Raw genomic sequence first — 115,343 nt, 5'->3', positions numbered from 1 at the left:
TCTAACAGGACCGCTTTCCACCGAAGTGCAGTTCCGATATGGAAGGGATCTTTTGCCCGGCTAATGTGCGTGGGCTAATACATAGCTTCTATTAGTATGGTAACTAAATAATTAATGTCAAGGCAGGCCTACAGCTTGCCCAAGATGACATATTGTAGAATATCGACGACTTGCGCTGGTGTTTCCGTCACTGCGAGTGCTGCCGCATCCACCTCTTTCAACGGGTGCGTCAGCGACGGGTCGTGCATCACAACAAGTGACTTGCCAAGCGCTGAAGCGTAACCCGCATCGAACGCCGCATTCCATTGTTTGTACTTGTCACCAAAACGAACGACGACAACATCTGCCTTCTCGATGAGAGTTCGGGTTCGGATTGCGTTTACCTTCGCGCCCTTGTGATCGTACCAGAATTTCTTGTCTTCCCCACCCAGAATGCTGGCGCCACAATCGTCGCTGGCGGCATGATCGGTTACCGGTGCGGAAAAGGTCACCGGGAGATTGAGCGCCTTTACACCTTCCACAATCTGGTCGCGCCAGTCCGTATGAATTTCACCCGAAAGGTAGACGTTCCAATTGCTCATGATATTGCCCGCTCAGGATTATGAGTTCAGTATTGAAAGCCGGTCGGCCGTGCTTTCAAGCTGGGGAGCATTGATGCAGCCGTCAAGTGCAGATGGGACGGGGGCGAGGATGCATTTTCCAAATCGGACGTTATGAGCTTCGAAATCGTTGCTATTTCGAGGTCAGATGCCAGACGCCATCCCACCTGTCAGGAACGCCCTGAGTTTCGATGATTTGAAGCCGGTTCAAGAACACCCGCGCAATTTTATCGTCGGGATCTTTCGCGAGAATTGTTGCAAACAGCTTGTGTGCGTCACTCCAAAGACCGGCAGCAAATGCGTGGAGTGCCTCTTCGGATGTGGCTTGCAGCTCCTTAAGGGATGGGGTCATGTCGTTTGAACGCGCCAGGGCGGTAAACACACTGGTCGGTTCGGTCTTGCCCTTCACCTGGATCCGGTCGACGGCCCTGAATTCAATACCCGACGCCGTGTCACGTGTCCTTTGACAGACCAGTAATTGGGTGCCGTAGATCTTGTTGGCACTTTCCAGACGGGCGCCGAGGTTCACCGTGTCGCCCATGATCGTGTAGTTCTTGGTTTTCTCCGATCCGATCGACCCGATAACCGCATCTCCGGTTGCTATCCCGATGCGCTGTCTGATCTGGGGAAGATTTTTCTGTAGCCCGGTCAATTCCGGCAGTTCATCCTGGAATGCTTGCATGTGCTCGATATTGCGGAGCGCGCTCTCCACCGCGAGCGTTGTCTGTCCGCCATCATCGCAAAATGGCTGCGCCCAGAAAGCCATGATCGCGTCGCCGATATACTTGTCGATTACGCCTTGCCGATCAGTGATTTCCGAGGACATCAAGTCCAGATACCGGTTGAGCACCCGAACGAGGCCGGATGGTGTGAACTGCTCGGATATGCTGGTGAAGTCCGCCAGGTCCGAAAAATAGGCGGTCACAACTTTCTTCTCACCGGCCGATGCATCTTCATGATCGGCAATCAGTCCGGACACGACGCGAGGATCCAGATATTGCCCGAAAGTGTCCTTGATTTTTTGCGTCGACCGCAATCCGTCCACCATGGTGTTGAAGCTGCGGGTCAGTGTACCGATTTCGTCTTGCGTACGCGGTTCCAGCTCGACACTGAAGTCTCCCTGCTCAACGCGCTTTGCACTCAAGGTCAAAAGCTTCATGGGGCGCAAAATGCCGGAGATCACGAGAGAAGAGAGCAGCAATGCAAGGGCTCCTCCTGACGCCGTTGCGGCGATGCTCGCATAAAGGGCCTGTTGCTCATGAAGCGCCGCCGTGGCGATCGACTGGTCCGTAAACTGGCTGACATGCTTGTGCAGCTCATCGAGATGCGCCGTCAGCTTGTCTTCCTCCTGCTCAAGCTGTTCTTCCAGTTTTTCACGTGTTGCCGGTGGCAGGTCGGCCGTATTCACCAGAGTCGATGCATGCGTATGGAAATTGTTGTGCTGCGTTTCGATGGCCACAAGCGCTGGATATAGCGCCGCCAGTTCCAGCTTGTCCCGCAGCGACGCCGACTGATCCTGCGCGGCTTTGACACGTGCTTCCGCCGATTTCAGCAGTTCTTCGACCTTGTTGGCGTGTTCCTCGAACCTCGTGAAATCGTCAGCGAGGCGCTCTTCGAGATGCTTGATCCTGGTTTGAAGCTCGGGGTGATCCCGCAGGAGCGCATCAATTTCTTCAGCAGATTTGTCGTAGCTTAGAACTTCCAGCCGGTCAGCCCGCAACTCCGCCTGATATTTCTCGGCGCGTTCCAGATCGATTTCTTCCTGCAGTGTCACGACTTCAATTTGCGCGATCTCGTTACGCAGTGGCGAATAGACCTTTGAAATCAGTTGCAACTCGTTGTTGATCTCAAAAATCTTGTAGATCGAGAACGCCGCCGCGGCGGCCATAACAGCAAAAACAATGAGGGAAATGCCAAATATTTTCCAGGCAATACGCATCAGGCAGATCCTCCATAGGCACAGCTGACGACTGGCAATAGTACTTAAATATAGGCGTGCAGGTCCCGGAGCGCGACACGATAGTTGGGAAAGCGGAAAGAATACCCAAGCTCGTCCTTTATGCGCTGATTGGAAACCCTTTTGTTTTCGCCATAAAAGGAGCGCGCCATCGGTGTAAGGTCCGCGGTCTCGAAGGGAATTTCAGGTGGGGGGTCAACCCCGAGAAGTTCCGCTGCAAAGGTGACCACATCCTGAGGTGGAGCGGGTTCGTCATCCGTGACGTTGTAAATGCGCGTTACAGGATTTGCCATGGCAAGCGACACCGCACCCGCGATATCGGAAACATGTATGCGGTTGAACACCTGTCCCGCCTTGACAAGGCGGCGGGCCTTACCCTTTCGGAAGTTTTCAAACGCATTTCGGCCTGGGCCGTAGATCCCCGAAAGACGAAAAATCTGAACAGGACAATCGTTCGATCTCGCGAACTCCAGCCATGCGTTTTCTGCGGCGACCCTTTGCACCGATCTTTTCGAAACCGGTTTGCAAGGCGTGTCCTCATTCACCCAATCACCATCGTGATTGCCGTATACGCCAACGGTAGAGAGATACCCGACCCATTCCGGTCGACCGGCGGCAACATCTTCGCAGTGCATGTTCAGCACGGGATCACCGGCATCATTTGGTCCGATGGAGACGAGAACATGCGTTGCCGATGCAAGCGCTTCGGCAATGCCTTCGCCTTTGGCGGTGCCATCGAACAGGAAAGGTTCGATGCCAGCCGCCTTGAGCGCTTCCGCCTTTTCGGCAGATCGTGTGGTGCCGCCGATCCAGTCAAACCGGTCCCGGATCTCTTCAATGAAGGCCTTTGAGGAAAACCCGACACCGAAAACAAAAAGGCGCATGGTCACAACTCCAGATGTTTGCGGCGAACTTCGTAAAGGGCGATGCCGGTCGCAACAGCAAGGTTCAAACTGTCGGCCTGACCGACCTGTGGAATTCGGATCAATGTCGAACAGGCATCCGCCATGTCGTCCTCCAGCCCCTTCTGCTCATTGCCCATGACCAGTAGCACCGGCTCCTTGTAGTCCGGTGTCCGGTAGTCGACAGAACCTTTGAGGTGCGTCGCCGCAACGGTGCCTGGCCATTTTTCAGCCAGCGCTTTGAACTCGTCCTTGGTCATCCGGGCCAGGGGCACGTGAAAGAGCGAACCCATGGTGGCGCGCACCGCTTCAACCGCAAAGGGGTCCGTGCAATCACCAACCAGCATGACACCGGCTCCACCGACCGCATCAACCGTGCGAATGATCGTGCCGAGATTGCCCGGGTCCCGTATCCGGTCAAGTGCGACCCAAAGGTTTGAACCCTTCGGATCAACTTCCGTGGCTGAAAGGAGCTTTTGTCCATAGACACCGACAACCATTTGCGGATTGTCCTTGCGCGTCATGGCGGACATGACAGCCGTGGAAACTTCCAGGATCAAGGCGCCGCGTGCCTTGGCGGTTGCGGCAGCTTTTTGTGCTATGGGGTTGTCACGCCCTTCCGGACCAAGGGCGAGATAGCGAACATCCCAACCGGCTTCCAGCGCATCGGTTGCCAGCTTCAGTCCTTCAGCAACAAACAGGCCCGATTGGCTTCGATGCTTGCGTTGAGCGACAAGCCCTTTGATTTCCTTGACGATCGGATTGGAGTGACTGGTGATCTGTTTCACCGCGCCGATGCGCTGAGATTTGCCGGATTGAGGCATTCTTTGCTCCGGGAGCTCATCAGGAGCCAGGGACGGGATTTGAACAATTTACGCTGGAGTATGCGCTGGCCCTTGTCGGGTCAAGGTTTTTGGCGCTGATCTTGTGGCGGGAGCAGTCTCTGTGTTGCCAGCAAAACCGAGTCGTTGATGTCTACCGGAAACGAAGTCACATCCAGCTTGCCGTCAATCGAGAGGAAGGACAGACCATGGACCTGCGTCCAGAGCGGAAATGCAGTCTTGATAACCCCCTCGGTGATGTCGTCTTCGCCAAGATAGCGCGCAACCTCTGCAAGCAGGACACCATAGCAACCGCGCCCAACCTGTTTGAGCTCTTCAATCCGCCCCGAATGGCTTCTGGTGCTGAACATGAGACGAAACGTGTGCGGCTCCCGAATAGCGAATGCAACGTAAACCCGGCCGATTGCAGAGATCGATTCAAGGGACCCGCGCGGATGTTCTGAGGCGCTTTGCGACATTTCCGCACCAAGGCGTTGAAGTCCGTCTTTGGCGACATCCGTCAAAAGATCGTCTTTGGAGGAAAAGTGCCGGTAGGGCGCAGCTGTACTGACCCCAGCCAGACGGCAGGCGTCCGACATGGAGAACCCGTCGGGGCCGTGTTCTTCGATCAACCGTCTCGCGGCAGCGATCAGTTGACCGCGCAAATCGCCATGGTGATAGGCGCTTTTCTTCTGGATCTTTTTCCTGGCCATTCTCAATGCTTCTAAATTTTTTCCGGCGAATCCCCTTGCGGAAGTTAATTCTTCTAACATATGTTAACAACAGTAACATAGTTAGTAATGTTCACATTCGGGCATCTGTCTGCACGAACGTAGATCGAAAATGCGATTACCGGACGAAAAGTGAGGGTGCGGCATGTCGGGAAAAACTCATGCACAGGATGCGGGAACGCAAAAGACTGGCCGTTTTCGTCGCCTAGCCCGGGGATTTGCAAGTCTGGCGACATTTTCCGTGAATGTCGGTATGGCGGCAGCTGCTGTGGTTATTGGCGTCACCACGATCCAGATGCGGGCAGCGGAAAGGCCGGACGTACAACCAGCGCCCCTCACCGAAGTGATTACGATCAACCCGGACTTTCAGACAGGATACGATGTCACGCGAAGTTTTGTCGGACGTCTAGAACCGGCGCGCAGGACAGACCTCGGATTTGAACTGTCCGGAACGGTTCGCGAAATTCAAGTGGACGAGGGCGGCAGCGTTAAAAAGGGCGACATCATCGCGGTTTTGGACACAAGATCGCTTGAAGCCGAGCGTCGTCGGCAGCAAGCCAATCGTCAGGCGACGGAGAGTGACCGGGAACTGGCCCAGTTAACGCTCGACCGCCGAACAAAGCTTAAGGATTCCGGGCATGTGAGCGATCAGGTGCTGGACGAGGCACGGCTGTCACTCAGCCGGCTGGACGCTTCCCTTGCGCAGATTGATGCGGCAATCGAGGCGATCGAAATCAGTCTGGACAAATCGGTGTTGCGGGCACCTTTTGATGGCCATATCGGTGAGCGCCTGCTTGACGAAGGAGCAACCGTCGCCCCGGGGCAAGCGGTTCTGCGGGTTCTTGAAAGCGCCCGCCCAACCGTTCGAATTGGTTTGGCACCGGAAGTGGTTGACCGGCTTCAGCATGAAGATACCTATGAAATCCGCATTGGGGACGTGATTTACGCTGCAGCGTTGTCTGGCCTCAGACCGGATCTTGAGACGCGCACGCGGACGGTTGAATCTCTGTTTGAACTCGAGAACAGCACTGCTGCCCCGGGGTTCGGCAGGCTGGCTGAGCTCTCTCTGACGGAGCGGATCGCGTCTGAAGGGTACTGGGTGCCGACCACGGCCCTCAAAGAAGGTCCGCGAGGCCTTTGGACACTTCTGACCGTTGTTTCCCTGTCTTCGGAAGGTGCCGCTGTGGAATACAAGGTCGCCCGCGAGGCGGTTGAGGTGATCCACGCCGATGGAGGTCGCTCATTTGTCCGCGGTACGATCTCCAAGAACAGTGTCATTGTTGCTGAGGGCGTGCACAGAGTGGTCACCGGCCAATCGGTCCGTCTTGCGTCAAGTGGGGTTTAAGCGATGGAAACGCTGTTCTTTCGCCAGCCGCGACTGGTCGCCCTCACCATTTTGGTCATTGTCGCTGCGGGGCTGTCTGCACTCGTCGGGATCGGACGCCAGGAAGACCCGACGATCACCAACATCTTTGCAACTGTTACGACAGTTTATCCCGGCGCAGACCCTGCTCGCGTCGAAGCGTTGGTGACGGAAAAGATTGAAGAGGAACTAAGGGAAGTGGAGGAGATCGATGTGATCGAATCCACCTCAGGCTCGTCGATTTCAATCATCCAGATCGAATTGCTCGACACCTTGTCGGAGGAGGTCATCGAACAGACGTGGTCTGAAATTCGTGACAAGGTTTCAGATGCGACACGGGAATTTCCGCAAAGTGTGCAGGAACCTGAATTTGACACGGAAGGTGCAGGTGCCTTCGCGTCGATTAGCGCTCTTGTCCCCAAACATGACAATGTCAGCCAGGCGGTCATGCTGCGCTATGCAGAGGCGCTCTCTGACATTTTGCGGAATGCGCCGGGCACTAAACAGGTTGAGATTTTCGGCGGCATTGATGAGGAAATACTTGTTCGGATCGACCCGGCCTTGCTGACGTCCCTTTCGTTGACAGTCGATCAGGTCTCTTCGGCGATCAGGGCCGCGGATGCCAAGGTGCAGGCCGGCCGTCTGCGCAATTCCGAAAGCGAATTCCTGATTGAGGTTGAAGGCGAAATCGCAACCCTCGACCGTATTCGCCAGATCCCGGTTTCCACTGGCACTTCGGGAATTGTCACACGAGTTGGTGATGTTGCGACCGTAACCAAAGGGATCCGGCAGCCTGCAGAAGAGCTCGCCTATTCCGATGGACGCTCTGCGCTGTTGATTGCTGCCAAGATTGCCGATGGACTGCAAGTCGACACCTGGATGGAGCGTGTCCGGGACAGGCTCGCGCAGTTTGAACGCGACATGCCATATTCCATCGAACACCAATTGGTCTTCGATCAAAGCACCTATACGATCAATCGCTTGTCGAATGTAGGCCTCAATATCGCAATCGGCATGTCGCTTGTGGTGGTCGTTCTGCTGGTAACGATGGGATTGCGCTCTGCTTTGATCGTCGCCATGGTTTTGCCGGTCGTGACGCTCGCATCGTTTTCGACCATGAGCATGATCGGCTTGCCGCTGCACCAGATGTCCTTGACGGGGATGATCGTTGCACTGGGGCTGCTGGTGGATGCCGGCATCGTGATGACGGACGAAATCGGTCAGGCTCTGGACAAGGGCCTGTCGCGGCGCGATGCCGTTGGCAAGGCCGTGCGCCGTCTGTTTGCACCGCTCCTTGCTTCCACGGTAACCACGGCTCTTTCCTTCATGCCCATGGTGCTCCTACCGGGACCTCCGGGCGACTTCGTTGGATCTATCGCAATCGCGGTGATCGTGATGCTGCTCTGGTCCTTTGTAGTTGCTGTCACGTTGACGGTGGCAATTGCCGGTTGGGTGCTGCCGGCCGGAGGAGTGAGCAAAAAGAAGCGTTCTCTCTGGCCAACGTCGCTCGTGTCTGTTCCCTTTCGATACTCGCTAAAGCTGGCCATGCGAAACCCGGCGAGTTCCGTTGCCTATGCGCTCATACTCCCGGTCGTCGGTTTCCTGAGTATGCCCACATTGACCGCCCAGTTCTTCCCGGGCGTCGACAGGGATCAGTTCCACATCGAGGTGGAACTTGCCGACGGAACCGCAATTGCGCAAACCTCGGCCACGGCGCTTGAAATCGACCGTTTTCTGTCCGCGACCGATGGCATTGAAAAAGTTTCCTGGGTGGTCGGGAAAAGTGCACCGGCCTTTTACTACAACATCGTCGGCAGCCGGGACCGGGCGCCGGCATTTGCCCAGGCTCTGGTCACGTCAAGTTCACCTGAAGCCACCACGGATCTGGTGCCAGCGCTTCAGGCGGATCTTTCCAGCAGGTTTCCGGAAGCCCGCATTCTTGTGCGCGACCTGGTGCAGGGGCCGCCAGTCGACGCGCCTGTCGAATTGCGCTTGGTGGGACCGTCGTTGGAGGTGCTCCGAGGGCAGGGTGATGCCATTCGACAGCTGGCCGCCAATGTCGACGAGATCACGGTTGTCAGGACAACAATGGATGGTGGGGCACCCAAGCTGAAGTTTGAGGTCAATGAAGACAAGGCCCGCCTTGTCGGTCTCGGACTGTCGGATGTAGCCCGTCAGCTGGAGGCGACCCTCGAGGGATCTACCGGTGGCAGTCTTATCGAAAGCACGGAAGAGCTGCCGGTCCGGGTCCGAATTGGCGATGAGGCGCGGGGCAGTCTTGCTGAGATCATCAGCCTACCTTTGCTCCCCTCGGGCGGTGTGTCGGGAAATGTTGACTACGATGGCGTACCGCTTTCTGCGATTGCAGATATCCGGGTTGAACCCTCCGAGGGACAGATCAATCGTCGCAACGGCGAACGTACAAACACGGTCCAGGCTTTCGTTCAATATGGCGTGCTTCCGGAAGAAGCGCTCAAGACACTCCAGGCCAGGATGGCAGCGGCAGGCTATTCCCTGCCTGAAGGTTACCGGATCGAAACCGGTGGCGATTCCGATGCGCGCGATGAAACGCTGACCAACCTCATCGGATCGTTGGGGCTGATCGTTCCCTTGTCCATTGCCGCGATTGTCTTGACCTTCAATTCATTTCGTCTGTCCGTTGTCACTTTCATGGTTGCCATTTTGTCGGCGGGCCTCAGCATTCTCTCACTTGCCGTCTTTCAGTATCCCTTCGGTATCAATGCAATCATCGGTGTGATCGGCTCAATCGGTGTGTCGATCAACGCCGCAATCATCATTCTGACCGGGATGCAACAGAACCAGAACGCGGTGAACGGCGAGAGCGAGGCTATGGTTGACGTCGTGATGGGGTCCAGTCGGCACATCGTTTCGACGACGCTGACAACCTTTGGGGGCTTTCTCCCGCTGATCCTGGACGGAGGTGGCTTCTGGCCACCGTTTGCAATGTCCATTGCCGGTGGCGTTCTGCTGTCGACGGTGATCTCGTTCTACTTCGCACCGCCCATGTTCGCTCTGATCTATGCCGGGCGGAAAGCGCCTTCAAAGAACGCAATCGAAAGACAAGACGCAGGCGACGAGAGCCTGGACGTTCGGGCGTCAAATTGGAGCAACGACAATCGGCAGGTCTCGATCGCGGCAGAATGATGCGCAATGCGGAGGTACGGTCTCTCTTGACGCTGCATCTGGGACCCAGGCTTTTCGGGAGTAAGTCTAACGACTGCTCCAACGCGAAAAGAGCGACGTCGACAGCGCCCGATTGCCGGCCTCTTCGCGGATGACAAGTTCGCCGGACTCCAGCAAGCCGCCCTGGGCATTCAGCGTTTCTGCCATCAACTCGTGAATGGAGACAAAACTGGAGCGAATGGCGTAGGCCGTCAAAATCATGAAGAGTGCATCGTCGCTCAGCAGTTTCTGCAAGTCGTTCAGCATCCCAGGCAAAGAAGTATAAAGATCCCAGACTTCGCCTTTGGGGCCTCGGCCATATTTGGGCGGGTCCAGGATGATGCCGTCATAGGTGTTGCCACGGCGAACTTCACGGGCAACAAACTTGGACGCATCCTCGCAAATCCAACGGATCGGCAGGTCTTCAAGTTCGGAGAGGGACTGGTTTTCCCTGGCATATCCGATTGCCTTCTTGGATGCGTCCACATGAGTTACCTGCGCGCCTTCCGTTGCCGGCAAGAGTGATGCCAGACCGGTATACCCGAAAAGGTTCAGGATTTTCAGCGGCTTGTCCGGCGAACGGTTCCTTTCAGCGCGAACCTTGCTGTTGACCCATTCCCAATGTGCGGCTTGTTCGGGGAAGACGCCAACATGCCGAAATGACATGAAACGGCCATTGTATCGAACCGGACCAAAAGCCATCTCCCAAGTCTCCGGAACGTTGCCCGAAAACTTCCAACGGCCGGGTCCTTCTTCTTCCGTGTCACCTGAAAAGACGGCATCGGCACGGTTCCAGAAAGTATCTTTCAGACGTCGCGCACCCATGGCTTGCGGTTCCGGCCGCACGATCGTGAACCGACCATATCGCTCCAGCTTTTGGCCAGCACCCATGTCGAGAAGTTTGTAGTCTTTCCAGCCGTTCGTTTCCAAAACAACTGGCCAGGACTGGCTCGGAGGCTTGCCGGTCGGGGCAAAGGAGGAGGCGTTGGTCTGGTCCGCCACTTTTCTCTCTCTGACGTCTGGTGAAGGGAGGCTTTCCGCCTTAGTCGCGTATCGCGTCAAGGTCAACGCAGATGAGCGCCTGAAAATCAAAAAAGGGTCGGAAGCGGCTGCGCTTCCGACCCTTTTCAAGGAATGCAAATGAAATCAGGCTGCGGCCACTTCCGATAGGAACTGTTCGACTTCCTGTTTCAGTTCGCTTGTCTTCTCGGTGAGTTCACCGGAGGCGGAGAGAACCATGTCGGCCGAAGAGGATGTCTGATCGACGGCCTGTGACAACTCCGACATGGACGAGGATACCGCGCCTGTGCCTTCTGCTGCACGCTGGACGTTCTGTGAGATTTCAGCGGTTGCCGAACCCTGTTGCTCCACGGCCGAGGCAATCGCCGTGGTGTAGGAGTTGACTTCTGTCATCGTCTCGGCGATTTCGCCGATCGCAACAACAGACTCCTTAGTCGCGTTCTGGATCTCGGTGATCTGTGAGCTGATCTCTTCAGTTGCCTTGGAGGTCTGGGTCGCAAGCTCCTTGACTTCAGCGGCGACGACCGCAAAACCCTTGCCGGCTTCGCCAGCGCGGGCCGCTTCAATGGTTGCGTTGAGCGCAAGCAGATTGGTCTGTTCCGCGATTGCCTGAATAAGTGTTACGACTTCGCCGATCTTGTTGGCGGCTTCTGCCAGGCCCTCAACCTTTTCGTTGGTGACCCGAGTTCCCGTGGTTGCCCGGTCGACAATCTCGGTGGTCTGAGCAACCTGGCGGGATATTTCCCCGATCGATGCTGCAAGTTCTTCTGCTGCACTCGCAACGGTCTGCACATTGTTGGTCGTCTCATTAGAGGCCGACTGCGTCTCGGAGGCATAACCCGCGCTGTCACGGGCGATTTCCGTCAGTGCCTGTGCAGTTGAGTCCAGGCTGCCGGCAGTTGCCTCGACAGAACCAAGAGCGTCTTCAGCCGTGGAGCGGAAGCTCTGGATCAGGTTGTCGATACGCTGCTGACGTTCCTGGCGAGAGGCTTCTTCGTTGGCGTTGTGCGCCTGAAGCTCCGCGCGTTCAACGGCGTTATCCCGGAAGACCTGGACCGTGCGGCTCATGTCACCGATTTCATCACCGCGGTCGAGGCCCGGAATGTGCACTTCATTGTCGCCATCGGCCAGACGAGCCATCACGTTGGTGATGGTGCGGATCGGGCGCGTGATCGCAAGGTTGAGCACAAAGGCAAGTCCGATGCCGCCAAGGATGGCAAGCAGGATCGTGATGGCAATCTGGACTTCCGCCGAGCTCGATGCGGTCTTTGCCTGTTCGGACTGAACCTCGGAAATCGCAGCAATATCCGCACTGACCGTGCGGGTCAGGTTGTCGAGTTGCTTTCTTTGACCTGCAAGGCTTTCCTTGGTGGTGCGCATCTCCTTGAACGACTTGTCCAGAGTTGCGATCGATGTCGGAATAGCATTGATTGCGTCTGCCGCTGCAGGCAACACCTTGGCATACTTGACCAGGTCTGCTTCCAGCTTGGCAAGAGCCGCGATGCCTTCTTCAACTTTTGCCGGATCGGTGGCGCCAAATGCGCCGAAGAGCAAGAGGGTCTCTGCACGCGCTCCAAGCGAAAGCTGGTTCAGGTTGGTGGCCTTGTCGGCAATCGTCCGGATTGTTGCCAGCCGCGTCGCGGCGGTCAGGGCATCCGTTTTGGCTTTTGAGACAACCGGATTGACCTGACCCAGGATTTCATTGGTCAGAACATCCATGCCTTCAATATTCGTTCCGACTGCCAGGCGTGCCTCATAACCTTCCGAGAAACCAAGATCGGTTGTCAGCTTTTCGAGCGAGACAAGAAGGTTCTTGGCCTGCGCCGCCAGTTTGCTGACGGTTTTGCTGTCGATGCCCTCGATCTGCTTGTACTTCATCTGCTTGGTGTCGCTGACGAGCCCGCGCGCAATACCAATGGAAGCCGTCAAGTCATCGCCTTCAATGTTGCCGCTGCCCTTCAGGTAAAACATGTGGATTTTCACGACATCGTCTTTGAGCGTGAAAACGCCTCTTTCGAGCTGATTGGCATCGTCAAGCCGACCATCGGCAGAGAATGCTTCGGCGCTGACCTGTTTTTCTTCTGTCAAGACAGCGTCGGTGATGAGAGCGGCAAGTGCTCCCAGGTCGTTGGTGCTTTTTTGAAGGGTCGCAAGACGTTCGGCCTGCTGGTTGGTCTCATCGACAACTTGTCTGAATGTGGCTTCAAACTCCCGGACTGCGTCTTGCGCGCCGGCAAGCTGACTTGCTGCCTGCGGGTCGTTGGCGACCTCGGTCGACAGGACGTCGAGAGACGACTTGAGATCAACAATCTTATTGCTGACGGACTGGCCCAATTCCGGAGTCGGATTGTTGAGATAGTCTTCGCGTTCAAGCGATGTTGCCTGTACCTGGCTCGCGACCTGCGCGGCAAGATCTGCAACGACAAAACGAGAGGAGAGCTTATGCAATGCCAGGAAACCGACACCACCTACCACCGCCGTTAGCAGCAGCACAGCCAGAAAACCTCCGCCGACCTTGAACCCGAATTTCAGGTCGACCAGAATTTTCAAAATTCGATTCATTTGATCCCCACACAGCTGGATAATCAGCATAATTGTTTAGGCACTATTACGTGGGGCAATGAATATTAGGTAAATCCTCTTCGAAGATGTAGGTCTTTCCTAGATTAAAAGACTAAATCAGGATTCTAAACGAATCTGCACAGGATTGTTTCTTATATTGATCAAATAAATCAATTTAAGAGTGTGCTCCCAATTTACACATGTTGTCCGCCGTTTATGTGTATTTCGGAGCCGCTGACATAAGACGAGCTTTCCGAGCAAAGGTAAAAAATCGTATCCGCAACTTCCTCGGTCCGGCCAAGCCTGCGAAGAGGAATATCCTGAATGAGCTTCTCTGTGCCGGGTGACAGGATCGAGGTATCGATTTCCCCCGGTGCAATGGCATTGACGCGAATACCGTAAGGTCCGAAGTCCGCAGCCATCTCCCGGGTCAGCGATGCAAGTGCAGCCTTGGATGTCGCATAAGCGGTTCCTGCGAATGGATGAACCCGCATGCCTGCAATGGAGGTCACATTTACAACGGACCCTTTTGTGCTCTTCAATTCCTCAAACAAACCACGGGCAAGCAGAATTGGCGCGAAGAAGTTGACCTGAAAAACGGTGCGCCATTCATGCATGGCAGTGGAGAGGGAATTGAGGCGTTCACCTTCGGAGCCCTTCGGGCTGATGCCGGCGTTGTTGACAAGCGCATTCAGTCTGGAGCCGTTGGCCTCAAGCCTTTTTCGGATTTCCTGTGTTGCAAACCCAAGGTTTTCAGGGTCGGACAGGTCAACCTGAATATGGTCCTCCGGTCCCATGGGCCAGGGGCATTTGTCGGAGAACGCCTGCCGGGAGCAGGTGATGACACGCCAGCCTTCCGACGAAAATCGTTTGACGGTTGCGTGGCCAATGCCGCGACTGGCTCCGGTCAGGACAAGTGTCGGGCGGGTGTCGTTTGCTTCGTTGACGCTCATACGGTGTCCTTAGCCGGGGTGCAGAAGGCTCAGAAAAAGTTGACTTTTATAGTTGAGTTTAGTTATTGCGCTGGAAATCGTCCATGCCAATATGTCCCAATATGAGGACATGCACCGGATCCTGCAATGATCATTTGCTCATGTAACATTCTGTCCGAAAAGCAGCTTCGCGAAGCGGCGGAGGAAATGCGTGCGGATCCGAATGGGAAAGTGCCGACGCCGGGTGCGGTGTTTCGTCACCTGGGTTGCCGGCCAAAGTGCGGCAGCTGCTTTCCTTCTGTCATTGACATCATTCACCAGAAAGGCTCTGAAGAGGGTTCTGAGTCTGAGACTGAGCCTGCGCCCGCAAAGAGGGTGGCAAGCCGCTAGCCAGGAGAGGGCTAATGAAGGGCGATCCACGCGTCATTGAATATCTGAACAAGTCGCTTCGTCACGAGTTGACTGTCGTCAATCAGTTCTGGGTGCATTCCCGGCTGCTGGCTGACTGGGGCTTCCAAAAACTGGCAGACAAGGAACTGGAAGAAGCCGACGAAGAACGTCAGCATTCCCAAGATCTGATTGACCGGATCATCTTCCTGGAAGGCCTTCCTAACCTTCAGACACTGGATCCACTGCGCATTGGTCAGTCCTTGAAGGAATGTCTGGAGTGTGACCTTGCCGCTGAATATGTTGCGCGCGCACTTTACAAGGAAGCGCGGGAAGTGTGCCGGGAGATCGGCGATTACGTTACCATGAGCCTTTTCGAGCGCCTTCTCGGCGACGAAGAAGGCCACATTGATTTTCTGGAAACGCAATTGGAATTGATCGAGCAAATCGGCATCGACAATTACTCGCTTCTTCAGGCCAAGTCGGCGGACCAGGCGGAATAGTCGAAATTTATCGGTTTCTATCGTTGCGGCTGCCCATTCAAAGGGCAGCCGTTTTCTGTCTCGTTAGCACCGAGATAATGCACCATCCCTCCGGCTGCACGCGCGTCTTCCTCGTCATGGGTAACAAGCAGAACAGGCAACCCGTTTTTCCGGGCAAGATCAAAAACGAGGGTCCGTACTTCGGCCCGGCGTGTCTGGTCCAGGCTGGAAAAAGGTTCGTCCAGCAACAATGCTTCCGGTTCTGCTAGCAGTGTGCGCATCAGGGCAACGCGTGTCTGTTGACCGCCCGACAAAGTGGCTGGATCCCGCGTTCCAAAGCCAGATAGACCGACATCCACAAGCGCTTGTTCTGCAATTTCACGCCGCCTTTGCCGTCCTTTGACATTGGGCGGAATGGCAAAGGTCAGATTTTGAAGAACCGACATATGTGGGAACAACAGGGGTGACTGGAACATGAGGCCGATATGCCGGTCTTGCGCGGCTACATTCGACAAGTTACGTCCGCGCAGGACGACCTCTCCTTCGGCCTCAAAGTCCGGTTTCAGGAAGCCTGCAATGAAATCGAGCAGGCTCGACTTGCCGCTGCCGCTCTCTCCCATGATGGTAAGAATAGACCCCGGCGGAATGTCGCAATCAATCGACAGCAAAACAGATCCGTTCAGTCGAAGGGAAACGTTCTGAAGGATAAGACCGGGTGCCGAGTCAGGTGCGATCATCGTGGACATTCATTTCTCGAGCCGCATGGCCGCACGGTTGCGGTGAACGAGGGACGGCACAAGGGCCGCCAGTAAAAACCCGATGAGCGGAACAACCAGCTGGAGCAGGGCATAAAGCGCGGCAAACTGGCGGCTGCCGCCGCTCGCGAGTGCAACGCTTTCCGTTGTGATCGTGACGATCCGGCCGGCACCGATCATGAGTGTCGGCAGGTATTGGCCGACCGAAACTGCGGCAGCAACCGCAAGCGTTACCAGAACCGGGCGCAGAAGCAGGGGCAGTTGAATTTTCCAGAACACCTTCGCGCGGGATACGCCGATAGACCTTGCTGCACGCGCGTAACGCGGGTCCAGCTGGCCCCAGGGGTCGCTCAGGGCGAGGAAGGCATAGGGAAAGACAAAAATCAGATGGGACACTAGAACTGCAAGGAATGTTCCGCTCATGCCAAATACGAGAAAGAGCATCTGCAGGCCGAAGAGAAAAGCAATCTGTGGCACGAGGAGTGGCAGAAAGATGTAGCTTTTCAATCGGTTGGTGACCGCGAGGTTGCGGTGAGTTCGTGCTTCCAGCAGCCAAAGCGTGAGCGCCGTTGCCAAGAGAGCTGAAACGAGGGCGAGAAGAAGTGTCGCGACAAGACTGCCGCTCCCCATCTGGATGGCTTCAATCATTCTCGACAGGCTCCAGGCCTGAGGCAACACGGCTGGAAACCACCAGGATTTTGCCGCAGACCAAATCGCAAGCAGGCAAAGTGACAAAACCATTACGATGATGATCAGCAACATCGGCAATAGGCTGCCGAGGCGACTGAAACTTTCCTGTCGAAACCGAGAACCGCTTTGATACTGACGGTGAGCCAAAGCGCTCGCCAGTTTTTCCAGGCATAGGTAAATGACAAGTGCGCTCACAGTTACGGCAAGTTGCAGCAAGGCACCAGCGGATGCCATCAGCCGTTTGGCAAGATCAGGATCGTTCATCCAGGAAACGAGACGGGGTGCCAGGGGCGGCGGGGTTGTCGGCCCCAGGATCGTTGCCACATCGACCACTGAAGTGGAATAGGCGACGACTGCGAGCATCGGCAGGCGGATCATCGGATAGATCTGCGGCAGAACGATCTTGAAGAACGTCGCCATACGGCCATAGCCCAGCCCCGCACCTGCTTTGAAAAAGTCCTGGGTTCTCGGCCTGTTCAGCGCAGCGAGCGTCATCAGAAACAGAAACGGTACTTCCTTGGCGACAAGCCCGACCGTCATCGCAACACCGTAGGGGTCGTTCAGGATCAGGAGATCAGGTGGACGCGACCAACCTGTTGCCCAGGGCGACACCAGCCGCACCAGAAACCCCGATGGGGCAATCAGAAAGGCTAGCCCGATTGCTGCCGCTGCATGCGGGACAGACAGAAGTGGCGACAAGAACCGCGTCAGTCGCTGAAACGTTTTTGTACCTGACCATCCTGCGGTGAAGCCAAGGACGATCGCGAGCGAGATCAGTGAAGCTGTCAACCCTGTCGTCAGGCTGAGCAATGCAGATGTTGCAAGTCCGGGTGTTTCAATCAGCTGCTGAAAAGGTGCGAGAGAGAATTGCTCATAGCCGAGTACCGGCAGAAACCCGAATGCCGGAAGTGCTGTGCCCGCAAGGCCTGCAAGGACCGGGCCTGCCAGCAACATCGTTACGAGAATGGTAGGGGCATCCAAACGGAGCCCGGTTGCCTGCGACAAGCGATCAACCTCACTCGGCGCCGTACCTCTGGACCCAGGCTTCTTCCAGGGCCTTGACCCAGCTTGGGTGTGGTTCGGGTAAAACCGGTCCCAGATCTTCCGGTGACAAGGTGGCCGGACCCAGATCCATGGCGTCGAACAGGGCCTTTTCATTTGCAGGCAGGCCTGCAACGTCGAGCACCGTCGGATCTCCCCAGATCTCCGGCTCTTGCTTGCGTGTTTGTGCCATTGGGGACAGCAGGAAATTCGCAAAGACCTGCGCGCCTTCCTGGGCAGAGCTGTTGAAGGGGATGGCTACAAAGTGCGTGTTGCCGATCGTGCCACCTTCAAAAACGAAAGTCCGAACAGTCGGCGGCAGTTCGCCATTGGCGATCGCCCCGGACGCATCGCCGGGATTAAAGGAAAAAGCTATGTCCAGTTCACCGTCCGCGAGCAGCTGTCGCATATGCGAGGCATTCTTGGGAAAGGCCTGTCCTTCCCGCCATAAGGCAGGATGCAATTTATCAAGATATGCAAAGAGCGGTGCGACCGCTTCTTCAAATTTTGTTTCGTCTACAGGCTTGGAAAGCAGTTCGGCATTGGCAACCGTACCGGCGAGAACCTGCTTCAGAAATGTCGTTCCGTAGAAGTTGGGGGGCTGCGGATAGGCAAACCGCCCCGGGTTGGCCGTTGCATATGCCAGAAGCTCATCAAGAGATACAGGAGGGGTCTCAAGGCGTGCACTGTCATGCATGAAAACGAGTTTCGCCATGCCCCAAGGGCTTTCCTGACCGTCGGTTGGAACGGTGAAATCAACCAGAACTGTCGGCTTGTTCTCAACATCGACATATGCCCAGTTTGGTAGCGTTTCCACCCAACCAGGCGCAGCCAGCAGCGCGTTTTCCTTCATGGAGGCGAAATTTTCACCATTGATCCAGATGAGGTCAACGGCACCACCAGACGCTTTGCCGACTGATTTTTCCGCCAAAACCTGGGACACAACTGTCGCCGTGTCGCTGACCTTCACATGTATGACACGCACATCGTAATCTCGCGCGACTTCACGAGCCGCCCATTGAATATAGGCGTTGATCCGAGGCTCGCCGCCCCAGGCATGGAAATAGACCGTCTGGCCTTTTGCTTTGTTCAGCACGGCTCGCCAGGCAGGGTCTTCCTGCGTGGCTTGAGCAAGTGCGGTCAATGGCACAAGAAGGAGCGCGAAAAGGCCAAGACCGGCAGCGAGAAGACGAGTCATCTGAAGTCCTTTTGATCTGAACAGCGTTCCCCTCGCAAAGACGGTACGACACGGTCAAGACAAGGCTTTGTGAACCGGCGCTGCGAGGACCAAGGCATGCTCTGCATCAAGTCTAGACTGGCAGCACATGCGTGTCCTTTATTTCCTCCATGACAGCATATGTATGTGTCTCTCGTACGCCCGGAAAGGCCAGCACCACATCTGACAGAAAGCTGCGATAGGCTTCCATGTCCTTGACCCGGCTTTTCATGAGATAGTCGAATCCTCCGGCAACCATGTGACACTCAAGAATATCGGGTGAACGTTCGACCGCGATCTTGAAAGCGTCGAAGATATCCGGTGTCGTTCTTTCCAGTCGAATTTCGACAAAGACAAGTAGCCCGCGGTCAACCTTCTTGGGGTCGAGGTTTGCTGAAAAACCTTCGATGTAACCTTCGCGAATGAGCCGCTTGGTTCGCTCAGCCGTGGCCGTTGGCGAAAGCCGAACACGATCCGAAAGCTCGGTGTTGGTGATGCGGCCATCTTCCTGCAGCACCATCAAGATCCGCCTGTCAGTAGCATCAAGCATAGTGAAAAACCTCTTAGAAATTTAATTTTGGCGGAGTTAGCACGGAAATAGCAGCAAAAAACAGGGAAAAAATCCTAAGAAACTCGTCTATTTTAGAGAAATGTATTGATCCATGTCCGGAAGCGGACGTTTGGGAGGTTTTCATGACTGCCACTGCTGCTGCCGCGATGATGGGTGATGGTGACATTCTGGTTCCGTTTCGTGCGGACTACGCGCCCGACGACAAGGCGCTTGTCGAGGCACTTCTGAAAGAAGCCGCGTCAGATCCAGTTGTCGAGAAGTTGATCGATCAGCGCGCGCGCGGCCTTATAGAAGATATGCGTTCCGTGCAGGTCGGGCTTGGCGGTGTCGAGGATTTCATGCGTGAGTTTGGCCTGACCACGCGCGAAGGTCTCGCGATGATGGTTCTGGCCGAGGCACTGTTGCGCGTACCGGACGCGGAAACAGCAGACAAACTGATTGAGGACAAGCTGGCGGCTGCCCGTTTTGACGAACCCTCAGATCAGAAATCGGACACCTGGCTGGTCTCTGCATCCTCCTGGGCCCTTGGGATCACCTCTCGTTTGCTGCATCCCGGTGACACGCCGCAGAGTATTCTGTCGAGCCTGGTCAAACGCATGGGAATGCCGACTGTCCGCGTGGCTACCCGTAAGGCGATGCAGCTTCTCGGGCATCAGTTCGTGCTGGGCGAAACCATACAAAAGGCTCTGGAACGCGCGAAAGCGCAAGAAACCAAGGGTTACAGGTATTCCTACGATATGCTGGGTGAAGGCGCGCGTACGGCAAGAGATGCGGAGCGCTATTTCCAGTCCTACGCGAACGCCATTGAGGCCATTGGCAAGTCTGCCGGCGACAAGGACCTGCCGGACCGTCCCGGCATATCGGTGAAGCTTTCAGCGCTTCATCCTCGCTATGAGGCTGTTAATGGTGACAGGGTGCGCGATGAATTGCTTCCGCGACTGCGTGAACTGGTGCAAATGGCCAAGGACCGCAATCTCAATTTCACGATCGATGCCGAGGAAGCCGATCGGCTTGAAATCTCACTGGATGTCATCGCCGCCTTGCTCGCCGATCCGGTTACTGCGAATTGGGATGGTTTTGGACTGGCCGTGCAGGCCTACCAAAAACGAAGCGTGGAGACTATCGACTGGCTGGTGAATGCGGCCAGAACGACAAAGCGCAAGATGATGGTGCGTCTTGTGAAGGGCGCTTATTGGGACACGGAAATCAAGCACGCACAGGAAAATGGAGCTAACGGCTATCCGGTCTTCACGCGCAAGGCCGCTACCGATCTTTCCTATTTGTGTTGCGCCAAGCGGATGCTGGCGGCCCGCGATGTGCTTTATCCTCAGTTTGCTACCCACAATGCCCTTACGGTTGCACAGATCATCGAATTGTCTGGCGGCAAGGCTGAAGGCTACGAGTTCCAGCGTCTGCATGGCATGGGTGAAAGTCTCTATAAGTCTGTGTGTGAGAGAGACGGTTTCCCATGCCGCATATATGCGCCGGTCGGCGGTCACAAGGATCTTCTGGCCTATCTGGTTCGTCGCCTTTTGGAAAACGGTGCGAACTCGTCCTTTGTCACCATTGTCGGTGATGCGTCAGTGCCAACAGAAGCCTTGCTGAAAAGGCCGAAGGACATTCTCGACAATGGTCATCACGCCACAAACAGGTCTATTCCCTTGCCGTCGGATCTTTACGGCTCAAGCCGGCAGAACTCCGACGGTGTCGAATTCGGTCATGCGGTTGAACGCAACCTTTTGGTTGAAGGCATGTGCAAAACCTCTGCTCCATTCACGCAGGCAGCACCTTTGGGAACAGGGCTCTCCAGCGGCGGTGAAGCGCATCCAGTTTTTTCTCCTATGGACGGAACAACCCGCGTTGGCACAGTGAGATTTGCAACCCGGGAAACTGCACAAGAGGCAGTTGCCGCTGCGAGGAAGGGCTTTGAAGCCTGGTCGCGAAGGCCGGTGCATGAACGGGCGGAAGCATTGGCCAGACTTGGCGATTTGCTTGAGGAAAACCGTGACCGGTTGATGATGATCCTGTCCATGGAAGCCGGGAAATGCCTGACCGATGGTATTGCGGAGATCCGGGAGGCCGTCGATTTTTGCCGCTATTACGCGCACGAGGCGCGGACGCTTTTCGGCGAAGGCAGGTTGATGCCGGGACCGACAGGTGAGGAGAACCGATATCGCTATCGCGGCCGAGGTGTTTTTGTCTGTATTTCGCCATGGAACTTCCCATTGGCGATCTTTCTGGGCCAGATCAGTGCAGCGCTTCTGGGAGGCAATGCTGTGGTTGCCAAACCGGCGGAGCAAACTCCGCTGATTGCCTTTGAAACCGCGAAGCTGATGTATGAAGCAGGCGTCCCGGAAGATGCCTTCTATCTATTGCCGGGTGAGGGTGATGTCGGCGCCGCGCTAACCTCTCATCCTGCCGTTGCCGGTGTGGCCTTCACTGGATCGACCGAAACAGCCTGGGCAATAAACGGAACGCTCGCGGCAAAACGCGGGCCGATCGTACCTCTGATTGCCGAGACGGGCGGCATTAATGCGATGATCGTCGACGCGACCGCTTTGCCCGAACAGGTCTGCGACGATGTCATGATGTCCGCTTTCCGCTCGGCAGGCCAACGCTGTTCTGCCCTGCGCCTTTTATACGTGCAGGAAGATGTCGCCGACACACTGCTCAAGATGCTGGAAGGTGCTGCGAAAGAACTCAAACTTGGGGATCCAAGACTGCCGTCAACGGATATCGGCCCGGTGATTGACGAGGACGCGCGCGACAACATCATGGCGCACATCCATGAAATGTCTGAAAGTCAGACGTTGCGATTTGCAGGCGATTTGCCGAGCGGCTCCCTGTCAAACGGCTCTTGGGTTTCACCGCATATTATCGAACTTGATCAGGCAGAAGCGCTGACCCGCGAAGTGTTCGGCCCGGTGCTGCATGTGGTGCGCTACAAGGCAAAGGACATCGACAAGGTTCTCGATCAGATCGCCGACACTGGCTATGGCCTGACGCTTGGAGTGCATAGCCGCATCGACGCGACTGTAAAAAAGGTGGTCGACCGTTTGTCTGTCGGCAATGTCTATGTCAATCGCAACACAATCGGTGCCGTCGTCGGCACTCAGCCTTTTGGCGGATCGGGCCTTTCCGGCACTGGCCCGAAGGCGGGTGGTCCGGTTTACCTCACCCGGTTCGCACTGGAACAGGTGGTGTCGATCAACACGGCAGCAGCCGGTGGCAACGCAAGCCTGGTGGCAGCCTCAGATGATTGAACGCAACAAATATGCGATGATTAGTTTGATTTAGTTGCCCGATTGCGATGTCAGAGCCGTATCGCATTCGGCGAACTTTTTCACTAGCCGGTTGGTTTTTCGAGCATCCAACAACGGACGATAGCCAACCGTGAGACTCAGCGCGAACTGTTCAGTCAATTGATTGTAGGTGCCGTGCATGGACTGGCAGGGCCAGAGCTTGTATTTGTCTTCTTTGTACTTCTCTCGATGGATACTGGACAAGGAATTGATTGTGTAGAGCTTGTACAATTCCCAATGCTGTTCCGTGTACAGATGCCAGATGAGCTCATCGTGCAGATGCATCCAGTTCTGTTCATTTGAGGTTGCCTCGGTCAAAAAGTCAGGGTCGTCGATTGCCATCATTTCACGCAGACTGGTCTCCATCATCTTAAGGTACATTCGATAGACATCAGTTGGTGTTTTGAGATGCGATGGAGGAACTTTGCCAAGTTGGTACTCACAGTCTTCTCGCTTTCTCAAGAAGTCCAAGTACAACTTTGCGGTGAGGCTTGATCGATGCAAGGGGCGTGTTTCGACCAGGGCAATATAGGCAAACTTCCCAAGCGCGGTTGTCGCTTGATAGCATTTCCACACCTTGGCTAGTTCACTGGCCTTTTCGTTGTTCGCAAGTTTTGACGCACCCAGCTCCAAGTCGCGCTCAAACGCTCGTCTGACGGGTTCCTGAATCTCAACGATCTGTTTCAGAATATTCTGGACACTTTTTCGGTGTGTTTCGGGTTCATCTGGACTGCGTAACCCAATTGCTTTGTCTTGTAACGACGCTAATCGGGACATCATGGTCACGACAAGCGAATGGGCTTCATCTTTTCCGATATATTTAGGTTCAGCATTTGCCGTTGCAGACAACAGAATAAATGAGACAAAAAAGAACACTTTCCGCATGGCTTGCGAATCCAAAACAACAGCGCAGCTTAGTTTTCCAAACACATGTTATTTGGTCTTGCAACTAAAAATTGCTTTATCGGTGGCTGTTAGTTTTTCCGAGGCTTCACCCGCCTCGTTGCTTCCGCAGACGTTGGATCATCAGGCCAGGGGTGCTTTGGATAGCGTCCCTTCATGTCGGCCTTCACGTCTTTCCAGGACCCAGCCCAGAAACCGGGAAGGTCCTTCGTGATCTGGATTGGCCGTTGCGCGGGCGACAACAATTCGAGGATCAGCGGCAGTTTACCGCCGCAAACGCTTGGGTGACGGGTCGTGCCGAAAAGTTCCTGAACACGGATCGAAAGCGTTGGACCAGCCTCCGCACCATAGTCAATTGGAACCTTGCTGCCGGTCGGGGCTGTGAAGTATGAGGGCGCAAGTGCGTCAAGACGCGACTGGGCATCGAAAGGAAGCAACACGCTGAGGGCATTGCCGAGCACGGCCACATCGATCGCGCTGGTTCTGGTGATGCCGGCCAGAAAGGGTTGCAGCCAGGTCTCCAGTGTTTCACCTAGAAACGTGTCTGAAAGGTCAGGCAGATCCGACGCGCCGTTTGCGCGTGCATAGGCAACTCGTCTTCGAAGACGCTGTTGGTCCTTGCTCCAGTTAAGACGAGCGACACCACGGCGCCGGACTTCATCAAGAAGCGCTTTTTCGACCGAGGCCGCGTCCGGTGATTGAACGACAACGGATTGAAGCTCAACAGCTTTGTAGCGTTTTACGCGCCTTGCTTTGATTGTACCTTCCGCCGTCAATTGAACTTCGTCTTCCTCAATTATGTCTTCATTGAAAAGGTCCTCGATATCCTCTCTGGAGATCGGCGCACAGAGTTGGATGCGCCCGTTGGCGGCCTTTCCTTGAATATCCGCAACAGTGAGAAAGGGTTCGGCTGCAAGGGCGTGACTGATATCAAGTTCGGCACCACGTCTGTTGGCGAGGCGGAAGCGCCCGGTCTTGCCACGGGCTTGGGCCACGCGGTCTGGATAAGCGAGCGCCAGAAGAAGTCCGGCGCTTTCAGCGTCGATGTCCGATCCCGATCCACCCGCCTGGTGCAGCCAGCGTGCGGCAAGTGTTCGCCCGTCTCTGGCGCGTTGTCCCCTGTCGTTGCGTAGCGATCGCAACCGGGAACGAAGATCGGGGTCCCTGCCGCCAAGCCCCGGTTCTGAGAGCAGCAGCGCAATCAGTGCGGCTGTCATTCCGAGATCGCGGGCAATTCCTTCCAGCAGCATATGCGCAAGACGGGGGTGAAGTGGCAGGTTTGCAAGTGCCTTTCCCGCAGGCGCTAAGCGCCCGGCAGTGTCGAGAGCATTCAGATCGGAGAGCAGGTTTTTGGCTTCATTCCAGGCCGCTGCCGGCGGTGCATCCATGAAGCTGAGGCTCGTTGGATCAAGCGTTCCCCAGGCTGCGAGATCCAGAACCAATCCGGTTAGATCCGCTTCCAAAATTTCCGGTGCTTCCGCCTCCGGCAAGGCCACCGTTTGCGCCTCGTCCCAAAGCCGGTAGCAGATGCCGGCTTCAGTGCGCCCGGCTCGACCTCGGCGCTGATCAGCCGTCGCCCGTGATACACGCACCGTTTCAAGGCGCGTCAAACCGGTTTGCGGTTCATATCTGGGAACCCTTGCAAGGCCACTGTCAATGACCACGCGTACGCCTTCAATGGTGAGCGAAGTCTGGGCGATGGCACTTGCCAGTACAATCTTGCGAGCGTTGGGCGCCGCGGGTTTGATTGCCGCATCCTGTGCTTTGGCATCAAGTCCGCCATAAAGTGGCGCAATCTGACAATTGGCGGGAAGTTTGCCGTCCAGTAAGTCGACGGTTCGTTTGATTTCACCCTGACCGGGAAGGAACACGAGGACGGACCCGTTTTCCTCCTCTACGGCTTGCCGGATAGCGCGTACGATTTGGGGTTCTATGCGTTCTGAGGTCGACCGGCCGAGATACCGTGTTTCAACTGGAAAGCTGCGTCCTTTGCTTTCAATGACCGGAGCTGCGCCCAGAAGATCTGCGACGCCTACGGCATCGAGAGTGGCAGACATTGGCAGAAGGCGCAGATCGTCTCTGAGTGCGGACTGAACATCAAGGGCAAGTGCAAGTCCCAGGTCGCCGTCGAGCGAACGTTCATGAAATTCATCAAATAGAACTGCGGCCACGCTGGTCAGTTCGGGATCCTCCAGTATCAACCGGGTGAATACACCTTCGGTGATGACTTCAATCCGCGTTTTTGCGCTGATTTTGGAGTCCATTCGAACCCGGTAACCAACCGTTTCTCCCGGTTTTTCGCCTAACTCCTCGGCCATGCGCCGTGCCGCCGCGCGAGCAGCCAATCGCCGAGGTTCAAGAACCAGGATCTTGCCGTTGCCGCGCCACGAGGCGTCAAGAAGCGCAAGAGGAACGCGCGTCGTCTTACCGGCGCCTGGGTCAGCAACAAGAACAGCGTTCGCATTGTCTTCAAGCGCGCGCAACAAGTCCTGCAATACACTGTCTATCGGCAATGCGGTCTTGAAGCCAGGCGCGGAAGTCATGGCGTCAGGTCAATTGTCGTTGGCGGAAACCGGTCCGGTCCACTGCCGGCCCTGCATGTCCACCGCAAAAGCGTCTGGCGTCCTGGCAAAGGACGCAAGCCCTTCCAGAGCAGGATTTGGATGGCGAACGATGAAGGTCGGTATCTTGGCCATCAGCGCCTCGTGTGGCGCTTTGGCTTCAAAGGCAGCCCGGAAGTTGCCGTCAGTCAGGAATCTGGTAATTCGGGGCGTCACCCCACCGGTGAGATAAACCCCGCCGCGAGACAGAACGGTCAGGGCGCAATCACCGGCAACCCGGCCAAGCGCGCGGGCAAAGACTTCAAGCGTTTTGACGGCAACCGCGTCATTCTCTTCAGCCGCTTCTGTAATGCTTGCCGGCGTTTCCAATTGTCGCTCGGCCTGCATCCATTCCGCCACGGCGCGCGCGAGGCGGGGCAATCCGGTGCCACTGAGCAATTGTTCCGCACCTACGCGGCCGCCAACCCGTTCAATGTGTGGCCAGATTTCGAAGTCTTCCTTTGTAACCGGGCCGAGCTCCACGTGACCGCCTTCGCCAGGAACCGGGATCCATGTGGCGGCAGCGTGGATCATGGCGGCTGCGCCCAGGCCAGTGCCGGGTCCGAGCACGAATTTTGTGCTGGCCGGACGGACCGCGCCGGACCCTACCTGTTCGACATCTTCACCTGAATAGCCCGGCAGAGCGAGAGCCTGAGCTTCGAAATCATTGAGGACAACAACCTCTTCAAGGCCCAGTTCCGATATCATCTTGAGCGGCTCAATCACCCAGGCCGCGTTGGTCAGGGGAATTTTGTCGCCCGTAACGGGACCGGCCACTGCAATGATCGCTGTCCGTGGTTTGATGTCTGTTTCCGGGAAAACAGTGCCGCGAATTGCAGAACAAATATCAATATGGTCGGCGGTTGCCGTCTTGCCACACATGCGTGTTGGGGCGTCCGGTCCGTCGACAAGCGCAAAACGGGCATTCGTACCACCAATATCGGCAACCAGAACCGGATAGGCAAAAGCCTTGGAACTCTCAGAAAAACTCATGATGCGGTGGAGCCAACTTCAGGTGTCTCAGATGTTGTCTGCAGCCCGGTGAGGCGCGCGGAGCGCAGCAGTATGTCTGCGGTTGATGGGTTCAGAGCCATAGGCATGTCGTAAACAGTGGCAAGGCGCATCAGGGCCTTGACGTCAACATCGTGAGGCATGGGCGAGAGCGGGTCGACAAAAAAGATCAGGCCCTGCAATTTGCCTTCCGCGATCATCGCGCCGAGTTGCTGATCACCACCCAACGGTCCGCTTTTCAGCCTTGACAGCTTGAGAGACGGGCAGGCTTCCAGAACGCGGCCGCCTGTCGTGCCTGTTCCGACCAGATCAAACGCAGCAAGCTTGTCCTCATGCCGCTTGGCAAACTCGACCATGGCGTCCTTTTTGGCATCGTGCGCAACAAGTGCGAGCGTAGCTGGCATGAGGTGTCCTTCTGTTCAGTCACGTACGGCGGGATGTGTTTAGCCCCATTGATCCGATTGCGCAAAGGCAGATCCGCAGTTTATGCAAGATCTGCGCGAATGTAATCGATTACTTCAGACATTGTACAAGGAAAAAAGCCGCGCTCCGGTTGGGAGCGCGGCCTTTGAAACTGGAGAAGACGTGGCTGGGTCAGTCGAAGAGGTCACACCGGATACGTTCGCGCCCCGAAGCTTTCTGGACATGGGGTGCTGGCTTCGGCAAATGGAGGCCTGCAATTTCCATGACCAGTTTCATGCGAATTGCGTCGGCAAAACCTTCCTGTGACCTGACGGGGATGGCAAATGAGCCCGGACCACCGATCACGCAGTCCTCGTAATAATGGTCGAGATGCAGCATGGCCTGCCAGGTGTTCTTGTTGGATTTCATCATCAGCGGAAGACCGTTGATCGTTACGCCGGCTGCGATCATGCGGTCGCGCATTTTCGTCACCGATCCGCCCTGATTGTTCGGGCCGTCTCCTGAAATGTCGATAACCTGGCGCAAGCCGGTATATTCGTTGCTTTGCACCAGTTGGACGGATTTCTCCAGGGCTGACGCAATAGATGTGCGTTGAACCTGCCTGAGGGGTGCCTCAGCAATCTTGGAAGCAAAATGAGAGGCAGAGGAGGCGTCCTGGATCACGGTCCAGTCGGCGACGATGAAGTGCTCGTCTACGCCGCCCCATTCCATGTAGGTGACTGCAACTCGGCCGATGGGACCGACTTGAATGGCGTCCAGAAATTCACTTGAAGTGAGCGCGGCAACATATCCGGCTCGCTGAACTTCCTGTTCGTCCGTATCCATGGATTGGGAGATGTCGACGGCCAGCACAAGTTCAACGTCCACTTCCTTGGCTGGATCATAACTGTAGGCTGTCGAGGAGGTTAGGGCCGGTCGAAAATCACGGGCGGCCGAAGGTGCGGCGAATATAATGGCCGCACAGAAGAGGGACAGTATTGCAGAGACTGTCTGTGCACAGAGCTTCGTCATTATGTCGAGACGCATTGTTTTCTCCTTAAGTCAGCCTTTCGGCTGGTTGCCACGTCTCCCCTGTTATTTTGTCGTTGTATTCCTCATCTAAACATCCCTCGTAATTATTCACGAGGAATGGGCGAATGCCTTGGCTCAGCTTGATATTTTACTTAGCAAGCTACATGCCAACCGTAACGTAATTCGGGTTGGCTGGCAAAATGAATGTGCACGGAGTGCGGCTTCTATCCACAAGTGGTGAGCCCGAAGTCGAATTGCTAGGCAAAATTTTCTGACCAGCCAACTCGCGAAAGATTACCTATACGTAAGCCTATGAAATCGCGGTTGGATCCGCTGTGTTTAACGGCTTCAATTTTTATTGAGTGACGACGTTTGGAAAAGAAAAACCAGAATTGTTGTAAGTGCTCGGACAGAACCCATCTTGAACGCGCGCTTGAAGCAAGAAAAAATGGTTAATCGAATGTTAACTCTAAAAGGAAAGCGTTCAGGTTCGAGTTGAATAAAGGATTGGTTCCGGACCTGTATTTCACCCCTTTTTTGCTAGTCAAAAAACAACTTGAGTTTCCATTTGAAAGCTTTTGGGGTGATCCGGCTTTGCCGGTTCATTTGCGAGGGGATTTGCAGATGGAACGGAAGAGTTGGCCTCCGATGTCGCTTTGTTTGGTTGGCTGTCTGTTGCGCCCAACTGCTCAGGAGAGAAAATCGCTTGAGGTCATTGAAAGTCTCGCATTGGCTGAAATATCCTTGAATGAGAGGCGCATGGAGTGTTTCGGTAAGTCGTTTGCAAAATGAAAGAGGCTGCTTCGTCTATTTGCAAATCGATGGCGCAATCGGCTGCAACGCGGCAGAATTTGCCCAAGGACTGGGCAACTATTTCCGGCTTTTGTTGCAGAATGACGTTGCCTGGGCAGAATTTTCCACCCTGCAGGAGACGGGGTTGTAGCGATCTGCTGCTTTAAAATGCGCCCATTGGCCAGAATTTCGGCAGTTTTTTAGTTGACGACAGCGGTAAGGCTGGTCATGATCTGAATAAATTCTCACTGTGTGAAGAATTTTTCGGAAGCTCGGGAAGCCGGGCCCGCAAAGACAAGGCTCCAAAGAGAGCTTGGCGCAGCCACCGCCGGTCCAAAGGACAGGCGGCAGAGGGGAAGGTTTCGACGCGGATGCAAGCGCGCGACGACGACTGGACATCTTACATGGCCATACGTGCGGCCTGGTTGTCATTCGTGGGCGGCCGGACGCAAGGCGAAATCGCTTCCCAGCTCGGTGTGTCTCCCGCCAAGGTTCACCGCCTCATTGCACATGCCCAGCGCGAAGGCTACGTGAAGTTCCAGGTGGATGGCCGGCCAATGGAATGCCTGAAGCTGGAAAAAGAACTGTCCCATCATTTCGACCTTACAAATTGTATCGTTGCGCCGGACCTTGGTGGGGGTGATGACGAAAGCGCGCTGAGAGCAGTTGCAGTTTCCGCAGCGCAGTTTCTGAGCGGCCTCTTGAGTGGCACGAGCGTCAAACGACTTGGCGTTGGAATGGGACGTACGCTGACAGCTGCCGTGGAGGCACTGCCGAAGGTCTCGCGCACGGACCTGGAAATAATGTCGATCTGCGGATCGCTGACCCGGACGCTTGCGGCAAACCCCTATGACATTGTGCAGAAGATGCAGGAACGCACCGGCGGTATCGGCTACTACCTGCCTGTGCCCTATTTTGCCGAAAATCAGGACGAGAGGGCGATGTTCCTCACCCAGCGAAGTGTTCAGGATTTGATGGAGCGCGCGCGTCAGTCAGATGCATTTCTGATTGGAATTGGCTCGGTTGAAAACGAAGGCCACCTGGTTCAACGCGGCATGATTACAAAGACGGAACAGGAAGGTCTGCTGTCAGGAGGCGCTGTGTGCGACCTGATGGGTCGTTTCCTGACGATAGACGGAAAATTGGCGCCGGACCCGCTGGGCGATTGTGCCGTGGGTTTGCATTTTGAAGAAGTGCGCGGGCGCAGACTGATTGCGCTGGTGGGCGGAGAGAGCAAGGTGGATGCCACGCTTGCTGCTTTGCGCACTGGTGTCATTACCGACCTTGTAACAGACGAGACCCTTGCGAGGGCTTTGAGTGCACGGGTCGGATCGCAACTGGCACAGTCCGCATGAATGCGGCTGGGTCACGAGGGGAAATGGGCAAGCTGAACGCTAAGCCCTGCATGTCGGAGGACATAAACGTGAAAAAGCTTCTTACCATGGGCACGGCGCTCGCCGGTCTGGCCTTTTCTGTCGCTGGCGCGATGGCGGCTGAAATCAAGCCGGCAGTGCTCTACGACCTTGGTGGCCGTTTTGACAAGTCGTTCAACGAGGCGGCCTACACAGGTGCCGAGAAGTTCAAGGAAGACAACGGCGTCGAATACCGTGACTTTGAAATCCAGAACGACAGTCAGCGCGAGCAGGCACTGCGCAACTTTGCAAAGCGCGGCATGAGCCCGATCGTTGCCATCGGTTTCTCGCAAGCCAACGCCGTTGAAAAAGTCGCTAAGGAATTTCCTGACCTTCAGTTTGCTATCGTCGACATGGTCGTGGATCTGCCGAATGTGCGTTCCATCCTCTTCAAGGAGCACGAAGGTTCCTATGTCGTCGGCATGCTGGCTGCAATGGCTTCCGAAACCGGCAAAGTCGGCTTCGTTGGCGGCATGGACATTCCGCTGATCAGCAAATTCGCTTGCGGCTACAAACAGGGCGTCATGTCCGTTAATGCCGATGCTGAAATCTTTGAAAACATGACCGGCACCACCGGCGCGGCCTGGAACGACCCGGTCAAGGGTGGCGAGTTGGCAAAGTCCCAATTCGACCGTGGCGCGGACGTTGTCTACCACGCAGCCGGCGGCACGGGCATCGGTGTTCTTCAGGCAGCAGCTGACGCCGGCAAGCTCGGCATTGGCGTGGACAGCAATCAGAATGCGTTGCATCCCGGTTCAGTTCTGACGTCGATGCTGAAGCGTGTTGATATTGCCGTATATCAGGCATTTGAGGACGCCCAGAACGACGCATGGTCTTCAGGCTTCGAAGTGCTCGGCCTCAAAGAAGGCGGTGTCGACTGGGCACTGGATGACAACAATGCCGAACTCGTCAACGATGAGATGAAGGCAGCTGTTGAGCTTGCTTCCCAGAAAATCATCTCAGGTGAGATTGAAGTCCACGACTACATGTCCGATCAGTCCTGCCCGTTCTAAGGCAGAGTTGAAAAATGACCTCCGTGCTTTTTGTACGGAGGTCACTACTCCTTGAATTTCAAGACCGCTCAACCAGCGTTGTGGGGAGCCGGATGTTCTCTTTCAGGTCAGTTCTTTTTTCCGCTTTGATGGCCACTACGCTATCAGCCACGTCCGCTCTGGCCGATCCGGCGATCGTCTATTCGGTTGGCGGCAAGTTCGACGGATCCTTCAACGAAAGCGCGTTCACCGGTGTTAAGCGCTTCCAGGAGGCCGGTGGCGAAAGCGTTCGCGAATTCGAACTCGAGCGCGATGCCCAAAGTCTGCAGGCACTGCGCAATTTTGCCAGTCGGGGCAGTTCGCCGGTGGTCGCCATCGGATTCAATCAAGCCAATGCGCTTGATCAGGTTGCGCCATCGTTTCCGGAAACGGAATTCGCAATTGTCGACATGGTTGTCGATCAGCCAAATGTCCGCTCGTATGTCTTTAAGGAGCACGAAGGCGCCTATATCGGCGGCCTGCTCGCGGCCATGGCGTCGAAAAGCGGCACCATCGGCTTTGTTGGCGGCATGGATATCCCGATCATTCAACGGTTCCTCTGCGGCTACAAGCAGGGGGCGCTTGATGCAAACTCCGACATCAAGGTCGTCTCGAACATGACCGGCGACACGCCTGCCGCTTTTGCCGATCCGGTGCGCGGCGGTGAATTGGCGACGGGGCAGATCCAGCAAGGTGCAGACGTTATTATTCAGGCTGCCGGCGGCACCGGCATCGGTGTTCTGCAGGCAGCTGCGGATGCCGGCATTTTGGGTGTCGGGACGGATAGCAATCAGAACGGACTGCATCCAGGCAAGGTGCTGACCTCCATCCGCAAACGGGTAGACAATGCCGTTTTCGACAGTTTCACCTCCGCCAAGAACGGAGACTTCAAGCCCGGAATTCAAGTGCTGGGTGTTGCTGATGGCGGCATGGATTGGGTTTTGGATGACGATAACAAGGATCTGATCACTCCAGAGATGAAAGCAGCCGCCGACAAGGCGGTTGCCGGAATTTCAGACGGATCGATCAAGGTTCACGACGTCGTTGCTGATGGAAACTGTCCTTTCTGAGCGAAAGGCCCGTCAGCGGTGAGGGGGCAAGAATGACAAGCAAGAAATGTCAGGCCTGGGGGAAGGCATGAGCGAAACGCCGGCAATTGAACTGCGCAAGATCAACAAGAGCTTTGGAGCGGTCCACGCCAACAAGGATATCGACCTTGTTGTGAAGAAGGGCTCAATTCACGGCATCATCGGGGAAAACGGCGCGGGCAAATCGACGCTCATGTCCATTCTCTATGGCTTCTATTCGGCCGATGATGGCGACATTCTCATCAATGGTGAAAAAGTCACCATTTCAGATTCCAAGGCTGCCATTGGCATGGGGATCGGCATGGTCCACCAGCATTTCATGCTGGTCGATAATTTCTCAGTGCTGGAAAACGTTGTCCTGGGGGCAGAAGACAGTGCATTGCTCGCCGGCGGGCTGTCACGGGCACGCACCACGCTCAAGCATCTTGAAGAAGAATATGAGCTGCGCGTCGATCCGGATGCGTTGATCCAGGATCTTCCTGTGGGGTTGCAGCAAAGGGTCGAAATTCTGAAGGCGCTCTACCGCAGTGCTGAGGTCCTGATTCTGGACGAGCCGACCGGCGTCCTGACACCCGCTGAAGCGGACCACCTCTTCAAGATCCTTGAAGTTCTGAAGAACGAAGGCAAAACGGTCCTTCTGATCACCCACAAGCTGCGCGAAATCATGAAAGTGACCGACACCGTGTCCGTCATGCGGCGCGGAGAGATGGTCGCGACGCGCGAAACCGCAAAAACCTCAATGGAAGAGTTGGCCGAACTGATGGTTGGCAGAAGCGTCCTTCTGCGTGTCGACAAGGACCCGGCTACTCCGGAAGCGCCGGTCATGGAGGTTGAAAACCTGACCGTTACCGACAGCCGCGGAGTGCAGGTGGTAAAGGATGTCAGCTTCACTGTGCGAGCTGGTGAAATCGTCGGCATTGCGGGCGTGTCCGGCAACGGACAGTCAGAACTGCTTGAAACCTTGTCCGGCATTCGTCAGGCCACCAGCGGTACGCTGAAGATTAACGGCGAAACGATCGACCTTGGCACCAGCAGGCTGGATGCCGCCGATATGCGGGCCAAAAGCATGGGACATGTCCCTGAAGACAGACACCGGATGGGACTGATCAATTCCTTCTCCGAATATGAAAACTCCATACTCGGCTATCACCGGGATCCGTCCTATTCGAAGGGCGTCCTGATGGACCTTGCCGCGATCAAGAAAAATGCCGTCGCCGAAATAGAAAAATACGATATCCGACCACCGAACCCGATGCTCAAAACGGCCAATTTTTCCGGCGGAAATCAGCAGAAGATCGTGCTTGCACGCGAAATCGAGCGTGACCCTGAAGTCCTGTTGGTCGGGCAACCGACACGCGGTGTCGACATCGGCGCTATCGAGTTCATCCATCGCCGCCTCGTGGAAATGCGGGATGCGGGTAAGGGGGTGCTCCTGGTGTCTGTTGAGCTGGATGAAATTCGCGCCCTCTCAGACAGAGTTCTTGTGATGTTTGACGGCAAGATTGTCGGCGAACGTGGTGCCAATGCAGAAGAAGGCGAATTGGGCCTGCTGATGGCCGGTGTAGAAGACAACCAAACCGCGGCAGCAGGAGGCACTCAATGAACTCCGGACAGCTTCCCCGCTGGGTCGATTTCGGCCTTATTCCGTTCCTGAACCTGGCCGCTGCCTTTCTGGTGTCAGGTCTTGTTGTGGTTCTGATTGGCGAAAACCCCCTGGAAGCCGTGAAGATCCTGGTTTGGGGGTCTCTCGGTTATGGTGAAGGCATTGGCTTCACACTGTTTTATGCCACGAACTTCATATTTACCGGCCTTGCTGTTGCCGTTGCCTTTCATGCCGGGCTCTTCAACATCGGAGGCGAAGGTCAGGCGTATATAGGTGGTCTCGGCGTGGCCTTTGCCTGTCTCGCACTGGACCATTATGTGCCCTGGTACGTGACACTGCCCTTCGCGATCCTCGGGTCCGCACTGATGGGCGCTGCCTGGGCCTTGATCCCTGGCTGGCTTCAGGCGACCCGCGGCAGTCACGTTGTTATCACGACCATCATGTTCAACTTCATTGCATCGTCTCTGATGGTCTATCTGCTGAACAATATCTTGAAGAAACCCGGGTCGATGCAATCGGAAACCCGCACTTTCGAGGAAGGTGGCCGCCTGCCGTTTCTCAATGACATCTTCCCGTCCTTCGGCTTCGGCTATGCACCGGTCAATCTGTCGCTCTTCGTTGCGTTGGGAGCCTGCGTCCTTGTCTGGCTTCTGATCTGGCGTACCAAGCTCGGGTTCGAAATCCGCTCATTTGGTGCCAATGCGACAGCAGCCGTCTATGCAGGCATTTCGCCCGTAAAAACCATTGTGGTCACAATGCTGATTTCCGGCGGTCTCGCCGGCATGATGGCGATCAATGAGATCATGGGATCTCAGCATCGGCTTCTGATCGACTTCGTGACCGGTTATGGTTTTGTCGGCATCGCAGTCGCGCTTATGGGCCGCGCCCACCCGGTCGGCATCGTTCTCGCGTCGGTTCTGTTCGGGATGCTCTATCAGGGTGGCGCAGAATTGTCCTTCGAAATGCCAAGCATCACGCGTGACATGATTATCGTCATTCAGGGCCTCGTTATTCTGTTCGCCGGTGCGCTGGAACACATGTTCCGGCCAACGATTGTCCGATTGTTTACGCCCTCTAGGGCGCTCAAGGCGAAGGAGGCGTAGACATGTTCGAAGTTTTGATCCTCACGCTTGATTCCACTGTCCGTCTGTCAACTCCGCTGCTTCTGGCCTGTCTGGCCGGTCTTTATTCCGAACGCTCCGGCGTCGTTGACATCGGCCTTGAAGGCAAGATGCTGGGAGCCGCGTTCGGTGCCGGTGCCGTAGCCTATATCACGGCAAACGCCTGGCTTGGCCTGATGGCGGGCATCGCCGTCTCCGTCGCACTTGGTCTGTTGCACGGCTTTGCCTCGATAACCAATCGCGGCAATCAGATCGTTTCCGGTGTTGCCATCAATTTCCTGGCGGCTGGTCTGACGGCGCTGCTCGGCCAGACATGGTTCCAGCAGGGAGGCCGGACACCCTCCTTGCCAGATGGCGGACGTTTCAGGGATATCGTCTGGCCGTTTGCCGAACAGATCCGCGAAGTACCATTTATCGGCCCGCTCTATGGCGAGTTGATTTCGGGACACAACATCCTCGTCTATGCAGCATTTCTTGCTGTGCCGCTGACTTGGTGGGTGCTGTTCCGCAGCCGCTTTGGCCTGCGCCTGCGTGCAGTTGGTGAAAGTCCGGCTGCTGTGGATACCGCGGGCATCTCCGTTACCTGGCTGCGCTACCGCGCTGTTATCGCCTGCGGCATCCTGTGCGGATTTGCCGGTGCCTATCTGTCGATTGCCCAGGGCTCGGGTTTTGGTGTGAATATGACTGCGGGCAAGGGCTTTATTGCACTGGCCGCCCTCATATTTGCCAAGTGGCGCCCGGCCAGCGCAATGTTTGCCTGTCTGCTCTTCGGTTTCCTGGACGCCGTTTCCATCCGCATGCAGGGACAGGAGTTGCCCGGTATCGGTGAAATTCCCGTTCAGTTCTTCCAGGCGTTGCCTTACATCCTGACAGTGATCCTCTTGGCCGGCTTCATCGGCAAGGCGATCCCGCCGAAGGCTGCGGGCATACCGTATCTGAAGGAACGTTCATGAGCGATTTGAACGCCCTCTTTGAAGCTGCAAAGGCGGTTCGCGAAAAAGCCTATGCGCCATATTCGAATTTTCTGGTTGGGGCAGCATTGCGGACCCCCGACGGGGAGGTTTTCACCGGATGCAACGTTGAAAACGCGTCCTATCCGGTGAGCGTTTGTGCGGAAGGTGGTGCTGTCAGTGCTATGATCGCCGCTGGCCATCGCAAGATTGCTGAAGCGGTCGTGATTGGCGATGCGGCTCTATGCACACCTTGCGGCATGTGCCGCCAGCGCTTGAAGGAATTCGGCACGGACGATCTGATTGTCCATGTCGCCGACTTAAACGGCATTCGACGCAGTTTCTCAATGGATGAGCTGCTGCCGGCTGCATTCGAACTCGAAGACAAGAAGGACTGACCCTCCATGAGTGGTTATGGCCGTGAATGTGCGGATATTGTCCGCGCTGCCCGTGAGGGATCCTATAAGATTGGCATGATCCTTGGCTCCGGTCTCGGAGCGCTTGCCGAAGAAATTGAAGACGCCGTGCGAATTCCCTATTCGCACCTGACCGAGTTTCCGATCTCGACTGTGACGTCTCATTCCAGTGAACTGGTCGCGGGGTCGCTTGCAGGTGTACCGGTCGTCATTCTTTCAGGGCGCGCGCACTACTATGAGAGCGGTGATCCGACGGTGATGCGCACACCTGTTGAAACGCTGAAGGAACTCGGCTGCGAGGTCCTGCTTGCGACCAATGCGGCGGGCTCATTGCGGGAAGAAGTTGCACCGGGGTCTCCGATGCTGATTTCCGACCACATCAACTGGTCAGGCAAGAACCCGCTGATCGGCGAGGAAGACGAAAAACGGTTTCTCGACATGAGTGCCGCGTATGACCCGGAACTCCGAGCCGCTATGAAAAAGGTAGCTGCTGAAACCGGCGATCCGGTCGCGGAAGGGGTTTATATGTGGTTCTCCGGTCCATCCTTCGAGACGCCAGCCGAAATTCGCATGGCCAAGATGCTCGGGGCTGACGCGGTCGGCATGTCCACAGTGCCGGAAGTCATCATGGCAAGGTTCCTTGGAATGAAAGTGGCCGCGATGTCGATCATCACCAATTACGGTGCAGGTTTGCAGGCCCATGCGCTGTCGCACGATGAAACCAAATCGGTTGCCCTTCAGGGCATGGAACGCATGAAAGAGCTGGTGCGGGCATTTGTGAAGGAGGTCGGTGAATGAGTGACATGATCGAAATCGCAGCACGTGCTCTCGGATTGGTTGATCTCACCAATCTGAATGACGATTGCACGGCTGACGATATCACTAAGCTTTGCGCACGAACGGTCACAGACCACGGCTCTGTCGCAGCCGTTTGTGTCTGGCCGCGCTTTGTTGCACAGGCAGCCCGGGAACTGACAGGCACAGGTGTCAAAGTGGCAACTGTGGTCAATTTTCCAGCTGGCGGTGAAGATACCGAGGCCGTGATTGCGGAAACCAAACAGGCGATTGCCGACGGCGCAGACGAAATCGACCTTGTCATGCCCTACAAGGCCTTTGCCTCTGGCAGGAAGGGCTTTGCGGAAGAACAGATCATTCGCGTCAAGGCGGTTATTCCGGATGGAGCGCTCTTGAAAGTGATCCTGGAAACCGGCGAGATCAAGGACCCGTTGCTGATCCATGCTGCATCAAACCTGGCCATTGCCGCTGGTGCAGATTTCATCAAGACCTCAACCGGCAAGGTGGCTGTCAACGCGACCCTTGAAGCAGCGGAAATCATGTTGACCGCAATTGAAGAAGCCCGTCGTGACGACGGAGAACGCGTAATCGGCTTCAAGCCTGCTGGCGGTATCAAGACGGCTGAAGACGCGGCTGCGTATCTGGCTATCGCGGACAGGATCATGGGCCATAACTGGGTTTCAGCGCATACGTTCCGTTTCGGTGCGAGTGGATTGTTGGATTCTCTGATTTCCACGATCGAAGGTCAGGAAATCGTAGATCATTCCCATCACGGCTACTAGGACGGCTTCAAAAAGGACAAAAAATGCTGCCGCAAGAAATTATCCGGAAAAAGCGCGACGGGGGAACGCTCGACGCGGAGGAGATTGCATTCTTCGTCAAGGGGCTTGCTGACGGCTCGGTCACGGAAGGTCAGGTTTCAGCGCTTGCAATGGCGGTCTTTTTCAAGGGCCTAACCGTAGACGAGCGCGTGGCTTTGACCCTCGCGATGCGCGACAGCGGCGATGTCCTGGACTGGTCGGATGTCGAAGCGCCCGTTCTCGACAAACACTCAACAGGCGGTGTTGGTGACAATGTTTCACTGATGCTTGCACCGGCGCTCGCAGCCTGTGGTGCGGCTGTTCCGATGATTTCAGGCCGCGGTCTTGGTCACACTGGTGGCACGCTCGACAAGTTCGACAGCATTCCGGGCTATCAGACCCAACCGGACAATGTGCTTTTCAAGAAAGTGGTGAAGGAAGTCGGCTGCGCGATCATTGGCCAGACAGGAAACCTCGCACCCGCTGACAAGCGGTTCTATGCCATTCGTGATGTGACCGGCACCGTGGAGAGCGTGGATCTCATCACAGCCTCCATCTTGTCGAAAAAACTGGCGGCGGGTCTGCAAGGTCTGGTGCTCGACGTCAAATGGGGCACCGGTGCTTTCATGGCAAGCCTGGAAGAAGCGCGTGCGTTGGCTGAAAGTCTTGTTCTTGTTGCAAATGGCGCCGGACTGAAGACCACTGCGCTTCTCACTGATATGAACGAGCCCTTGGCATCTGCAGCCGGTAACGCAGTGGAGATGCAAAATGCTGTCGATTTTCTGAAAGGCACCGCTGTCGACAACCGGTTGTGGGACGTCACGGTGGCGCAGGGTGGAGAACTGCTCGCGTCCGGTCGCCTTGCAGCTTCAGCTGAAGATGGCGCGCGAATGATGCGCCAGGCCTTCGAAAGCGGCAGCGCGGCAGAGAAGTTCGGTCAGATGGTAAGTGCTCTCGGGGGACCGGCAGACTTTCTCGAAAAAACTGAACTTTATTTGCCGAAGGCGCCAGTGGTCGCCCCGGTCTATGCCCAGCATGACGGGGTTGTCACACAAGTGGATGCACGGGCTGTCGGCGTCTGCGTGGTGGCGCTTGGCGGTGGCCGTACGGCTGCCGCGGATGTCATCGATCACTCTGTTGGCCTCACCAGCTTGGCTGGTGTCGGAAATGCGGTCGATGCCGATGCGCCGCTTGCAATTGTGCATGCCAAGTCGGAAGCGGACGCGGAAACGGCGGCTGCTGCCCTGCGCGATGCCTATACGGTTGGATCTGCGGGCGACGTCGTCGATCGTGAGAGTGTCGTCGACCGCATCGCTCCTTAACAGACGACTGACGGTTGGCAAATGGTTGCCAGCCGCCCACCGGTCATCGAAGAACCGGCAACAACAACAACTGAGGAGATGCCCATGCCTCGTGCAATTCTGTGCGTATTGGACAGTTTCGGCATTGGCGGCGCAGCGGACGCCGAAGCTTTCGGCGATGCCGGATCCGACACATTGGGTCACATCGCTGAGCAGTGTGCGGCCGGAAAGGCAGACAAGGATGGTCTTCGCAGCGGTCCCTTGAACGTGCTCAATATGGATAGGCTCGGTCTGGGCGCCGCGGGAAGGCTGTCGACCGGCAAGGACGTTCCCGGTCTCAGTTTTTCAGGAGATCCCGAGGGGCTCTGGGGCTATGCGGCTGAAGTTTCAAACGGCAAGGACACACCATCCGGGCATTGGGAAATAGCCGGTGTTCCGGTCCGGTTCGACTGGGGCTATTTTCCTGAAACGGTGCCGACGTTTCCGCAAGAACTGATCGAGAAAATCAGCGAAAAAGCAGGTATGAACGGGATCCTCGGCAACAAACATGCGTCGGGTACCGTCATCATTGCCGAACTCGGTGAAGAGCATGTCAGAACCGGCAAGCCGATTTTCTACACCTCGGCAGATTCCGTAATCCAGATTGCCGCACATGAAGACCACTACGGTCTCGAAAGGCTTTATGAGCTTTGCGAGATCACGCGGGAATTCGCTGACCCTTATAATATTGGTCGTGTGATCGCTCGGCCATTTGTCGGTGATAGTGCCGACACATTCGAGCGCACTGCAAACAGGCGCGACTACTCGGTTCTGCCTCCAGAACCGACGCTGTTGGATCGGCTGACTTCGGCGGGTCGAACGGTCTATGGCATCGGCAAGATATCCGACATCTTTGCGCATCAGGGCGTTTCCAGGGTCTTGAAAGGTGCCGGAAACGACCAGCTCTTCGACAAAACGCTCGAAGCCATGGATATGGCACAGGATGGAGATCTTGTTTTTGCAAATTTCATAGACTTTGACTCGCTTTACGGTCATCGCCGTGATGTGCCCGGCTATGCTGCTGCGCTTGAGCATTTCGATCGTCGACTGCCTGAAATGGTGGCGGCCTTGCGCGAAGGCGATCTGCTGTTGCTGACCGCCGACCATGGCTGTGACCCGACATGGAAAGGTACCGATCACACGCGCGAAAACGTGCCTGTTATCGGAACCGGTCCGGGTGTTTCAGGGCGCAGCGTTGGCGGGCGCACGACTTATGCCGATATTGGCGAAAGCATAGCAGTTCATTTGGGTGTCGCCGCCGGTCCAAACGGTGCCAGTTTTCTGTAGTCTGTTTGCAGAAGTCAGTCGCGGAAGGCCCTGACCAACTTGAGGATCTGCCGGAAATGAATGTTTCAAGCCTTGTGCCGAAGGCGGAATTGCATTGTCACATCGAGGGAGCTGCGCCGCCGTCGCTGGTCAAGCGTCTTGCCGAAACGCATGGACATGACGTGTCCGAGGTGATCGACGGCAACGGGAAATACATGTGGTCGGATTTCACGACTTTTCTAAGGGCCTATGACGTTTCCAGCGGGGTCTTCAAGACACCGGCAGACTATGCTTTGCTTGCCGAAACCTACTTTCGGATGCTGGCTGCAGAAGGCGCGATCTACGGGGAAATATTCGTTTCGCCCGACCACGCACAGGCCGCTGGCCTTTCTTACCGTTCCTATATCGAAGGCCTGGCGACAGGCATGGAGAGAGCCAAGAACGAAACGGCGATTGAGGGGCGCATGATTGCCATTGGTGTTCGCCATTTCGGGGCGTCCTCCGTAGAGCGTGTCATCAAGGAAGTTATCGGCAACCCGCATCCATTGGTGACAGGTTTTGGATTGGCAGGAGACGAACGATCAGGTCATCCGGCCAATTTTGCCAAGGCTTTTCGAATGGCAGCCGAAGCCGGACTTGGAACCACTGCCCATGCCGGGGAATTTGGGGGACCTGAGAGCGTAACAGCCGCGTTGGAGTTCCTGCGTGTCAAACGGCTCGGACATGGGGTACGTGCGATTGAGGACAAGGATCTTGTCAAGCGTCTGATCGAGGAAGAAGTTGTCCTGGAAGTCTGCCCGGGTTCCAATACCGCACTTGGTGTCTATTCGCATCTGCGCTTTCACCCGGTAAACATCTTGCGCAAGGAAGGCGTCAAGATAACTCTGAATTCCGATGATCCTCCGTTCTTCGGCACAACGCTGGGCAAGGAGTATTCCTCGGTTTCCGAGACGTTTGACTGGACCTTTGAAGACCAGATGGAAATAACGCGCACAGCTCTTGAAGCAGCCTTCTGTGACGATGCAACCCGCAATCGGTTGCTTGTGCGCCTCGACAGCGCCAGAGAGCGACCCGTTGAATGAACCACAAGAGATTTTCGTGCCAAGAGGGTTTCACTTTAGATTGGTAAGTCTAAGTTCATGAGTGCCGAATTTTCCGCTCCGATCCTTTTCCAGCCACAGGAAGTGCGCCGCAGGGCTCACGCGTTTCTGGACATGGGGATCGCGGGTAAACTGAACCATGTTGGCCTGGATCTGACGAAGCTTGACGATGCACTCGGCCTGGTTCTTGAAACGACCAAAGAAATCTACCCTGATTTCCAAATACCGCCATACGGAATCTGGCGCGCCTTTGAAACAGGTGGCATCGACCGCTGGTCCGCGATGGCAAGTGCCAGGGAATTTGAAACTGCGCAGGAAATGCTTTTGGCTGCTGCCGATCTGGCCTTGCTCGCGTTGTTCATGAAAACGCGGCACCCGGGAAACTGGGTTTTTGAAGACCCTATGACCGGCTCGAAAGTGGCCGGAGGTGATGCGCTGGCACTCGCTGCCTTTCACATGTTCGCTTCCGGGTCATTTTCTGGTGAAATGACCGATCCCTACCGCGTCGACGCCGAAACGCTTGTTCGGCTTGACCTGAACGAACTGACTTCCGGCCTTCAGTGGGATCGGGATGCGGATCATGAGTTACTCGGTGCAATGCAGGCCCACCTCAAACGTTTTGGCGAGGCCATGGCGTTGAGGCCTGATCTGTTTTCGGAAGGCAAACTCACACGGCCAGGCGTTCTTGCGCTTCGTCTTGCAGGTGAAGCCGGTGCCGGCATCGATGCCAGCAAGCTGCTTGATAATTTGCTGGAGACATTCGCTCCGGTCTGGGACGGTGGCGCGAAGGCTGGTGACGTTGGCCTTGGCGACAGTTTCGATTACACCGGCAAGTCTGCCGGTTCAGAGACGACGACGGTTCCGTTTCATTTGTGCGCCCAGGAAATGGTCTATTCGCTGCTTGAACCTTTTGCCTGGGCAGGATTTGAGGTGACCGGCCTCGAAGACTTAACGCCGCCATCAGATCTCGCTCATGCCGCTTTGTTTGTTCAAACAGGCGTCCTGGCCATCAGTTCTGAAAACGATGAGGCGTTGCCGGAAGAGACGAAAACTGACCGCATGGTTGAACTGCGCGCAGTGAGCGCAGCCTTGGCCGACAAACTTGCAGACAGGCTGCGCAACGAACTTGATGTCAGTGCGGATCAAGTGCCTCTGACATGCATCCTGGAAGGCGGGACAAGCCGGGCCGGGCTTCGGATTTTGAGCCAGAATGCAAATCTTTTCAAAAAACTCGGGCAATACTTGAACCCCCGGACTGTTTTTTGGTTGCCGTTCGGGGCATAGGTCCTGAACATGCAGTGAAGTCACAAACAGACCGTGGGCGAACGGTCGTTAGTATCAAGAGAGGCAGACATGTCCGGAGCAAATGTCATCAGTCACCCGCTGGTTCAGCATAAGCTGACCATCATGCGCAACAAGGGGACATCCACCCAGGGTTTCCGGCGGTTACTTCGTGAAATCTCGACGCTGCTCTGCTACGAGGTCACCCGCGACCTGCCACTTATTCGCCAGACCATCGAAACACCGCTTGCCGAGATGCAAGCGCCGATGCTCGCCGGCAAGAAGCTGGTCTTTGCATCTGTCCTTCGGGCCGGCAATGGGCTTCTGGAAGGGATGCTTGAATTGGTTCCATCCGCACGCGTTGCTCATGTCGGGCTCTATCGTGATCCTGAAACACTGCAGCCGGTTGAATATTACTTCAAAGCCCCGGAAGACCTGAACGAGCGTTTGGTGATCGTTGTTGATCCGATGCTGGCAACAGCCAATTCGGCAATCGCCGCGGTTCAGAAGCTGAAGGAAAGAGGGGCAAACAACATTCGGTTCCTCTGCCTCCTGGCAGCTCCCGAAGGTGTTGCAAAGTTCAACGAGATGCACCCGGATGTGCCGATCTACACAGCGGCCATAGACGAGAAGCTCAATGAAAAAGGCTATATTGTCCCGGGTTTGGGAGACGCTGGCGACCGCATGTACGGTACGAAATAGATTTTGTATTCACGATGTGGCAGTTACGATTGCGCGGCAGGGTCCTGCCGCGCATTTTTCTTGCGCTTGGCGATGGGGCTTTTAACCTCTGGCTCAAACGGGGAGGCAATGAATGATCACGGTATTCGGATCCATTAATCTGGATCTGGTTGTTGCTGTGCCGCGCTTGCCGCGGGCCGGAGAGACTGTAAGCGGTCCAGATCATCAAATGTTCCCAGGTGGCAAAGGCGCAAACCAGGCGCTGGCTGCACGGCGCGCCGGATCGGCTGTGACGATGATCAGTGCCGTCGGACAAGATGCATTCGCGGATCTGGCGCTGCGCAATCTGCGCCAAGCCGATGTCGACCTGTCCGGCATCAGATCGCTTCCCGGAACGACTGGCATCGCTTTGATCGGCATCGATCCGGCGGGCGAAAACCAGATCATCGTTGCCAGCGGAACGAACGCGCGCGTTGATGCCGAATGGCTTTCAGAAGTGCTCATACCGAATGGCATCCTGCTGTTGCAGGGCGAAATCCCTTTCACCGAAAACGTCACCTCAATGCAAATGGCCAAAGCCGAAGGGTCTCGTGTGATCTGGAATCCGGCACCCGTTCCTGAAGGCAATCTGCGCGATGCCTTGGAAGCGACGGATGTATTGGTTGTGAATGAAAGTGAAGCAGCGCTGATCGCGGCCTCGTTAGGGCTAGCTGGCGAACCGGAGGCATTTCTAGCTCATTTCGCATCTGACGGACATGTTGCAGTTGTCACTCAAGGATCCCAGGGCATCGTGGCCGATGATGGCAATGGGCCGGTTCGGATTGGCGCTCCAAAGATAGAGGCTGTCGATACGACTGGGGCCGGCGATGCCTTCTGCGGTGCATTGGCGTCTGCGTTGGATCGCAACATTCCCTTTCCCCGTGCACTAAGGGAAGGGATCGCCGCCGGTGCGCTTGCCTGCACGGTAACGGGTGCTCAGACAAGTGCACCACACCATGAAGACATCATGCGTCTTGCCGATCAAATTCTCTGAAGCGGCTTTACAGCCCGCTAAGGAAACCGTGCTAATCAGGCTGACCGATTGTTGTGTCGAGTTCGGACTAAAGGTCAGCCATGGCGCGATTTGTGCTGATATTGCTGTTTTTCATCGGGATAACCCCGTTTTTGCCCAATCTGCTGCAGAAGTTTGCACCTCAGCTTGCGGCGGGTAACATCCAGTCTGCGAAAACGGCTGACATTGATGAAGCGCCCAGAGGCGATCGCAAACACCGTATCTCTGCCAACTATCAGGGCCAGTTCGTCGACTTGTTCAAGGTGAATGGACAGACGGTAGAAATGTTGGTGGACACCGGCGCAACACATACCGTGTTGCCTGAATCGGTTGCCCGAGACGTTGGTATTTTCCCGAAGGCAGCGGACTACAAATACGCTATTCGTACAGCCAATGGCACGGTTTATGGTGCCATGGCGGTCATCGATGGGATGCGGATCGGAAGCATTCGATTGAAAAACCTGGATGCCCTGGTCTTGAAAGACCAAAGTCTTGGTCAACCCCTGCTGGGAATGTCTGCTCTCAATCAATTGGACCGGTTTGACATATCAAACGGGACACTAGTACTGGTTCAGTAGTCAATTGAAGCTTTTGAGTTTAATCCAATCCGTTCGGCCGAGTGGCCCCGAAACAAGTTCATTTGCGAGGTATTGATGTTCCCGAAACCTGTGGCAAGCCTGACGCCGAACACGCTCGAATACGAATCCTTGCCGATGGTCAAGCCGACGGGATTCCGGGAGTACGATGCCCGTTGGCTCTTCGAAGAAGAAATCAATCTGATGGGCATGCAGGCGCTTGGCATGGGTATCGGAACCCTGATCCATGAGCGGGGCGTGCGACCGGATATTGCCGTTGGACATGATTTTCGCGGCTATTCCGCTTCCATCAAGATGGCCGTGATCAATGGGTTGCTGGCGGCTGGCGTCAACGTACATGATATCGGGCTGGCTTTGTCGCCTATGGCCTATTTTTCGCAGTTCGCATTGGATGTTCCTGCTGTTGCGATGATCACGGCATCCCACAATGACAACGGATGGACCGGTGTCAAAATGGGGATCGAAAGGCCTTTGACATTTGGTCCTGATGAAATGAGTCGCCTCAGGGAAATCGTCCTGGGTGCCGCGTTCGATCTGAAAGGTGGCGGCAGCTACCGGTTCGTCGACGGTTTCCCGGAACTCTATGCCAAAGACCTGACGGACAGGCCCAGACTGAAACGCCCGATCAAGGTGGTTGCAGCTTGCGGCAACGGTACCGCCGGAGCTTTCGCTCCAAAGATCCTTGAGGCACTTGGGGCAGAAGTCATTCCGTTGGATGCGGAACTGGATCATACGTTTCCGCGATACAATCCGAACCCGGAAGATATGCAGATGCTTCATGCATTACGGGACAAAGTTTTGGAAGTTGGCGCAGAGGTTGGACTGGGTTTCGATGGGGATGGCGACCGTTGTGGCGTCGTCGACAATGAAGGCGAAGAAATCTTCGCCGACAAGGTTGGCGTCATGCTGGCGCGTGACATTTCCGCCCTGCATCCGAACAGCCAGTTTGTGGTCGATGTGAAATCGACCGGGCTTTACCATACTGACCCCGTCCTTCAGGCCAATGGTGCAAAGACCGACTACTACAAAACCGGTCATTCCTATATCAAACGTCGCGTCAGGGATTTGAACGCAGTCGTTGGATTTGAAAAGTCTGGGCACTACTTTTTCAATCAGCCGATTGGACGCGGTTATGACGATGGTCTCGTGTCCGCTATCGCAATTCTCGACATGCTGGACCGCAATCCGAACAAGACAATGGCCGACCTGCGGCGCGATTTGCCCAAGACCTGGGGCTCGCCGACCATGTCTCCGAAATGTGCCGATGAAATCAAATACGATGTTATCGAACGTGTCGTGTCGAGATTTCAGGACATGAAGGAACAGGGCGAAACCGTTGCGGGACAGGCGATAACCGACCTGATTACGGTCAATGGTGTGCGTGTAGTCAGCGAGGACGGAACCTGGGGACTGGTTCGTGCCTCTTCGAACAAGCCCGAACTGGTTGTCGTGGTCGAAAGTCCCGTTTCTGAAGATCGTCTGCACGCCATGTTCAAGGCCGTCGACGGCATCCTGCGTGAGAACCCCGAAGTCGGCGACTACAACCAGACGATTTGAGACCGATAGTTGAGATTTGCCTACGAGAGTTTCGGTGAAGACTTGAGCTTGAGGGCAGGAGCAACGAAAGATCCTGTCGGCTTGCGGCGCTCGGAAAACGGACCTGAGATGGGTCTACGGAGAATTGCATGATCAATGAATTCGGGTTTCTTCCGGACGGAACTGCTGTTCAGGAGATCACCCTTAAGAAAGGTGTCTTGGAGGCTTCGATCCTGACACTTGGCGCGGTTATCCGGGACTTGAAAGTGGATGGACAATCAGTTGTGCTCGGTTTTGATGACCTGCAAAGCTATCTGGATCATTCGCCTTATTTCGGGGTAATTGCCGGGCGATGCGCCAATCGCATCGCCGGTGGAAAAATGAGCATTGACGGAAACGAATACCAGTTGGACTGCAATGATGGAGGCCGCAATCATCTTCACGGCGGCTCAGATGGGTTTTCAAACCGCATCTGGCAGATCGAGCAAAGCGACAAGGCCAGTGTGCTCTTGAAGTTGGTTTCTGAAGACGGTGAAATGGGATATCCAGGCCGCGTTGAAGCACTCGTTCGATATACGCTTACCGGTTCTGGAGCATTGCGCGTCAAGATTACGGCAACAACCGACAAAACCACCCCGGTCAACCTCACACAGCACGCATATTTTAATCTGGAGGGCAGTGAGACTATCCTGGGTCACACGCTTGAAATTGCGGCAGAAAGCTATTTGCCGGTAGACGAGCATTTGATCCCGACAGGGGAAGTCAGGAATGTTGCCTGGACAGCGTTTGATTTTCAGGATGGCCGTAAACTGAAACGAAAATCCGGTGAAGAGGACGTTTTTTACGACCACAATTTCTGTTTGGCGGACGCGCCGCGCGACCAGGTCGCCTTTGCGGCAGCACTTGAAGACAGCGCAGGTGACAAGCGCATGGAAGTTTGGACCACGGAGCCCGGACTTCAGTTATACGATGCCGGCAAACTGACTGTTGCTGTTCCCGGGTTGGACGGAAAACACTACGGCCCACATGCCGGACTGTGCCTGGAAGCGCAGCGCTGGCCCGACAGCGTCAACAGGTCAAACTTCACAAGTGTTCTGTTGCGGCCGACTGAGACTTATAGTCATGTGACGGAATTCCGTTTTTCGTGAGATCGGATACACTAGGATCTGCGGGTGAGGCCAAGGCGGGACTGGGGAGAAGTATTTGAAGACCGTTTTTTCAGACACCCAGCTTGCCCACGCGCCGAAGCAGGAGATTTCAGACGGCGAATTGAAACCCGCTGTCGAAATTCCGAGCCGGGCTGAAATAGTCCTGGAAACCGTCAAAAGTCGAAAAGTCGGTGAGATTGTTTCACCGGATGATTTTCCGATCAGGCCGCTCCATAGAGTGCATGCACCGGACTATGTCGGCTTTTTGGAAGACTTCTGGGGTAAGTGGCTGGCGGCAGGCCGCTCCAACGAAGCTTTCCCGTTTGTGTGGCCGATCAGAAGTCTGCGGCAGGACATTGATGTGAACCACATTGATGGATTGCTCGGTCGATATTCAATGGACGCGGGCACTCCGCTTGGTGAAAACACTTTCAAGGCGGCGCGCGCCTCTGCCGATACCGCGCTGACGGCTGCAAAATTCCTTCTGGATGGAGAACAATCCGCATTCGCACTGTGCCGGCCGCCGGGACACCACGCCGGTTTTGATTTTTTCGGAGGATATTGCTTCCTCAACAATGCGGCCATCGCAGCACAGTATCTGCGCGACTACGGATTGCATCGCATCGCCATTCTGGATGTCGATTACCATCATGGAAATGGAACCCAGGCTCTTTTCTACGACCGGCCTGACATCCTGTTTTTGTCCATTCACGCTGATCCGAAGGATGAATATCCTTATTTCCTGGGTTATGCCGACGAGACGGGAGAACACGCGGGCACAGGTTTCACGCGCAACTGGCCGCTTCCGCTTGGTACGGATTGGGATAGCTATACTCCTGCACTCGAAGAGGCCTGCCGCTGGCTTCTGGTTTACAAGCCGGATGCGATGGTCGTGTCGCTTGGCATGGATTGTTATGAGAACGACCCGATTTCCGGTTTCCGCTTCAAGAGTGAGGACTTCAGTCGTCTCGGCGAACGACTGAAGAAAGTCGGCGTGCCAACCTTGTTCGTCATGGAAGGTGGCTATGCCGTCGACGCACTGGGCACCAACTGTGTCAATGTGCTTGAAGGATTTGCCGGCTAAGGAAGCTTAGTTAGTGAGCAAACCGCGATTCTTGAGGTCCTGCCGCAAAGCGTCCGCCTCTTTAAAATGATGCGCTTGCATCCCGACATTGCGGGCAGCCTCAACATTGGCCGCTGAATCGTCGATGAACAGGCATGTGCCGGGTTCAAGTCCATTTCGCGTAAACAGGACCTGATAGATCCTGGGGTCCGGTTTGATCAAACGCTCTTCTGCAGACACCACAGTGTCGACAAAGCTGGTCTTGAGAAACGGGAATCGTACCAGGCACTCTGCGAATTTTTCGTTCGAAAAATTGGTGACTGCAAAAAGCGGGGTGTTCTTTTCTTGGAGCTCCTGGAGGATTTGGCGTGTCCCGGAAACTTCACCGGGGATCATCTCGTGCCATTGATCTGAATACGCCGCAATCAGATCTGCTTTGTCGGGATGAAGTGCGCTGAGCGTATCAACGGCGTCTGCCCAGGAGCGTCCAAGATCCTGTTCTAGGTTCCAGTTCATATTGCAAACGTTTTGGAGAAAATCTGCTCTTTCCACTTCGTCCGGAATGAGACGACGATAAAGATGTTCAGGATTCCATTCGATCAGGACATTTCCTATATCGAACACCACGGTCGTGATAACGTCATTCATGGGCCGCTCCGGTCAATGTTTTCAGGGTGCAAGATAGGTGAGATAGGAATTTGCGTTTTCTCCCAAAAGCTTATGTCGGAATTGCGACGTGGACAGGAAACGCCGCCGGGTTGATTGCACTTATTTTCCTTGTGTTTGTGTTTGCCGGTTCAACACTTGCTCAGGAAAGCGTTGACTTGCCGGATCGTCTTCGACTTGGTGTTGTGGTGGCCGGGGATGAGAACGCCAGGGATAGAGTTGAGCCGTTTCGGCTGGCGCTTGAAGGTATTGCCGATCTGCCGGTTGACCTCTTTTTGATGGATACAATGGGTGACGCCGTAGAAGCTATAGCTGAAGGGCGAATTGACTACGCACGCCTGTCACCCTCCGCCTATGCGGCAGCATACAGGCTTTGCAGCTGCATTGAACCTCTCGTTACCGCTGGTCCGGATGACTTTCCAGCGCGTTTTTATGCCATCCTTGTCGGCAAAAGTGGTACCGAGAAAATATCGCTTGCGGACCTGAAAGACGTCCGTCTGGCTGTTGGTGGCAAGAACAGTTCAACGGGCTATCGCGTTCCCTTGGCGAACTTGGCGGCAGACGGTATCGACGTGAGGGCACATTTCAGCACGCTGGTGGAAGTTCAGGATCCCGTCGACGGTATTCGCGCGTTGCTGGATGGACGGGTACAGGCGGCACTCGCCTGGTCGACCCTGGCTGGAGAGGCAAAAAACGGCTACACGGCCGGAACGCTCAACGACTACTACGTGAGCGGCGGGCGCGGATTTAAGGATCTGGAGATTGTTTGGCGTTCGCCCCCCATTCCCTATTCCGCTCATAGTCTGGGAAAAGATCTGCCGGATGTGTTGAAACGCCGTTTGAGAGCTGGGTTGATGGATATGCGACGCGAGGACCCCGGCGCTTATCTTGCGATTGAACCCGACTTGCCAGGTGGCTTTGAGCCGGTTGTACATGCTGACTATCGCCCGGTGGTCCGCACTTACGAAGACGCCTTTGCAAGCGTGTTAGAACCGTCTGGCCGATAGATAATCGAGTATTTTGAGAGTCAACTTGTTAGAGTGCCGCCGATTAAGAGTGTTTCCGTGTGTCGACGGATCATTTCTTCTTCATTGGTTGGAATGACCAGTACCTTGATCTGAGAAGTGGCGGCGGAAATGTCTTCTTCCCGCGCTTCGTTTCGAGCCTCATCAATCAACATGCCGAGCCAATCCTGCTCTGCACACACACGCTTCCGGATGAGCGCTGCGTTTTCGCCGATTCCGCCCGTGAATACGAGCGTGTCCAGACCGTTCAGGACTGCTGCCATGGCACCAAGTTCACGCCGAATGCGAAACACGAAATAGTCGATTGCCTCGGCGGCGCTCGGATCGGTGCTTTCGCTTAACCTGCGCATGTCCTGGCTGATGCCGGACAGGCCCTTGAGACCGGAGTTCTTGTAGAGCAGATCTGAGACTGCGTCAGCGCTCATGCCTTTGGTGGTCAAAAGATAAAGGACGACGCCCGGGTCGAGTTGGCCGCATCGCGTGCCCATCGGCAACCCGTCCAGTGCCGTAAAGCCCATTGTCGATCCGATGCTTTGGCCATCACGGATGGCACACATGGACGCGCCATTTCCCAAGTGGGCGACAACAACCCTGCCTCGGAAAACGTCTGGACGTGTCTCCTTCAAATGACTGCAGATGAACTCATAGGAAAGCCCATGAAACCCGTATCGACGGACACCTTCGTCATAAAGAGATCTGGGAAGAGCGAATGTATCGTTGACCCACGGATGCTTGCGGTGGAAGGCAGTATCGAAACATGCAGTTTGCAAAGCGCCTGGAAATGCCGCGCGCGCGGCTTCCACACCGGCAAGGTTGTGAGGTTGATGCAGCGGCGCCAAGGGTTCGAGCGCCTTGAGATCCTGAAGAACTGTGTCGGTTATCTTCAAGGGTCTGGTGTGAGAAACGCCGCCATGGACAACCCGGTGACCAACGGCGTCAACCGGACGACCACCAAGCTCTCGTTCAAGAATGGGTAGGAGGGCAGCCAGCGCCGTCTTGTGGCTTCTTCCTTCGTCGTCTTGAAGGTCGCGGTCAATTGTCAGACCGGAGGCATGAGATACCAGCGCAAGATGAGGCTCGGCACCCAACCCCGAGATCTGTCCTTTGAGTTGCTCGCTCGCACCAGAGTAGAGCGAAAACTTGAGTGAAGAGGAACCGGAATTCAGGACGAGGATAACCGGGACCACGATCACTCTTCCTCGCGATCGAGCATTCCGGCTGGAACGCCGTTCTTCTGCCAATGCACATAAAGCATTGCCAACGCGCAGGATGCGAGGCGGGCACGACCGTCATCCGCGCGACTGGTCAGCATGACCGGAACCTTTGCCCCTATGACAAGGCCAGCGGCTTCTGCGTGGGCGATGAATGTGAGCTCCTTGGCCAGCATGTTACCGGATTCCAGATTAGGCACGATCAGGACTTCTGCGTGTCCGGCGACCAGCGAGGTGATACCCTTTGTCCGCGCCGCCTGGACATCGATTGCGTTGTCCATTGCGAGAGGACCATCCACAACGGCCCCGCTGATTTGGCCTCGCTCGGCCATCTTTGAAAGAACCGCGGCATCAAGGCTGGAAGGGATGGCGGGGTTGACGGTTTCGATTGCGGACAAAATGCCGACACGGGGCGTGTCCAAACCGAGTGACCGCGCCGCATCAATCGCGTTTTGTGTAATGTCGACTTTGGTGTTGAGGTCTGGCGAAATATTGATCGCCGCGTCCGAAATCAGCACCGGCGTTTTGCGTCCTGGAATATCCATGACAAAAACGTGGCTGATCCGACGCTTGGTTCTGAGACCTCCATCTCGTTTGACCACATGTTTCAGCAAGTGATCGGTATGAAGGTGGCCTTTCATGACCGCCTTGACCCGCCCTTCATGAACCATTTCTACCGCGCGTCCGGCGGCTTCCGACTCGTCTTCGATATCAATCAGCTCAAATTGGCTGATATCTTCATTCAGTTCGTTTGCTGCGGTTTCAATCCGGTCTCTTGCACCGATCAAGACAGGATCGATCAACCCCTCCCTTGCAGCAAGGAGAGCACCTTCCAGCGAGTTCGGATCATCGGGCGCCGCGACTGCGGTCGGCAAGGCTGGCAGGGTTTTGGCCAACTCAATCATCCGATTGAAATGGCGATGTCGTTGGACAAGAAGCGCAGGAATGTCGCTGGCATCGAATTCAATTGTTTCCGTCGGGGCGCGGACTTCGGAAATACCCTCAACAAGTCTGACGCCGTCTTCGCGGGTGACGGACATGTCAAAGAGAACGATATTGTCATGCCGTTTCTCGGTGGCAGTCACTTTGACGGTCAGTTTGTCACCGACAGCCGCACGACCCAGGAAACGGAAGGACTGGGCCTTATAGACGCTGCCTGGGCCGGGCAGAATGTTGCCAAGTACGGCAGACGCGAGGCCGCCAACCCACATGGCTGGGGCCATCGGTTTGTCGATCTTGCCGTCTCCGGTCCAATCGGTATCGGGCAAATGAATTGGATTGCGATTTCCCGAGGCGTGGGCAAAAACCAGGAGATCGTTGGATGAACACTCCCGGACAATCTCGGCCGTATCACCAATCTCGATCTGTTCATACGTCTTGTTTGTCGCCATCGACTAATGTTCCCGAGTTCAAATTGCGTATTGCAACGCAACATCCTGCGGGAGAGTAGCGGGATTGTATGACGAAACAAGTGGGATGAGTAAATTGCCGTTGCTGCTGCTCAAAGCAAGCTGATACTGCCTGTTGTCAACAATCGGAACAGGCAACGGTGTTGGTCAGACGCGGCCGTAGATAATAGGTGTCGCCTAGGTCTATGGCAGAGTCACGGTCAAAGACCTCGGTGAAGATTCCGGCAAAGGTCGGTGTATAAGTTAGGCTCACTTGTCCAACGACTATGGATGTGTTCGCGACAGAGACGGTGCCCGGAAGTGTTACAGGGGGCACAGCTCCTGGTGCCCATGGTTCGCCGCCTGACTTGTTTAAACTCCAGTCAACGGAGGCATCGCCGTCTTCGTCAAAGGTAACACTCGCTAGCACAATATCCAGAGTATCAGCGGGGTAGGGGGTCAAGATCTTTTCGCCTAGATCCATAATGCCCTGAAGATCGTTCTTGTCGACAGTCTGTGCTTGGGCGACAAGGTCGGTAACGGAGTTTGCGATACGACTGACTTTGCGGTCCTGATTCAGAGCACCCGTAGCTTCCTCCATGCCGATAAGAATTAGCAGCATCAGAGGAAGTATCAATGCGAACTCTACAGCTGAAACAGCCCGGGTGTCTGACTGCAACCGTCTCGAGATGGGCGCAATATTTAACAATGAGGCGAGCTTGTAAAAGTGTCTGCTATTCCCAGGGTTCATTGCGAAATACCAGTGTTGATGTGAGATGACGTTCGGTGCCGTGATCAGCCAGATTGAGAGACAGCAGCGACGTAATCATGGGCCAGCGGTACACGACATTCACCACAACGATCTCACCAGAATTGTTGGCTTCAGAGGTGTAGCTAGAATCTTCGACGAGGTCGCCATCGGCATCGTACATATCGTTCGTTGAACCTGCGGCTGAAAAGCTGTCGATTTGGTCGACAACGACGACGATACGTTCTGTGTTGCACAGAAATGCTGGTAGGGAGTTGCAGATTTCACCCTCGAAATCGTCGGCGCCGAAACCCGATGTTTGCGCTTGACCGGTTCTGATCATTCTCGACGCTTCGATGACCGCATTGTCCAGCATTCGGTTCACCATGTGAATGAGACCGACTTCAACAATTCCGAACAGGATCAGAAAAAACGGAATTGCGACGAGACCGAATTCGATTGCCGTCGCACCGCTTTCGTCTTTGCGGATAGAAAAGAAACGTCGCCGAAATCGTGACATCGTATTTCCTTTTCTCAAACGCATGTCATTATGACCCCGCAATCAACGCTCAAAAACCGCCACTGGCCGCTTGAACAGCAAGCTCGTTGCGGGCCGTAGCTTGTTCGGCGGTCTCCTTGAAGGCGTCGTTGTTGTCCCCGAGACGAAGCGTTGGTTCGCAGGTCGGGCTGCAGGACAGCGTCATGCGAGACGACTTTTTGTATACCGAAACGACACCTTCTTCAGATGCACGAACCGTGATGATCTCATCAACGATCGGCTTGTTATTCGCGTCCAGAATGACAAGGTTCGTTGTGCCGTAGCTCTTGCCGGTAATAACGACAGTGTTTTGGTCAAACATTGAGACATCGGCAATAAATGGATTTCCGACGATAACCGCAGAGGCACCATCATCGATCCGAAACACCTTTGCACGGTCGACGGTGACCATGACTGGCCCATCTTGAGCGATTGCGACGCCTGCTTGAAACACAAGTGTAAACACACTCGTCCATTTGATCAGCTTCTTAAACATGCCTATGGGTACTCCATATCGGGCTTTTCTCGCGATATTATGCGGCAAACGTGGTGAACGATCTGCTAACGGCGCTCGAATTGCAGAATTGCTTGCGAGTTTCGCATGCAAAAAAAGAAGAACAGATCACGGTCGATTTCGAGTTGGACAGCAATCACTTCCGTTGCCCAGGTTTAATGAATTGACTCGTCGGATAATTATTTGATTCATTTTGAGTTGGTATCCCATAAAATGAAGGTGACGTCGTTCCGGCTGATGCATTGTAAGTAAAATTTGAAATATGCGAACCAAAAATACGAAATATTTTGAATATTAAATGATTCATATTTCAGATTAACTGTTTTTTATCTATACTCATTATTAACTATAGATGTATTTGTGGCGACTTTCACAAAGATAGATGTCAAATTTAACTGGTTGGAAAGCTCTCTGTCCTAGTTTGAGCTCATGTCCGATCGGACTGACAAAAGATCCGACGGGCTTTTGAAGCTGTCAATTAGTGGTACTTGGAGCAAACACAATGAAATCTCTTATCAACCGTTTCGTAAAAGACGAATCTGGCGCAACTGCAATCGAATACGGCCTGATCGCTGGCCTGCTGTCCATCATCATTCTTGCTGCGGTGACTGCGACAGGCACGTCGTTGTCTGCTATCTTCACGTCCATCTCGACGACCCTGAAGAAGGCCGACACCGCAATCGACTAATCGGCAAATTTTGAAGTCGATGTTTTCATCTAGAAATGGGCGGTTCACCGCCCATTTTTTGTATCTAGTCTCTTTGCGCGATTTTAACGAATTTCGGTAAGTATTAGTTCAACTAGGGTTTGAAGAACGAGTTCGTAATGATTCAGGCTGCCGTACTTGTCATCTTTCCAATGCTGGTTGCATATGGTGGTGTTTCGGACTTGTTGACAATGACAATTCGAAATCGGGTCACAGTTCTCTTAATTTCTGGCTTTTGCCTTTTGGCTCTGGCAGTTGGGTTGCCGTTACAGGCTTGGGGACTGCACGCCCTTGGTCTTGCCGTCGTTTTTGTCCCCTGCTTCGTGTTTTTTGCTTTCAATTGGATGGGTGGCGGTGATGTGAAATTCATTAGTGCAATTTCACTTTGGATCGGATTTACACCTGAATTGGCGGCATTTGCGATACTTGTAGCGATTTACGGAATGGTTTTAACCATTGGATTGTTGCTGATGAGACAAAAGTTGATCGTGCCAATCATTTTAATCCAGCAAGACTGGTTTGCGCGTTTGCACGACCGAAATAGTGGCATTCCCTATGGAATCGCCATTGCGATTGCCGGTCTTCAAGTCTATCCACATACAGCTTGGTTTCAGCTTATTAGCTGACGAATCCAGAGCATTTAGATACGCTCTTCCTTTCTCAAAAACGATTTTTATATTTTCGCAAGGTAAAACCGTGCGTGGTTTTCTAGCGTGAAAGTGCAAAATGCACTCTTTTAGTAACACATTCAGTAAAGTTAACGAAAATTAACCAAAAACATCCAGATCTGGTTAACCATGTTTTGACCAATTCACCCGCACACTACGCAAGGTAGCGCAAACGCGCAGCGAACTATTGGGTATTGGTCATGAAACTGGCACGCATATTTGTATTGGCGATCGCAGTGGTTGCCGGCTTCATCGCGTTCCGCTTGGTAATGTCATCCGGCGGTAACGATAGAGAGCCGCAAGTCGTTCAAGAGCCGGTTTCAGAAGAGAATTCCAAGGTTCTGGTAGCGGCAAAGGACATTAGCCTTGGCGGAAAGCTAACGGAAGAAGATCTTTCGTGGGCCGATTGGCCAGAAGACACGGTTCCACTTGGGGCCGTGACCGAAAAATCGAATCCTTCCGCTGATACCGAGTATCAAGGCCGAATCGCGCGAGTGCCGATTTTTGCCGGGGAACCTGTTCGCCCTGAGCGATTGATCAATACGGATAAAGGTTTCATGGCAGCGATCCTCCCGAAAGGAAAGAGAGCAATCGCTGTCAGTGTGGAAGCTGAAACCACCGCAGGCGGGTTCATTTTACCCGGTGACAAAGTAGACGTCATTTTGACGCGGTCATCGGATTCGGGTGGTGCTCTGAGCGAGACAATCCTGGAGAACATCAGGGTTCTGGCGATCGACAGCACAACAGCTGGCGAACAAGAGCAGAAGAATCTTTCACCAAAGAAGACAGCAACTCTTGAACTAACCCTGGCTGAGTCGGAAATCATAACTCAGTCTCAGCAGGTCGGGACGCTCGACCTAGCGTTACGCAGCGCCCAAGATTCGGCGGATGACGCGGAAGCGGACAATTCCCGACGTCGCGGTGTCAGCTACGTAAAATACGGCGTAACGAGCCAGGCAGGTGCGCAATGAGACCCGGTCACAACAGAATGTCCAGTGTGAGGGGCGCAATGAAAAAGCAGATAGTCAAATTTGCAGCGGCAGCATTGCTGTTGGGAGCTTCGGTCGCAATGCCGACAAGCGCCTCACTGGCTGAAGGAAACTTTCCGAGCCAGGTCCATATCGCTGCGGGGGAAAGAGCAAGCGGTCGCATCCTAAACGTGGGTATCGGACGCTCCGTTGTCGTTAATCTTGCAGAAGATGCTGCTGATGTACTTGTGTCCAATCCGGAAATTGCAGATGCGGTACTCAGAACGCCTCGCAGGATATTTGTCATCGGCAACACGGCGGGACAGTCAAGACTGGTTCTCTTCAGTCGCAGCGGCCGCGAACTTGCAAGTTTCAATATTCGAGTTGAAAAAGATACGTCAGATCTGACTCGGATCATTCGCAAGCTTATCCCCGGAAGCAAGATTTCTGCAGAATCAGTGAATGGAAATGTGATCCTGAGTGGTTCCGCAAAGAGTACTCTTGAAGCTCAACAAGCGGCTGATATTGCAACAAAGTTTCAAGGTGCTGGCTCTGCCACGGAAGTTGTCAATCTCATTTCAGTTGAAGGCAAAGATCAGGTCCATCTAAAAGTTACAGTTGCTGAAGTGGAACGTACCATTATCAAGCAGCTTGGTGTTCAGTTCTCTGGAACTGTTGGAACTGGAAACTTCACACCGTTCTTTTCGAACCTTCCAAACTTTACCGTCAACCCTTCCATCGTCAATCAGGCGACAGGCGGCACACAGTTCTTAAGTGGTTCGAGCAACATCACGGCTCAGGTTCAGATGCTTCAGCGCGAGGGTGTCATTCGAACCCTGGCAGAACCAACACTAACGGCCATCTCCGGTGAAAATGCGAGTTTCCTGGCAGGCGGTGAATTCCCGATCCCGATTTCTCGCGATGACGGGGAAATCTCGGTAGAGTTCAAGAAGTTCGGTGTTGGCCTCGATTTCACACCTGTTGTTCTCTCCGGCGGCAGAATTAGCCTTCGCGTTAAAACCGAAGTCAGTGAACTCAGTAACGAAGGCGCTGTCTCCGCAGGCGGTATCACAATTTCCGCCCTGAAAGTCCGCCGCGCAGAATCAACCATGGAACTGCCATCAGGTGGAACTCTGGTCATGGCGGGGCTGCTCAAGGAGTCCTATTCGCAAGCGGTTGAGGGAGTGCCGGGATTGATGCAGATTCCAATCTTGGGAGCACTGTTCAAAAGCCGTGATTTCTTGCGGGACCAGACCGAATTGGCGGTGTTCGTAACCCCTTATGTGGTTCGTCCCGTTGCCGCGAGCAAAATGGTGCGGCCAGACAAGAACCTTTTACCGGCTTCTGATGCAGAGACGATTTTCCTGAACCGGTTGAACAAAATCTACAACCCGACTGGTGACGTGGCCGGCACGTATCACGGCCAGGTCGGCTTCATCTACAAGTGAGGACGGACGGATGAGTAAACAAACGAAAGTCCGGTTTGCAGCCGTATCAAAGCCTGTTCTTGTCTTCCTCGGTTGTCTGACGATCGTGGGCTGTCAGAGTCAGTCACAAAATCCGGACGGCCTTTTGGCTTCCAACGATTATCGCTTGCGCCATCCCATTGTGATCACCGAAGAGCCCGAAACCCTCGATCTTCCTATCGGTCGAAACACACGAAACCTTTACGGCCCAATCGAACACACGATTTCTGCATTCGCGGCCGAATCCCGTAACAAGGGTAATGGTGCTGTCGAAATTCTGGTGCCTTCAGGGGGTGCAAATGACGTCGCTGTTCATGCGGTAACGCCTGACATCCGCAAAGCCCTGCAAGACGGTGGATTGAGCCGGTCTAAGATCAGCACGCGTACTTACGCAGTGCAGGACCCCTCTGCGGATGCTCCAATTCGCCTTTCCTACGCACGAATGCAGGCGACTGCAGGAAAATGTGGTGCCTGGCCGAGAAACATCGGTGGTGGCATCGGTGAAAACACAGACTACGAAAACTTCGGCTGTGCTTCTCAGGCGAACCTGGCCGTGATGGTTGACAACCCGTCTGATCTGATCACGCCAAGAGCATCGACACCGTCTGATCAGGCGCGTCGCGCTGTTGTTTTTGAGAACTACCGTGAAGGCAAGAAGACTGCATCTGAATTTGAAGAAGGTGTCGGAGCTTCTGTTTCCGAATAGGTGAAAGTATGAGCGCTAATCAGGATTTCAACGATATGGCCGGATATCTCGAGGCTGCGTCAACGCCGTTCGAACAGCAGCAAACGGTAAATGAAGAAGGTATGCAGATAAATGCCATACCCCGCATAACCGTGCACGCGTTCTGTCTAAGTGATGCCACCATGCGTGTTGCGGAAGCTGCGATGGAAGATCGGCGTATGGCCAAGGCACACCTGAAGCTTGATTCAGGTGGGATTCCGGCTGCAATTTCAACATTCGAACAAGCGCCGACGCCCAATCTGATTATCGTCGAAACAATAGGTCAGCGTGAGGAATTGCTGACAAATCTCGACCACCTCGCCGAGTTCTGCGATGCGGGTACAAAGGTGATCGTGATCGGTGATGTGAACGACGTCACGCTGTATCGCGAACTGATTGCAAGGGGAGTGAGTGAGTACCTCATTGCACCCGTGAGCGTTTTTCAGCTGATTGGGTCAGTCGGCAATCTCTACGCGGATCCGGAAGCTGAACCGCTCGGACGAACCATTGCCTTTTTTGGCGTGAAGGGCGGATGCGGCTCTTCGACCGTTGCCCATAACGGTGCCTGGTCGCTTGCCCGAAGCTTCCAGACTGAAGTTGTCGTGACTGACTTGGACTTGCCATTCGGCACAGCGGGCCTGGACTACAACCAGGATCCGTTACAAGGGGTCTTCGAGGCGGTCTCTTCGCCCGAGCGTCTGGATGAAACCTACCTTGATCGCATCTTGTCCAAATGCAGTGATCACCTGAGCCTTTTGGCAGCTCCGGCAACGCTTGAGCGCACCTATGATCAAAATGAAAAAGCGTTCGAGCCGCTTCTTGAGACCATGCGATCAAGCGTGCCGCTTGTCGTGCTTGATGTACCGCATGTCTGGAATGCTTGGGTCAAGGATACGCTTCTAAGTGTCGACGAAATTGTTCTGGTCGCGGAGCCTGATCTTGCAAATCTGCGCAATGCAAAGAACACCGTCGACATGCTGAAGCAGTTGCGGCCCAACGATCGACCACCGCACCTGATCATGAACAAGGTCAACGTTCCGAAGCGACCTGAAATCAAGCCCGATGAGTTTGCCAGTGCATTAGGACTTCAAGTTCAGGCCTCCATTCCGTTTGAGCCGCAACTGTTTGGCACTGCGGCCAACAATGGGCAGATGATCGGTGAAATGGACAACAAGCACGCAATTGCACGCATGTTCGAAGACTTGGCACAGTCGGTATCCGGCAAGGCTCAGCCCAGCAGACCGTCGCGCTCAAGCCTTGGTGGTTTGTTGTCAAAACTGAAACGGAAAGCTGGATAAACCGGTTTTCGACGGAGCAGATAGTTCGTTATGTTTGGAAGACGTGGCAGTTCATCCTCTGGACCTCAGACCCTCCGCCCGGCAGGTGTGCCAGGGTTGCAGGAAACTCCTGTTCCGGCACAAGAAACCGCTAGAGCAGAAGAACCTGCTCCCCTAAAGGTCCAGGCTGAGCCGGCTGCCCAGCCGGCAGCGGCGGCGGCGCCACCGCCTCCGCCACCAGAGCCTGCCCAGCCGGCACCCCAAGCGCGGAAGAAAAACAGCGAGTATTACGAAACCAAGGCACAAATATTCAATGCTTTGGTAGAAGCGATCGACCTGTCTCAACTGGCCAGGTTGGACGCGGAAGATGCGCGTGACGAAATTCGAGATGTCGTAAATGACATCATTGCGCTCAAGAACGTGGTCATGTCGATTTCCGAGCAGGAAGACCTGCTGGAAGACATCTGTAACGATGTTCTGGGCTATGGACCGCTTGAACCACTCTTGGCGCGTGACGACATCGCCGATATCATGGTCAACGGCGCTCAAACCGTCTACATCGAAACACAGGGCAAGGTGGAGCAGACCGGCGTTTCCTTCCGCGACAACGCTCAGCTGATGAACATTTGTCAGCGGATTGTGAGCCAGGTTGGTCGCCGCGTGGACGATTCAAGTCCGATCTGTGACGCCCGTCTGCCTGATGGTTCTCGTGTCAACGTCATCGCCCCGCCGCTGGCAATTGATGGACCTGCACTCACCATTCGTAAGTTCAAGCGGGACAAACTCACCCTCGATCAGCTGACCAAATTCGGGTCAATTACCCCAGAAGGTTCGACGATCCTTCAAATCATTGGACGGTCACGATGTAACGTCCTGATCTCAGGTGGTACGGGGTCCGGCAAAACCACCCTCCTGAACTGTCTGACCGCGTATATCGAAAATACAGAACGCATTATCACCTGCGAAGATTCTGCGGAATTGCAGCTGCAGCAGCCTCATGTCGTTCGCCTGGAGACACGTCCGCCGAACCTTGAAGGTGAAGGTGAGATCACAATGCGTGACCTTGTAAAGAACTGTCTGCGTATGCGCCCGGAACGCATCATCGTGGGTGAGGTTCGTGGCCCAGAGGCGTTTGACCTCTTGCAGGCCATGAACACCGGTCACGATGGTTCAATGGGTACGTTGCACGCCAACTCACCGCGTGAGGCACTGTCGAGACTTGAATCCATGATCACAATGGGCGGCTTCTCGCTCCCGTCCCGAACTCTTCGGGAAATGATTGTCTCCTCGATTGACGTTGTCGTTCAGGCAGCGCGCCTGCGTGATGGGTCTCGTCGTATCACCCATGTGACCGAAGTCATGGGAATGGAAGGGGACATCATCACCACTCAGGATGTCTTCCTATACGACATGATTGGTGAGGATCCGAACGGCAACATCATTGGCCGCCACCGTTCAACTGGAATCGGCCGCCCGAAATTCTGGGAACGCGCAAGGTACTTTGGCGAAGAAAGTCGTTTGGCCCAGGCGCTGGATGCGGCGGAAATGCCCGAATAGGTAACGGAATACTGTCTATGTCTGGACTTGAAGAATTTCTTACGCCCGAAGTCACCGGTATCGCCGTTGCACTGCTCGTCATGTTCGCGGTTGGCGGGATCATCTATAGTCTGTTTCAGCCAACGCTTTCCGGCAGCAAGAAGCGCGACCAGCGTATAGAAGCCGTAGCAACACGGCCTCAAAATGAAAACCAACGCAGTCAGGTGCGCGACACGGATCGGCGCAAGAGATCCATTCAGGATCAGTTGAAAGACTTTGAAGACCGCCAAAAGGCCAAACAGGACAAACAACAAAAAGTCTCGCTCAAAGTCTTGATGGAGCAGGCTGGCTTAAGCTGGGAAATGAAACACTTCATTATTTTCAGCATTATTTCTAGCCTGATATTCTTCGTTGTTTCCTTAATTGCTTCGGGGAACCTTTGGATCGGGATTGCATTTGCCTTTGCCGGACTGCTCGGTTTTCCGCGCTGGTATATCGGTAACAAACGCAAGCGTCGGTTCAACGCGTTTCTGGATGAATTGCCAAACGGTGTGGATATTATTGTCCGCGGTGTGAAAGCAGGCCTTCCGTTGAGCGACTGCATCAAAGTTGTGGCAAGGGAAGCGCGCGAGCCGGTTGCCACTGAATTCCGAAAGATTACGGAAACCCAGGTGATGGGGATTTCACTTGGCGAGGCTGTCGGCAGATTGCCGGATCGCGTGCCTGTTGCGGAAGCAAATTTCTTCGCCATCGTGGTCGCGATCCAGCAAAAGGCCGGTGGTGGACTGGCGGAGGCACTCAGCAACCTGTCCAGGGTTCTGCGTGGCCGCAAGGCAATGAAGCGAAAAATCAAGGCACTCAGCGCGGAAGCAAAATCTTCTGCTGCGATCATCGGTTCGTTGCCGTTTTTCGTCGGCGGCATCATCTATTTCATCGCACCCAATTACGTGATGATCCTTTTTGAAACAACAACAGGCAACATCATCATTGCCGGCGGCCTGATATGGATGTTTACAGGCATCATGGTCATGCGGCAGATGATCAACTTCGATTTCTAGGGGCGTCGGCATGGACCTTGATACAATCGTTTCGACGCAATTTGCAGCCGCAGTCCTCGCTATGATCGCGGTCACGGGCACGATTTTCTCTCTTGTGATGCCGCTCCTTTCGCGTGACACCCTGAAATCACGCATGAAGTCGGTTGCATTGGAGCGAGATCAGATGCGCGCGCGTGAGCGTGCCCGTCTTCAGGCAGGTCAAGGTGATGCGAAAGCAGCATTGCGCAACCAGCCAAAAGCACAAATGAAGAGCCTGGTTGACCGCTTGAATCTGAAGGAAATGCTTTCAGATGAGAACACGATCCAGAACCTCAGAATGGCGGGCTATCGTGGTTCTGCCCCGCTTTATTACTTCCTGACGGCTCGAATTGCGCTGCCGCTCATCATTTTCGTGTTTGCGACCTTCTATGCATTTGTGATCATGCCGGATACGTTGCCGGCATTCTCGAAGCTTTGTTTTTGTATCGCTTTTGCCGGTGTTGGGGCATTTGCGCCCAATATTTATCTCAAAAACAAGATCGACAAACGTAAGCTCATAATTCAGCGCGCTTGGCCTGATGCGCTCGACTTGATGCTGATTTGCGTCGAGTCCGGTATGTCCATCGAAGAAGGTTTCAAGCGTGTTGCGGAGGAAGTCGGCGTACAGTCCGTTGAATTGGCAGAGGAATTGACGCTCACGACCGCAGAACTCTCTTATTTGAGCGACCGCCGGATTGCCTACGAAAACCTTGCAAAGAGAACAGGCGTTGACGGTGTGAAAAACGTGATGATGGCGCTTATACAGGCTGAGCGTTACGGGACACCGATTGGGACCGCACTGCGCACGATGGCAGACGATACACGCGAACAACGCATGCAGTTGGCAGAGCAGAAAGCTGCGTCCCTGCCGCCGAAGCTGACGGTTCCAATGATCATGTTCTTCCTGCCGGTCCTGTTCCTTATCATTATGGGACCAGCTGTGATCCAGGTTATCGAAACCTTCTCCGAGTAGCCATCAGGCCTTAGACCTTATGAACTCTGCGGGGCGCGTTCCACTTGAGTTGGAACGTGCCTCTTTTGCATTGGGCTGAGTTGCTCGTCTCAACTCTTGCTAACAACGTTGCGAAGCATCTTCCTTCTAGGCAGGCAATCTGATGAGTAAACTTGTATTTGGTTTTGCGGAACACCCGCGCAGATGCGGATTTGCTGAACACACCATTTGATAGCTAGGTTCGAAAAGCAGAAAGGGCGCCCGATATCGGACGCCCATTCCCGGCAAAAGCCTAAAACATGTTCGGGGGAGGCTCTCCGCCTAGCCCTGTCGCTTTTTCATCATTTCCTGAAGATAGGCGATGTTGGCCTGAGCCTGCCGCGGATCCAGTTCCGCCTGGGCGACTTGAATGGCTTCGTCGTACTTTCCTTGAATGCCAAGCACCAGTGCCAGGTTCTGCCGAACACGGCTGTCTGCGCCCGGCAAGGTCGAGGCGCGGCGCAGTGTATATTCTGCGTCCGGCAGCTCGTTGGAAAGCAGATAGGAAAGTCCGAGATTGTTGAGCAAGGTCGGATCATCGGGCGCGATCTTCAACGCTTGTTTGTAAAGGCTGCGTGCCTTTGCGTGTTCACCGGTCTGATCATAGATCGCCGCCTGTGCGGACATCAGCTTCCAATCCGGTGTTGCCGGTTGCTGCGCACCTTGCAAAACATTGAGTGCTTCGCTGAACCGACCGTTCATCGCCAAAACTTTGCCGTAGGCCGACGCGATTTCCCGATCTTTCGGATGGGCTATCACGCCCCCACGCAGCACGGCCATCGCCTGCGGCATCTGGCCATTCTGACTGAGGGCGTTGGAATACCCGAGAATCGCTGTTCGATTCTTCCGGTCCTTCTCGTAGGCTTTCGACCATTTGGTAACGGCAGCCCGAGCGGAACCTGAGCCTGGTGTTGTGTAATGACCACCTGTGGCAGGTGAGTGCGTTCCTGTGTTGGACTTGTTGGACGCACATCCCGCAAGCAGCACAACCGCAGTCATTGCCAACAGTGTGGCATTCAGGCGTGAGCGTCGTTTTACGGATCCGGTTCTGGGCGCGTGCATCTTCAACATCCTTGTTGTCCGCAGCATTCTCGTTCCTCATGAGAAATAGATAATTAACCCTAATGGATGGTTAAGCGGCGTTGCGAAATGCGAAAATGCCAATCCTTTGGTGCACGATGTTGCGCCCGCGTCCTCATCGTCCTAGGTCTTGTTGTTGAAGACCTGTCTCAAATTCCGGAGTGCCAGACGTGCGCCAGTGCCTCGTTCGCAAAAGCGAAGTTGAAACCTCAACCCCTATCATCGCGGTCACAGAGGAAAGCCTGCCCGGCATTCTGGCCAAGTTAGGGGACCAGGCGCGAGGCTGGTGCGAAGCCAACGATTACTCCGGAAAAGCATCTACTGTTCTGCTCGTGCCGTCTCAAAATGGCGGATTTGCAGCTGTATTGTTCGGCGTCTTGGAAGCAGGCCTGCCACAAGCCCTGGCACTGGGAAGTCTGGCAAAAACGCTTCCCGAGGGAGACTACCATCTGGCGGATGGCTTTCCGGATCCCGAGCAGGCAGCTCTTGGGTTTGCACTCTCCAGCTATTCATTTGCCCGATATCGCAGCAAAGACGCAAAGGAACGACGTCTTGCAGTTCCCGACGGCATTGATCTGGAGCGAATCGGAACCATCCTCGATGGGGTTCAACTGACCCGTGACCTGATCAACACACCGGCTAACGATTTGGGTCCGGAGGAGCTTGCAAAGTCAGCAGCTGATCTTTTTGAAGCGCATGGCGGTAGCGGACGGATTGTCATCGGTGACGACCTGCTTGAGGAAGGCTTTCCAATGGTACATGCCGTTGGTCGGGCCAGTTCACGTGCGCCCCGCCTTGCCGATTTCAGTTGGGGTCGGGAGGATGATCCCAAGGTTACACTTGTTGGCAAAGGTGTGATTTTCGATACGGGTGGATTGAACCTGAAACCCGGCTCTTCAATGAGCTTGATGAAAAAAGATATGGGCGGCGGTGCGAATGTGCTCGGACTGGCATCCATGATCATGGGTGCCAAGCTACCTGTCAGACTTCGGGTGATCATCCCCTGTGTCGAAAATGCAGTCTCTGGTTCGGCGTTCCGGCCAGGCGACATTCTGCAAAGTCGAAAGGGCCTCTCGGTTGAAATCGGCAATACGGACGCTGAGGGTCGGCTGGTGCTCGGTGACGCGTTAACCCTGGCAGATGAAGAAAAGCCCGATCTTCTTGTCGATATGGCAACGCTGACCGGAGCTGCACGCGTTGCCCTTGGGCCTGATTTACCGCCCTATTTCACCGACGATGAGGAACTCGCCGAGGATGTGTCTGTTTTCGCAGAAGCAGCAAGTGACCCGTTGTGGCGGCTCCCGCTCTGGAAGCCATATCTAAAATATCTCGACAGCAAGATCGCCGACATAAATCACATAAACACGGTCGGGACCGGCTTTGCCGGTTCGATCACAGCAGCGCTGTTCCTGTCCTGCTTTGTCGAAAACACCGAGAGCTGGATCCATTTTGACATCTACGGCTGGACGCCAATGGAAAAACCGGGAAGACCAACAGGTGGTGAGGCGCAGGGTATCAGGTGTTTGTTCGACCTGATCACTGAAAAGTTTGCATCTGCAAAATAACGGCTCCGAAACGTTTTTGTGCGCTTATGGTTGTGGTAACGGGATGGAACCATTGATCCATGGCTGTCGAAATTCGCGCGTCGCAAGCGCTGAAATTGCTGCATGAAGTCAATCTGGCGCTGGTTCGCGACAGCGAACAGGATTTGTCTGCGCGTCAGATGACGATCTTGCTCACCGTTTATCTGGAACCGCCTCCGCATACAGTGCGTGGACTTGCAGCGAAATTGAACGTCACGAAGCCGGCCATCACACGTGCACTCGACACGCTGGGCGGCATGCGCCTTCTCTCGCGGAAGCGGGACGAAGCCGACAAACGCAATGTAATTATCACCCGCACGGTTGAAGGCGCGCTTTATTTGGAGCAGCTTGGAGATCTTGTGGTTGAAAAGGCGCAGGAACTGCCTCGCTGAATTTTTGAATTCTGGCCCGTGTTGAGAAACTATGAATGAGACCCTTGATCGCCGCCGACATCCTGTCCGGCCTGACCTTGCCTCAATTGATTATGACGGCCGTGTGCAGGTGGACCGGTTCGTCGAAGGAGAGATCTTTCAAGTAACGGCGGACCGTCTGGCTTTTCGGGCAGATCCCAGGTTCGACCGCTCGATTGACACCGAGGCTCTATGCGGTGAGTGGGTAACAGTGTTCGAGCAAACGACCGAAGGCTGGGCTTGGGGGCAATTGGACACTGATGGATATGTCGGCTGGTTTTCATCGGACGGCATTGGAGCAATCAAAGCGGCAACCCACCGCGTGCGGGCCTTGCGCACATTCCGGTACCCGGGTCCAGACTTGAAATTTCCGCAGCTCGGGTTCCTGTCGATGGGGTCGCTGGTCACTGTTGTCGGCGAGGCAGTAACGCGGGGACTGAATTACGCTCTACTGAGTGATGGGTCCGCGGTCGTTGCAAAGCATCTGGTTCCGCTTGATGCACGGGACGGCGACTGGGTCGCTGCTGCAGAGGAGTTTCTCGGCACACCATACCTTTGGGGTGGGCGGACAAGTCTGGGACTTGATTGCTCGGCATTGGTCCAGTTGGCGGCACAAACAGCCGGTATAGATACTCCACGAGACAGTGACATGCAGGAAGTTGAAGTCGGCGAAGAGATCTCTCATGAAGATCCGTCGGCGTTCCGGCGAGGGGACCTGATTTTCTGGCGCGGTCATGTCGGTATTGTGGCCGGCCCCAACGTCTTGCTGCATGCAAACGGAAACACAATGACCGTTTCCCATGAACCACTGGATCAGGCCATCAAAAGGATTGCGGACACCGAATGGGGAGCAATCACGCGCGCGCGGCGCTTGCCGGCGGTCGGGTCTGAATAGCTTATCCGGGGCGCTCCATTTTCAGCGCCAGATCAAATCGATTCCGCAATTTCCTGCCAAAGCGCGGCGATGTCATTTGTGCTGTTTGGTCGACCGGCGCGGCGGAACCAATAAGCTGCATTTCCCGGGTCGTTTTCGATCAGATGGCACAATCCATGGACCCAGTCATGCGCGGCTTCCCCTTCCGAGGCTTGACAGATTTCATGCGCCTTTTCCCATTCAGGGCCTAGCACAAGCGCTCCTTTCTTCAACCACCAGAGTGCTTGTTGAGGCGGCGAAAAAGTAGTCGGCGGCTCAGTTTGGGAAACATCCATTGGCAGCGTAATGGGCATGAAACACTCCTATGATGGGACGTGAAAAACCGCACTGAGGTCGGGCTTGTGCTCTCGGCATGCGGGCTCAAGGGACGCGCGGAGGTTGGCCAGTTTACGTTTCAAGGTCAACAGGTAAGGACCTGAAACAAGTTGTCATGATTTGGGCGTTAACGCCAACTGAGGCTCGGAAGCAGAAACATCCTGTCCTTTGCCTTCAGGCTCACCGAGTTCCAGGTCTTCAATCTTGCGGCTGCGCTTGGAGATCTTGTCGGTTGAGATAAGGATCTGATCGATGTCCTTGTTCGCCTGCGCAAAGTGGGACTGAAGCTTGCCAACCCGGTCATTCAATCTGCTGACATCGGCGATCAGGTGTCCAACCTCGGCTTGAATGAGGTGTGCTTGTTCCCGCATTTTCGCGTCGCGCAGGACCGATTGTATGACCTGGATCGACAGCATGAGCAAAGATGGTGATACGATCACCACTCGTGCCCGGTGCGCTTTCTGGACGAGGTCCTCAAAGCTTTCGTTCAGTTCCGCAAAGACGCTCTCCGAAGGCACGAACAAAAACGCTGTGTCCTGGGTTTCCCCAGGCAAGAGATATTTTTCGCCGATATCCTGAATATGCTTTGAAAAGTCTCGTCGAAATTGGGCTTGTGCATATTTGAGCTGATCGTCGCTTTCCGCATTGCGGAGCAGGTTGAAGGCCTCCAGTGGGAACTTTGCGTCAACGGCAAGGGAAGGGGCCCCGTTCGGCATGTGGATCAGACAGTCCGGACGGCTGTTGTTGGAAAGAGTTGCCTGAAACGAATAGGTGCTGGGTGCCATCTGGTCCTGAATGATGGCCTCCATTCGGCCTTGCCCAAAGGCACCTCGCGTCTGCTTGTTGGACAAAATCGCCTGCAATTGGCCGACCTGACCGGACAGGTCGGTAATCGTCCGCTGGGCGCGGTCGATGACGGCCAGCCGTTCGTGTACATGGCGCAAGCCTTCCTGCGTTTGCTTGCTGGTATCGGCCATGGACAGTCCAAGTTTGTGCCCCATGCCGTCGAGCCGTTCGTTGACGGCTCGCATCATGTCCGATTGCCGCGACCCGAAGACTTCTGCCATTGTCTGCATGCGCCCGGTCATCTCACCCTGGCTTTTCAGCAATTGAGACAAATGACTTTCAAGTTCGTGGATGCGTTCCGCAGAAGCAGTGTCGGTCTCGGCACGCAGCCGGATTTCGCGCATGGTCTTCAGGACCAGCCAGACAATAAGCGTCAGCAGCAGCAAGCCACCCGCGATCGCGGTTTCAAGAACCGTGACGGGACGTCCGCCAAACTCAAACAGGATCTCATTCATGAAACAAACATAGAACGATTCGGAAGGAAGGCCCATCCAGCACCCTGCCGAAGGGCGTTGAAAACGGTTAGGGAGCAGCGGAATTCCGCGTTGACCGGCGCGGCGCGATTGCCTATGTCAGTCGCATGACGATACGCCCTATTATCACCATTCCGGATCCGGTCCTGCGCGAGATCTGCGCGCCCATCGATACAGTCGATGATGATGCCCGTGCGCTTGCTGATGACATGCTGGAAACAATGTATGACGCCCCGGGCATCGGCCTTGCGGCCAGCCAGATCGGCATCTTGAAACGTATCTTTGTGCTGGATGTCGCGAAGGAAGATGCCCCTAAGGAACCAATGGTGTTCATCAACCCGAAAATCGTCTGGTCCAGCGAGGACATGTCGGTTTATCAGGAAGGCTGTCTTTCGATCCCGGAGTATTTCGAGGATGTTGAGCGGCCGGCTGAAGTGACAATACAGTTTCTGAACCGGGAGGGGGCTGAACAGGAAATCAAGGCCGACGGCCTTTTGGCGACTTGCATTCAGCATGAGCTCGACCACCTGAACGGCAAACTGTTCATTGACTATCTGTCAAAACTGAAGCGTGATCGGGTCGTGAAAAAATTCACGAAACAGGCAAAACAGGCCGGACGAATCTAATCTCCGGCGAATGAAAAGGGGCAGAGCATATGGATCAGGAGTTTTTCCTGAAAATCTTTGCCGCGCTTTTCGCCATCATGAGCCCGATTGCCAATTTGCCGGTATTCCTGTCTCTGACCGCTGACAAGGGGCCGGCGTTTGAACGCAAGGTTGCGTTCACGCTTTTGATCAGTCTCAGCATCGGTGCGATTTTCATCGGGCTGAGTGGTGACATCGTGCTGAAGGTCTTCGGAATTTCGCTGGACGCATTCAGGCTCGCCGGCGGTTTTTTGATCCTGTTGATTGCGCTTGACCTCATTCGCGGTCAGAAGACGCAGGCCCATCATGGTACGACTTCTGAAAAGGAGCACATGAAGTCACAGGACAATCCTGCAATCTATCCTTTGACAGTCCCAATTCTGCTCGGACCCGGGTCGATCTCGACCATGATCATTTTCAGAGGGCAAGTCAGCGGATTGGAGCAGGAAATTGCCTATGTCGCGGGTGTGTCGGCCGCAATCGCGCTGCTTGTCGGGACTTTCTTTGCTGCGCCGTTTCTGTCTCGCTTCATCGGTCAAACCGCAAACAGTGTGATGAGTCGCCTGATGGGTATGATCCTGGCGGCGATTGCCATGGAAATGATGGCAGAAAGTCTCAAGGTTTTGTTACCCGGCCTGGCATAGCCCGCAGCGTAAGGGGATGCCGCTTTCCTTCGCTGCAATCGCTTGAACAACCTGACTCAAACGCTTGCAAGGCACGCCCCAAAACGCAATAAGGGGCAAAATCCTTTTAAGCCTCAGGACCCCCATGTCTCTTCGTGTTGTTTTTATGGGCACTCCGGATTTCTCGGTGCCGACCCTGATGGAAATCGTCGGTCAGGGCCATGATCTGGTCGCCTGCTATTCGCAGCCGCCACGCCCGGCAGGACGCGGAATGGAGCTCAAGAAGTCTCCAGTTCACGAAGCTGCGGAATCATTTGGTATCCCGGTGTTCACACCCACCAGTCTGAAGAGCGAAGACGAACAGGAGCGTTTTGCGGGCCTTGATGCGGATGTTGCGGTCGTCGTTGCCTATGGCCTTCTGCTGCCGAAGGCGGTTTTGGACGCACCGCAATTCGGTTGCCTCAACCTGCACGCTTCCCTCTTGCCGCGCTGGCGCGGCGCAGCACCGATAAACCGGGCTATCATGGCCGGTGACAAGGAAAGCGCTGTGCAGGTGATGCGGATGGAAGAAGGGCTTGATACCGGCCCGGTCTGCATGTCTGAGTCAGTTGCGATTACCGAAAACATGACCGCAGGTGAACTGCATGATCACCTCTCAGCCTTGGGCGGAGATCTTATGGTGCGTGCGCTAGCAGCGCTCTCAAGAGGCGCGCTTGGTGAACAGGCGCAGGCGGAAGAGGGTGTCACTTACGCTGCCAAACTTTCAAAGCAGGAGACACGCATCAACTGGTCACAGACAGCAGGCGATGTTCACAATCACATTCGGGGATTGTCGCCATTTCCCGGTGCCTGGTGCGAAATGACGCTTGGCACCAAACCTGAAAGGGTGAAGATCCTGCGCAGCGCACTATCTGAAGGCTCCGGCACACCGGGGACCGTGATATCTGCAAATGGAGCACCCGTGATTGCTTGTGCCGAAGGGGCCGTGCGACTGGACGAAGTTCAACGGGCTGGAAAAAGGCCGATGAGTGGCGAGGACTTCCTGCGAGGAGTTTCCCTATCTGAAGGGGTGGTTCTGGACTAGTCTGGAACGACAGGAGAAAGAACGATGCCGCCGACCGCCATTCCCAACCTGACCGTCCGAAACGTTACCCCGGCTGATGAAAGCGAAATCCGGGCTCTGATCTCGGCTGCCTTTCCGTCTGACCGGGAAGCTCGGTTGGTAAACACCCTGCGTCACTGCGGAGCGCTGGTTCTGGAGCAGGTGGCATTGGATGAAACCAAACGGATTGTCGGCCATGTTGCCTATAGCAGGGTAACACCGGCTGCTATTGGTGCGGGACAGGCCATGCAGATTGCCTGCCTTGCGCCTGTGTCCGTCTTACCCGACAAGCAAAACAAGGGCATCGGCACGACGCTGACGCGCGTTTCACTGGAGGCCTTGAAGGAAAACGGCGAAGACCTGGTTCTGGTGCTCGGCCCACCGGCCTTCTTCCCAAGGTTCGGTTTTGATGCCGAATTGGCCCAGAAAGTCCAAGGGCCCTATGCCGGAGCGGCATTCATGGCCTTGGCTTTGACGGATGCCGGTACCCGCGACCTGCCGATCGAAGTGGCGTTTGCAACACCGTTTCAAGAATTCGAATAGATCGGCGCCGGGAATGCCACGCTACAAGCTGACGGTTGAATATGATGGCCGGCCCTTTTGCGGCTGGCAACGCCAGGCCAACGGACCGTCTGTACAGGCCGTGATCGAACGTGCCATCAAGGCGTTCACGGGTGAAGTGGTAACGATTGGCGGCGCAGGGCGGACAGACACCGGGGTGCACGCGACAGGCCAGGCCTGTCATGCGGATCTGAGCAAATCATGGCCGACAAAAACCATTATGGGCGCCATGAATTTTCACTGTCAGCCGGACCCGGTTGTGATCCTGGATGTTGAAGAAATGCATGAGGGCTTCGATGCGCGTTTCTCTGCAATTCGCAGATCCTATCGGTACCGGATCCACAACCGATTGCCACCGCTGACCCATCAGTTGGGGCTCGCGTGGCATGTGAAGCCCGAACTGGACGCGGCCGCCATGCACGGCGCTGCGCAGGAGTTTGTTGGCCATCATGATTTTACGACCTTTCGCCATTCGCGCTGCCAGGCCAAGAGCCCGGAAAAGACACTTGAGGAATTCAGCGTCTATCGAGAGGGAGAATTCGTCATTGCCGAGTGCTCCTCACGGTCGTTCCTGCACAATCAGGTCCGTTCAATGGTTGGCACCTTGCGCTTGGTCGGCGAGGGGAAGTGGGGTGCAGGAGACATCACAAGTGCGCTGCAAGCACGTGACCGCAAGGCCTGCGGACCGGTTGCCCCGGCGGACGGACTGTATCTCACCCGCGTCGACTATCGTCCGCCAGAGATGGACATTGAGCTTCTGAACGAATGGCGGGAGCGCAAGGCTGCGATGGAAGCGGAAGTAGAGGGCGAAGCCTAGGGGACTTAATCCGTCAGTCATTTGCGGCCTTCCAGCAAATCAACGGGATCAGTCCAACTCGCCAATCGGAAGAGTGTTGAAAGCAGAAAACGCAAGTGCGCTCAATCGATCGCTTTCAGCCGGAAAAGTCGCCTAAAATACCGCCGAGATTTGCCAAAATGTATCCGATGATAATCACGCCGGCGATGATCATGACTGTCCAGACAAACAATTGAAATCCGATCGCCAAACCGCCGAAACCGACTGCCGCGATGACAATGCGCCTGTTCTCCTTCAGGACAAAGCCGACAACGCCGAGGATGATTGCGATCCCGCCGAGTACATAAGCTGAAGCTGAGAGGATGCGATCCAGGCTCCATGCCTTGGCTTCGGCTGCCGTTTGAGCTTCGCCTTTGAGGCCTTTGAGAGCAGATGTACGAATGTCTGCAGCGATTTCCCCAATTGACTGCCCGATAGTTGGCTGGGGATCGAAGGGACCAGCACTGTGAATGAAGAGCGCCAGGATTAGTGCGATTGCACCGGCCATCATTCCAGTTATTCCCGACCAGGGCGTTCTGACTGCTGGGGCATCGCTCATGCGTTGTCTCTATCTTTCAAATGAAAACCGGATCGGGGCCTCACCGTGCCACCATCAAGGATTTCAGGTTCTCATAGGCTGAACCTGAATTGAATATATTTTTGAAAATGAGTTGATTGTTTAAAGACGGACTTGGTTCCTCGGTGGTTCAATCGAAAACGGTGCCAGACAGAACGCTATCGCGTAGACGAAAGCCATTGGTTCAAGTTTTAAGCGAGGTTTTCTTCATGACTGTCAGACAATTTCCCCTGGCCCGCTGCGAACACACATTCCGGATGACTACCCGGCTCGTGCCCCGTTCAGCCAATAGCCGGGATCGCCCTCTATCTGCCGGATTATTCCTCCGGCAGAACCACGCATTTCTTGTAGAGGTGCCAGGTCGTATGACCGAGGATCGGCAGGGTTACGATCAGACCGAGAAATGCCGGTACCATCGAGACAATCAGCACAGCGGTCACAACAATTGCCCAGCCGATCATCGGCACAGGCGACGTCACGACGGCGCGGACGCTGGTGATCATTGCAGTGATGAAGTCGCGGTCGTCTTCCAGAAGCAGCGGGAAGGACACGACGGTCAAAGAGAATAGGAGCAGCGACAGGATCGCGCCGACGACATGGCCGACGGCCAGGAACATCAGGCCTTCAGGCGTTGTGATCACCTGGGTCAGGAATTCATCGAATGAGGCGAATGAGCGAAACCCCAGAAACAGCGCCAGCAACAGCCGAACCTGGTACATCCACATGATCTGGATGAAGAGCACAACGAAGGCCATCCAGGAAAGCTCGCGGCCCTTTTGTGCCCAGATGGTTCCAAGCACCGTTTTCCAGGAGACTTCGTCGCCGCTTTCCAGGCGGCGGCTTACTTCATAAAGTCCGACCGCGGCAAATGGCCCGATGAGCACGAAACCGGCGGCTGCCGGATAGGACAAGTAACTCATTTCAAGTGCTGCAGCGCTCAAGACCACAAACAGGCCCCCGGCAGCAAACAGGGCACCGATCGTCAGTCCATAAACCGGAGCGCGCCGTATATCCGCAAGACCAGCCGCCAATGCATCTATCACGTCGTTCGCGGTAATCTTCCTGACCTGGGGCATGGGCCGCAGTCCGGTTGCGCCCGTTGCATCCTTTTCGGTAGCTGGCGCATTTTTTTCCGGAGTGGTCGTGTTTTCAGTCATCCGACAGCTTCCTCCCAAAAGCTTCAATCTTTTTGCCCGCCTCCAACGGACATCCAATTTTAGGCACGGATGGAGACCGGGCTCAATCGGGAGAAGGACTTACGTTCTAAAGTCTGAGACTGAGATGCCGCTGCTTCTTTGTGGCGGAGACATCCGAGGGTCGCTTCAATGTCCGCCGTACCACATGCGCGCAATTGATCCATCCTTCTTGATGAACTGGTGAAAGAGTGCGCCGCCAATATGAAACGCGAGTAGCAAAAGCAAGACGCGTGCACCGATGCCGTGTGGTATGCGTGGTGCGTAGTCGGAAAAGTCGGCAAGCGGAGCGGTGGCGCCACCAAAAAGGACTGAGCCTGCACCTGAGAGAACCAGCATGCCAATGCCGCTGGCAGCCATGCCGAATATCACGATGTAAAACAGTCCGTGAACGAATTTGGCCAAGAGATTTTGCCAGGCCGGACTGCTTGCGAGGGCAACAGGTTTGCGATCGGCAAGTGCCCACCACACAAGCCTGGCCACCGTCAAAAGCAAGATCGTAATGCCCAGAGACGCATGGATCGTCAGGATCTCCTCCTTCGAAAGGGTGTCGGTCGTTGCTGCCGCACGAAATCCGGTGCCCAAAAGCACCAGGATCAAAAAGGCGCTCAGCCAATGAATTGTGACGGCAACGGATCCATATTTTCCAGATGTGCTTTTCATAGTGTCATTCGCTCGGGAGGCGTTCAGGCTGATTGCTCGGTCCAACCAATTTCGGAATGGGAGCCATCGCATAAAGGTTTGTTCTTGGATGCTCCGCATCGGCAGAGCACGTATTTGTCCGCTGAAGCGCCTTCGGCTTTCACGCCTGAGGCGAGCTGGATCCTCGTGACGCGAAATGGCCCGTTGCGTTCAATTGCGATTTCCGGGGCGTCGCCGCAGATGTGCATCGCTGTCCCTCCTGGTTCACTCCAGGAAAGTGCGCCTGAGGGGCAAGCTTTGACCGTATCTCTGATCTGATCCGGAGTGGCGTTGTCGGGACCAATCCATGGGTCTCGGGTGGTGTCGAATACGGCTTTCAAGCGCTTTCCGCATTCACCGGCATGGGAGCAAAGAAGCCGATTGTAGTGCACATCAAGCTGCTTGCCCTTGAAGACCCTCAGTTCGTCCGGTGTCCGGTCCGGTTCAGGTTCGCTCGAAAAGCTAAGGTCGTTATGGGATCCGTCACAATAGGGCTTGTTCTTCGAGTGACCGCACCGGCACAACGCCATTACCGGTTGGACATCGAGCTTCTCTCCATTGGTATCAGTGAACCGTGAAATGTTCCTGGCAACCAGTGGCCCGGAAGGACGTTCTTCGATACTCGGATGTCGAGCGTCGGCATTGGAGGCGTTGAAGCGTCCAATTCTCCCCGTCATTGTGAGTCCGTCACGAATGTTGAGTCCCATCATGGTCAGGTTTGCTGCTCCTGCACAAAGCTCAACCACCTGGACAATATAGAACACGGTGTCGAATTCGCCCGCAGCAGCCTTTCCCGCCAGGAACCACGCGGCTGGGAGCAGGATCAGCAAACCGTTGGCTGCGATTACCGGCATCCGCTTCTTCTTCGCATTCGCCAGGGCATCGGTCCGGTTTTTGCCCAAAGTCATTCCCGATCCGCCTGCAATGACCATCGCCGGGATGAGTATGAACATGCCCCTTAATATCAGGGCTTTGACCGTCGCGACCGTTTCGTGACTGGTGAACAGTTCAGTGAATGCGGTTGATGTCCAAAAGAGCAGGATCATCAGGAAGCCGATGCCGCCTGCTATCGCGTGAACCCGAGTTTTCATCGGAATATCCTCGTTAAGTCTCTGTGAGAAAAGCGTTTCATGCCGTGCAACAGTTTGGAACGGCAATCTTTTCAAACAGATGCGGTGCAGATACAGCGCTGGAAGGATAGTGGCTGAGCGCTTGTTGAAACTCAGGATTGGCAAAGGCATTGCGGAAGTCTTCAACGCTGTCCCAAACGGCGTAGTTGAAATACATCCCGCTTTCGCCGACTGCCTTGTGCAGCTGCGTGCTGATGTAGCCGGGCTGCTTCTTCATCCACAGGGCGTCATTGCGCCATGCTTCTACCAATGCCTCCTGATCTTTCGGGTCAACTGTGAAGAGGTTGACCAGAACCACCGGCCCGGCCTCCACGCCAAGTTGGTGTTCGATTGGAAAGGCGGGATCAAGCGGCTTGAATTGGACCATCAGGGTCACTCCTTGATTGCATCGGCAATTTGGTGTCATGTTGTCAATAAGGATAGTTTTAAACATAATGACAACATGTTGTCAAATAGCATGAGGAATTGGCATGCCACACGAGCAATGGACAAAGGCAGGAGAAGCCGTGACAACGCTGATATTGGATGTGTTTCGGTTAAACGGTCGTCTGCAATTGGCAGGCGACAGGCTCGTAGCGGAACTCGGATTGACCAGTGCGAGATGGCAGATACTCGGGGCAATTGCCTATGCTGAACGGACAGAGACTGTTGCCTGGCACGCGCGCACCATGGGCGTTCATCGGCAGGGCGTTCAGCGCATCGTCAACGAGTTGGAAAAGGAAGGCATTGTCGCGTTTCAGCCAAACCCGCATCACAAACGAGCCCATTTGGTTGCGCTGACATCAAAAGGTCAGACCCTGTTTGAAGCTGCAATCGCGTTACAGGTCCCCTGGGTAAATGACCTTTCAAAGGACCTTTCCCTCACAGACATCGCGACGGCGCAACAGGTCATCAGTCAGATGACAAAACACATCGAAGATACTTCAAACGCACAAGGTGAAGGTTCTCCATGAGGGCCTATTGCCGCGACACAGGGCGGCTGGTTCTCAAGACGTAACGAGATCGGACTTAATAGCGGGAGAACTTGCCGGGCTGATAGCCGAAAATGGGCTGGAAGCAGTCGTTCGCGACGGAACAAAAAAGACTGGAGTTAGTTTTGCCCAGGGTCCATCAGCTTGCAGCATAGACTTTTAGGTTTGCTAGCTGAATGAAAGCACTCAACTGTGGCACGCAAGACGGCGGATCTGTCTCAAACTCTCAATCGCTAAGACTCGCCATGAAGCAGCTGCCATTCCCGTTTCTCAATTTCGAGTTTCTTTATGCGCGAATAAAGCGTCGTCGGTTCGACGCCAAGCAACGCAGCGGCGCCGGTTTTGCCAGACACCTTGCCTTGTGTCTCTTTGAGAGCAGATACGATGTTGGCGCGTATTTCCAACTGCATTTCGTATTCGGTTCTAACCGTCTTGGCGCTCTGCGCGCGCGGTCCGACCGCACCACCGAGTTCCACAATCAATTTCTCGCCTCGAGACACAATCGCCGCGCGTTCTATGACATTGCGCAGCTCTTTCACATTACCTGGCCACGTATACTCTTTCAGCATTCGCATGGTGCGCTCTGTCACTTTAGGCACAGGTCGATTGAGGCGTTCACAGGCTACCGACAACAAATGCGTTACGAGGTCGGGAATATCGTCTTTGCGATCGCGCAGAGGAACGCAGCTGATGGGAAAGACATTCAGTGCCAAAAAGAGTTCTTCGCTAAATCTGCCAGCTGAAACTTCGCGTTCGATGTCGATGGTGCTTGCAGCAATGACCCGTACATCGAGGTTCTTGAATTGATTGTCTCCTATACGCTTGAACCTGCCGTCTTGCAGAACACCCAAGAGCTTGTTTTGGATTTCGAGAGGCAGCTCACACACATTTTCGATATACAGCGTTCCACCATGTGCCAACTCAATGGCGCCCGAGGTCATCTTCGGTTTTTCACCTACTGCAGCGTTATCATAGTGCCCGAACAATTCTGCCTCGATCGCGGTCCGGCTAATCGAACCAGATTTGAAGCGAATGAGAGGCCGCCCTTTCCGGAGGCTATTCTTGTGTATCGCATTAGCGACGATTGATTTGCCGGTTCCCGTTTCACCGGTGATCAGCACCGGTGCGCTGGTGGGCGCAACCAGATCGATCTTGGCATGAAGCTGCTGGATCGAGGCAGAGCGGCCGATTACATGGTGATGGGCACGTTCTTTGGTTATCTCCAGCTGCAGATACGCGTTTTCCTGTTCCAGGCGATCTCTGAGATCTGCCACCTCATTCATGGCATCAATGAGCTTGTTCTCATTGATCTTCCGCTCCGTAACGTCTCGAAAGACAATCACTGCGCCAGCCAAGACTTTTTGATTGTAGATTGGGGTTGAAACGTATTCCACCTGTATTGGTTTTCCGTCCTTCTTCCAGAATACATCATCATCAACCCGCATCACCTGTTCAAAGCGAAACGATTTGTAGATGGGGCAATCATGTGCGTGATGGACACTGCCATCGGTATGGTGATGGTGGATGATGTCGTGAATGACATTTCCCACCAGGTCCTCAAGCGTCCAACCGAGCATTTCTTGCGCTGCACGATTGACGAATGTGGCTTGTCCTTGAGTGTTGACGCCATAAATGCCTTCTCCGGCTGCGTTGAGGATGAGCTGGTTCTGCAGCTCCAACTCTGCAAAGAACTCTTCCGCATGCTTCCATGCCACAATACCTTCACGTTGAAGCTGACCGGTCTCATATTGTTTCTCGTGCTGAGACAGTTCGCTGAGTTCCAAGATCAGCAGTGTGAAAAGGGGGCCATGTGTGTCGTGTTCGTGCACATTCGCTCGAATTTCGCATTCGATGGACATTCCATTTCGACTGGTGAGCACTGTCTTGCGCGTCCATGCTGACCCGCGATGGAAAACTTCATCCAGAAATACGACGAATTCGGCAATGTCCGATCCGATCAAAGCTGAAAACCGGACGTCGTCTGACTGCGAAACAGCCAGCAGGCGGCGTGCAGCCGCATTCAAACTGAAAACACGATCTTCTTTCGCATCGAGCACCAATACTGGAAGCGGGATGGCTTCAAGTTGGAGCGACAAATTCTGATCCGTCGGACTGCTATCCATTCCACCCATCCGGCTTGATGCGCAACTTCGGCATTTTATACGAAATTTGGTAAATTATGAAATTTCGTATTTTCTTGGCTATTCTTTAGTGAATTAAATTATTGAAATCATTCAAATTTAAAAAAATTCTGAAAACTTCGAAAGTGGCTATTTTTATAGTCAAAGCCCTCGCATTGTTTGGTCTCACAACCTCCCGCTTGCGGCGCACGTTTCCAGGTTCTGATGAAAGCAGGTTCGTCGTGAGGGTGTCTCGTCAGTCCATGCAGTATCGTGAGAGGTAACACATGACCCACTTCAAAGACCCGTTTAATCCAAACATCGATGTTTGGAACGAATGTGGTGAGGCTTCAGAAAGCCCTGCCGATCCCTATGCGGGGCTCTCGAAGGCAGATGCCGACATATTGAAGCGTCGCGCGAAGCAATCGTTGAACGCGGAAGTCGGAATGGCGCGCGCGCTCGAAAGTTCCGTCATGCAGGGACTGTTCAAAACGGACATTTCACGTCGTGCGTTCTTGCGCAGCGCCGGTGTGACAGGCGCACTTGCCGCCGTCTCGACAGTTTTCCCGCTGACGTCTCTTCAGGCTATGGCCGAAGAAGCCATGAAAAACCTCGAGAAGACAAAGTTGACGCTGGGCTTTGTACCGATCACCTGCGCCACGCCAATCATCGGCGGCCATGCGCTGGGCTTCTATCAACGCTATGGTCTTGATGTTGATATTGTCAAAACGGCTGGTTGGGCAGTGTCGCGCGACAAGTGTCTGAACGGTGAATACGATGGTTCGCACCTGCTTTTCCCGATGCCGATGGCCATGTCACTTGGCATTGGGTCCACAGCGCAACCGTGGAAAGTGGTGTCGAACGTGAACACCAACGGCCAGGCGATCGTTCTGGCAAACAAGCACCGCGACAATCAGGATCCAAAGAACTGGAAAGGGTTCAAGTTCGCGGTTCCGTTTGAATACTCGATGCACAACCTGCTTCTGCGCAACTACGTCGCGGCTGCAGGCCTCGACCCGGATCGTGACATCCAGATCCGTGTGGTTCCGCCGCCTGAAATGGTCGCAAACCTGCGCTCGGAAAACGTCGATGGCTATCTCGCGCCCGACCCATTCTGTCAGCGTGCTGTCTACGACCAGGTTGGATTCATTCATAAACTGACACTGGATCTGTGGAAGCAACATCCGTGCTGTGTGTTCGGTTTGTCTGAAAAATTCATCACGGAAAACCCGAACACGACCATGGCTTTGACGACCTCCATCCTGGAAGCCACGGCTTCAGCGGAAACGTCAGAAGGCCGCGTTGCATTCGCGGAATCGATGGCGCCGGCAAACTACCTCAACCAGCCAGTCGAAATTCTGAAACAGATCCTGACTGGTGTGTTCCCCGATGGCCAAGGCAACATCAAAAACGTTCCTGACCGGATTTCGTTCATGCCGTTGCCAACCCAGACGATGGGGACCTGGGTGCTTTCACAATTGCGGCGCTGGAACTACATCGACACGGACACCAACTACGCAACCCTTGCGGAAGAACTGGTCATGACAACCACCACTCGTGAGCGGATGCGCGCGATGATGGCGGCAGACCCGAACCTGACCTTTGCTGATGCTGAACAGGATGTCTACGCGCCCGTCGATATTCAGGGCCACGAGTTTGCGCCCGCTGCAGCGCAGGAGTTCATAGACAGCCAGCCGTTCACCCGCACCATCGGTTGAACCAGACCCAAAGTAATGGAGACGGAGCAAGCATGCTTGCCCCGTCTTAACTTATGAGTTTTGGGAACATTTTTATGGTTCAGAAAATAGATATACGCAGCACTTTGCTGTCGTTGACCATCTTGTTGGCTGGTATCTTCATTTGGCATGCAGCAACACATGTTCCGAACACCGGCCCTGCAGGTGTCGAGTTGTCACAGACCGAGATGGATACGCTGCTTGGGAATAATATGCTTCCCGAGGACATTGAGTACTATTCGGCTCAAGGCGTCGCGTTTGCCCAATTGGAGCAAATCGCCTCTTTGAATCTGTCGCGTTCAATGATCGAAGCTGCCGGTGGCATCCGCGCGCTCGGCATCAGCGTCCCCGATGAAAACAGCGCGCCAGCGCCCGGTTCGCTTTTCCCTTCGCCTACCCAGATCGGCAGCGAATTGTGGGCAACGATAGCTGACCCATTCTACGTCGCTGGCACCAACGACATGGGGTACGGCATTCAGATGGGATACTCGTTACTGCGGGTCCTGATTGGGTATACGCTTTCGGCCGCAGTGGCTATTCCGCTCGGCTTTCTCATTGGCATGTCGCCGATGTTCTATAAGGCGCTTGATCCCTTCATTCAGGTATTGAAACCCATCTCGCCGTTAGCCTGGATGCCGATCGCGCTCTTCACCATTGGTGACAGCGAATTGTCATCGATTTTCGTGATCTTTATCTGCTCGCTTTGGCCAATGCTGACAAACACAGCCTTTGGTGTGGCCAATGTCCGCTCAGACTGGGTCAATGTCGCGCGCACACATGAATTGAGCACTGCCAAGACCGCACTGACTGTCATCTTGCCGGCGGCGGCGCCGACCATCATCACTGGAATGCGCATTTCCATCGGCATCGCGTGGCTCGTGATCGTCGCTGCCGAGATGCTCGTTGGCGGCACTGGCATTGGATACGTGGTGTGGAACGAATGGAATGGCCTGCGTCTCGACCGGATGATCGTCGCAATTCTGCTGATCGGCGTGGTGGGCATGCTGCTCGATGCGGCCTTTGCCCGACTGCAACGCGCCGTTGCTTACGCTGAATGAGGACTGAATTGATGACAAAGCCATTTCTTTCCATCGAACTTCTAACACAGCAATTTCCGGACGGCGCCGGGGGGACGCTGACCGTTTTCGAAAACAGCAGCTTTGGTGTTGAGGAAGGCGAATTCGTCTGCATTCTTGGCCATTCCGGTTGCGGCAAATCAACGATCATGAACGTACTGGCCGGTTTGGCGGAGCCAACGAGCGGCACGGTCATCATGGATGGCCAAGAAGTTTCTGGCCCGAGCCTCGATCGCGGCGTGGTGTTCCAGAACTATTCGTTGCTGCCGTGGCTTTCAGCCCTAAAGAACGTCATGTTTGGTGTGGCTGCGCGGCATCCGGACTGGAGCAAACCGGACGTCCAAGCACATTCTGAAAAGTACCTCGCCATGGTGGGGCTGGATGGTGATGCCACCCACAGGAAACCATCCCAGCTGTCGGGAGGTATGCGCCAGCGCGTGTCTATCGCAAGGGCATTCGCCAATCATCCCAAACTGCTTCTTCTCGATGAACCTTTTGGTGCGCTTGACGCTCTGACGCGCGGAACGATCCAAGACGAACTGTTGAAAATCTGGAGCGGGACCAATCAAACCGTCTTCATGATCACTCATGATATTGATGAAGCCATTCTGCTTGCGGACCGCATTCTGCTGATGACCAACGGGCCGTTCGCACGTGTCGCAGAGGCTGTGGAGATTACCATTCCGCGACCGCGTCGGCGTGAAGAAATCATCGAGCACCCGAACTACTACGCCATCCGAAATCATCTTGTGCACTTCCTCGGCTCTCGATCCAAAGAACTGGCGGGACAGTCCGGCGGCAGCGGAGCCAACACGCCTGAAACTATCCGTATCGATCGCACTGAGAACAGCACACTCGAAAGCGATGATGACCCAACCCATCATGCGCATTTGCGCGCCGTAAATGATTGACGAAATAGGAGCGAACCATGACCATCGAAGTTCCGCAAATGCTCACCAAAGACGACGTGGCTCAAATCATTTTGGCCGCAAAAAAGAAAACCGGCATGTCCTGGGAGGACATTGCCGACAAGATCTCGATGTCACCGGTCTGGACTCACTCGGCCTGCGTCGGGATGAATGCCATGCCCGAGGACAAAGCCAAGGCGCTTGTTCAGGTGCTTGGCTTGCCGCAGGAAGTGATCGACGTCCTTGCCGATAGCCCCACAAAAGTCTGGGAGCAAACGGTGCCAACCGACCCGTGTATTTATCGGCTTTATGAAATTGTCGGTGTCTACGGCCCGACCATCAAGGCGCTGATCCATGAAGAATTCGGTGATGGCATCATGTCAGCCATTGATTTTGACATGAGCATCACGCGTGTCGCCAACCCCAAAGGGGACAGGGTGAAGGTCGAAATGTCCGGCAAGTTTCTCGGCTACAACAGCTGGTAAGGCCAACGCAATTGTTTTGGCGGGCTCGGAGCGGTGTCCGGCTCGTCACCTCATTCAGGAACACATGGAATCAACACTTTGACCAGACCCCCGATACCACCATTTACATTTGAGGATGCCGTCAAAAAGGTTCGAATGGCGGAAAACGCCTGGAACTTGAAAGATCCGGCCAAAGTCGCATTGGCCTACACACCAGATTCGAAATGGCGCAATCGCTCCGAGTTTGTTCACGGCCGGGCAGAGATAGAGGCCTTCCTGACGCGCAAATGGGCGAGGGAACTCGATTATCGCCTGATCAAGGAAATCTGGGCCCATGGTGACGATAAAATAGCAGTGCGCTTTGTCTACGAATGCCATGATGCTGACGGCAATTGGTATCGATCCCACGGCAATGAAAACTGGCGCTTCGACGCGCAAGGACTGATGGCAGAGCGCCATGCGTCAATCAATGATGTCGCAATCCAAGAAGGTGACAGACTTTTTCGGTGGCCGAGTGGTATCCGCCCGGACGATCATCCCGGCCTTACGGACTTGGGGCTGTAAAGCAAGCAAAGGATTGATTTGGCTCGACGATTGGCAGGTACTCGGGGCGACCGTCTGTGCCGAACGCGCGGAGACGGTTGCCTGGCACGCGCACTATGGGCGTTCATCGGCAGGGCGTTCAGCGCATCGTCAACGAGTTGGAAAAGGAAGGCATTGTCGCGTTTCAGCCAAACCCGCACCACAAACGAGCCCATTTGGTTGTGCTGACGTCAAAGGGACAGGCCCTGTTTGAAGCTGCAATCGCGTTACAGGTCCCCTGGGTAAATGACCTTTCAAAGGACCTTTCCCTCACAGACATCGCAACGGCGCAACAGGTCATCAGTCAGATGACAAAACACATCGAAGATACTTCAAACGCACCAGGTGAAGGGTCTCCATGACGGCCGATTGCCGCGACACAAGGCGACCGGTTTTCAAGATGTAACGCAACCGGACTTAAAAGCGGGAGAACCTGCGGGACTGAAGTCAGGTCAGGCGAGCTAAACTGCTTCGCAAAAGTCTTTCGAAACCTTCGGGACAGGCCTTTTTGCGTCTTTCCCGCACCTGCTACTCTCCAGGCTATGGCTGGAGATAAGCCACGCCTGAATTGGCTACACCTGGAACAAATGACAGTTTCGCGGCGCTAATTTGGACTGTGAGCTATCGAAGGTCGACGTACCGAAGCGCACTTTCAATTGAGATTCAGCGGTTTAGAGGTAGGGGATTAGGTAGATATTCGCTGCAAGGGCAAACTCACAATCTTGTTCCATTATTGCCGAAAATGGTCAGTGCGCGGCGATTACTTCTATCACAGCCTTCCTAGCTGACGCATTAACCTCACGGACGCAGCCGGGAAGTTTGAGACTGCGCAGTAGCGGTCAGTCGAGTCGCCGCGTTTAGACGCGTTCAGCGAAATCCTTCAACCATTCCTGCTTCCACGCTTGGTTTAAAGTCGATATGGATATGCGTGCCCATTGGATCGCGTAAGTTGTATTGCACAATGTCAACATCGATCTCAGTGAGATCGACTCTTTCATACTGCAGGTCGTGCTGCTTGAGTGTCGCCTCGAAGGCCGCCATACCCTCGGCGCGAAACGCGAAGTGCTCCAGCGAGACGGCGGCGTGCTCTGGAGGTTGATCGACTTCAACCACATGAACGACCGGCTGGTCGTTGAGATAGAGCCAAATGCCAGGAATTGAAAAGTTTGGGCGCGGGCCTCGTTCGAGGCCAAGGATGTTCTCGTACCATTGTGCGAGAGCATCGGGTTTATCGGTATGCAGGTTGACATGGTCAAGCGCGGTCAACATTGGGGGGGGCTCCCTTTCGATCTAGCGTCGCTCCCGCAACTTCAACATTCTTAAACCTAGACGTCTTTCGATCGTCGACAGTTCAGCGCTGTTCTTAGCGCGAGCAATTCATATGTCTGACACGATCCCTGTCGTGCCGAGCCTCATTGGCAAGCCAAAGGACGACATGCCGCTCGATCCCAGAAAGCGCAGCGTTCCCAGATCAATCAACGTCGCACCTCCGCACGAGCCATAAGGTTGTCCATCGAGAGGATCGCTCGGGCGATACGGCCTTTTCCAATAAGGCCGCCAGGATCCTTCGCGCTCACGTCAAACCAATAAAGTGGCCCTTCGCGGTCAGTGAACCGCGCTGTGGTCAGAACCTCAACGCCAACCGGGGACGGCGCTACGTGTGAGACGTCGATCTTGGCACCGACCGAAACGTCGCCATCTTCTAGAGTGGTAGAGAGAATAGCGGCACAGGCGCGCTCCATCGCGGCTAACATAAACGGTGTCGCAAAAACGGGGGGCAGAGTTTCACCATTCTCGGCCAGATGTGCTGCGGTGTTCGCATCCGTGACAAGAACGTCGAGCGTATGGGTCGCGCCAACCTCAAGTGTTTGAACCATAGCTTCATGTTCTCCAATTGGTGTGAGAAAGCGCGTTGAACCCTGCCGCGTGAAACCTGACAAGGACGTCGATGCTTTTTTTGGCTGCGCGAGCGCGGTCAGTATTGGCCAGTCTTTCCCGACGGCCTGTTTTTGCGCAGATACCTAGCATTGCGGCCACCATGGCGGAAAAACCATCTACGATGTCCTCAAGTTCGACCCCGGGCAGCGTGCGCTGAAACTCGCAGAGGTAGGTGCGGGCTGTATCGTCGTAGTGGCGGGCGATGATTTCGGTGCCAAGCGGAGAGTTAGCTAGGCGTCCCATCAATGCAGCATAGTTCCTCCAGCCCGGTTCGCCGTGGTCAGCGCTTTCGATGAAGGGGCGAACATACGCGCGGATAAGGATTTCCACCGGGATCGGAGCTTCTCCGGCGGTGCGACGGGCGTCCGCGAGCGCGTCGAGTCGAAGCGCCTCCATGATAGCTGCCCGCCGTGCGATGACAGTGTCGAAGAGATCTTCCTTCGGGCCGAAATGGTAGCCTACCGCGTTGATCTGCACGTCTGCAGCCGCGGCGACATCTCGGATTGACGCACCATCATAGCCACGATCAGCGAAAAGACTTTCCGCTGCGTTCAGAATCCGATCGCGTGTCTCGTCGGGACGGCCACCCTTTGGTCGACCGGGTTTTCCCTGCAGTTTGCGTGCAGGCGCAGGCGGCGTACCCTCCAGCAGAAAAACTGATGAGGCTGTGCTCTTCTCCTTCATGCGGCAACCCTAATCGGCGTTAGACTGAGGATGTGCTGCGCCTCGGCTGGCGTCGCCGGGCGCAAGCCCAGACCGTCCAGCATGACCTTTGCGGCCTCTACTTGCTCAGCGTTTGAGGCTGCCAGTTGGCCGGGTCCTGCCCACAGAGAATCCTCAAGACCAACCCGCACATGCCCTCCTGAGGCGGCGACCGTCGCAGCAACCCGCATCTGATGCGCACCGGCGCCGAGCGCAGACCACACAAGATCGTCACCAAATAGACGCAACGCCGTTCTGCGCATATGGGAGATGTCGTCGGGATGCGCGCCAATGCCACCAAGAAGGCCAAAGACTGTCTGGACGAAGAAAGGCGGTTCGATCGCACCGGCCTCAACAAAATACGCGAGTGTGTAGAGATGAGACGTGTCGTAGCATTCGAACTCGAACCGTGTGCCGTTGGCGCGGCATGCATCAAGCACGTAGGCGATGTCTTTGAACGTGTTGCGGAAGATCAGCTCCCGTGAGTTCTCGAGATGCTCCCGCTCCCACCCTGCAATCTTTGGATGGCGCTTGAGCATGGGGAAAAGCCCCATATTCATCGAACCCATGTTAAGCGATGCAAGCTGAGGTGCAAGCATCTGTGCCGGCTTCACCCGATCCTCGACGGTCATGTAGGGGCTCCCACCCGTGGTGAGGTTCAGGACCGCGTCGGTTTGCGCTGCGATAGGTTCCACAATGCGCCGGAAAGCCTCCACGCCCTGATCGGGTCGTCCGGTCGCGCCATCCCGGGCGTGGAGATGCAGGATTGCGGCTCCCGCGGTGGCTGCCTCAACAGCCTGCGCCACGATCGCGTCCGATGTCACCGGCAGATACGGCGACATCGAAGGGGTATGAATTGCGCCTGTCAGTGCGCAGGTGATGATGACGGGTTGGCGGTCAGCCATATCTGCTCCTATTCCGCCGCGACGGCCTGTTCGCGCTCACGGATCAATCCACGCAAGATCGGTGGTGTTACCGGTAGCGTGCTGATTGTGACCCCGAAAGAAGACAGAGCGTCCTCGATCGCCGTCGTCAATGCAGAGGGGGCACCCAACCGGCCGCCTTCCCCACCTCCCTTGATGCCGTATTCAGTAAAAGGAGAAGGTGTCTCGATGTGACCCAGCTTGAAGTTGCGAGGCATCTCGTTGGCCGTTGGCATGGCGAACTCTGCAAAGTTGGGGTTTGTGAACTGGCCATCGCGGTCATAGACAAACTGCTCGAACAGCGTTGAGCCTATCCCGTTGGCCGTACCGCCCCAGACTTGCCCACCGAGCGTACGGGGGTTCACAATCGTTCCGTTGTCATGGACCGCTGCATAATCGAGGATTTCCACCTTGCCTGTACCCGGATCGACTTCGACCGCCACAACATGACAGATATGGCCGACGATTGGGTAGAAGATGCCAAGGTGTTTCCGGTCGGGATCTGGATCTGTGGAGACCGGGTGATCATAGACGGCGGTGGTTTCGAGGCCACTGTCGAACACCTCCTCATCCGGAAAACTCAAGCGGAAGAAACTCGATGTCAGCGCGATCTCAGCAAAGGACTTCTCCTGATCCGGCACTCCCTTGACGCCTACCGAGCCGTTGCGCAGCTCAAGATCTTCTGGCCTGCGCTGCAGCATACTCGCACCAAAGCGCAGCAGACGCTCCTCCAACTTGATCGACGCGCTGACGCAGGCTCCCGCGATCATGGCGGTGAAACGGCTGCCTTGCGGGCCCACACCGTTAAAGCCTGACTGGCTGTCGGCGTAGTTGATCACCACGTCTTCCGGAGCAATGGTCAACCGCTCGGCCAAAACCTGCGTTACCACGGTCTCGGGGGAGTTGCCGACCATCGGCGAGTTCAGTGTGACAAACAGTTTGCCGGATGGGTCGATCCGCGCGCTGATGCCCTCTGGCGTTGAGGTCAGTGTGAAACCAGGCGTTTCCTTGCTGTTGAGTGACCACCACTCTGTCGGTCCATAGACACTGCGCTCCATACAGGTGGCAAGGCCTATTCCCACGCAACGGCCCTGCGCCCGCATTTCAGCGGCCTTCGTACGCCAAGCATCGTAGTCGAACAGTTGCTTTGCCTCGCTGAGGACGGCCTGGAAGTTGCCGCTGTCATAGATGTTGCCGGTCGAGATCATGTAGGGGAATTGATCGGGCTGTATCATATTCTGTTCGCGCAACTCCACTCCATCGCGCCCAAGCTCTTCGGCGGCAGCGTCGACCATGCGCTCCATCACCCAGTTGGTCACCTCGGAGCCGAAGCCGCGATAAGGGCCTTGCTGGCACTTGTTGGTAAGCACCGCGATGACCCTCATCCCGAAACTGGGGATCTGATAAGGACCTGTTACTTGTGCCATGGCGTTGCCGTGGGTGCCGACGCCGAACTGGAGATAAGCGCCGTAGTCATCCAGCACTGTAAAGCGCATGGATTTGAAAGTGCCATCATTCATTACCGCAAGTTCTGCGTCATATAGCCGGTCCGAGCCGTGGCTGTCGCAATTGGTGAAATGCTCGAGCCGATCCTCGATGTATTTCACCGGAACTCCTGCTAGCCTGGCGAGGCCCGCGGTCAGGATAATGATTTTGTGGATGAATACCTTGGAGCCGAAGCTGCCGCCGGCGAGCACGGGGATAATCCTCAGCTCTCCCGGACTTACCCGTAGCGACCCGCCTATCACGAATGGGATGAAGTTGTAGAAGTTGGTGTTTGCGTGGATCGTGAAACCGCCCTTGAACGCATCATAATCCGCAACTACGCCGCAAGTCTCTATGGCCTGCGCTGAAGAACGGTTCCAGCGCAGACGGCGCTTGATGATGCGGTCGGCACCGGCGAAATCTTCGTCAACGGAACCGAACTTGAAGCTTTCATCGAGTGCGCAGTTACTCTCTCGATCGTCCGGATGGATGACCGCGTCGCCGGTTGCCTCCAGCGAAGCTTCGATGTCGACATTAGCCGGCAGCACTTCGTAGGTCACTTCGACAAGCTCCGCCGCATCCTCGGCAATGTACCTATCCTCGGCGACGACGGCAGCGACCACTTCCCCCACATGCCGAACCTTGTCGATAACCATGGCGTGCTGGGGCACCGGTGGAGAAGCGAAACTGGGGCATGGGTCGACGACGCTGGCAAGGTCCTCGCCGGTATAGACCCCGATTACGCCCGGCAATGCCTTGGCCTTGGACGTGTCGATACTGACGATGCGCGCATGGGCGTGGGGACTGCTGACCATGGCCGCATGCGCCATTCCGGGCACGACGACGTCGTCAATATAGCCGCCCTTGCCGGAAAGAATACGCGGGTCCTCCACGCGCTTCATGCTCTGGCCGATCCAAGTCAGGCCCTGGCGGGGAAGCTCACGCTGGCGGCTGGGCGGAATGACGTTGTTGTCGAGATGTGATGCCACGGGTCTCTCCTTCATGCCGCTTCTGTTTCGGTCGTGCGCAGCTTCGCGGCGGCGGAACGGATGGCGTTGATTATGTATTGGTAGCCTGTGCAGCGGCAAAGATTACCGGCGATGGCTTCGCGGATTTCTTCGTCCGTCGGGTCGGGGTTGTGGTCGAGCAGCTCCTTCGCCGCGGCCAGCATGCCCGGTGTACAGAAACCGCATTGCAGGCCATGCTCTTCCCAGAAGGCGTGCTGGATCGGATGGAGATCGTCCTGACCGAAGCCTTCGACCGTGGTAATCGTCGAGCCATCCAACTGTACCGCGAACATAAGGCAGGAGCGGACAGCCTTACCGTCGACCAGCAGATTGCACGCACCGCATACCCCGTGTTCGCAACCCACATGGGTGCCCGGCAATGCCAGCTCATGACGGATGAAGTCCGACAGCAACATCCGTGACGGGACCAAGGCCTGCCTTAAGCGCCCGTTCACGGTCAGCGAAATCGCGATCTTATCCATGTTATCCTCCCTTTTTATCTGGCGCGTGTGACCGCAGCGCTCAGAACGCGCGGTATCAGTGTGCGCACCAAGTCGCGGCGATAATCGGCGCTGGCACCAATGGTGTCGGCGGGGTTCATCGCCGATGCGGCGTCTGCGGCGACCGCTGCGAACAGATCGTCCGAGGGCGCTTGCCCGTTCAAGGCAGTTTCCGCCTGTCTCAGGCGGAGTGAGCGTTCGCCGATCCCCGCGGCAGCGACATGTGCACCGGTTATCCGCCCGGCATCCAGTCGCAACGTCGCCGCGCAGGCGGTCCAGGCGAAGTCACCCTTGCGCATAGAGACTTCCTCAAAGCCCCAGCCGGTGCCTGTCGGTGGCACTGGAATGCGCACCTCCGAGAGCATCTCACTAGGTTGCAACGCAGTTTCATAGACACCTGTAAAGAAGGCTGTTGCCGGCACTTCACGGTGACCGCTTTGGCTTGCAACAATCATCACTGCGTCGAGTAGCTGCATGAGCGCGGGCATCTCCGATGCCGGATCGGCATGGCACAAGTTGCCGCAAAGGGTGCCGCGGTTGCGCACTGCCGAATGCGCGACCCAGTCGTAAGCGTCGGCGACAATTGGCAGGTACTCGGCAATGAGTGGCGCGCTTTTGACATCCGCATGGCGAGCGAGCGCGCCGATGGCGATCATGTCGCCTTCCAGGCGGATATAGTCGATGTCGGGCACGCGGTTGATATCGATGAGGTGCGACGGTTGAGCCATGCGATAATTCATCATGGGCACAAGGCTTTGCCCTCCGGCGAGTATGCGTGCGTCTTCCTTTTCCGCCAGGAGTGCCAACACGGTGGGCAGGTCTTCAGGCCGACAATAGTCGAATTTTGCGGGTTTCATGTTTCCTCCCTTTCAGACGCGCTCATCCGGCGAACCGAGGCTCCGGCACGCCGCGGATACCCAAGCCCCGGATGCGGAACAACGCACCCGCGGCGAATTGAGGTTTGGTCTGTTTTTCGAAATTGTCGTGAGCTGCAGGGTGGCTGACGCGCGCCATGGACGTAACGTAGATGTCCATCAGGTCCGGCCCGCCGAACATTACCGATGTGATGTTACGCACTGGCATGGTGATCTTGCGCTCGATACTGCCGTCGGGGGCATAGCGGATCAGATCACCCGAAATTACCTGCGCATTCCAGAGGCAGCCTTCCTCATCGACTGTGGAGCCATCGGCGAAGCCGCTGTCGTCGGCCGTCGAAGCAAAGACCCGGCGGTTCGCGAGCGATCCTGCGCCTAAGTCGTAGTCGTAGGCCCAGATCTCATTCTTGAACGTGTCCGCAAAGTAGAAGGTCCTGTCGTCTGGGCTCCAACACGGCCCGTTCGAACAAATGATACCACTTTCGACCTTGCTTAACGTCATGTCGGGGTCGAGCCTCCAGAGCCCGCAAATGCCCAGTTCCTCTTGATCATCCATGCCACCGGCGAAGAAGCGTCCTGCACGATCGCACTTTCCATCATTGAGGCGCGCACGCGAAGGATCGTCATTCACCTGGGCGATCAACTCAGTGCGCCCTGTATCAAAGTCGAAGGTGTAGAAGCCGTCGCTAAGCGCCAGGACTGCGCCGCCATTCTTGCGCAGCGCCATGGCGCCGACATCTTGTTCAAGCGGCCACGAGCGGACATCGCCGTTCTCGGGGTCGAGGCGCCAGATAGCATCCTTTCCGACCCTGGACCCTGTGCTGTCCACCCAATACAGCGTGCCGGAACCATGATCCCATACAGGCCCTTCACCAAGATGGTTCTCACAATCCAGCACGCATTCAATTGTAAAATGTCGAGCCACATGATCCTCCGCTCATCATTGCGTTCGATTATTATATTATACGTACGTATAAATCAAGTATCTTCGCATCATGGGCATCTCGCACCGCCTGTCGCAAGGCGCGCAGCGCTCTCCTCGTTTGGTTAATGATATCGTGTTTGGACTACGCCCTACGTTCGGTGGAAAGTTGTAGTAAAGGTTTCGGAAAGTATAATTTAGAAATATCTGTATTATTATTTAATTTGATAAATAAAAACTTGGATCGAAACCGTTCAAGAAGTAAAAACTAAGAAAATGCAATTCGAAATATCGGAGGTGCTATTAACACTGGTCGCGGCTCTGAAGTCTGCATCACGTGTGCGAAGTTAGGCAACGAATCAAAGGAGGTTGGTGCTGCGAAAAAAATCCGATCTTCGGGATCGCTGCGAATACTTGAAAAATTTCTCAAGACGTCAGAATCTCTTGATTTGACAGTGTCCTAAAAGGACCAGGATTAGTGACTTGTCAGCCATATTCTTATGTCCGCTTACCTGCCAGTAGTACCTAAAATCTGTTCGTCTACGGCGAGAGCTTGAAAGCTGCCGCGAGAGTATTTGTAGCCTTTCTTCTCCAGGTCCATAGCGACTTGAACGCTAATACGAAGAGACGCGTGCCATTACCTGACTCTCCATTGCAAACACCTGAGAGTGTAACCGGCTTACACCTTGTGGACACAGCACCGCGTTGGTTTTACCGATATGACCGACCCTCCAGAAGAATTGCCGGACTTCTCTTGAGTTTATGTGCGTAAGAGCATTTGCCGCGTTGTCCGCAACCACTTGGCGACTTCCATACCCAGGCTCGCTTCGATCGCGATCTGTAAACTGGAATTGCGTGAAAATTTGGAGGTCAATTCCTTAAAGCTCCATGTCAGCAGTGTTGTCGGAGCCGACACCCGAACAGTAACTGGGGCAGAGAATTTGCTTTTCTGACTGAGGAGCGCGACCGCGCCAACAAAATTTCCTTCTGAGAGATCGTCAACACGTTTGCCGTCCTGCTCAACCACGAGTTCGCCTTCGACCACAAGGGACAATTCTTCAACCGAATTGCCTTGCATCACCAGGATCGTACCGGCGGGAACCGTTTTACGCTCCGCCATTCGAAGGAACTTGAATGCGTCGCGTTCGGACAGGTTCTGCAGAGCGATTGCGAAGAGACGCTGTTCTTCGTTCGTAAAAGGAGCTGGTCGCATCTCTGCCAAGAGGCGGGCAATCCAGTAAAGATTGATACAAAAAAAGAAGGTATTCCAGCCAATGGGAGCCCAAAGGGGTGACGGTTGGAGGTAGTAGTAAGGCATTAACAATGAAATCCCGAACAATGTCAGGATTCTCAACCAGAAAATGTCGCGAACCGAATAGGAAAAGAGATAAATGACATTCGCGACATTCACCAAAACATCAAGGCCGGCCATTGCTAAGCCCTTTTATTATTGAGCGATGTAGGTTTAACCTAGTCGACCGTAAGGCTTGGCGATAGATGGGAAAAGCCATGTCGGAAACTGCCAGCAACCAGCTAACGCGCACGCTCGACGCGGTCGCGAGAACCGAAGATAAGGTCCACGCCTATCGGCACGTATTGGAGCTGGAGGCTCGATCCTCCGCCAGCGACGTCGACCTCAGCAAGGCATCTTCGCCGATAGCCGGTTGGGCGTTCGCTGTGAAGGAGGTGTTCGACGTTGCAGGTGTTGTGACCTCGGGAGGGTCGCAAGCCTACGAAGATCGTGTCGCAACGTTAGACGCAACAGTGGTGGCTCGGCTGCGTGCTGCCGGTGGTACGCTAGTCGGTACGCAGGTTGCACATGAGTTGACCTGCGGTCTTGACCAACCGCTAACACGCAATCCGTGGAATCTTTCATACTATCCTGGTGGATCGAGTGCCGGAGCTGGTGTCTCGGTCGCTGTCGGATCGGCGCGCTTCGCCTTAGGCACCGATGCTGCCGGTTCTCTGCGCATTCCAGCGGCAATGACTGGAACGACGGGCCTTAAACCGACTTGGGGACTGATCAGTTCGCACGGTGTGATGCGTGAGGCATCAGCACCATCGATTGATCATGTCGGAATCATTGCCCGGTCAGCGGCGGAAATCGGCAAAGTTCTTCCAATCCTGACCGATCCCGACCCTTGGGACGCGGCAACATTGCAAGCACGCTGTGACCAGGACCAACGACCGCAACACAACAACAGGATTGCTGTTCTCGGCGAAACTACCCTTTCGGCTCTTACAGATGCCTATCCTCTAGATCCGGAAATCAAAATCGCGTTAGCCGATTCGTGTAAAGTCTTCCGACAAGCTGGCGCGGAAATCGTCGAACTGGAGCTGCCAACACTGCCGATGGCCGTTGATGCAATTGTGACGCTCTTCTCTGCGGAGCTGGCATGGGCCAATACGGCCGCTCTCGCAAAACGTCGCGACCGTTTCAATCCCAAGGTTGCAGAGATGATTGAAACTGGATTGGGCATACCTGCGGACCGATTGATGGATGCGGTGCGAGTGCGCTCAAAATTACAGAAGGAACTATCTGCTGCTTTTGCCGCTGTCAGCACACACTTTCTGCTCACACCAACCACGCCGCGTCCGGCAATGTCCCTGGCGGAATTTGATCCGACACAGGAACTTGGGACACTCATCCCTTTTACTTGCGGCTTTAATCTGACAGGAAATCCTGCAATCAGTATTCCTTGTGGCCAGACCAAAGAAGGCCTGCCTATTGGGCTACAAATTGTCGGCAGCCACTACATGGAAACAGAACTGCTTGACCTTGCCATGGAGTTTCAGCGTCAAACGCATTGGCATGAATTGCGTTGTCCCATTTGAAGCTGGGTATAGTGTTGCTTTTGCCTTTGCCGTACGAGAATGGACGAATGGTAGGGAAGAAGAGCAAACTCAAAGTGTTGATGAGATCCGCCTGAGTATTATCGGGACCGGGCCGTTGCGCGTGCGGTCTGCATTCCTCAATTCACTTGTCAAACCTGCCAGCCCGCTCCTGCCCACGAAGCTGTCAGTCCACGCCTACCCAATTTGAACGTTTGTTCGTCTACGGTGAAACCTTGAAAGCTGCCGTGAGAGTTTTTGTAGCCTTTCTTCACCGGCTGCATAGCGACTGGCATTCGAAGCGATCTGCTCCATTGCAAACTCTCCTTCGCAATGAGCTGGCCATGCGAAGCCGCAACCACCTTGTGGACACAGCACCGTGTTGGTTTACCCATATGATCGAAGCTACGAAGGCACATCGCACGCCCGAAGATCGAGGCTGGACAGGTGAATTCTCAGTCAAGTCTGATTTGACATTGGGGGCGAAGGTTTGACTGAATTTGTCTCAGCGACACTGACCGGCATTACTTTGGGACTGGCCGCCGGCCTGGCGCCCGGCCCATTGATGACCATTGTCATCGCTCAAACCATACGTCACGGCTTCAAGGAAGGACTGTTGGTTGCCGCTGCGCCGCTTGTCACGGACGTCCCTATTGTTCTGACGTTGTTCTTTGTGCTTCGGGAACTCCCAAACCAGGCGCTGGGTCTGCTCGGGATTGTTGGCGCTCTCTATGCTCTCTATTTGGCCTACGAGACCGCCAAGGCGGACACTGTCGGGGAAATCGCTGCGGCTACGGCACCAGCATCTTTGAAAAAAGGGGTTCTTGCCAATTTCCTGAGCCCTCACCCCTACCTGTTCTGGATCACAGTCGGTGTGCCTTATGTGCTTGCAGCTTCTGAAAAATCATCCCTGGCCCCCTGGGGGTTTGTTGTCGGTTTCTATCTTCTTCTGGTCGGCTCAAAAGTTGGCGTTGCCGCTCTTACGGGGCGATACCGCCATCTGCTCACCGGTCGGGCTTACCCCTACATCATGCGTGGGCTGGCAATCATGCTTGTCATCTTCGCTGTACTTCTGTTCCGCGAAGGCCTGAATTTGCTAACAAGCAGTGGCCGCTAAGCCAAACCCGCCATTAATGCAGGGTGCTAGAGCAAAGACATCGGGTGTAAACGAACTTTCGCTGTGATGACGTGCACAACCGCTTCGCGTTTTAAAAGTCGGCAAGAAGCGGCTGAAGCGTTGCTTATGTTGCATGATTGCATGCCATTGGCGCATGGTGCGAGGGTCCAGATATCTCAACCGGAAAGACGTCCAAGAGGCGCTCCACGCACCAAAGTCCAACGCCCGAATGCACATCGGAAACGCAAGGTGAAACTGCTTGTGACACACTATTTATTCGTCCCCGGGGGGAAACGCACCAAAGAAGATTTCGACAAGGTTCGCACCTTGCTGGAGACCGATGGTCATCAGACAGATGCCCTCACATTATCCGATCCCGAAAGAGCAACCCTGTCGGATCATGTTGAAGAGCTTTGCGAGCGCATCGAGGGAGCCGGAGTGCAGCGGTTGCGCCTCGTAGGGCACAGCTATGCCAGCTTTGTCATCACTGGCGCTGCGGACCGAATACCTGAGAAAATCGAAAGGCTGGTCTTTCTGGACACGCTCATTCCCGAGAGTGGAAAGTCGCTGTTGGACTTCTTCGAGATTACAGGGATCGACCCGGTTGATTTCGGAGTGCCAAACTGGCCGCCCTTTGTTCAGAAGCTTGTCTTCAATGCCACCAGGTTCAAGGCGATCCCGAAGACGTATATTCACTGCCTGAACAGCCAGTTTCTGGTCATGACCGAAAATGAGGTCAGCCACGTCAAAGCGCATTTGGAGCAGGAGCACTGGACCTATCTTGAGATTGAGGCGGACCACTATTGCATGATCAAGGTGCCCGAACTGGTCGCAAAGGCAGTCGTTAAGCAGAGCATGACCTGAGCTTCCATCCAGGCTTACACTGTGTTGGTCCCCATGACATTTTGGATTTGAGCGTCTGCTGACGCCGCCACCAATTTAAGAAGACCTTCGAAGGTCTATTGGCAGGAAATTTTCTTCCCGCCTGTGCTGGTTCAGACAAATGCAAAGTCGTCGGCTCCGACGGTTTCAAGGTTCGTTCCTGCGAGAAACACTTCGTAGCGAACCTGTGTTTCAGCAACCGGTCCATCGAGTTGCAGCTCGGTAATCCGGACCCAGGTGCCGGCGACGCCATCTACGGTCGTCTCATAGGCCGACCAATCAGCCAGATTCGGGTCATAGATCTGGAACTGCAGGATGTCGTCATCGAGATCAAAGTCCCTGATTGTGTCGAAATTTGACGTGCCTCCAGGGCTGTCGCCAAGATTGAAGGCAAAGGTGTCGCTTTCCGTCCCGCCCCAAAGAATATCTGCGCCGAGACCTCCAACAATAGTGTCGGTGCCACCGCCGCCTTCGAGGACGTCATTTCCTGCGCCGCCAAAGAGGTGATTTCCAATCTGGCGGTCGTCGCCGACAATGGCATCGTCGTGGCTGGTTCCGATGACACTTTCGATATCGGTTATGTATTCTTTGACCGTGAAAGTATTCGGATCCAGCGCGCCGCCCATCCTCAACGACACCACGATACCTTTGTCCATCCCGGAATAGCTTATCGTGTCGTGACCACTGCCTCCGTCGATCTTGTTTCCATCAAGCTCGCCCCAGAAAAAGTCGTCACCTGCTTCGCCGAACATTTCGTCCGCGCCTTCACCACCGATAAAGGTGTCGTTTCCTTCGCCTCCATAGAGAAAATCTCTGCCGCCTCCGCCGTGCAGCCCATCGTTACCACCGTTCCCGTACATGGTGTCGGAAAAGGCGTCCCCAAAAATGTAGTCAGCTCCCTCGGAGCCGATGAAAACGGCTTTCCAACCCTTGTCGACCGTCTCGGTGTCCGGCTTTGCATACTGATAGTACGGGTTGTTTTCCTGCGGCAGTTTCAGCTTGATTGGAGCAGTAAACGTGATCATTTTCAGACACCTGTTGGAGCGAAAGTGACCTTACGTTATTGCCGGGGAGTACTTCAGTCTGTTACTGCCGTCACATCCGGTCGCCTTCCAACTTTTCTTTCATTCATGGTGCTTCAATGTGAGGCAAATGACCGGGTTTTACATTAGCGAAAGGTCCCCTCGGTAAACTGGTCGAAACCTTCTATTGATGAGAGATAGATGCCGTCCTCCAGTACCACCGCCCTTGATATTTCCAACCTTCATAAGCGCTTCAGCGAACCCGCAGTCAACGGTCTTTCGCTGACTGTGCAGGATGGTGAATTCTATGCCTTGCTGGGTCCGAACGGCGCAGGCAAAACAACGACGTTGCGGATGGTCGCAGGATTGCTCGAGGCCGATAGCGGCTCCGTCAAAGTCTGCGGTGTCGACGCTTTTTCAGACCCGATTGCTGCCAAACAGGTTTTGGCTTGGGTCCCGGACGAACCCATGGTTTATGACAAGCTGACGCCGCTTGAATATCTTGAGTTTGTGGCTGGCCTCTGGAGCATGCAGCCGGACCTCGCGCGCTTCAAGGCCGATACTTTGCTTGAGTCCTTTGGACTTGAGCCCCATGCCAATGAACGTTGTGGCGGGTTCTCCAAGGGAATGCGTCAGAAAGTGGCGCTTGCCGGTGCCTTGATCCATGAACCGCGCTTGATAATCCTCGATGAACCGCTCACCGGACTTGATGCTGGGTCTGCGCGGCAGGTGAAGAAGGTTTTGTCCGGGCTTGTTGCGCAGGGAGTGTCGATCATCATGACGACGCATATCCTTGAAGTCGCAGAGCGCATGGCCGACCGGATCGGGATTATCGCCGGCGGGCAGCTTGTTGCTGAGGGAACGCTGGAAGAGTTGCGCAAACAAGCAAGCGCAGAAGGCAATTCTCTAGAGGACATTTTCCTCGACATCGTAGGTGGCGTTTCCGAAGGTGATACGCAACCGGGCAGGGCAAATCTCCTTGATGAGAAAGTGGCATGAGTGCGACAGCGGCCCGTTCCGCTTTGATGCGTTTTTCAAAGCATGAATTGCGGCTCGCTTGGCGCGACTGGGCCTGGATGTTCTCAGGTTGGCGCAACACAAGTCTGCGGCGCGCATTGATCGGCATGAGTTTGTTCTATGCGGTCATGCATCTGATCGCATATGCGGTGCTTTCACCCCATTTGACCGCCGGGTTTGTGCTCGATCAGACCGCGTTGGCAATGCTGTCGGTCACGGTTCTGCTCAGCTTCACCATGATGCTGTCGCAGGCGACGGAATCGGTAACGCGTGCGTTCTATGCCCGCGATGATCTTGATCTGATACTTTCTTCACCCGCCCCCTCCCGTGACCTCTTTCTTGTGCGCATCGTTATGATGGCTCTCACAAGCTGGGTGATGTCGGCGTTGGTCATTTCGCCATTCCTCAATGTTGCCGTGGTGCTTGGCGGGGTGCATTGGCTTGGGGGCTATATGGTGCTCCTGGCAGCATCGCTGACAGCAACTGGAGCAGGTGTGTTGATCACACTCGCACTGTTCAAGACGGTCGGAGCGCAGCGTACGCGCCTCTGCGCGCAAATCTTGGCTGCGGTGGTCGGTGCGGCCTTTCTGATCGGCATGCAAGTCGTAGCCATACTTTCCTTCGGGTCGATGTCCAGGTTCACGCTTTTCGATCCAGCGTTTGTGGCCAACCATGCGCCAGCTGCAGGCTCCGCGTGGTGGTTCCTCGCTCACGCGGTGGCTGGACAGACTGCCACTGTGTTTTTGCTTTTCGCTGTTTCTCTCTTGTTTTTTGGGGCGGGGGCCTGGTGCGGCGCCGTACAGTTTCGCCGCATTGTCGTGTTGGCACTTGGCGTCACGGAAAAGGCTCCGCGCGAACGCGCAACGGAACGGACCTTTCGCAGTTACTCGCCTCTTGGCGCGCTCGTTTTCAAGGAGCTTAAGCTCATCGCCCGCGATCCCTGGCTGGTTTCCCAAACACTGATGCAGGTTCTCTATCTTATCCCGCCAGCTGTTATGCTGTGGGTCAGTTTTGGCGAGAACGCCGAAATTTCCGTGATCATCGCCCCTGTAATTGTTATGGCAGTCGGACAGCTTGCCGGAGGCCTTGCCTGGCTGACCATCTCTGGAGAAGATTCACCCGACCTGATCGTTACGGCCCCCATCTCCGCGTTCACGCGTCTCTGGGCGAAGGTCTTGTCAGTTCTGATGCTTATCGCCGCAATAATGCTGCCGATCGTTTTGGGCCTGGCGCTCATATCGGTATGGGGCGCAGTTGTTACCTTTGCCGGTGCAATGATCGCGGCATCTAGCGCAATCCTGGTTCAACTCTGGTTCCGTGCGCAAGCCAAGCGCACCAATTTCAGACGTCGGCAAGTCGCTTCGAAAACCTCGACGCTCGCGGAAGCCGCAGCGTCCATCGCCTGCGCGGCTGGCACTGCACTCGTCGCGGCAGGGAGCCCGTTGGCGCTCCTCCCCGTCGTGCTGCTTTTAACTGTGCTTGGGATCTCGTGGAGCATTCGTCCGAAACACAGCGCAAATGCCTAAGGGATTTGCGCAAGCATTGAATGAGCAGTTTTGCAGTTTTTCCCCCTCCCAAACGTCTCCGCTTGGCAAACGCGCGACTTGGGCAGATCCAACCCGTTTCGGTGAGCGCGTTCCCGGTGAAATCCATACTCGATCAACTGATCAGGCGAACCTAAGACGGGCAGGGATGATTGTCCTGGAAACAGATTACTTTCCTGTTCTGCTAGGGCCTGCGTTGGCCATCAATGCGCCATGCAATCGATTTGCCGCATAAACAGTGCCGCATTGTCCCAAAAGCCTGCTCATAAGTGTCGTTTTGAAACGGAACAAGGCAGGTGAGTTCCGGTGGGCTCAAACGATAGCAATTCAAGCAAAATAGCGAAACAAAATTGCCCTCGAAGATCTGTTCGTTGAAACTCACGGGCAGCTCTGTTGCACCGACGGATATCGGTGAGGAAGCGTTATCCATTTTCCTGACCCGGTCTTGGAAAGCTCTTAGCCGCCTAAGCTCCACCACCTTTTGTGATTTGCTGTTCGCTTCACCAGGGTACTTTTCAAAGTGAGCATTGAAGCGGGCAATTGCGGTATCGAGTTGCTCTTCCAGATTTTCAACTCGCAGCCAAACTGTGAATTCATGCGGGAGTTCACTGAAGTTCCAGCTGTCGTTTCGGACGACAAGATATGAGGGCACGTTCATCGCCGAAATTTCCAGAAAACACCGAACATGAACACGGTTGCTCTTGTACCAACCCACCTCTGAAAGAGAAGTGTAAGCGCCGGGATCATCTGCGAATGGCACTGATTAGACAGATGACACCCAGGACCCAGGGTAGCGAGGCGAGGGTGAGAAATTCACTGTCCAGATAGTCTGCAAGGCGAACGCTGCAGTTTGTCGTATTGGTTTTGAACCCACACCCAAGGGCAACAACGAAACCCCAGGCAATAACTGGTCCAATCAGAAAAACTGCTGACACAACGAATAGAAAAATTTTCAATGAAAAACTCTGATTGATGATTGCAAGACTGGGTCTTCAGCCTGGTTGTATAGCTTGGATAGATACGAACTTGAAGTAGCTGGGGGAACAAGGCTCGCAACTAAGACACGTCCTATCAGATGCTCGATTCTTGTCCGGCTTTGCGGTTCTGCATTGTTGGCTATGGAAGCCTCTCACGTGACATCGGGAGGCGTATCGGGTCACCCCTGGAGTGTCCGCACGGGTCGGGTGGTCAAAACATTCCAGTTCGCTTCCAACTCCGAGTTGTGAGCCGGTAAAGCGCCTCTATTGTTGACCTTAAACGCACGCGTTTCTAAACAAGGTTCCAAATCAGTTACGACCGTAAATCGCGTGAATTTTCCTTGAGGTGGTATGGCGCTCCAACTCCAGGCATCGGGTGATCGCTGAGGAAAACATGCAGATAGTATTGATGAGACACGGCAAACCGGAACTCGATCTCGACGCTTGCAAGAAGGAATGGGTTTCTCCAAAAACAGTAGGAGAGATTGTAAAGCGCTATGAGACAGCAGCTTTGTCCAGCGACAGTTTTCCTCCGTTGGCCTCCAAGGCAATCGCCGGCTCATGCGCGATCGCGCTGAGCAGCAACCTGCCCAGAGCCACCCTGTCGATTGAAAGGCTTGGACTGAAAGATAGAGCAGTGATCGACCCGGAATTTCGAGAATCCGATTTGCCCTTTCTGGAATGGAAGCGCCCCAAATTGTCTTTCTTCAGTTGGGCTCTCATTTTTAGGCTGCTCTGGTTCTTTGGATTTTCGCAGAACGGGGAGTCCATTCAAGATGCAAAGATACGCGCCCAAAAATGCACCGCCACGCTATGCGACGCAGCAGCGAAACACAGCAGCGCTGTTTTACTGGGTCATGGAATTATCAACCGTCTGATTGCGCGCGAATTGACAGGTTTGGGGTGGCAAAAGGTTCAGCGCACATCTGAGGACTACTGGTCGTTCTCAATTTTTGAAAAGTGAGGCACGGGACGCGGTGTCGGCACATTTTTCGAGATAGTCCCCCAAGACGGAAGTCCAATTCGGGGTCGAAACAGGACTTCGCCGCAAACAGGTGAAGCTCTCCTTGGCGCTTTTTCGAGGGCGCCAGGCTCAGTCCATTAGGGCAAATACGTGTTGATTATTTCGAAACGAGAAAATAGTTTGCCCGCTGATGGTTCTTGCAGAATGAACATGGCTGCAAGATGAAAAGGGAACACGGTGAGGAAGAGCCGCAAGGGCGCTAAATCCGTGACTGCCCCCGCAACTGTGAGCGGTGAGCGACCCCGATAATGCCACTGGGCCCTGTCGACCAACGGCCCGGGAAGGAACGGGAAAGCTTCGACCCGCGAGTCAGGAGACCTGCCATCGCAATCTTAACTTGACCGGGCGGGGTGTCCCGGTGGGAGACGACCATGTGCAAAGCGGCTCAGCCGTTCAATAGTGTGGTGCTGCCAGATCCCCGTCCAGACGGAGAGGGCGATGCGCCAGACCACAAGACCAATACTATCGCGGCAAAACCGGAGCAGGCCTAGTTTCGAGGCCTTGCTGACCTTGATCGTTGCGTCACGTTCCGGAGCGGACTGATGGCTCAGCGTGATCCCCTTCGCGAAATGCACGACACGCGGCTTCCATGCCTGACCGAGATGAGTGTCGTTGCCCTGGCCGCAGGTGCAATTGCCCTGTCAGGCCTTCTTTGGTTTTTCATTCTGGCGGTACTCTGATGGCACCCGTCCTGGAGCTGCGAAATCTGTCCCTCGGATATCCCGATCTAACTTTGTTCAAGCACCTGTCCCTGGATGTCGACAGGGGGGCGACACTGGCGGTGCTCGGTGCGAATGGTTCCGGCAAGAGTACCTTCGTCAAAATGTTGCTTGGCTTGATGGAGCCTCTTTGCGGACGCCTGAACTGGCCGTCGGGACGTCCACGGGAGATTGGCTACCTGGCGCAGTTGACTGAGTTTGACAGGCGCTTTCCGATCCGTGTCCGCGACCTTGCTGCGATGGGGGCGTGGCGTGGCTTTGGCCTTTGGTCGGGTCTGGGCCGCAGCGGCCGCAATCGGGTGGCAGCGGCGCTGGACGAGGCTGGCATTCTTGAACTGGCAGACCGCTCGCTTCATACGCTTTCCGGTGGGCAATTGCAGCGTGCTCTTTTTGCTCGTGTCATTCTGCAAGACGCCCCTTTGATCCTGCTGGACGAGCCTTTCGCGGCGGTCGACCAGAGCACTGAGGCGCATCTCCTGTCGATCATCAAGCGATGGCGTCAAGAGGGTCGGGCAGTGGTGCTGGTTGTCCATGACCTGTCTTCGGTCCTTGACCATTGCAGTCATGCGCTGCTCCTCGGCAACGGAACAGCCACTCATGGTTTGGTGAAAGACGTTCTGACGCAAGATCAGCTGGTTGCTCAAGGCTATCTGTCTCAAAGCCAGGCATCCTGGATGTTCAAGGGCTCCTATGACCACAGGGAACCCACCCATGTTTGAACTCTTTGCCGAGATGTGGAGCTTCGCTTTCATGCGGCGTGCATTCGTGGCAACGACTGTGCTGTCTGCTTCCGTTGCACCAATTGGAGCTTTTCTCGTTCTGCGACGCCTGTCTCTTGCCGGCGAGGCCATGGCCCATGCGATCACGCCGGGCATCGTCATCGGGTTCGTTGCCGCCGGATTGTCGGTGATGTCGCTGCTCATTGGCGGGCTGGTTGCCGGGGTCGGCGTTGCCATTCTGACGGCATTGCTCGCGCGCAAAACGATCTTGCGCAGCGATGCAAGTCTCGCCTCGCTTTATCTTATTGCTCTTGCCGTCGGCATTTTCATTCTTTCAGCTGCCGGTTCAGCGGTCCCTCTCAAGAGTTTCCTGTTCGGCTCAATCCTTGGGATTGACGATGGGTCGATGATACTGGTCGGCGGAGTCGCTACGGTGACGCTAGCTGCATTTGCCGTTCTCCTGCGTCCGTTGATCGTCAGCACATGCGATCCGATCTTCTTCGAAGCGCAAACACGTCGACCTTGGCTGGTCGATCAGGGGTTCATGCTGCTTCTGGTTTTGAACCTGCTCGCGGCGTTCAAGACATTGGGTACGTTAATGGCCGTAGGCCTGATGATCCTGCCGGCAACGGCTGCCCGGTATTGGGCAAGCACTATTACTGGCCAGCTCGTTCTTGGTTTTCTGTTTGCGTTGGCGAGTTGCTGGATCGGATTGACGTTGTCGTACCTCTTTCCCGAAACCCCATCCGGCCCGGCAATTGTTCTGGTTGCCGGGGGCTTCTTTCTGATTTCGGCCCTTTTCGGGCCGCTTGGCCTCGGCGGCCGGTTCCGCAAACCGTCGCCTGGAAAAAAACTGTCTGTTGAACAATCCTATACTGAAGAGAGGATACAATGACCCTTTTGAAAACCCTGGCTGCTGGTTTCGTGGCAACAACGTTGATGGTCGGCGTAGTGCCAGCCAATGCACACGACGATCTCAAGATTGTTGCCAGTTTCTCGATCCTGGGGGACATGGTGGAACAAGTGGTCGGCGATCATGCCAAGGTAACCACGATTGTTGGCCCGGATGCCGATGCGCATGTCTATCAGCCCTCTGTTGCGGATGCGCGCGCCGTGGCTGAGTCTGATGTCATCTTCGTCAACGGTCTCGGTTTTGAGACCTGGTCCGAAACGCTGATTTCAGAATCCGGCACCGAAGCCACGGTCCACGTTGCCACAGAAGGTGTGACGCCCGTCATGGTCGATGGCGAAACAGATCCGCACGCCTGGAATTCCTTGTCAAACGGGGTGATCTATGTGCGGAACATTGCCGAGGCAATGGGTAAGGCAATGCCGGACCATGCTGATGATTTCAACGCGAATGCCGAAGCCTACATTGCAAAGCTGGAAGCTCTCGACAAGGAAACACGTACACGTCTGGCAGCTCTTCCAGAAGACCGCCGCACGGTTGTCACCGCACATGATGCCTTCGGTTACCTTGCCGACGCTTATGGCCTGACCTTCCTCGCGCCGGTCGGCATCGACACTGAAGCAGAGCCGTCCGCGCGTGACCTGGCTGTCCTTATCACGCAGCTCAAGGAGCAGGGCGCGGCTGCGCTGTTCGTCGAAAACATCACCAGCCCCGCTCTCGTGCAGCAGATTTCAGATGAAACAGGGATCGAGATCGGCGGCCGTCTGTTCTCAGACGCCCTGTCAGAGCGCGGTGGACCCGCCACCAGCTACCTTGCCATGTTCGAGCATAATCTCGGAACGCTGATTGAAGCGCTTGGCAAGAAAAACAACAGCTGAAAGCACTAGATGCGAAGGCGGTGTTGAGAAACACCGCCTTCGCATCGTTTGGATCTTTGTCTGGTCAATCCCATTTTTGCTATGTCGAAATGAGGACGGAAATGCGGAATGTGAATTATAGGCAAGGTCAAGAAAAAGACTGTCAAGAAATCGCAGAGCTGAGCTACATGGCATCTGATGGCGCGGTAGAGTATCTTTTTCGGGATCTTGTGCCCAACATGACCGCTACTGAAGTTTTGTCCAATGGACTCAAACGGGATGTATATCCGCACACTTTTCGAAGCACTATTGTTGCTGAATGCGAAGACAAAATTATTGGAATGGCTATGTCATATCCAGCTGAGTTTCATCGAATTACCAGTGAACTCAGAGAGTTTTTGCCTGAAAGCCGATTAGAACGGTTCACAGATTTCTATTCGTCGAAGGTTGAAGGCAGCTATTTTCTGGATGCAATTGGAGTTTATCCGGAACACAGGAGGAGCGGGATCGGCAAGCACCTGTTGGATGAGACGAAGAAAAAGGCTGTTATTGAAGGATACAATGAGCTCAGTCTTATCGTGTTTGCTGACAATCAAGCTGCAATTGGATTTTACAAGAAAAACGATTTTCACTATGTCGAGTCGATCGAGCTAATGCGGCATGAACTCATGCCACATGACGGGGGTTGTTGTTTGTTAAATTGCAAAATTTAGGAGCTTTGTCTTTGCAGCTGGCAGATTGGGCCAGCGGTCGCACGCACTAACATTGGGGTTTGGCCGAGTTTTGCTTTGTATTTAATGGAAGGTTGCCGCCAAAATGCTGTGCCGTCCGTAAACGTCAGCCGTCTTCTGGCCGCTTTCCTGGTGCCGCAAAATGCCGATGATCTTTTCCTCTGCGAACCTTGAAAGCTTCATTCCGTCCCTCTCCTAATTGCAACGGGCTCTACACTAGTTTGAGGAATTCTTGGGTCTTGGGTCAGTCGTTGACGTTGTTTCCAATAAACTCTCTTAAACGCGACAGCCCACTCACGGCACCCAAAATTGCCGTTGGAACATGGGCTTGATGCTCCCATATCGAACTTCGCATGGCCACCCTGAGGCATAGGTCACCAATTGCAGATCCTGAATTGGTGACCAGTTTGACATCGAACAAATACTACAGTCGGCGCCAACGACCGTTTCGCGTCTCCATCTTGAACGTTCGACGTCTATCGAACCGTCCTCCAAAGCGGTATGTCAGTTTTGGAGATCTAGCGGCAGGATATCAGCTGGAATGTTTTGATAGCAGACCGGTCGCAAAAAACGACGGATTGCAAGAGTGCCCACTGACGTTGCACCAAAATTCGTTGAGGCTGGGTATGGCCCGCCATGGACCATCGCGTCGCAAACTTCAACGCCGGTCGGGAATCCGTTTGCGAGCACGCGGCCTGCTTTACGCTCCAGAATAGGCAGCAATTTCAGGGCGCTGGACGTATCACCCGCATCCATGTGAAGCGTGGCAGTGAGTTGACCTTGAAGTTTCTTTGCAACAGCCAGCATTTCATCCATATCCCGCGCAACAACAAGGAGACCGAGCGGCCCGAATACCTCCTCTCCCAGATCTTCGCTCTCCAGCCAGGTCTCTGCGGACGTGGACAGGAGACAAGGGGACGCTTCACGGGCGCGATCTTCTGCAGAAATCAGAACAGCCGTTGCCGTGTGCGAGCAGAACTGCTTCCGTCCCTCGGCGAAGACGGAGGCGATCCCGCTGGTCAGCATGGTCTGGGCGTCGACAGCGCCAAGTGCCTCAGTCGCCGCTTCTGTGAAGGCCTCCGCCCGCTCGCCTGCCGTAAGAACAACAATGCCCGGATTGGTGCAGAACTGGCCGCACCCTTGCGTCAACGACCCCGCCCAATTCCGGGCGATGGCGTCTGCCCGATTGGCCAGAGCCTCCGGCAAGATGAACATCGGATTCGTGGATCCCAATTCTCCAAAGAACGGGATCGGGATCGGCCGCTGCGCACACAGGTCGAAAAGTGCACGCCCTCCGCGTAGAGAACCGGTAAAGCCGATGGCGGAGATCAGAGGATGTTTGACGAGAGTCTCCCCAACAATCCGACCACCGTCATGAACCATGCTGAAGACACCGGGGTGAACACCCGACGTTCTAATCGCAACATCAAACGCCTGCGCGATCAGGGAGGAAAGTCCCGGATGCGCAGGGTGTCCTTTCACCACAACCGGACAGCCCGCAGCCAGAGCGGAGGCTGTATCGCCACCTGCAACTGAAAATGCGAGCGGAAAGTTTGAGGCACCGAAGATGCCAACCGGTCCGACGGGCCGTTGAATGAGCCTAAGGTCCGGACGTGGTAGAGGCGAGCGGTCAGGTAATGCTGCTTCGTGACGCTCGTCGAGATAGTCACCGGCTTCAATGTGATCCGCAAACAAGCGGATTTGCGCGACCGTACGGCCCCGCTCACCCTCCAGCCGGGCTTCCGGCAGTCCGGTCTCTTTGGTGCCCATCGCCGTGATTGCACCACCGAGCGCGTCAACTTGAGTGGCCACGTTGCGCAGGAAGGCAGCGCGTTCAGTTCGAGGCAAGGAGCCATAACTCCAGAATGCCTCTTCCGCTGCCTCACATGCCCGGTTGATCATCTCAGGCGTACCCTGGGCGAACTGATCCGCCGTTCCACTCGCGGGTTCATTGGAAAACACCGTGTCCGATGTGAGCCACTCTCCAGCGACCAGCGACTGCGTTTTTACCATATGAGAACCTCACTCGAATTCGGTAATTTGAACACCGGCTTCACACAGCATTTGCTGCGAAACCTGAAAGCTGTAATCGAGCGCACCATCTGCTACCGGGATAGGCGGTGCAACGATATGGGGAATGCCGGCCTGAATGATCGCCCGTCCGCAATCCGCGCAGGGAAACCGGTTGACGTAGAGTGTGCAGCCGGCAAGAGAGACACCCGAACGGGCTGCATTGTAAATCGCATTGCGCTCGGCATGTTCGAACCAGAAAAACTTCTCGCCGCTTTTGCGGTCATAGCGTGCGGGTTGATCAGATTTGACACCACGGGCAAAGCCATTGTAACCGGTCGACCGGATCTCATGCCCCTCAGGCGAGATGATCACGCATCCGACCTGAAAATCCGGGTCCTCAGACCACTCCGCGATATGATTGCAAAGCGTCATGAAGCGCTTTGTCCAGATCAGCTCTTTCATAAATCAGATGCACTCCGGTCAAGCTCCTGGTGCAGATCCTGGCCTGTCTTTGCATCCAGGGCTACGAATGGCGGAAGCACGCGCTGCCATTGCAAATTTCCGGATCGCTCAGCGACTAGATACTTGATGGTCGGGATCAGCGCTGGGCCTGCGATTAAGCCTCTTTGTCTTGCAATTTCCGTACAAACCGTTTCAGAGGGTTTCGCACGATCTGCCCAAACCTGCGCGGCAAGGGGTGCGGTCACGTTAACGCTTGCCGATATGCAGCCCGCAAAACCATCATCCCCTGCAGTTTGCAGCGCTGTTTCGGAGCTGGGAAACACCTTGAGAAAAGGTGCGGCTGCGACAATCGCGCGGCAATAGGCCAGATCACCCGAAGAATCCTTGATCCCGGTGAACCGATCCGGCAGGTTCAAAGCCAATTCGGCAATCATTTCAACAGGAAGGGTGAGGCCCGTCATTTGCGGGAAGTTATAGAAATAGATTTGTATTGAGCGCTCGCCCAAAGCCTCATGAAGCGCCAAGTACCAGGCTTTCAGACCAAGGTTGCTCAACGGCTTGTAATAGTATGGTGGCAACACCAGAGCGACCGGGTAGCCCAGATCGTCGGCCTTGATCGTCAGACCGATGGTTTCGGCCAGCGAGGGAGTGCCCGTACCGACCATGAGCTTGGTATGTGGAACAGCCTCGGCGGCCCACGCCATAACCTGGCTGCGGCTGCCTACGTCAAACGAATTGGCTTCTCCGGTCGACCCGAGAATGTTGAGACCGTCGCAACCGTTTTCCAGCGCCCACTTGCAGTGCTCCAGAAAGGGCGCTTTCAACGGCTTCATGCCACTATCCACTGGTGTGGGAACAGCTGCAATCACGCCTTGCATCAAGCCACTCCTTCTTTGATGTATTGTTTGGCGAGCACTGCGAGACTGGGAGGGTCTCGGAGCGGCTTGTCCCCCTTGCTCCATCCGCCGGGTTCACTCACAGCTCCTGTGGCGTCGTGAAAGGCTGCCTCATTCAACGCCAGGAACGGCCTCTGACTTTCCTCGACTTCATCTGCATATCGAATGGCATCCACAGGGCAGATGCTTTCGCACATGCCACACTCAATGCATTCGGTCGGGTGGATGTAGAACATCCGTTCGCCTTCGTAGATGCAGTCAACCGGGCATGCTGTGGTGCAAATTCCATCCTTGACGTCAATGCAGGTGCTGGTGATGACAAGGGTCATTGTTTCAACGTCCCCTCCAGACGGCCGGCCTTTTCGCACGGAATGCGGCGACACCCTCATCAGCATCATCGGACACGAGTGCGGCTTCCAACTCTTGCGCCGGATATCGGAAAGCATCCTGGACCGGCAAATGAGACGTTTGCCGGGACACAGCTTTGATGGCTTTCAGACTAAGCGGTGCGCAACTTAAGACATCCTCGACCCAGAGTTCGACTTCTGCATCAAGCTCTCCTGGTTCCACCACCGAATTGATCAAACCGTGGGATGCAATCTCCGCAGCCGGGATCAAACGGCCGGTCATCATCATGCCCATGGCGATATTTCGCGGCAGGATCCGTGGCAACAGCACCATGCCACCATCCAAGGGCACACGACCAACTCTGGCTTCGGGCAAACCAAACCGGGCGGTGCTTGCGGCTACCACGATGTCGCACCCGAGCACCATTTCCAAACCACCGCCGAGCGCCAAACCATTGACCCGTGCGATCACCGGCGTCGTCATCTCGCGGAGTGCAATCCCGGAAAATCCGGCATCACTGATGCTCTTCCAATATTCAACACCAGTCATCCCGGTGTTTTCTTTCAGATCCGCGCCGGCGCAAAAAGACCTCGTGCCGGCGCCCGTCAGAACAGCACAACGAATATCCGGGTTGGCCTCCACTTCGGTCCAGATCTCACCGAGCCTTGAATGGCTTGCCAAATCAACCGCATTCATGCTTTCGGGCCGGTTGATTGTGACCCTTGCAACATGCCCTTCGACGTTGAATTCGATGCTCATTCAGCCGCCTCTTGGGCCAGGAGCACTGCCAGTTCCTGCAGCACTTCTTCAGTATGCTCGCCCAACCGGGGCGGAAGATGGCGGATGAGAACCGGTGCGTCACTCAGGTGTACGGGTGAACCTGTTAATGTGATGTCGCCGAGAACCGGGTGCTGGACTTCGTGCAGCATCCCGTTGATTTTTGTCTGCGGATCAGCAAGCGCTTCCCCAAGGGAACGGACCGGTGCGCAAAGAAGGTCCTGCTCCTCAAGCCGTTCGAGCCAATAGGCCGAAGTGTTTTCGGCAATGGCGTCACGGAAGCGCTGCTGCAGAAACGGCTTGTGCTGGCGTTGAACGTCGAGCGTCGGATACTCCGGCGACAGATCTTCGATCTCAAGTGCGGTGCAAATGTCTTGCAGCGGATTGGCCTTGAATGCTCCGACAATGACAATCGCTCCATCAGCCGTATCGAAGACGCCGGTAAGAGGCATGGCGGCCCAGTTCAACACTTCTCTATGCTTGGACCACTGTGCTGCTTCCTGCATCTGCATCGCGATCATGCTGTCATAGAGCGATACCTCGACCTTCTGACCGTGGCCGGTCTTGTCCCGCATCAGCAACGCTGCCAGGATTCCCTGGACAAGATGCATGCCCGCCGAATAATCGCACAAGGTGGTTGGGTAGATGGATTTCGGTATCGACGGGTCCTGCGTCTTTTCCATAACGCCAGTCATGGCTTGCGCCAGCACATCCTGCCCGCCTTTATGTGCGTAAGGACCACTCGAACCGAAACCCGTTCCGGACGCGCAAATAATCCTCGGATTTAGCTTTGACAACGCCGCATAGCCAAAGCCGAGGCGATCCATTACGCCCGCCCGGAAGTTGTCGACAACAACATCAGCTGTCTTCACCAGGTCCAGAACTTGCTGCCGCCCTTCCGCCGACTTGGTGTCAATTTCGACTGATCGCTTGTTGCGGTTCAGCGAGGCAAAAACCGCATTGTTCATCGCTTCTTCCGTATGCTTTCCGTAAAAGCCACGGCTGAGATCGCCTGCACCGGGACGTTCAACCTTGATGACATCGGCGCCCAGGTCACCCAATGTCTGTGTCGCGCAGGGACCTAGCATGACTTGTGTGAAATCGATGACGCGGATGCCATTGAGCGGCATGGTTTTCTCTGACATTTGAGCCTCTGTTATTCCGCCGCTACCGGATCTTCGATCAGTGCATTTGGCGACGGTCTGTCTCCCGGATCTGCGCCTTGAGAGCGCATTTGTTTTTGGATTGCCTTGTAGTCAACGGCGCGGAGCGGGATGTCGCCATTCAGGGCCAAGGCCGCCGCAATGCCAGCCGCCTCTCCCTGTGCCATGCAGGGCGGAATCTCGCGCGAGAGTTTTTGTGCGTCGCTTTCAACGGAGTAGTGGCGGCCGGCAACGATCAAGTTGTCGATGCCTTTCGGCAGCAGGGCGCGGTAGGGCGTGTAGTAATCTCTGCCTCGGCACACCGTGTCCTCAAAATACCGCCGTGACTTCACATCGTCTTTGCTGACGACATACTCTCCCTGCAGGAGCCGCGTCTGACGGATGCCCATCTGCTCAGCAGCACCCAACATGGTTGCATTCTCAAAGCCGGGAATATTCTCCTTTGCGAACTGATGAAGTTTCATCATGCGTTCGCGGCCCTCGATCTCGGAAGTCACCATATCTTCCACGGACAAACCGTCGTATCCGGGCATATGCGGGCAATTGCACCAGACAATGCCCGGGAGAGGTGTTTTCAGCCACCACATACCCCAAGCACCACCGATCCGGCGACGGGCCTCACGATCAAGGCGCTTGTATTCTTCCGGGTCGGAGAATTCGAATGCGATCGCCTTGTCCGTGTCGACATTGGCCATGCGGAACACTGTCGTAACAATGTACTGACCGGTGGTGTATGTCGCCCCAGCAGCAACACCCACGTCCAAATCACCGGTTGCGTCGACCACATACCGTGCGCGAATGGCCTGACGGCCCAATTTGGTCTGAGCGATAACGCCTGTGATGCGGCCGCCTTCCATCAATACATCGGAAAACCAGCTGTGCGTTCGCAGGTTGACCTTTGCTTCGACAACCATATCCAGGCTGACGCGCTTCCATGCATCGGGGTCAAAAGCGACGGCGTGAATGATCGGCTGAGGCATCATGGCCTTGTGAAAATCGATGCAGCCCCAGCGGGACCATTTTTGCCAAGCGTCCCAATTGGTTTGACATTCTTCTGGCGGTGGATACACAGCAGCGTCCTGACGCTCCATCCGCTCCACAAA

110 protein-coding genes and 1 riboswitch (1 of these 111 only partly in view) are annotated in these 115,343 nt (G+C 55.1%); of the genes, 60 read left to right on the top strand and 50 right to left on the bottom strand.

The features are described from left to right. Positions 1–128 precede the first annotated feature (128 nt). From FIV00_RS26930 to FIV00_RS26910, 5 genes are all read right to left on the bottom strand, one after another. Positions 129–581, bottom strand: coding sequence for a YtoQ family protein (locus FIV00_RS26930; RefSeq protein WP_152503598.1), 453 nt, complete (start codon positions 579–581; stop codon positions 129–131). Positions 582–732: 151 nt separating this feature from the next. Continuing rightward, complete coding sequence (locus FIV00_RS26925; RefSeq protein ID WP_152503597.1) at positions 733–2,538, bottom strand: adenylate/guanylate cyclase domain-containing protein; 1,806 nt, start codon at positions 2,536–2,538, stop codon at positions 733–735. A 44-nt stretch (positions 2,539–2,582) separates the two neighbouring features. Next, a complete protein-coding gene (locus FIV00_RS26920) occupies positions 2,583–3,440 on the bottom strand; it encodes an SDR family oxidoreductase (protein WP_152503596.1) in 858 nt (285 codons plus the stop codon). Between the two features lie 2 nt (positions 3,441–3,442). Further along, positions 3,443–4,282, bottom strand: coding sequence for an RNA methyltransferase (locus tag FIV00_RS26915; protein WP_152503595.1), 840 nt, complete (start codon positions 4,280–4,282; stop codon positions 3,443–3,445). A gap of 80 nt (positions 4,283–4,362) precedes the next feature. After that, on the bottom strand, positions 4,363–4,992 hold the full coding sequence (locus FIV00_RS26910; RefSeq protein ID WP_173006179.1) for a TetR/AcrR family transcriptional regulator: 630 nt from the start codon (positions 4,990–4,992) through the stop codon (positions 4,363–4,365). Positions 4,993–5,155: 163 nt separating this feature from the next. On the opposite strand from FIV00_RS26910, the gene FIV00_RS26905 reads away from it, so the two are divergent. Then, complete coding sequence (locus tag FIV00_RS26905) at positions 5,156–6,355, top strand: efflux RND transporter periplasmic adaptor subunit (protein ID WP_152503593.1); 1,200 nt, start codon at positions 5,156–5,158, stop codon at positions 6,353–6,355. A gap of 3 nt (positions 6,356–6,358) precedes the next feature. Beyond that, entirely contained in the window at positions 6,359–9,538 is a 3,180-nt protein-coding gene (locus FIV00_RS26900) for an efflux RND transporter permease subunit (protein WP_152503592.1), read from the top strand. 66 nt (positions 9,539–9,604) lie between these two features. On the opposite strand, the gene FIV00_RS26895 is transcribed toward FIV00_RS26900, so the two are convergent. The 3 genes from FIV00_RS26895 to FIV00_RS26885 all read right to left on the bottom strand — a co-directional run bounded on the left by FIV00_RS26895 (position 9,605) and on the right by FIV00_RS26885 (position 14,091). Then, positions 9,605–10,558 (bottom strand): class I SAM-dependent methyltransferase, encoded by a 954-nt coding sequence (locus FIV00_RS26895; protein ID WP_152503591.1) that lies wholly within the window; start codon positions 10,556–10,558, stop codon positions 9,605–9,607. A 144-nt stretch (positions 10,559–10,702) separates the two neighbouring features. Then, positions 10,703–13,138, bottom strand: a complete 2,436-nt coding sequence (locus FIV00_RS26890; protein WP_209006726.1) for a methyl-accepting chemotaxis protein — start codon at positions 13,136–13,138, stop codon at positions 10,703–10,705. Between the two features lie 194 nt (positions 13,139–13,332). Beyond that, positions 13,333–14,091, bottom strand: coding sequence for an SDR family oxidoreductase (locus tag FIV00_RS26885; protein ID WP_152503589.1), 759 nt, complete (start codon positions 14,089–14,091; stop codon positions 13,333–13,335). Positions 14,092–14,217: 126 nt separating this feature from the next. Here FIV00_RS26885 and FIV00_RS26880 point away from each other — a divergent pair, with 126 nt between their 5' ends. Together FIV00_RS26880 and bfr are read left to right on the top strand one after the other, a co-directional pair. Continuing rightward, entirely contained in the window at positions 14,218–14,460 is a 243-nt protein-coding gene (locus FIV00_RS26880) for a bacterioferritin-associated ferredoxin (RefSeq protein WP_152503588.1), read from the top strand. A gap of 14 nt (positions 14,461–14,474) precedes the next feature. After that, complete coding sequence (bfr, locus tag FIV00_RS26875) at positions 14,475–14,960, top strand: bacterioferritin (protein ID WP_152503587.1); 486 nt, start codon at positions 14,475–14,477, stop codon at positions 14,958–14,960. A gap of 17 nt (positions 14,961–14,977) precedes the next feature. Here the strand turns inward: bfr and FIV00_RS26870 are convergent, their stop codons facing one another. The 4 genes from FIV00_RS26870 to FIV00_RS26855 form a co-directional block, all read right to left on the bottom strand. After that, complete coding sequence (locus tag FIV00_RS26870; RefSeq protein WP_173006178.1) at positions 14,978–15,685, bottom strand: ATP-binding cassette domain-containing protein; 708 nt, start codon at positions 15,683–15,685, stop codon at positions 14,978–14,980. Continuing rightward, positions 15,686–17,389: an ABC transporter permease gene (locus FIV00_RS26865; RefSeq protein ID WP_371419557.1), complete on the bottom strand. Its 1,704-nt coding sequence runs from the start codon at positions 17,387–17,389 to the stop codon at positions 15,686–15,688. It abuts the gene before it with no gap. 10 nt (positions 17,390–17,399) lie between these two features. Continuing rightward, complete coding sequence (locus tag FIV00_RS26860) at positions 17,400–18,623, bottom strand: ABC transporter substrate-binding protein (RefSeq protein ID WP_152503586.1); 1,224 nt, start codon at positions 18,621–18,623, stop codon at positions 17,400–17,402. A 112-nt stretch (positions 18,624–18,735) separates the two neighbouring features. Further along, positions 18,736–19,191 carry an Lrp/AsnC ligand binding domain-containing protein gene (locus tag FIV00_RS26855; protein WP_152503585.1) on the bottom strand — a complete coding sequence of 152 codons (456 nt, stop codon included), beginning with the start codon at positions 19,189–19,191 and terminating at the stop codon, positions 18,736–18,738. A 143-nt stretch (positions 19,192–19,334) separates the two neighbouring features. On the opposite strand from FIV00_RS26855, the gene putA reads away from it, so the two are divergent. Continuing rightward, complete coding sequence (gene putA / locus FIV00_RS26850; RefSeq protein WP_152503584.1) at positions 19,335–22,475, top strand: bifunctional proline dehydrogenase/L-glutamate gamma-semialdehyde dehydrogenase PutA; 3,141 nt, start codon at positions 19,335–19,337, stop codon at positions 22,473–22,475. Positions 22,476–22,505: 30 nt separating this feature from the next. On the opposite strand, the gene FIV00_RS26845 is transcribed toward putA, so the two are convergent. The 5 genes from FIV00_RS26845 to FIV00_RS26825 form a co-directional block, all read right to left on the bottom strand. Then, complete coding sequence (locus FIV00_RS26845) at positions 22,506–23,399, bottom strand: hypothetical protein (protein ID WP_152503583.1); 894 nt, start codon at positions 23,397–23,399, stop codon at positions 22,506–22,508. A gap of 89 nt (positions 23,400–23,488) precedes the next feature. Continuing rightward, on the bottom strand, positions 23,489–25,960 hold the full coding sequence (gene hrpB, locus FIV00_RS26840) for an ATP-dependent helicase HrpB (protein WP_152503582.1): 2,472 nt from the start codon (positions 25,958–25,960) through the stop codon (positions 23,489–23,491). 9 nt (positions 25,961–25,969) lie between these two features. Further along, positions 25,970–27,010, bottom strand: a complete 1,041-nt coding sequence (locus tag FIV00_RS26835) for an ROK family protein (RefSeq protein WP_152503581.1) — start codon at positions 27,008–27,010, stop codon at positions 25,970–25,972. Beyond that, the gene (locus FIV00_RS26830) at positions 27,007–27,432 is read right to left on the bottom strand and encodes a methylglyoxal synthase (protein ID WP_152503580.1); all 426 of its coding nucleotides are present in this window, start codon (positions 27,430–27,432) and stop codon (positions 27,007–27,009) included. Before FIV00_RS26830 ends, FIV00_RS26835 begins: the two co-directional genes overlap by 4 nt. Positions 27,433–27,622: 190 nt before the next feature. Beyond that, positions 27,623–28,477, bottom strand: coding sequence for a DUF1194 domain-containing protein (locus FIV00_RS26825; RefSeq protein ID WP_209006725.1), 855 nt, complete (start codon positions 28,475–28,477; stop codon positions 27,623–27,625). Between the two features lie 1,148 nt (positions 28,478–29,625). Between FIV00_RS26825 and FIV00_RS26820 the strand changes: the two genes are divergently transcribed. The 19 genes from FIV00_RS26820 to FIV00_RS26730 all read left to right on the top strand — a co-directional run bounded on the left by FIV00_RS26820 (position 29,626) and on the right by FIV00_RS26730 (position 49,553). Then, positions 29,626–30,609, top strand: a complete 984-nt coding sequence (locus tag FIV00_RS26820; RefSeq protein ID WP_209006724.1) for a sugar-binding transcriptional regulator — start codon at positions 29,626–29,628, stop codon at positions 30,607–30,609. An 86-nt stretch (positions 30,610–30,695) separates the two neighbouring features. Then, positions 30,696–31,679, top strand: a complete 984-nt coding sequence (locus tag FIV00_RS26815; RefSeq protein ID WP_209007104.1) for a BMP family protein — start codon at positions 30,696–30,698, stop codon at positions 31,677–31,679. A 92-nt stretch (positions 31,680–31,771) separates the two neighbouring features. Then, positions 31,772–32,767, top strand: coding sequence for a BMP family protein (locus FIV00_RS26810; RefSeq protein WP_152503578.1), 996 nt, complete (start codon positions 31,772–31,774; stop codon positions 32,765–32,767). 67 nt (positions 32,768–32,834) lie between these two features. Next, positions 32,835–34,388, top strand: coding sequence for an ABC transporter ATP-binding protein (locus tag FIV00_RS26805; protein WP_152503577.1), 1,554 nt, complete (start codon positions 32,835–32,837; stop codon positions 34,386–34,388). Further along, entirely contained in the window at positions 34,385–35,491 is a 1,107-nt protein-coding gene (locus FIV00_RS26800; RefSeq protein WP_152503576.1) for an ABC transporter permease, read from the top strand. Before FIV00_RS26805 ends, FIV00_RS26800 begins: the two co-directional genes overlap by 4 nt. A gap of 2 nt (positions 35,492–35,493) precedes the next feature. Continuing rightward, positions 35,494–36,462 carry an ABC transporter permease gene (locus tag FIV00_RS26795; RefSeq protein WP_152503575.1) on the top strand — a complete coding sequence of 323 codons (969 nt, stop codon included), beginning with the start codon at positions 35,494–35,496 and terminating at the stop codon, positions 36,460–36,462. Continuing rightward, complete coding sequence (locus FIV00_RS26790) at positions 36,459–36,857, top strand: cytidine deaminase (protein ID WP_152503574.1); 399 nt, start codon at positions 36,459–36,461, stop codon at positions 36,855–36,857. Before FIV00_RS26795 ends, FIV00_RS26790 begins: the two co-directional genes overlap by 4 nt. Before the next feature lie 6 nt (positions 36,858–36,863). Next, complete coding sequence (locus FIV00_RS26785; protein WP_152503573.1) at positions 36,864–37,673, top strand: purine-nucleoside phosphorylase; 810 nt, start codon at positions 36,864–36,866, stop codon at positions 37,671–37,673. Continuing rightward, positions 37,670–38,452: a deoxyribose-phosphate aldolase gene (gene deoC / locus FIV00_RS26780; RefSeq protein WP_152503572.1), complete on the top strand. Its 783-nt coding sequence runs from the start codon at positions 37,670–37,672 to the stop codon at positions 38,450–38,452. The genes FIV00_RS26785 and deoC overlap by 4 nt, the downstream gene beginning before the upstream one ends. 23 nt (positions 38,453–38,475) lie before the next feature. After that, positions 38,476–39,792: a thymidine phosphorylase gene (gene deoA, locus FIV00_RS26775; RefSeq protein WP_152503571.1), complete on the top strand. Its 1,317-nt coding sequence runs from the start codon at positions 38,476–38,478 to the stop codon at positions 39,790–39,792. An 84-nt stretch (positions 39,793–39,876) separates the two neighbouring features. Then, the gene (locus FIV00_RS26770) at positions 39,877–41,097 is read left to right on the top strand and encodes a phosphopentomutase (RefSeq protein WP_152503570.1); all 1,221 of its coding nucleotides are present in this window, start codon (positions 39,877–39,879) and stop codon (positions 41,095–41,097) included. 56 nt (positions 41,098–41,153) lie between these two features. Continuing rightward, positions 41,154–42,158 (top strand): adenosine deaminase, encoded by a 1,005-nt coding sequence (locus FIV00_RS26765; protein WP_152503569.1) that lies wholly within the window; start codon positions 41,154–41,156, stop codon positions 42,156–42,158. A gap of 57 nt (positions 42,159–42,215) precedes the next feature. Continuing rightward, on the top strand, positions 42,216–43,460 hold the full coding sequence (locus tag FIV00_RS26760; RefSeq protein WP_152503568.1) for a DUF1688 family protein: 1,245 nt from the start codon (positions 42,216–42,218) through the stop codon (positions 43,458–43,460). 69 nt (positions 43,461–43,529) lie between these two features. Then, positions 43,530–44,159 carry a uracil phosphoribosyltransferase gene (upp, locus tag FIV00_RS26755; RefSeq protein ID WP_152503567.1) on the top strand — a complete coding sequence of 210 codons (630 nt, stop codon included), beginning with the start codon at positions 43,530–43,532 and terminating at the stop codon, positions 44,157–44,159. Positions 44,160–44,271: 112 nt separating this feature from the next. Next, entirely contained in the window at positions 44,272–45,171 is a 900-nt protein-coding gene (locus FIV00_RS26750; RefSeq protein WP_152503566.1) for a ribokinase, read from the top strand. 80 nt (positions 45,172–45,251) lie between these two features. Continuing rightward, positions 45,252–45,767 (top strand): TIGR02281 family clan AA aspartic protease, encoded by a 516-nt coding sequence (locus FIV00_RS26745; RefSeq protein WP_152503565.1) that lies wholly within the window; start codon positions 45,252–45,254, stop codon positions 45,765–45,767. Positions 45,768–45,842: 75 nt separating this feature from the next. Further along, positions 45,843–47,342 (top strand): phosphomannomutase/phosphoglucomutase, encoded by a 1,500-nt coding sequence (locus tag FIV00_RS26740; protein WP_152503564.1) that lies wholly within the window; start codon positions 45,843–45,845, stop codon positions 47,340–47,342. A gap of 128 nt (positions 47,343–47,470) precedes the next feature. Beyond that, entirely contained in the window at positions 47,471–48,469 is a 999-nt protein-coding gene (locus FIV00_RS26735; protein ID WP_152503563.1) for an aldose epimerase family protein, read from the top strand. Positions 48,470–48,524: 55 nt separating this feature from the next. After that, positions 48,525–49,553 (top strand): histone deacetylase family protein, encoded by a 1,029-nt coding sequence (locus FIV00_RS26730; protein WP_152503562.1) that lies wholly within the window; start codon positions 48,525–48,527, stop codon positions 49,551–49,553. Between the two features lie 6 nt (positions 49,554–49,559). Here the strand turns inward: FIV00_RS26730 and FIV00_RS26725 are convergent, their stop codons facing one another. After that, positions 49,560–50,180, bottom strand: a complete 621-nt coding sequence (locus tag FIV00_RS26725) for an HAD family phosphatase (protein ID WP_152503561.1) — start codon at positions 50,178–50,180, stop codon at positions 49,560–49,562. A gap of 50 nt (positions 50,181–50,230) precedes the next feature. Between FIV00_RS26725 and FIV00_RS26720 the strand changes: the two genes are divergently transcribed. Beyond that, the gene (locus tag FIV00_RS26720) at positions 50,231–51,205 is read left to right on the top strand and encodes a phosphate/phosphite/phosphonate ABC transporter substrate-binding protein (RefSeq protein ID WP_152503560.1); all 975 of its coding nucleotides are present in this window, start codon (positions 50,231–50,233) and stop codon (positions 51,203–51,205) included. A 20-nt stretch (positions 51,206–51,225) separates the two neighbouring features. Here the strand turns inward: FIV00_RS26720 and FIV00_RS26715 are convergent, their stop codons facing one another. The 5 genes from FIV00_RS26715 to FIV00_RS26695 form a co-directional block, all read right to left on the bottom strand. Further along, positions 51,226–52,410 carry an acetate/propionate family kinase gene (locus tag FIV00_RS26715; protein WP_152503559.1) on the bottom strand — a complete coding sequence of 395 codons (1,185 nt, stop codon included), beginning with the start codon at positions 52,408–52,410 and terminating at the stop codon, positions 51,226–51,228. A gap of 2 nt (positions 52,411–52,412) precedes the next feature. After that, positions 52,413–53,825 carry a bifunctional enoyl-CoA hydratase/phosphate acetyltransferase gene (locus tag FIV00_RS26710; RefSeq protein ID WP_152503558.1) on the bottom strand — a complete coding sequence of 471 codons (1,413 nt, stop codon included), beginning with the start codon at positions 53,823–53,825 and terminating at the stop codon, positions 52,413–52,415. 136 nt (positions 53,826–53,961) lie between these two features. After that, entirely contained in the window at positions 53,962–54,444 is a 483-nt protein-coding gene (locus tag FIV00_RS26705) for a hypothetical protein (protein ID WP_209006723.1), read from the bottom strand. Between the two features lie 112 nt (positions 54,445–54,556). Then, a complete protein-coding gene (locus tag FIV00_RS26700) occupies positions 54,557–55,090 on the bottom strand; it encodes a TadE/TadG family type IV pilus assembly protein (protein ID WP_173006176.1) in 534 nt (177 codons plus the stop codon). A 49-nt stretch (positions 55,091–55,139) separates the two neighbouring features. After that, positions 55,140–55,604 (bottom strand): pilus assembly protein N-terminal domain-containing protein, encoded by a 465-nt coding sequence (locus FIV00_RS26695; protein ID WP_152503555.1) that lies wholly within the window; start codon positions 55,602–55,604, stop codon positions 55,140–55,142. A gap of 520 nt (positions 55,605–56,124) precedes the next feature. On the opposite strand from FIV00_RS26695, the gene FIV00_RS26690 reads away from it, so the two are divergent. The 9 genes from FIV00_RS26690 to FIV00_RS26650 all read left to right on the top strand — a co-directional run bounded on the left by FIV00_RS26690 (position 56,125) and on the right by FIV00_RS26650 (position 65,016). Continuing rightward, positions 56,125–56,310, top strand: coding sequence for a Flp family type IVb pilin (locus FIV00_RS26690; protein WP_152503554.1), 186 nt, complete (start codon positions 56,125–56,127; stop codon positions 56,308–56,310). A 137-nt stretch (positions 56,311–56,447) separates the two neighbouring features. Beyond that, positions 56,448–56,954, top strand: a complete 507-nt coding sequence (locus FIV00_RS26685; RefSeq protein WP_152503553.1) for a prepilin peptidase — start codon at positions 56,448–56,450, stop codon at positions 56,952–56,954. A 242-nt stretch (positions 56,955–57,196) separates the two neighbouring features. Further along, a complete protein-coding gene (gene cpaB, locus FIV00_RS26680; protein WP_152503552.1) occupies positions 57,197–57,967 on the top strand; it encodes a Flp pilus assembly protein CpaB in 771 nt (256 codons plus the stop codon). A 38-nt stretch (positions 57,968–58,005) separates the two neighbouring features. Then, positions 58,006–59,412 (top strand): type II and III secretion system protein family protein, encoded by a 1,407-nt coding sequence (locus tag FIV00_RS26675; protein WP_209006722.1) that lies wholly within the window; start codon positions 58,006–58,008, stop codon positions 59,410–59,412. 10 nt (positions 59,413–59,422) lie between these two features. Next, the gene (locus FIV00_RS26670) at positions 59,423–60,136 is read left to right on the top strand and encodes a CpaD family pilus assembly protein (RefSeq protein ID WP_152503550.1); all 714 of its coding nucleotides are present in this window, start codon (positions 59,423–59,425) and stop codon (positions 60,134–60,136) included. Positions 60,137–60,144: 8 nt separating this feature from the next. Continuing rightward, positions 60,145–61,452, top strand: coding sequence for a CpaE family protein (locus FIV00_RS26665; protein ID WP_152503549.1), 1,308 nt, complete (start codon positions 60,145–60,147; stop codon positions 61,450–61,452). A gap of 30 nt (positions 61,453–61,482) precedes the next feature. Then, positions 61,483–62,988 (top strand): CpaF family protein, encoded by a 1,506-nt coding sequence (locus tag FIV00_RS26660; RefSeq protein ID WP_173006175.1) that lies wholly within the window; start codon positions 61,483–61,485, stop codon positions 62,986–62,988. A gap of 17 nt (positions 62,989–63,005) precedes the next feature. Further along, on the top strand, positions 63,006–64,025 hold the full coding sequence (locus tag FIV00_RS26655; RefSeq protein ID WP_152503547.1) for a type II secretion system F family protein: 1,020 nt from the start codon (positions 63,006–63,008) through the stop codon (positions 64,023–64,025). Between the two features lie 10 nt (positions 64,026–64,035). Further along, positions 64,036–65,016 carry a type II secretion system F family protein gene (locus FIV00_RS26650; RefSeq protein WP_152503546.1) on the top strand — a complete coding sequence of 327 codons (981 nt, stop codon included), beginning with the start codon at positions 64,036–64,038 and terminating at the stop codon, positions 65,014–65,016. 300 nt (positions 65,017–65,316) lie between these two features. Here the strand turns inward: FIV00_RS26650 and FIV00_RS26645 are convergent, their stop codons facing one another. Then, on the bottom strand, positions 65,317–66,096 hold the full coding sequence (locus tag FIV00_RS26645) for a tetratricopeptide repeat protein (RefSeq protein WP_152503545.1): 780 nt from the start codon (positions 66,094–66,096) through the stop codon (positions 65,317–65,319). 188 nt (positions 66,097–66,284) lie between these two features. On the opposite strand from FIV00_RS26645, the gene FIV00_RS26640 reads away from it, so the two are divergent. The 3 genes from FIV00_RS26640 to FIV00_RS26630 are packed head-to-tail and all read left to right on the top strand — an operon-like array spanning position 66,285 to position 69,002. Further along, complete coding sequence (locus FIV00_RS26640; protein WP_152503544.1) at positions 66,285–67,679, top strand: M17 family metallopeptidase; 1,395 nt, start codon at positions 66,285–66,287, stop codon at positions 67,677–67,679. 59 nt (positions 67,680–67,738) lie between these two features. Beyond that, complete coding sequence (locus tag FIV00_RS26635) at positions 67,739–68,089, top strand: MarR family transcriptional regulator (RefSeq protein WP_152503543.1); 351 nt, start codon at positions 67,739–67,741, stop codon at positions 68,087–68,089. Between the two features lie 31 nt (positions 68,090–68,120). Then, a complete protein-coding gene (locus tag FIV00_RS26630; protein WP_152503542.1) occupies positions 68,121–69,002 on the top strand; it encodes an NlpC/P60 family protein in 882 nt (293 codons plus the stop codon). A gap of 32 nt (positions 69,003–69,034) precedes the next feature. Here the strand turns inward: FIV00_RS26630 and FIV00_RS26625 are convergent, their stop codons facing one another. Further along, on the bottom strand, positions 69,035–69,334 hold the full coding sequence (locus FIV00_RS26625; RefSeq protein WP_152503541.1) for a hypothetical protein: 300 nt from the start codon (positions 69,332–69,334) through the stop codon (positions 69,035–69,037). A 135-nt stretch (positions 69,335–69,469) separates the two neighbouring features. Then, positions 69,470–70,693: a DNA recombination protein RmuC gene (locus FIV00_RS26620; protein WP_152503540.1), complete on the bottom strand. Its 1,224-nt coding sequence runs from the start codon at positions 70,691–70,693 to the stop codon at positions 69,470–69,472. An 89-nt stretch (positions 70,694–70,782) separates the two neighbouring features. On the opposite strand from FIV00_RS26620, the gene def reads away from it, so the two are divergent. The 5 genes from def to truA all read left to right on the top strand — a co-directional run bounded on the left by def (position 70,783) and on the right by truA (position 74,422). Next, a complete protein-coding gene (gene def, locus FIV00_RS26615; protein WP_152503539.1) occupies positions 70,783–71,301 on the top strand; it encodes a peptide deformylase in 519 nt (172 codons plus the stop codon). 29 nt (positions 71,302–71,330) lie between these two features. Then, entirely contained in the window at positions 71,331–71,963 is a 633-nt protein-coding gene (locus FIV00_RS26610) for a MarC family protein (protein ID WP_152503538.1), read from the top strand. Positions 71,964–72,087: 124 nt separating this feature from the next. After that, on the top strand, positions 72,088–73,026 hold the full coding sequence (fmt, locus tag FIV00_RS26605) for a methionyl-tRNA formyltransferase (RefSeq protein WP_152503537.1): 939 nt from the start codon (positions 72,088–72,090) through the stop codon (positions 73,024–73,026). Positions 73,027–73,050: 24 nt separating this feature from the next. Continuing rightward, on the top strand, positions 73,051–73,587 hold the full coding sequence (locus tag FIV00_RS26600) for a GNAT family N-acetyltransferase (protein WP_152503536.1): 537 nt from the start codon (positions 73,051–73,053) through the stop codon (positions 73,585–73,587). A 13-nt stretch (positions 73,588–73,600) separates the two neighbouring features. Beyond that, complete coding sequence (truA, locus tag FIV00_RS26595) at positions 73,601–74,422, top strand: tRNA pseudouridine(38-40) synthase TruA (RefSeq protein WP_152503535.1); 822 nt, start codon at positions 73,601–73,603, stop codon at positions 74,420–74,422. 115 nt (positions 74,423–74,537) lie between these two features. Here truA and FIV00_RS26590 read toward each other — a convergent pair whose 3' ends face one another. From FIV00_RS26590 to FIV00_RS26570, 5 genes are all read right to left on the bottom strand, one after another. Next, complete coding sequence (locus FIV00_RS26590) at positions 74,538–74,999, bottom strand: hypothetical protein (protein ID WP_152503534.1); 462 nt, start codon at positions 74,997–74,999, stop codon at positions 74,538–74,540. A gap of 335 nt (positions 75,000–75,334) precedes the next feature. Further along, positions 75,335–76,093: a DUF2189 domain-containing protein gene (locus FIV00_RS26585; protein WP_209007100.1), complete on the bottom strand. Its 759-nt coding sequence runs from the start codon at positions 76,091–76,093 to the stop codon at positions 75,335–75,337. Positions 76,094–76,339: 246 nt separating this feature from the next. Further along, positions 76,340–76,873, bottom strand: a complete 534-nt coding sequence (locus tag FIV00_RS26580; RefSeq protein WP_152503532.1) for a cytochrome b — start codon at positions 76,871–76,873, stop codon at positions 76,340–76,342. A gap of 23 nt (positions 76,874–76,896) precedes the next feature. Next, positions 76,897–77,982: a CDGSH iron-sulfur domain-containing protein gene (locus FIV00_RS30630; protein ID WP_152503531.1), complete on the bottom strand. Its 1,086-nt coding sequence runs from the start codon at positions 77,980–77,982 to the stop codon at positions 76,897–76,899. A 37-nt stretch (positions 77,983–78,019) separates the two neighbouring features. Further along, on the bottom strand, positions 78,020–78,388 hold the full coding sequence (locus FIV00_RS26570) for an antibiotic biosynthesis monooxygenase (protein WP_152503530.1): 369 nt from the start codon (positions 78,386–78,388) through the stop codon (positions 78,020–78,022). A 103-nt stretch (positions 78,389–78,491) separates the two neighbouring features. Between FIV00_RS26570 and FIV00_RS26565 the strand changes: the two genes are divergently transcribed. Then, a complete protein-coding gene (locus tag FIV00_RS26565) occupies positions 78,492–78,974 on the top strand; it encodes a MarR family winged helix-turn-helix transcriptional regulator (protein ID WP_152503529.1) in 483 nt (160 codons plus the stop codon). 251 nt (positions 78,975–79,225) lie between these two features. On the opposite strand, the gene FIV00_RS26560 is transcribed toward FIV00_RS26565, so the two are convergent. Beyond that, positions 79,226–81,115, bottom strand: coding sequence for a sigma-54-dependent Fis family transcriptional regulator (locus FIV00_RS26560; protein ID WP_152503528.1), 1,890 nt, complete (start codon positions 81,113–81,115; stop codon positions 79,226–79,228). A 284-nt stretch (positions 81,116–81,399) separates the two neighbouring features. Between FIV00_RS26560 and FIV00_RS26555 the strand changes: the two genes are divergently transcribed. The 6 genes from FIV00_RS26555 to FIV00_RS30380 all read left to right on the top strand — a co-directional run bounded on the left by FIV00_RS26555 (position 81,400) and on the right by FIV00_RS30380 (position 86,240). Then, positions 81,400–82,830: a CmpA/NrtA family ABC transporter substrate-binding protein gene (locus tag FIV00_RS26555; protein WP_152503527.1), complete on the top strand. Its 1,431-nt coding sequence runs from the start codon at positions 81,400–81,402 to the stop codon at positions 82,828–82,830. 74 nt (positions 82,831–82,904) lie between these two features. Next, complete coding sequence (gene ntrB / locus FIV00_RS26550) at positions 82,905–83,906, top strand: nitrate ABC transporter permease (RefSeq protein WP_173006174.1); 1,002 nt, start codon at positions 82,905–82,907, stop codon at positions 83,904–83,906. Positions 83,907–83,917: 11 nt separating this feature from the next. Next, positions 83,918–84,835 carry an ABC transporter ATP-binding protein gene (locus tag FIV00_RS26545; protein ID WP_152503526.1) on the top strand — a complete coding sequence of 306 codons (918 nt, stop codon included), beginning with the start codon at positions 83,918–83,920 and terminating at the stop codon, positions 84,833–84,835. Between the two features lie 17 nt (positions 84,836–84,852). Next, positions 84,853–85,317 carry a cyanase gene (cynS, locus tag FIV00_RS26540; RefSeq protein ID WP_209006721.1) on the top strand — a complete coding sequence of 155 codons (465 nt, stop codon included), beginning with the start codon at positions 84,853–84,855 and terminating at the stop codon, positions 85,315–85,317. Between the two features lie 135 nt (positions 85,318–85,452). After that, a complete protein-coding gene (locus FIV00_RS26535; protein ID WP_247649449.1) occupies positions 85,453–85,860 on the top strand; it encodes a nuclear transport factor 2 family protein in 408 nt (135 codons plus the stop codon). Between the two features lie 95 nt (positions 85,861–85,955). Continuing rightward, on the top strand, positions 85,956–86,240 hold the full coding sequence (locus FIV00_RS30380; protein ID WP_247649291.1) for a MarR family winged helix-turn-helix transcriptional regulator: 285 nt from the start codon (positions 85,956–85,958) through the stop codon (positions 86,238–86,240). Between the two features lie 505 nt (positions 86,241–86,745). Here the strand turns inward: FIV00_RS30380 and FIV00_RS26525 are convergent. From FIV00_RS26525 to FIV00_RS26485, 9 genes are all read right to left on the bottom strand, one after another. Next, entirely contained in the window at positions 86,746–87,147 is a 402-nt protein-coding gene (locus FIV00_RS26525; RefSeq protein WP_152503525.1) for a VOC family protein, read from the bottom strand. Positions 87,148–87,353: 206 nt separating this feature from the next. Further along, complete coding sequence (locus FIV00_RS26520; protein ID WP_152503524.1) at positions 87,354–87,755, bottom strand: thioesterase family protein; 402 nt, start codon at positions 87,753–87,755, stop codon at positions 87,354–87,356. Between the two features lie 4 nt (positions 87,756–87,759). Further along, positions 87,760–88,500: a TetR/AcrR family transcriptional regulator gene (locus tag FIV00_RS26515; RefSeq protein WP_152503523.1), complete on the bottom strand. Its 741-nt coding sequence runs from the start codon at positions 88,498–88,500 to the stop codon at positions 87,760–87,762. Continuing rightward, a complete protein-coding gene (locus tag FIV00_RS26510) occupies positions 88,497–89,423 on the bottom strand; it encodes a 3-keto-5-aminohexanoate cleavage protein (protein WP_152503522.1) in 927 nt (308 codons plus the stop codon). The genes FIV00_RS26515 and FIV00_RS26510 overlap by 4 nt, the downstream gene beginning before the upstream one ends. An 8-nt stretch (positions 89,424–89,431) precedes the next feature. Further along, entirely contained in the window at positions 89,432–91,915 is a 2,484-nt protein-coding gene (locus tag FIV00_RS26505; protein WP_152503521.1) for a xanthine dehydrogenase family protein molybdopterin-binding subunit, read from the bottom strand. 11 nt (positions 91,916–91,926) lie between these two features. Beyond that, the gene (locus FIV00_RS26500; protein ID WP_152503520.1) at positions 91,927–92,415 is read right to left on the bottom strand and encodes a (2Fe-2S)-binding protein; all 489 of its coding nucleotides are present in this window, start codon (positions 92,413–92,415) and stop codon (positions 91,927–91,929) included. 14 nt (positions 92,416–92,429) lie between these two features. Continuing rightward, on the bottom strand, positions 92,430–93,290 hold the full coding sequence (locus FIV00_RS26495; protein ID WP_152503519.1) for a xanthine dehydrogenase family protein subunit M: 861 nt from the start codon (positions 93,288–93,290) through the stop codon (positions 92,430–92,432). 22 nt (positions 93,291–93,312) lie between these two features. Continuing rightward, the gene (locus tag FIV00_RS26490; RefSeq protein ID WP_152503518.1) at positions 93,313–94,233 is read right to left on the bottom strand and encodes an SMP-30/gluconolactonase/LRE family protein; all 921 of its coding nucleotides are present in this window, start codon (positions 94,231–94,233) and stop codon (positions 93,313–93,315) included. A 757-nt stretch (positions 94,234–94,990) separates the two neighbouring features. Then, entirely contained in the window at positions 94,991–95,662 is a 672-nt protein-coding gene (locus FIV00_RS26485) for a Crp/Fnr family transcriptional regulator (RefSeq protein WP_152503517.1), read from the bottom strand. A 77-nt stretch (positions 95,663–95,739) separates the two neighbouring features. Between FIV00_RS26485 and FIV00_RS26480 the strand changes: the two genes are divergently transcribed. The 3 genes from FIV00_RS26480 to FIV00_RS26470 all read left to right on the top strand — a co-directional run bounded on the left by FIV00_RS26480 (position 95,740) and on the right by FIV00_RS26470 (position 99,043). Then, positions 95,740–97,065: an amidase gene (locus tag FIV00_RS26480; RefSeq protein ID WP_173006173.1), complete on the top strand. Its 1,326-nt coding sequence runs from the start codon at positions 95,740–95,742 to the stop codon at positions 97,063–97,065. A gap of 487 nt (positions 97,066–97,552) precedes the next feature. Then, entirely contained in the window at positions 97,553–98,179 is a 627-nt protein-coding gene (locus FIV00_RS26475; protein ID WP_152503515.1) for a LysE family translocator, read from the top strand. Between the two features lie 249 nt (positions 98,180–98,428). Beyond that, positions 98,429–99,043 (top strand): alpha/beta fold hydrolase, encoded by a 615-nt coding sequence (locus FIV00_RS26470; protein WP_152503514.1) that lies wholly within the window; start codon positions 98,429–98,431, stop codon positions 99,041–99,043. A 131-nt stretch (positions 99,044–99,174) separates the two neighbouring features. On the opposite strand, the gene FIV00_RS26465 is transcribed toward FIV00_RS26470, so the two are convergent. Next, entirely contained in the window at positions 99,175–100,086 is a 912-nt protein-coding gene (locus FIV00_RS26465) for a hypothetical protein (protein WP_152503513.1), read from the bottom strand. 198 nt (positions 100,087–100,284) lie between these two features. Here FIV00_RS26465 and FIV00_RS26460 point away from each other — a divergent pair, with 198 nt between their 5' ends. Next, positions 100,285–101,082, top strand: coding sequence for an ABC transporter ATP-binding protein (locus FIV00_RS26460; RefSeq protein ID WP_152503512.1), 798 nt, complete (start codon positions 100,285–100,287; stop codon positions 101,080–101,082). Further along, complete coding sequence (locus tag FIV00_RS26455) at positions 101,079–102,626, top strand: permease (RefSeq protein ID WP_152503511.1); 1,548 nt, start codon at positions 101,079–101,081, stop codon at positions 102,624–102,626. Before FIV00_RS26460 ends, FIV00_RS26455 begins: the two co-directional genes overlap by 4 nt. A gap of 202 nt (positions 102,627–102,828) precedes the next feature. Here the strand turns inward: FIV00_RS26455 and FIV00_RS26450 are convergent, their stop codons facing one another. Further along, positions 102,829–103,302 (bottom strand): hypothetical protein, encoded by a 474-nt coding sequence (locus tag FIV00_RS26450; protein WP_152503510.1) that lies wholly within the window; start codon positions 103,300–103,302, stop codon positions 102,829–102,831. A 713-nt stretch (positions 103,303–104,015) separates the two neighbouring features. Here FIV00_RS26450 and FIV00_RS26445 point away from each other — a divergent pair. The 6 genes from FIV00_RS26445 to FIV00_RS26425 all read left to right on the top strand — a co-directional run bounded on the left by FIV00_RS26445 (position 104,016) and on the right by FIV00_RS26425 (position 108,563). Beyond that, positions 104,016–104,585 carry a histidine phosphatase family protein gene (locus FIV00_RS26445; RefSeq protein WP_152503509.1) on the top strand — a complete coding sequence of 190 codons (570 nt, stop codon included), beginning with the start codon at positions 104,016–104,018 and terminating at the stop codon, positions 104,583–104,585. Positions 104,586–104,759: 174 nt separating this feature from the next. Continuing rightward, positions 104,760–104,986: riboswitch (cobalamin riboswitch) on the top strand. A gap of 201 nt (positions 104,987–105,187) precedes the next feature. Continuing rightward, entirely contained in the window at positions 105,188–105,325 is a 138-nt protein-coding gene (locus tag FIV00_RS29990) for a hypothetical protein (protein WP_173006171.1), read from the top strand. Then, positions 105,325–106,083: a metal ABC transporter ATP-binding protein gene (locus FIV00_RS26440; RefSeq protein WP_173006170.1), complete on the top strand. Its 759-nt coding sequence runs from the start codon at positions 105,325–105,327 to the stop codon at positions 106,081–106,083. The genes FIV00_RS29990 and FIV00_RS26440 overlap by 1 nt, the downstream gene beginning before the upstream one ends. After that, the gene (locus tag FIV00_RS26435) at positions 106,076–106,978 is read left to right on the top strand and encodes a metal ABC transporter permease (protein WP_209006719.1); all 903 of its coding nucleotides are present in this window, start codon (positions 106,076–106,078) and stop codon (positions 106,976–106,978) included. The genes FIV00_RS26440 and FIV00_RS26435 overlap by 8 nt, the downstream gene beginning before the upstream one ends. Continuing rightward, a complete protein-coding gene (locus FIV00_RS26430; RefSeq protein ID WP_152503507.1) occupies positions 106,975–107,871 on the top strand; it encodes a metal ABC transporter substrate-binding protein in 897 nt (298 codons plus the stop codon). Before FIV00_RS26435 ends, FIV00_RS26430 begins: the two co-directional genes overlap by 4 nt. A gap of 101 nt (positions 107,872–107,972) precedes the next feature. Continuing rightward, on the top strand, positions 107,973–108,563 hold the full coding sequence (locus tag FIV00_RS26425; RefSeq protein WP_152503506.1) for a GNAT family N-acetyltransferase: 591 nt from the start codon (positions 107,973–107,975) through the stop codon (positions 108,561–108,563). Positions 108,564–109,085: 522 nt separating this feature from the next. On the opposite strand, the gene FIV00_RS26420 is transcribed toward FIV00_RS26425, so the two are convergent. The 7 genes in view from FIV00_RS26420 to FIV00_RS26390 are tightly spaced (at most 11 nt apart) and all read right to left on the bottom strand, a layout consistent with a single transcriptional unit that may run on beyond the window. Next, on the bottom strand, positions 109,086–110,594 hold the full coding sequence (locus tag FIV00_RS26420; RefSeq protein WP_152503505.1) for an aldehyde dehydrogenase (NADP(+)): 1,509 nt from the start codon (positions 110,592–110,594) through the stop codon (positions 109,086–109,088). Between the two features lie 9 nt (positions 110,595–110,603). Beyond that, a complete protein-coding gene (locus FIV00_RS26415) occupies positions 110,604–111,056 on the bottom strand; it encodes a deaminase (protein WP_152503504.1) in 453 nt (150 codons plus the stop codon). Then, entirely contained in the window at positions 111,053–111,934 is an 882-nt protein-coding gene (locus FIV00_RS26410; protein WP_152503503.1) for a dihydrodipicolinate synthase family protein, read from the bottom strand. The genes FIV00_RS26415 and FIV00_RS26410 overlap by 4 nt, the downstream gene beginning before the upstream one ends. Then, positions 111,934–112,281, bottom strand: a complete 348-nt coding sequence (locus FIV00_RS26405) for a ferredoxin family protein (RefSeq protein WP_152503502.1) — start codon at positions 112,279–112,281, stop codon at positions 111,934–111,936. The genes FIV00_RS26410 and FIV00_RS26405 overlap by 1 nt, the downstream gene beginning before the upstream one ends. Before the next feature lie 4 nt (positions 112,282–112,285). Next, positions 112,286–113,059 carry an enoyl-CoA hydratase-related protein gene (locus tag FIV00_RS26400; protein WP_152503501.1) on the bottom strand — a complete coding sequence of 258 codons (774 nt, stop codon included), beginning with the start codon at positions 113,057–113,059 and terminating at the stop codon, positions 112,286–112,288. Continuing rightward, on the bottom strand, positions 113,056–114,222 hold the full coding sequence (locus FIV00_RS26395; protein WP_152503500.1) for a CaiB/BaiF CoA-transferase family protein: 1,167 nt from the start codon (positions 114,220–114,222) through the stop codon (positions 113,056–113,058). The genes FIV00_RS26400 and FIV00_RS26395 overlap by 4 nt, the downstream gene beginning before the upstream one ends. A gap of 11 nt (positions 114,223–114,233) precedes the next feature. Continuing rightward, a protein-coding gene (locus FIV00_RS26390; RefSeq protein ID WP_152503499.1) for an FAD-dependent oxidoreductase crosses the window boundary here: on the bottom strand, positions 114,234–115,343 show its 3' portion. 258 nt of this gene lie beyond the right edge of the window; the window shows 1,110 of its 1,368 coding nt (coding positions 259–1,368); its start codon lies beyond the right edge, outside the window; it ends in the stop codon at positions 114,234–114,236.

The organism is Labrenzia sp. THAF82, assembly GCF_009363435.1.
Classification (GTDB): domain Bacteria; phylum Pseudomonadota; class Alphaproteobacteria; order Rhizobiales; family Stappiaceae; genus Roseibium; species Roseibium porphyridii.
The sequence above is the reverse complement of the archived record's forward strand: the minus strand, read 5'-3'. Positions and strand labels throughout refer to the sequence as shown.

Bases quoted from the DNA above. Each gene is read 5' to 3' on its own strand.
- FIV00_RS26930 (WP_152503598.1), bottom strand. From the start codon at position 581: ATGAGCAATTGGAACGTCTACCTTTCGGGTGAAATTCATACGGACTGG.
- FIV00_RS26925 (WP_152503597.1), bottom strand. From the start codon at position 2,538: ATGCGTATTGCCTGGAAAATATTTGGCATTTCCCTCATTGTTTTTGCT.
- FIV00_RS26920 (WP_152503596.1), bottom strand. From the start codon at position 3,440: ATGCGCCTTTTTGTTTTCGGTGTCGGGTTTTCCTCAAAGGCCTTCATT.
- FIV00_RS26915 (WP_152503595.1), bottom strand. From the start codon at position 4,282: ATGCCTCAATCCGGCAAATCTCAGCGCATCGGCGCGGTGAAACAGATC.
- FIV00_RS26910 (WP_173006179.1), bottom strand. From the start codon at position 4,992: ATGGCCAGGAAAAAGATCCAGAAGAAAAGCGCCTATCACCATGGCGAT.
- FIV00_RS26905 (WP_152503593.1), top strand. From the start codon at position 5,156: ATGTCGGGAAAAACTCATGCACAGGATGCGGGAACGCAAAAGACTGGC.
- FIV00_RS26900 (WP_152503592.1), top strand. From the start codon at position 6,359: ATGGAAACGCTGTTCTTTCGCCAGCCGCGACTGGTCGCCCTCACCATT.
- FIV00_RS26890 (WP_209006726.1), bottom strand. From the start codon at position 13,138: ATGAATCGAATTTTGAAAATTCTGGTCGACCTGAAATTCGGGTTCAAG.
- FIV00_RS26885 (WP_152503589.1), bottom strand. From the start codon at position 14,091: ATGAGCGTCAACGAAGCAAACGACACCCGCCCGACACTTGTCCTGACC.
- FIV00_RS26880 (WP_152503588.1), top strand. From the start codon at position 14,218: ATGATCATTTGCTCATGTAACATTCTGTCCGAAAAGCAGCTTCGCGAA.
- bfr (WP_152503587.1), top strand. From the start codon at position 14,475: ATGAAGGGCGATCCACGCGTCATTGAATATCTGAACAAGTCGCTTCGT.
- FIV00_RS26870 (WP_173006178.1), bottom strand. From the start codon at position 15,685: ATGTCCACGATGATCGCACCTGACTCGGCACCCGGTCTTATCCTTCAG.
- FIV00_RS26860 (WP_152503586.1), bottom strand. From the start codon at position 18,623: ATGACTCGTCTTCTCGCTGCCGGTCTTGGCCTTTTCGCGCTCCTTCTT.
- FIV00_RS26855 (WP_152503585.1), bottom strand. From the start codon at position 19,191: ATGCTTGATGCTACTGACAGGCGGATCTTGATGGTGCTGCAGGAAGAT.
- putA (WP_152503584.1), top strand. From the start codon at position 19,335: ATGACTGCCACTGCTGCTGCCGCGATGATGGGTGATGGTGACATTCTG.
- FIV00_RS26845 (WP_152503583.1), bottom strand. From the start codon at position 23,399: ATGCGGAAAGTGTTCTTTTTTGTCTCATTTATTCTGTTGTCTGCAACG.
- hrpB (WP_152503582.1), bottom strand. From the start codon at position 25,960: ATGACTTCCGCGCCTGGCTTCAAGACCGCATTGCCGATAGACAGTGTA.
- FIV00_RS26835 (WP_152503581.1), bottom strand. From the start codon at position 27,010: ATGAGTTTTTCTGAGAGTTCCAAGGCTTTTGCCTATCCGGTTCTGGTT.
- FIV00_RS26830 (WP_152503580.1), bottom strand. From the start codon at position 27,432: ATGCCAGCTACGCTCGCACTTGTTGCGCACGATGCCAAAAAGGACGCC.
- FIV00_RS26825 (WP_209006725.1), bottom strand. From the start codon at position 28,477: ATGCGTCTCGACATAATGACGAAGCTCTGTGCACAGACAGTCTCTGCA.
- FIV00_RS26820 (WP_209006724.1), top strand. From the start codon at position 29,626: ATGCAAGCGCGCGACGACGACTGGACATCTTACATGGCCATACGTGCG.
- FIV00_RS26815 (WP_209007104.1), top strand. From the start codon at position 30,696: ATGGGCACGGCGCTCGCCGGTCTGGCCTTTTCTGTCGCTGGCGCGATG.
- FIV00_RS26810 (WP_152503578.1), top strand. From the start codon at position 31,772: ATGTTCTCTTTCAGGTCAGTTCTTTTTTCCGCTTTGATGGCCACTACG.
- FIV00_RS26805 (WP_152503577.1), top strand. From the start codon at position 32,835: ATGAGCGAAACGCCGGCAATTGAACTGCGCAAGATCAACAAGAGCTTT.
- FIV00_RS26800 (WP_152503576.1), top strand. From the start codon at position 34,385: ATGAACTCCGGACAGCTTCCCCGCTGGGTCGATTTCGGCCTTATTCCG.
- FIV00_RS26795 (WP_152503575.1), top strand. From the start codon at position 35,494: ATGTTCGAAGTTTTGATCCTCACGCTTGATTCCACTGTCCGTCTGTCA.
- FIV00_RS26790 (WP_152503574.1), top strand. From the start codon at position 36,459: ATGAGCGATTTGAACGCCCTCTTTGAAGCTGCAAAGGCGGTTCGCGAA.
- FIV00_RS26785 (WP_152503573.1), top strand. From the start codon at position 36,864: ATGAGTGGTTATGGCCGTGAATGTGCGGATATTGTCCGCGCTGCCCGT.
- deoC (WP_152503572.1), top strand. From the start codon at position 37,670: ATGAGTGACATGATCGAAATCGCAGCACGTGCTCTCGGATTGGTTGAT.
- deoA (WP_152503571.1), top strand. From the start codon at position 38,476: ATGCTGCCGCAAGAAATTATCCGGAAAAAGCGCGACGGGGGAACGCTC.
- FIV00_RS26770 (WP_152503570.1), top strand. From the start codon at position 39,877: ATGCCTCGTGCAATTCTGTGCGTATTGGACAGTTTCGGCATTGGCGGC.
- FIV00_RS26765 (WP_152503569.1), top strand. From the start codon at position 41,154: ATGAATGTTTCAAGCCTTGTGCCGAAGGCGGAATTGCATTGTCACATC.
- FIV00_RS26760 (WP_152503568.1), top strand. From the start codon at position 42,216: ATGAGTGCCGAATTTTCCGCTCCGATCCTTTTCCAGCCACAGGAAGTG.
- upp (WP_152503567.1), top strand. From the start codon at position 43,530: ATGTCCGGAGCAAATGTCATCAGTCACCCGCTGGTTCAGCATAAGCTG.
- FIV00_RS26750 (WP_152503566.1), top strand. From the start codon at position 44,272: ATGATCACGGTATTCGGATCCATTAATCTGGATCTGGTTGTTGCTGTG.
- FIV00_RS26745 (WP_152503565.1), top strand. From the start codon at position 45,252: ATGGCGCGATTTGTGCTGATATTGCTGTTTTTCATCGGGATAACCCCG.
- FIV00_RS26740 (WP_152503564.1), top strand. From the start codon at position 45,843: ATGTTCCCGAAACCTGTGGCAAGCCTGACGCCGAACACGCTCGAATAC.
- FIV00_RS26735 (WP_152503563.1), top strand. From the start codon at position 47,471: ATGATCAATGAATTCGGGTTTCTTCCGGACGGAACTGCTGTTCAGGAG.
- FIV00_RS26725 (WP_152503561.1), bottom strand. From the start codon at position 50,180: ATGAATGACGTTATCACGACCGTGGTGTTCGATATAGGAAATGTCCTG.
- FIV00_RS26710 (WP_152503558.1), bottom strand. From the start codon at position 53,825: ATGGCGACAAACAAGACGTATGAACAGATCGAGATTGGTGATACGGCC.
- FIV00_RS26705 (WP_209006723.1), bottom strand. From the start codon at position 54,444: ATGCTGCTAATTCTTATCGGCATGGAGGAAGCTACGGGTGCTCTGAAT.
- FIV00_RS26700 (WP_173006176.1), bottom strand. From the start codon at position 55,090: ATGTCACGATTTCGGCGACGTTTCTTTTCTATCCGCAAAGACGAAAGC.
- FIV00_RS26695 (WP_152503555.1), bottom strand. From the start codon at position 55,604: ATGTTTAAGAAGCTGATCAAATGGACGAGTGTGTTTACACTTGTGTTT.
- FIV00_RS26690 (WP_152503554.1), top strand. From the start codon at position 56,125: ATGAAATCTCTTATCAACCGTTTCGTAAAAGACGAATCTGGCGCAACT.
- FIV00_RS26685 (WP_152503553.1), top strand. From the start codon at position 56,448: ATGATTCAGGCTGCCGTACTTGTCATCTTTCCAATGCTGGTTGCATAT.
- cpaB (WP_152503552.1), top strand. From the start codon at position 57,197: ATGAAACTGGCACGCATATTTGTATTGGCGATCGCAGTGGTTGCCGGC.
- FIV00_RS26675 (WP_209006722.1), top strand. From the start codon at position 58,006: ATGAAAAAGCAGATAGTCAAATTTGCAGCGGCAGCATTGCTGTTGGGA.
- FIV00_RS26670 (WP_152503550.1), top strand. From the start codon at position 59,423: ATGAGTAAACAAACGAAAGTCCGGTTTGCAGCCGTATCAAAGCCTGTT.
- FIV00_RS26665 (WP_152503549.1), top strand. From the start codon at position 60,145: ATGAGCGCTAATCAGGATTTCAACGATATGGCCGGATATCTCGAGGCT.
- FIV00_RS26660 (WP_173006175.1), top strand. From the start codon at position 61,483: ATGTTTGGAAGACGTGGCAGTTCATCCTCTGGACCTCAGACCCTCCGC.
- FIV00_RS26655 (WP_152503547.1), top strand. From the start codon at position 63,006: ATGTCTGGACTTGAAGAATTTCTTACGCCCGAAGTCACCGGTATCGCC.
- FIV00_RS26650 (WP_152503546.1), top strand. From the start codon at position 64,036: ATGGACCTTGATACAATCGTTTCGACGCAATTTGCAGCCGCAGTCCTC.
- FIV00_RS26645 (WP_152503545.1), bottom strand. From the start codon at position 66,096: ATGCACGCGCCCAGAACCGGATCCGTAAAACGACGCTCACGCCTGAAT.
- FIV00_RS26635 (WP_152503543.1), top strand. From the start codon at position 67,739: ATGGCTGTCGAAATTCGCGCGTCGCAAGCGCTGAAATTGCTGCATGAA.
- FIV00_RS26630 (WP_152503542.1), top strand. From the start codon at position 68,121: ATGAATGAGACCCTTGATCGCCGCCGACATCCTGTCCGGCCTGACCTT.
- FIV00_RS26625 (WP_152503541.1), bottom strand. From the start codon at position 69,334: ATGCCCATTACGCTGCCAATGGATGTTTCCCAAACTGAGCCGCCGACT.
- FIV00_RS26620 (WP_152503540.1), bottom strand. From the start codon at position 70,693: ATGGGCCTTCCTTCCGAATCGTTCTATGTTTGTTTCATGAATGAGATC.
- def (WP_152503539.1), top strand. From the start codon at position 70,783: ATGACGATACGCCCTATTATCACCATTCCGGATCCGGTCCTGCGCGAG.
- FIV00_RS26610 (WP_152503538.1), top strand. From the start codon at position 71,331: ATGGATCAGGAGTTTTTCCTGAAAATCTTTGCCGCGCTTTTCGCCATC.
- fmt (WP_152503537.1), top strand. From the start codon at position 72,088: ATGTCTCTTCGTGTTGTTTTTATGGGCACTCCGGATTTCTCGGTGCCG.
- FIV00_RS26600 (WP_152503536.1), top strand. From the start codon at position 73,051: ATGCCGCCGACCGCCATTCCCAACCTGACCGTCCGAAACGTTACCCCG.
- truA (WP_152503535.1), top strand. From the start codon at position 73,601: ATGCCACGCTACAAGCTGACGGTTGAATATGATGGCCGGCCCTTTTGC.
- FIV00_RS26590 (WP_152503534.1), bottom strand. From the start codon at position 74,999: ATGAGCGATGCCCCAGCAGTCAGAACGCCCTGGTCGGGAATAACTGGA.
- FIV00_RS26585 (WP_209007100.1), bottom strand. From the start codon at position 76,093: ATGCCCCAGGTCAGGAAGATTACCGCGAACGACGTGATAGATGCATTG.
- FIV00_RS26580 (WP_152503532.1), bottom strand. From the start codon at position 76,873: ATGAAAAGCACATCTGGAAAATATGGATCCGTTGCCGTCACAATTCAT.
- FIV00_RS30630 (WP_152503531.1), bottom strand. From the start codon at position 77,982: ATGAAAACTCGGGTTCACGCGATAGCAGGCGGCATCGGCTTCCTGATG.
- FIV00_RS26570 (WP_152503530.1), bottom strand. From the start codon at position 78,388: ATGGTCCAATTCAAGCCGCTTGATCCCGCCTTTCCAATCGAACACCAA.
- FIV00_RS26565 (WP_152503529.1), top strand. From the start codon at position 78,492: ATGCCACACGAGCAATGGACAAAGGCAGGAGAAGCCGTGACAACGCTG.
- FIV00_RS26560 (WP_152503528.1), bottom strand. From the start codon at position 81,115: ATGGATAGCAGTCCGACGGATCAGAATTTGTCGCTCCAACTTGAAGCC.
- FIV00_RS26555 (WP_152503527.1), top strand. From the start codon at position 81,400: ATGACCCACTTCAAAGACCCGTTTAATCCAAACATCGATGTTTGGAAC.
- ntrB (WP_173006174.1), top strand. From the start codon at position 82,905: ATGGTTCAGAAAATAGATATACGCAGCACTTTGCTGTCGTTGACCATC.
- FIV00_RS26545 (WP_152503526.1), top strand. From the start codon at position 83,918: ATGACAAAGCCATTTCTTTCCATCGAACTTCTAACACAGCAATTTCCG.
- cynS (WP_209006721.1), top strand. From the start codon at position 84,853: ATGACCATCGAAGTTCCGCAAATGCTCACCAAAGACGACGTGGCTCAA.
- FIV00_RS26535 (WP_247649449.1), top strand. From the start codon at position 85,453: ATGGCGGAAAACGCCTGGAACTTGAAAGATCCGGCCAAAGTCGCATTG.
- FIV00_RS30380 (WP_247649291.1), top strand. From the start codon at position 85,956: ATGGGCGTTCATCGGCAGGGCGTTCAGCGCATCGTCAACGAGTTGGAA.
- FIV00_RS26525 (WP_152503525.1), bottom strand. From the start codon at position 87,147: ATGTTGACCGCGCTTGACCATGTCAACCTGCATACCGATAAACCCGAT.
- FIV00_RS26520 (WP_152503524.1), bottom strand. From the start codon at position 87,755: ATGGTTCAAACACTTGAGGTTGGCGCGACCCATACGCTCGACGTTCTT.
- FIV00_RS26515 (WP_152503523.1), bottom strand. From the start codon at position 88,500: ATGAAGGAGAAGAGCACAGCCTCATCAGTTTTTCTGCTGGAGGGTACG.
- FIV00_RS26510 (WP_152503522.1), bottom strand. From the start codon at position 89,423: ATGGCTGACCGCCAACCCGTCATCATCACCTGCGCACTGACAGGCGCA.
- FIV00_RS26500 (WP_152503520.1), bottom strand. From the start codon at position 92,415: ATGGATAAGATCGCGATTTCGCTGACCGTGAACGGGCGCTTAAGGCAG.
- FIV00_RS26495 (WP_152503519.1), bottom strand. From the start codon at position 93,290: ATGAAACCCGCAAAATTCGACTATTGTCGGCCTGAAGACCTGCCCACC.
- FIV00_RS26485 (WP_152503517.1), bottom strand. From the start codon at position 95,662: ATGGCCGGCCTTGATGTTTTGGTGAATGTCGCGAATGTCATTTATCTC.
- FIV00_RS26480 (WP_173006173.1), top strand. From the start codon at position 95,740: ATGTCGGAAACTGCCAGCAACCAGCTAACGCGCACGCTCGACGCGGTC.
- FIV00_RS26465 (WP_152503513.1), bottom strand. From the start codon at position 100,086: ATGATCACGTTTACTGCTCCAATCAAGCTGAAACTGCCGCAGGAAAAC.
- FIV00_RS26460 (WP_152503512.1), top strand. From the start codon at position 100,285: ATGCCGTCCTCCAGTACCACCGCCCTTGATATTTCCAACCTTCATAAG.
- FIV00_RS26455 (WP_152503511.1), top strand. From the start codon at position 101,079: ATGAGTGCGACAGCGGCCCGTTCCGCTTTGATGCGTTTTTCAAAGCAT.
- FIV00_RS26450 (WP_152503510.1), bottom strand. From the start codon at position 103,302: ATGAACGTGCCCTCATATCTTGTCGTCCGAAACGACAGCTGGAACTTC.
- FIV00_RS26445 (WP_152503509.1), top strand. From the start codon at position 104,016: ATGCAGATAGTATTGATGAGACACGGCAAACCGGAACTCGATCTCGAC.
- FIV00_RS29990 (WP_173006171.1), top strand. From the start codon at position 105,188: ATGGCTCAGCGTGATCCCCTTCGCGAAATGCACGACACGCGGCTTCCA.
- FIV00_RS26440 (WP_173006170.1), top strand. From the start codon at position 105,325: ATGGCACCCGTCCTGGAGCTGCGAAATCTGTCCCTCGGATATCCCGAT.
- FIV00_RS26435 (WP_209006719.1), top strand. From the start codon at position 106,076: ATGTTTGAACTCTTTGCCGAGATGTGGAGCTTCGCTTTCATGCGGCGT.
- FIV00_RS26430 (WP_152503507.1), top strand. From the start codon at position 106,975: ATGACCCTTTTGAAAACCCTGGCTGCTGGTTTCGTGGCAACAACGTTG.
- FIV00_RS26425 (WP_152503506.1), top strand. From the start codon at position 107,973: ATGCGGAATGTGAATTATAGGCAAGGTCAAGAAAAAGACTGTCAAGAA.
- FIV00_RS26420 (WP_152503505.1), bottom strand. From the start codon at position 110,594: ATGGTAAAAACGCAGTCGCTGGTCGCTGGAGAGTGGCTCACATCGGAC.
- FIV00_RS26415 (WP_152503504.1), bottom strand. From the start codon at position 111,056: ATGAAAGAGCTGATCTGGACAAAGCGCTTCATGACGCTTTGCAATCAT.
- FIV00_RS26410 (WP_152503503.1), bottom strand. From the start codon at position 111,934: ATGCAAGGCGTGATTGCAGCTGTTCCCACACCAGTGGATAGTGGCATG.
- FIV00_RS26405 (WP_152503502.1), bottom strand. From the start codon at position 112,281: ATGACCCTTGTCATCACCAGCACCTGCATTGACGTCAAGGATGGAATT.
- FIV00_RS26400 (WP_152503501.1), bottom strand. From the start codon at position 113,059: ATGAGCATCGAATTCAACGTCGAAGGGCATGTTGCAAGGGTCACAATC.
- FIV00_RS26395 (WP_152503500.1), bottom strand. From the start codon at position 114,222: ATGTCAGAGAAAACCATGCCGCTCAATGGCATCCGCGTCATCGATTTC.